A 112,229-nucleotide genomic window follows, 5' to 3' on the forward strand; every position below is an offset into this window, starting at 1 on the left:
CCGCCAGCCGTGGTCTATTGGCAGAGAAATGATATCAACCAACCCGATCAGCAGGTGCAACGAGTAGCTTAATTTACGCCAGATCCTGTCCAACGGATGGGGAGTAGCTCACCCTTATCTGCCTGTTTCCATTTGCTTCTTCATAAAATAGCGCTAGATCCCGTACGTCCTGTAGTCTTTCAAAGGAAAACGGCGCATTGCCAACCCCGCTCAATGCGCATAGCAGCCGTTAGAACATAGCGCAGTATCCGGTAAAACGGGCTCGAACCGGTCATGCGGCGCTGCGGCGTGCCGCGTGACCACCCTGGCGGAGCAACTCGGCGCTCCCGGCCCGGAGCAGCCGTTCCTGTCAATTGAAATTCCGCGCCGCAGCGAGCTTGAAGCGATCTCTTGATCTGCTGGAAGCATCAGCGTTGCATCCTTAGTCTATGCGCGCCGAAAGCAGGTTCTGAGTAGCCCCGAAGAACAGCCGAACTGCCTGAGGGGAGCGAAGCGCTCCCTTAGGCTCGCCGGAAAATGTCAGCCTATGCAGCCGGCCATGCTTTCAGCGCAAGGGTAGCCATCTTTTGCTGCCGATCTTCCAACTCCTGCGGTGACCAGCCTTCGCATTCTCCGAGTGCAGCGGTGGTAGTCAGGCTACTCTTTTCGAAAAACGGCTTCTTGGCTGCGAAGCTACCGTTTGGCATACCGTTGTTCTCGCTCCTCCGAAGGAGGCAAAGGTTGCCAAGCCGGGCTTTGAATTCCGCGTGAGTATCAGCATCAAAACTCTCTCTGCCAGTCGCTGGGAGAGCTTTGCGAAGAATGTGCTCAAGGGTGATCTGGTGAGGGTCTGCATTGACCCACTCCTCCTCACCTTTGTCCGGCGACGCAGTGTGCTCTAACTCCCTCAGGATATATCGGGCCAAGGCCGCCTTCGATACACGAGCACTTGCGAACACCTCCTCGAACTCTTTATCCGAAACAAGAATCTTTTTTAGGGCCTCTACGAGCTGGTTGTGTTTAGAGATCTCGCTTTATCGCCAACCGCAGCGCATCATCGTCTCTCGGGGTCGGCCGGTATTGCAAGGAGCTCCGCGCGAGGCCGATCACCCGACACGTCCGGCGCTCAGACGTCGCGAGCTTCTGGCGCGTATGAATGACGGCCTGACGGAGCTCCTCTGTGGTCACGCCCAGAGCTTTAGATGGCTCAGGCTTTCCTTGAGGATGAGCTTGTCCAGTTCGAGCTCCGCAACGATCTTCTTCAGCCGCGCGTTCTCTTTCTCCAGGCTCTTCATCTCCGACAGCTGCGACCGGCCCATCCCGCCAAACCGCCTCCGCCAGTTGTAATACGTCGCATCGCTGATACCGACGCTCCGACACGCCGATGCCACATCATCACCAGCCGTCAGCTTGAGCCCAATCTCACGCAGCAGCTTCAAGATGTCTTCGTCTGAATGTCGCTTCCTCGCCATGCCCAATCCCCCTCTCGCGGACAATGTAATGGCCCAGTTCTAGGGGGGAAGGACACCTCCAGCAGCCAAGTTTTGGCCGGCGACGGATCAGGAGGTGTTAGCGAAACTCAGAAGGAATTCATCACGGCCAGGATGTGGCGGCTGGCGACGTACCAGAACACGCCCGTCATCGCGTAGAGGATGGAGAAGCGGATCGCGTATTTACGCACAATCGACTTGTCCAACTGAATGTTCAGGATCTGTTCCGCGGCCATGGCAGAACGGGCCAGAATACGCTGCGCGAGGGGTTCGGTATGATAGGCAGCGCGATCACTGTGAGGCATGTCGGTCAACGCAGGACTCCTTCGTTTAAGGAATGATTTTCACATGGAAACTCCGGGACATCGTTACGAAAAGCCTACTTATGCGGTTAACCATGGCGGGAGTTCTTACCCTGTGAATTTCAGGTATGTGCGGATTGCGCGCAAAACTATGTAAACGGCGGTCATGGCTTGACGGCCCATGCAACCGGGAACCCGACCTGGAGAGAAGTTCGGGTGGCAGCCCCCTACGTGAGCCCGGAATCCATTAATTTTCTGATGTTTTTAAGCATACATTTGACTACATTTTAAAACGCAACGATCACAAACAATACTTTAAGAATGTAGTACGACTACATCGCCCCATATTTTATTTCACAACCACCCCGACAGCCGACTGAATACAATCCACGCAAACCAGTCGAGCGCCTTGAAGCCGAGACCTCCCGAACCCAATCGCAAACTTTCTGCACAACTCGGAGATATTACTCACAAATAATAACTCTAACGATGGTCAGCGTCATCTCTACCCTGTCAGTGCGTAAAGAGTTTCCCGAGATTCCCTCCAATCTCATGAAGGCGGCGCAAGCAATGGCAAGCCCCAAGGCAAAATTCATCGCGGATGAAAACGGCAGCGAGACCACAGCTTTCGTATTGTGGGTGCCGGTCTTCTTCCTCGTCCTGTTCTTTTCGCTCGATGTCACGCTCAGCATGGTCGCGCATTCCCGTATGTGGGACGTCGCGCGGGACACGGTTCGCCAGATGTCCCTCGGGATCGTCGATGCGTCCGGGGCCGTCAGCTACGCACAGTCGGCCGACTACCTTCTGGGCGCCACCCCGGCGGTGACGGCGGGCAACTCGGGCACCGAGGTTTGGGTCGACATCAAGCTTCCGATCTCCAGCGTGACCTTTTTCGACTTCATCGGCGTCGCCGGCAGCGGGGTGATGACCGCACGCGCGACCATGATCCAGGAACCGTCATGACACGCCCCGCGCCCCATGCCTGCCGTGCGGCGCGGCGCATTCAGGCTGCTCGTCGGGACGAGGAGGGCGGCGCGCTGGTCCTCGGCATCCTGTGGACGGCGATACTGCTGCTGATCGGCGGATTGGCCATCGATACCACCAACGCGTGGCGCAACAGGGCCATGTTGCAGGTGACGGTAGATGCGGCGACCCATGCCGGGGTCATGAAGCTGCCCCAACCCGGCCGGGCAATCACGAACGCGCAGAAATCCGAGATAATCGCCGAGGCCGTCCGCATGGCGAAGCTGCACATGAGCCCCTCCGTTTACGGAGAGGTGGTGACGCCCGACACGGTCCAGGTCGGTCGGTGGAATCCGGCTGACGGTACGATCGACACCACGTCGCTTTATCCCGACACCATCCAGGTGACCGCGAAGCGCACGTCCGACCTGGGGAACCCCGTTGCCTGGATGATCATGGACATGATCGGCGCCGCACAAAGCTGGGACGTCGGCGCCACGTCGATGGTGCAGCGGTTCCTGCCGGACTGCATGACCGACGGCATCGTCAGCGCCGAGTATTCCGAACTCACCTCCGGGAACGAGATCGTGGCCCCGTTCTGCCTGCACGGGGAAACCGGCGTTTCGATGAGCAACTCCAACAGTTTCGAGGAGGGCACGATCGTTTCGATGCCCGATTTTTCGATGCTGGAACTGCCCCAGGCCGGGTACGAGTCGAACCCCGGACTGCTGGAAGCCCTGGCGCAGGAGCACCTCTATCCCCGGCTGACCGCCGATATCCCTATGCTGTTCGAGGCGTTGCAGGACATCCGCTCGCCCTACCAGCCGGGGTACATCCTGAACGGTTATGGCCACGAGATCGATGTGAACCAGAGCGACTTCAACCCCGCCGCTTTGTCGCCCGGCAACGTGTACCGGGTGCGCTGTGGCAACGGTACGCTGCCGCTGGCGGAAAGCCCGTCGAACAAGACCCTGAAACTGGAAAGCGACGCGGTCCTGTTCAAGAACGTGATCGTCACGAACTGCGCGGTGATGATTTCGGCGGGCGCTTTCATCGGCGATTCGGTCGTGATCACGTCGAACACCGGCTCACAGAGCATCGGCGGCAACAGCGGCGCGGAAGTGGGCGCGCCCGACAGCTGCACCGCTGGCGGGCGGGCCGCGCTGATGACCAAGGGGGACGTCGTCTTCCCATCCACCGCCAAGTTCAACGATGCGCAGATCGTGGCGCTGGGCTCGGTGCATATCGCGGCAGCGCCGGGGGGGATCACCGGGATCCAGGTAGAAGCCCTCGGCCCCGTCAAACTGACGGCCAGCGGCGGATTCGCCCTGTGTCCGAACCGCGACTACCCCGACTTCCAAGGCAACCATTACCGCTTCGTCAAATGACGACGGACACGGGTTAGAAAGGAAACACCATGAAAAGCACGACCGCACCCGCCGCGACACCCGGCTCCAATGGCGCTGCGAAACTGCTGTTCATCGCGGGAACGACGCTCCTCCTGGGGGCCGGTGCGGCGGCGTTCGACGCGGCCGTGAACGGGCAGCAGGCCAGCTTCAGCTTTCTTGAAAGCGGCCAGACGCAGACGCGCGCTGACGTGACACCGCTGATCAGCTACATGCCCCCGGCCTATGACACCTGGCGCCGCACCGACTTTGTCGAGCCGAAGGCGGCGCGCCGGGCGTTGGAGCGGTATTCGGCGGCGTTTGGCCTGCCCAGCCACGGCGACGCCGAGGCGGACGACAAGCACGCCACCCTTGCCCATTACGCCGGTCCCAACGCGGAGTTCGTGATCTTCATCAAGCGAATCCCCGCGGGCGAATGGGCCCCGCCCGAGGGGCCGGTTTCGATCATGGACGGCAAGATCTTCCGCAACCATGCGCCGGGCCATCCGAAGGTGGTCGATATCTCTCTCGAACGCCCTGACGGGCTGAGTGTGACGGTTCGCGGGCGCGGGCAACTGGCCACGGTCTGGCCGGTGCTCAGGAACCTCGGGTTCTGGAGGTCTTGAGGCGCGAAAACGCCGCCATCGCCGGATATGGCGCGCTGAATCGGTGTTTCGCTGCCTTTCGTGCGACTGGCGGGCCGTCGTCGTGACGGCCCCCTTCCCGGATGGCGCGCGATTCCTTGAAAAACATCAACTTAAAGTCACTGCGTGGCCAATATTTCGCCCCCATTCCATCCCCCTATGACAATCGGAAAAGGTCACGACACCTGGATCGCATTTGCGGTCCGGATCCGGTAAGACCGACCCAGCGCCAGTAATTCACCGCGTAAAATGTCTCTGATTGGTTTGTATAGAATTCTTGGGTTCCAGTCGGGCCGGTGCGTGTGTGTGAATATGTGGGGAAACTTCAATGCCGAGAGATACGCATAAACCGCAGTCGGAATTTGGCCAGAAGCCGGTCATTCTGATCGTGGACGACGAACCCGAGGTCGCCGAACTGGTGCGCGTGGGAATGAAGCTTGAAGGGTTCGACGTCGTGACAGCGGGCAGCCTGTCCGAGATGAAGGCCCGGGCCGCCGAACAGCCGATCAGCATGTTCGTGCTGGACGTGATGCTGCCCGACGGCAGCGGGATCGAGATCGCGCGCGAAATCCGCCGCAAGTCGGATGTGGGAATCGTCTTCCTGACCGGGCTGGCGGACGAGATCGACACCGTTGTCGGGCTGGAACTGGGCGCGGACGACTACATCCCGAAACCGTTCCGCCTGCGAGAGATGCGCGCGCGCCTGAACAGCGTCTATCGGCGCACGCAGAAAAACAAGTACCAGATCGGCAGGCAGGCGGACGACCGGGAGGAAGCGACGAGCTCCGACGCATCCTCGGGCCCGGTAAACATCTTCGGTTGGAAGCTGGACAGCCATTCGCGCAGCCTGACCACGCCGGACGGCCGCGACGTGGAGCTGACGACCTCGGAATTCGACCTGCTTCTGGCGCTGGCGCGAAACCGCGGGCGGGTGATGACACGCAACCAGTTGCTCGACGCGCTTCGTGGCGACGACTGGGCGAGCTACGACCGCCTGATCGACGGCCTTGTCAGCCGGATCCGCACCAAGTTCGCCGACGCGGGCGAGGCGCGGACCATCATCCGCACCGTGCGCGGCATCGGCTACATGATGGTCAACGGCAACTGACGGACCCGCATCCCGCGCCTGCCCGATCACCAATCCGAATTCAGGCGCGTGCGTAGCGCTCGTCCTTGAGGGCGGAACTGACTGCCGCCGCCAGCTCGGTGCGCCGGTAGGGTTTGCGCAGGAAGATGTCGGTCGGTGAGATTCCCCCGATCACCGACGGGTCGCTGAAACCCGACGCGAACAGCACCGGCAGGTTCGGGCGCACGGCGCGCGCGGCCTCGCTGAGTTCCACGCCATCCATGGGGCCGGGCATCACGATATCGGTAAACAGCAGGTCGATCGGATCCTTGCGTTCGATGATCTTCATGGCCGATGCCGCGTCACAGGCATCGATCACCGTGTAGTTCAGCTTTTCCAGCTGCTTCGTCGCCATTTCGCGCAGCCTGTCGTTGTCCTCGACAAGCAGGATGGTGTGGCCCAGCCCCTTTGGCGCGGCCCCCGACGTGGCCCCGTTCTCGTTCTCCAGCTCCTTCATGTCGACGCTGGGAAGATACACGTGCACCGCGGTGCCCTGCCCCAGTTCGCTGTCGATCGCGATATGCCCGCCGGATTGCTTGATGAAGCCGAACACCATGCTCAGCCCAAGGCCCGTGCCCTTGCCCACTTCCTTCGTTGTGAAGAAGGGTTCGAACACCCGGTCGAGCACCGCCGGATCGATACCCTGCCCCGTATCCGCCACGGTGATCATCGTGTAGTTGCCCGGGGCCCGGTCCCTGGACGGGCCGCCGGTGGTGTCGTCGATCACCACATGCTCGGCCTCTATCGACAGCGATCCGCCCGAGGGCATTGCATCGCGCGCGTTCAGCGCCAGGTTCATGATGGCCGACTGTAGCTGCGTGGCGTCGATCTTTGAGGGCCCGCAGTCCCCGACGACGTCGATCATGACGGTGATCCGCTCACCGACCAGGCGCTGGATCATGCCGGACATATCGCGCAGCATCGCCCCCACATCCACGGTCGAGGCCGCCAGCGGTTGCCGCCGGGCGAAGGCCAGCATCTGCTTGTTCAACTCGGCCCCGCGCAGGCTGGCGTCCAGCGCGGTGTCCGCGTAGTGCGCCGCCAGCGTGTTGCCGGCAAGTTCCTCCTGCAACAGGTCGAGGTTGCCGATCACAATGCCAAGCAGATTGTTGAAGTCATGCGCGACCCCGCCGGTCAGCTGGCCGATCGCCTCCATCTTCTGGGACTGGCGCAGCTGCATTTCCATGTTGCGCTTTTCCGTGATGTCCCGGAAATGCTCGACAATCTGGATCGGGGCCCGGTTTGAGCCGCGGATAAGCCCGCATCTTGCAAGGCACAGGAATTCGCCGCCGCCCTTCCGCACGAAGCGAAGCTCCCGCTCGATAGTTTCCTGCTTGCCTGAGATGAGCGCCGTCTTCTTGCCTTCCTCGGAGGTGCGGTCTTCGGGGTGGATCACCGCTGCAAGGTTGCTGCGCAGCAACTCCCGTTCCGAGAAGCCGGTCAGCCGACAGAGTTCCGGGTTCACCTGAAGGATGTTCCCCTCAAGGTCGGTCAGGGCGATGGCGTCCGGCGCGCTACTGAAGGCGGTCCGGAAACGTTCCTCGCTGGCCTGCAAATCGCGCATCATCTTCTTCCGCTCGGATATGTCGCGGATCGAGCCGATGAAGGATTGCCGCCCGCGGAAAAGGAAGTGGGAGACAGCGATCTCTAGCGCCAGCGCGTGGCCCAGCCGGTTCTTGCCGGTGCATTCCACCGCGCGCGGGCGCGCCGGCGGCGTCGTCCCCTTGCCGCCCGCAGCATCCCCGGACACGGGCAGCTTGTCCATGAGGTCCTGGTCGAACAGCTCGCCGATCTCTCGGCCCACGATTTCTTCGCGCTTCCAGCCGAAGATCAGCTCTGCCGCGCCGTTGAAATCCTCGATCACGCCGAATTCATTGAAAGTGACGATACCGTCCCCGGCATTCGCCAGCAGCGCGGAGTAGCGCGCCTCGCTTTCCTCCAGCGCGACTTCCATCTCGCGGCGGCGGGTCACGTCGCGAAGGCTTACAAGCTGGCAATCCTCGCCGTCCCAGTACACCTTGGAGCCGCGGATCTCGGCCATCAGCCGGTCGCCCTTCGGGCGCACGATCTCCACGTCCATGGGCGCGGTGGTCGTGCCGGTGACGCCGAAGTTGCGCCCGACCAGTTCCTCGATCGGGCGTCCGAACAACTCGCTCGCGGCGGGGTTCGCAAAGACGAGCGTCCCGTCGGGGCGGACCACCAGAAGCGTGTCCGCGGAAATCTCGATCAGCGATTTGAACTGGCGCTCGTAGGTTTCCGAGCTTTTCTCGACAGCGGTTTTCTTCGTGACGGTGCGCGAGATTTCGAGGTCGTAGATCGTCTTGATCAAGGCGTCAGTGTTGTTGAAGCTGACGACACTGTAGTCGCCGCTGACGTGCTTTTCCCGGGTCCTTTCGATTTCCGCCGCGTCGGACAGAAAGATGAAAGCGGGCTTCTGAACGGATTCGCCGCGCACGCGCAGGACGTCTTCCAGCTTCAACCCCGATCCGCTTTCGTGAAAGAGGATCGCGTCCCAGGAAGCCTCGTGCAGGGCCTTTTCCAACGACTCGGCGGTGTGGACGCGCTTGACCTTTGCCTGAGACCACTTTTTCTGAAGAATCCCTGTCATGACGATGTGGTCCAGCTCAACGCTGGTCACGTAAATGACGCTGATACTTCTAGCCATCTCAATTCCTTACCGTCGCACCCGAACCAAATGGAAAAGGGCGCGGCGGACCTTGATACCCCGAGTTTCACCTATCCGTCCAATTTCGCTCAAATTAGACAAACTTGTGGTGTTCGCGTGCAAAAGTGACCCGCCGGTGCCGGGCGCCCGGTTCTTGGATGGGCGGGGGGCAGGGACAGTCGATTCCCAAGGGCAAGTGGCAGAGGATACGGGGCAGAAATTCAGCCCCGCTCTCGACCAGCACCTTGCGAAACGGCGGCCGACCAGCTTGGCGGAACACGAGTGAGCCTCGACGGTTCCTTCTCCTGCCCACCCGGATCAGCGAAAATTTCGTTCCGATTTCGTGTGGCTTTCCTGCGCAGGATCGCGACAGGTGCGACGTTGGTTCATGAACCCGTCCCCGAAACCCGACATGTCAGGACCCACGAAATGAACCGCACAGCCTTTACCGCCACACTCACCGGCCTAGCCCTTCTTGCCGTCCTTCCGGCGCGGGCGGAGCAGTTTGCCGTTCGGATCGGCTCCGCCTTCGATGGGGCGACGCCCGGGCTTCTGGCGACGCTCAAGATCACCGAGATCGACATCTTCACCCTCGGCGGTGATCACTACCTGATCCTTGACGCGCCCGCTGCGGCCTATGTGGAGGCCTATGTCCAAGCCATTGGGCGCGATGCGGTGGAGCTGAATGCGCTCGACGCGGACTGGACGCACCCCGGCGTGGCCGAGATGCCGCTCGACAAGCGCCTTCGCTTCCTGCGCAAGCTGTCGTGCGACTATTGCGTCACCTGAGCCGGAACCGTGGCCAGCGAGCAGCCTTTGGCCAGAAAGTTGCAGGCGACAGGCCGCATTTGGGATACAGTGCGCAGACCGCGACCGTCGGCACGGCCTCCGGGCCTGCCCCGGGGTGCGGGTATCGGCGCCCGGGGCCCGGGCGTCACCCGAACCGACTGGAACTCATAACATGGAAAACGCGGGCAAGGCGACACTCATCCTCGGGGCCAGCACGTTCGAGCTTTCAAGCCAGACGCTGCGGGATGCCTCGGGCGCTGTGCTGTCGCTTCGCACGCAATCGCTGAAGATCCTTGTTGAGCTTGCGCGAACCCCCGGTCAGCTCGTTTCGCGGGACGCGCTGGCCGAGGTCGTCTGGCCCGATGTCGCGGTGACCGATGACAGCCTTGTGCAATGCATCAAGGACATCCGCGGCGCCCTGATGGACCGGGACAGGACCATCGTGAAGACGGTGATCGGCCAAGGATACATCCTGAATGGCCGCACCGCCGAGGATCCCATGGGCGCCTTGCCGGTGATCTTCGTCGAGCGGTTCCGCGCCGCGCCGGGCATCGCGGAGGAACTGGCCGAGGCGCTGTTCGAAGAGCTGATCGTGCGCCTTTCGCCCCGCAGGGGGGTTGCGCTGGTGACGGAGCCGGATGGCCGCCCCGGGGCGAAGTACGTGATCTCGGGGCGGGTCTCCGAGCGGTCCGGAAGCGCGCGGATCTTCTTTCGCATTGCCCGCCGGGGCTACGGCGCCGATCTTCATGCCGCGACGGAACAGGCCGAGGACGCGGCGATCTGGGATTTGCCGGGCCAGGTGGCCGACGCTATCTCGGCGCAGCTTCGGGTGCGCATGATCATGGGCGACGGGTCCGAATTCGCGCAGATCGACGATGCCAGCCTTTCGACCCAAGAACTGATGGCGAAGGCGGCCTGGCACATGTGCCGCTTCCGGCGGCGGAACTGGCGGGCAGCTCGGGCCGCGCTGGAACAAGCGGTGCGGCTGGCCCCGGACCATCCGATCGCGCTTGCCATGCTGGCCTCGGTTGAGACGCAGATGATCCCGTTGATCCCCTTCAGCGAACTTACCACCGACCCCGAGCGGACCATGGCGCTGTGCGATCGCGCCGTGGAGATCGACCAGTCGAGCGACTGGGTCTTGCGGACTAGGGGCAACGTCCGGTTCTGGCTGCTCGGCGAACATGAGGGCGCCGGTCTCGATTGTCGCCGGGCGCTGGCCATCAACCCCTCGTTTCACCTGGCGCACCTGACGATTGCGACGAGTGAAATCCTGTCGGGATCGCTTGAGGCCGGCGCGCGCCGGTTGGAGGAAATGATGCGGCGGGTGTCATTCGATCCGCAGAACCCGCTCTATTTCTCGCTGATCGCCCTCTCACGACTTCTGGACGGGCAGGTCGAGACCGCGACAGAGCTGGCCCGTGAGGGGCATGAGCGTAATCCCCTGGGGGCATGGAATGCGCTGGTCTATGCCGCGGCGGCGTCTGGCAACGCCGGGATCACGGGGACCGAGGCGTTTCAAAGGATGGTACAACGCGTCGACTTGAGCCCGTCGCATTTCCTGGATTTCCCCTTCACGGATCCGGGGATGGCTGAAGCCCTTCAGGCAAGGGCCTTGGCGGCCGGGATCGCGGAAAAGCACAGCAGGCCAAGCTGAGACGTCGGTTTGCGCATGTTGGCTGCCCTTTCGGACGGTGACGCCCAAATGCAGAATGACCGCAGGAAGTCAGACTGCCGCCTTCGGGGCCACCCGGATCCCTAAAGCACGCGCGGGCTTGCCGTTGCGCCCTGTCTCTGTAGTCCTACGGATATCAAATCACGGCCGGATGCTTATGGTATCCTTTCTTTCACCCGCCCCCCCCGGATCACCCCATTGGACTGGACCCGTGACGAACAGAAATTCCTCACCCCAAGGCGGATGGCCATGGTCCCCCGCCTGGATCACGGGCTGGCTTTTGGCGTGCTGCCTGGCGGTTGCGGTGGTCGCCCTTCTGGAACGCCGCGCGCATCTGTCCGAACTGACGGCGGAAAGCGCGCGTCTGCACGCGGTCGCCTCGCAGCGCGTCAACCAGCATGATGCGCATATGACCGCCCTTTCGGCCATTGCAATCGCGGGGGCGGAGCAGCGGGCCGACCTGTTCCGCGAGGTCTCCGGCGCGGTCATGCGCTTCTATCCGCGGATCATCGGCATCTTTCTCGTGGCGCTCGACCATCAGGCCCCGGCGTTGGAAATCGGCGTGCAGGACGCGGATATCCGGGGCATCATCCGCGACGCCGCCCTTGCGTCGCGCGGGGCCCCCGTTCTGTTGCGCTATCCGTCTGAGCGCCCGGCTTACATGATCGTCAAGCGCAGCCCCAACAGTGACGCGGCGCGTTACGGGTTGGCGCTGGTGATCGACGCGGCTGCCCTGCTGAACGGCGATTCCGCCTATTGGGCGGAGCATGGGACGGCGCGTCGGCTGATCCTGCCGGATGGCGCGATGATCCTTGGCAGCGGCCCGGACATGGCGGCGCCGCAATTCTCGCGCGCGCTGGCGAGCAACACGCAGCCGCTGCGCCTTGAAACGGGGATGACGCTGACGCTTGCAGACATGTTGCCGCCGGGAAGGATCGCCTCGGTCGTCGCCTTGATCACGCTGCTGACCCTTGTTCTGCACGCGGTGATGAAGCAGCGGGCGCAGGTGCGCGCGGCAGAGAAACGCGCCGAGCTGAGCGGGCTGGAATCCCGCCTGAGCCATGCTTCCCGCGTGAACGCCCTTGGCGAAATGGCCAGCGGAATGGCCCATGAGCTGACCCAACCCCTGACGGCCATCCTGGCGCAGGCCCAGGCCGCGCGCCACCTGGCCGCGCGCGGGCAGACCGAACGGGTGGCAGGGGTGCTGGACGGTGTCGTGGAGCAGACCCGGCGCGCGTCCTCGATCCTGGAACGCCTTCGCAACTGGACCCGCCCGCAGGGGCCGAAGCCCGAGCCGATCGACGTCAGGGAATGTATCGGCGTCGCCGAAACCCTGCTCTCGGCACAGGCGGCGGAAATCGGGGCGCGGCTGGCAGTCTCCCTTCCAAGAACCGCGCTCACCGTCACGGCGGACCGCGTGGAGCTGGAACAGGTGCTGTTCAACCTGATCCGCAACGCGCTCGACTCCGTCGCGGAAAGCACAGGCAGGCGCGAGGTCACGGTCGAGGCATCGATTGACGGCAACAGCGCGGTAATCGACGTCGCCGACAGCGGCCCGGGCCTCAGCGAAGATATCCGCTACCGCCTGTTCACGCCCTTCGCGACAACCCGTGCCGACGGAACCGGACTGGGCCTTGCGCTGAGCCAACGCCTGGTGGAGCGCGCCGGCGGCGACCTGGCGGTCGTCGAGGCGCAAGTGGGCGCGCACTTCCGCGTCACGCTGCCGCTGGCGCAGGCCAGCCGGGAGGCGGCGGAATGACCGCGCCGGTCTATCTTGTCGATGACGACGCGGCGGTGCGCGCGGCGCTCTCACTGCTGCTGTCGACGGTGGGGATCGATGTCAGGACATTTCCCGGCCCCGAGGATTTCCTGCAGGCTCTGCCGACGCTGGTTCCGGGGTGCCTGATCCTCGATATCCGGATGCCAGCGATTTCCGGGCTAAAGCTGCAGGAACGTCTGGCGGCGGGCGGTGTGACCTGGCCGACGGTGGTGATCTCGGGCCATGGCGATATCGAGGCGTGCCGAAAGGCGTTCCGCAACGGCGCCATCGATTTCCTGTCCAAACCCGTGGACGAGCAGGACCTGATCGACGCCATCCAGAAGGGACAGGCGACCCTTGGCCGGGCCGCCGCCCAGCAGGCGGAACGCCGCGAGACCTTGGCCCTGATCGACGGGCTGACGCCGCGCGAACGCGAGGTGCTGTCGCTGGTGGCGCGCGGCTTCGCGACCCGTGACATCGCCCTGGCGCTCGACGTCTCGCCCCGGACCGTGGAAAGCCACCGGGCGGCCATCGGGGCGAAGCTCGGAACGACCTCCCCGGCGGAGATGACGCGCCTCTGGATCGAGGCGGAAAACGCTCCGTAGTTCTACGGAGGGCCCTGCACCCCCTACGAATGGGGCGGCCCGGCGTGATCGCGTAAGTCTGTTCCTGTCACCAACAAAGGAGAACCGACATGCTCAGAACGACCGCTATCCTCGCCACAGTTTCCGCCCTGGCAGCCCCCCTGGCCGCCGCCGCCCAGGACCTGCCGACAAGCCCCTACCTGCCGCTCGCCATGGCAAGCGACGCCGCGAACGCCGCGCTTCAGGCCTGTGCCGCAGAGGGTCACAACGTCAGCGTCGCGATCGTCGCCCGCGACGGCAACACCAAGGTGCTTCTGAAGGCAGACAATTCCGGGCCGCACACCGCCTCCAGCGCCACCGGCAAGGCCTTTGCTTCGGCTGGTCTGGGCCGTGACACCGCCGGGCTTGCCGATTTCATCGCCTCCAACCCCCAGAACGACGGTCTGCGCGACATGGACCCGCGCCTGGTAATCCAGGCCGGCGGCCTGCCGATCCGTGTCGGCGGCGCCCTCGTCGGGGGCATCGGTGTCGGCGGCGCGCCCTCGGGCGCGACCGACGCCGACTGCGCGCGTGCCGGTCTCGACGCGATTGGCGCCGAGTAAGGCACATCGGGTCCGCGCGGATGGCGCGCGGACCCACCCACCCCGGGATCACGACAAAGGAGTCCATCATGGCCCGACTTCCCCTTATCGCCCTTCTGGTCGGACTTGCCGGCGCGGCAACGGCCCAGACCGCACCCTCCGCGCGTGAGCTGTCAGCATACGAGGGCTTGTTCATCGCCGCGCACGAAGGCGATGTCGCCGGCATCGAACGCCTGGTCGCAGAGGGCGCGGACGTGAATGCCCGGGACCCGAAGGGCCGCACGCCGGGCCATGTCGCCGCCTTCGCATCGGAAGACGACGCCCTGCGCGCGCTGGCCGCGGCTGGCGAGGACATGAACGCGCTGGAGCACCGCGCCTATGACATCGTGACCATCGCGGCTGTGGCCGACGACCCCGAGCTGATGTCGCTCGCCATCGAACTCGGCAACGATCCGGGCCTCGTGACGAGCCCCTACGACGGAACCGCCCTGATCGCCGCGGCGCATCTTGGCCACGCCGAGGTGGTGCGTCGCCTGATCGCGGCGGGCGCTCCGCTGGATCACGTCAACAACCTGCACTGGACAGCGGTAATGGAGGCGGTCGTGCTCGGCGACGGCGGGCCGGACTACCAGGCCGTGCTCGACGCGCTCCTCTCCGCCGGGGCGGACCGGACCCTGGCCGATCGTGACGGCGTCACGCCGCTCCAACACGCCGAAGCACGGGGCTTCGCGGAGATGGCCGCGCGTCTAAAGCGACCGGATTGAGGGGATCATGGCCTTCGGTTAGGTAGCGAAGCCGCCTGACCGACCATCGCGGACGCGCAATCATCTATCCTAAAAGCCGGGATCCTGGTTTTCCGCCGCTGCGATGAAGGGAAGAGAGGTCCATACTTTCATGTGGCGAACCGAAAGGAAAACGATCTGCGGATCGCCCCAATTCCGCCGTTTCTACCGAGCTGAGAAAGCCGCGCCGTTTGATGGTGGAAAAATGGGACGCCCGCGGTTGGTTGCAGGACACGAACGTTGCGGGAAACGCATACGGTATGTCGCCTCTGAAACAGGGCTCAGCGGGTGCTGAGGAGAGGGAATATATCAACGCTATCTTCGCCACGTACTGGCTGCTGACCTAAAGTCATTCAGCCAAGGCATGTTCTTGGCCACACAGATGACTACAGTGCGAAAGCTCGTCAGCCTCACGCAATCTTCTGCAAGGCGCCGGCCAGAAGCGTCTGGCGCGCAAGGACCGCGATCAGGTCCGACCGGGTCACGATGCCGACGAGGCGTGGGCCTTCGACCACGGGCGCCGCCTGCACCCCTCCGTCGGCCAGCAAACGGACCAGGACGCCGATGCTCTCGGCGGGGCCGACGGTGCGGACGTCGCCGGTCATGATGTCGCGCGCGCGCAGGCGCCGGTCGCGGACCTGGCTGGTCAGGGCTGCGGCGAAACCCGCCCCGACGCCGGCCGGGTCGAGGCGGGCGCGCTGGATCAGGTCGTTCTGGGTGATGATGCCGCGCAAGCCGCCCTGCCCGTCCACGACCGGCAGGCTCTTGAACCTGTGCCGGCGAAAGAGGTCCGCGACAACGCCGAGGCGGGTATCGGGGGCGACGGTGACCAGGTCACGGGACATGACCGCGCCGCAGGTCAGGTCCTCGAAGTGGCGACGCGCGGCCTCGGCCTCGGCTGCGGCCAGGATGCGGCCGAAATCCTCGGCGCCGATGTTGGCGCTCAGGTTGAACCGGTCGAGTACGGCGGTCAGCTCATCCGCGCTTTGCCACAGCCGCCGTTCCGGCGGGGGGTCGGCAGTCGCATGGGCCCCGGGCTGCGCCGGCTGGCGGAAGGGATAGTGCCGCCCCGTTGTGCGGTTGTAGAGCACGGCGAACGCCACCAGCAGCACCGTGTCGAGCATCACCGGGGCAAGCACGAAACCAAAACCCAGACCGCCGGAGAGCGGATCGCTCAACACCGTCGCAAGCGCCACCGCCGCGCCCGGCGGGTGCATGGCGCGCAGGACCGCCATCGCCACCATAGCGGCAAAGACGGACAGGCCCGCGGTCAACTCGACCGGCAAGCCCAGGTGCAGGACGCTGATCGCGACAAAGGCGGAGGCGCTGTTGCCCGCCACCGCCGACCACGGCTGGGCGAGCGGGGAGTTCGGAACGGCAAAGACCAGGAACGCCGTCGCGCCGAGCGGCGCGATCAGCAGCAGGCCGGGGGCTGAGCCGACCCAGGCCCCCAGGGCGATCAGGATCGCACCGCAAAGGGCAAGGCCCAAGCCCGCCCCCAGCGATGCGCGCAAAGCCTCACGCATGGACGGGCGGGACATGGCCGGGCCGAGCGCGCGCAGGGTGCGGCGCAGACGCACCCGCGTGCGCGGCGCGCGCAACATCGCGGGCGGGCGCGGCGGTGGCGCTCCGGGAACCGCGCTAAATCGTTGCTCGGGGACCGCGGGGGAATGTGTGTTCGGTTTGCTGGGCACCGGATCACGCCCCGTTCGTCAGGGGCGCCCATGACGCCAGAGGGGGCCGGGAAATCGCGTATCTCAATGCTCGTCACTCCTGGCCTGCTCGCATCGCGGGTGCGCAGGGCCCTGCCGGTCGTCTTGCGGGAAATTGGGTTCCCATGCGCATGGCTCTGGCCGCGCGGCCCGCGCGTGGGCTCGATGCAGCAGGGTTGGCCTTTGGGCAAGCCCTGACCCGGTTGCGGGCGGCCCTCAGGGTGTGGATTCTGTTCGCGATACGGCACCCTGCACCGAATGCCGGTCCGTTCCACGACACACTCGCGCGATGGCTGACCGCGAGGCGGAGCCAGGCACGGACACTATTCTTTTTTCCTGCAGCCCTTCAGCGGCGGACGTTCACGCCGATACCGGCGTCTCGGCCGGGCGAGGTCGCGCCGCCGAGGCCCCCGCGCCCTGCTCTGGAAAACCCCGTGCGTTCCGCCGCCGTTAGGTCGCCTCTCGCCAGTAGTCGTTGGCCGCCGCCACCGTGGCGAAATGCGTAGCCACGACCTGGCTCGAGGCGATCAGGGCGTCCGCGTCCTCGGCATAGACGGGCCGCAGCTTGTCGCGCACCGCGGCGTCAGGCTGGGTCATCTTGACGGCGACGCGGGCCATCTTCACGGCGAGGTCGTAGCCCTCCTGCGGGGTGGTCGTCTTCAGCGTTGTCAGCCAGGGTGTCATGTCGTCTGCCTTCCGTTGCGGGTGGGTTGTTTTGTTGCGGCCGCTCCCCGGGCGCGATCACGCGCCAGGCGTTGCCGTCGGGATCGTCGAACTGGTTGTGGCGCATCGCCCAAACAAAGGCGTAGAGCCCGATCAGCCCCATGCCGAGCGAGATGGGGATAAGTACGACGAGCGAGGTCACGCCCCCTCCCCGGCGATGGCGCGCCAGGCGTGCCAGGTGCCGAAGCCGAGCACGGGGAACACCAGGACCAATCCCAGAAGCCCGGTCGCGGCGCTGAGCGCCATGCCGAGGGCGACGATCCCGCCCCAGGCGAGGCAGGGGCGCAGATTGTGCGTGGTCATCGCGAAACTGAGGCCCAGCGCCGTCAGCGCGTCGCGCCGCTCGGCCAGCAGCATCGGCACCGAGAACAGGCTCAGCGCGAAGGCGAAGGCGGCGAACAGCGCCCCGATGGCCGAGCCCACGGCCAGAAGCCCCCAGCCGCGCGGCGTGGTCAGGACATTGGACAGCGCGTCGCCCGCGCCAGGCAGCGGCGCGAAGCCGAAGAACAGCGCGTAAAGCAGGTCCGCCGCGCGCAGCCAGAACAGCACCAGCAGCCCCAGGAGCAACCCGGCATAGGCCAGTTGCGCCCCGGCCGCCGGGCGCACCAGCAGCATCTGGCGCAGCGTGGTCGCCTGCCCCTCCGCCCGCCGGCGGCTGTAGGCGTAAAGCCCGATCGCCAGGAACGGCCCCACGATCAGGAACCCCGAAACCGCCGGCAGCGCGAGGTAGAGCAGTCCCGTGGCCGCCAGCCCCCACAGAACCGCATAGGAAAGAAGCAGGAGAAAGCCGCCGTAGGCGAGGCTCTGCTTGGGTGCGGCGCGGAAATCCCGCCAGCCCGCGCCGAGCCAGCCGAGGGCGGCCCCCGCGGGCAGGTTGCGCGCCAGCGACGAGGCGGGGCGCTGCGGCGGGCGGACGGTGGGAAGCGGTTCCAGCATGATCGGGGGCCTTTCAGCAGACGCGTTTGGCAGGCGCGACGGCACCTTCGACCGCGACGCAATCGGGCTGCGAGCGGAACGCCGCCATCACCAGGTGCGCATTGGCGGCGAGCAGCAGCCCCACCGCCGCGACAGCGGCGAGAAGCGCGAGACGTTTCTGGCCGCGCGCCGTCATTCGCCCCCCTCCTCAGCACTCATGCGCGCGACGTAGAGCGCGAGCGCGTTGATCTCGGCCTTGTCGAGCCGGTCGGACCATTGCGGCATGTGCCCCTGCCGCCCCTGCCAGAGCGTTTCCATGATGCGCTGAACGTCCTGGCCATAGATCGTCGCCGCATCGGTCAGGGACGGCGCCCCGTTCAGCAATCCGCCTGCGCCGCCGTCACCGTGGCAGGCCACGCAGTTTTCCGCGAACAGGGGCACGCCCGGGCTGTCCGGGTCGGCAGCGCCCGACGGCAGCGACGCGACGTAGTCCGACAGGGCAAGGCGTTCGCCGCGCTCCATCCAGTCGAAGGCCGGCATCTGCGCCAGGCGGGTCTCGGGATGCTCGGCGTTGATGCCCACCTGAAGGGTCAGGGCAATATCCGGCGGCGCGCCGCCCCAGAGCCAGTGTTCGTCCCGCAGCACGGGATACCCCGGCCCGCCGCCGCCGTCGCCGCCATGACAGGCCGCGCAATTGTCGCGATAAAGCCGGTCGGCCGCGGGCATCGCGACGGCCATCAGCGCGTCATCGTCGGCCAGCGCGCCGAAGTCGGGGTCCTCGAAGCGCGCCAGCCAGTCGGCGCGCAGGGCGGTGAGGGCGCGCAACTGCTCTTCCGCCATTTCCTGCTGGTCGAGCCCCAGGATGCCCCGCGTGTAGTCGCGCCCCAGCGGCCATGTGGGCAACAGGACCCAGGCCACCAGCGAATAGGCGAAGGTCAGCACAAGGGCGATCAGCGCCACCTTCGGGAAGGGCGTGTTCAGCTCCCGGATGCCGCCCCAGTCGTGGCCGGTGGTGTCATAGCCCGTGACCGGGTCGATCTCGCGGTTGCCGGTGTGGGGGTCGGCCCCGGGAAGGGTTTTCGGGTCGGTCGTCATTCGCCCGCCTCCCCGTCGTTTCCGGGCAGGATCGAGCGGGCGATCCGCTCCTGCTCGGCACGTCTGCGCGGGTTGTAGGCGCGGATCAGCACGACCAGCATGAAGCCGCCCATCCACAGCGGGCCGAGGATCCTGGCGATCAGCACGAGCGTTTCGTGGCTCATTCGTCCTCCTCCGCCATCAGGCGACGGGCCTCGCCGGTCAAGGTACCAAGGGATTGAAGGTAAGCGACGACGGCGTCCATCTCGGTCAAGCGGTCGGGGTCTCCGTCGAAGTCCCGCAGCGGGACATCTTCGCCGTAGCGGTCGCGCACGCCCTCCGCGCCGTCGGAATCGGGGCGGCTTTGCGCCAGCGCGTCGGCTGTGGCGTTCTCGATCATGTCCGCGTCATAGGGCACGCCAAGCCGGGCGAGCGTGGCGAGGCTGTCCTCGATCAGGCGGGTGTCCAGCGCGCGGGTCAGCCAGGGATAGGCCGGCATGATCGACACCGGAATCACGCTGCGCGGGTCGATCAGATGCGCCATGTGCCAGGAATCGGAGTATTTCCCGCCGATGCGCGCCAGGTCGGGCCCGGTGCGTTTCGAGCCCCAGAGCATCGGGTGATCGTAGGCGCTTTCGGCGGCCAGCGAATAGGGCCCGTAGCGATCCAGTTCGTCGGCCAGGCTGCGCACCATCTGGGAATGGCAGGCATAGCAACCCTCGCGGATGTAGATCTCGCGGCCCGCCAGTTCCAGCGGGGTGTGGGGGCGCATGTCGGCGGGGATCTCGACCGTTTCCTCGATGGTGAAGAGCGGCGCGATCTCGACGATCCCGCCGACCGAGGCGACGGCGATGATCGCCCCCACCAGCCCCATGGAGATCTTTTCCAGGTTGTAGTGCAGCTTCAGCATCGCCTTACTCCGCCGGTTGGGCCACGAGGGGGCGGTCGCTCACGTCCACCCGGTCCCCCGCGGCGCACATCGTCGCGCGGCAGTTCAGCGCGCAGAGCAGCGCACCGGCCAGGAACAGCCCGCCGCCAAGGGTGCGCGCGGCGTAATAGGGCAGCATCGCCTCGACCGACTCGATGAAGCTGTAACTGAGCGCGCCGCCCTCGTCATAGGCGCGCCACATCAGCCCCTGCGTGATCCCCGCGTTCCAGAGCGAGACGACGTAGATCAGCGTCCCCGTCACCGCGAGCCAGAAGTGCCACTCCACCGCGCGGGGCCAGGCCATGTCCTCGCGCCCCCAGAGCTTGGGCACCAGGCTGTAGATCGCGCCGAACACGATCATCGCCACCCAGCCCAGCGTGCCGGAATGCACGTGCCCCACCGTCCAGTCGGTGTAATGCGACAGCGAGTTCACGGGGCGGATCGCAAGGAACGACCCCTCGAAGGTGGACAGGCCGTAGAAGACGGCGGCCACGAACATGAACCGCAGCGTCGCGTCGTCACGCACCTTGTGCCAGGCGCCGTTCAGCGTGGCGATGGCGTTCCCGGCGGAGGCCCAGCTCGGCACCAGCAGCATGACCGAGAAGGTCATGCCCAGCGTCTGCACCCAGTAGGGCAGCGCGGTGTAATGCAGGTGATGCGAGCCCGCCCACATGTAAAAGAACACGATGCCCCAGAAGCTGAGGATCGACAGCCGGTAGGACCAGATCGGGCGCTCGGCGCGCACCGGCAGGAAATAGTAGAGCATGCCCAGGAAACCGGCCGTCAGGAAGAACGCCACCGCGTTGTGCCCGTACCACCACTGGATCATCGCATCCTGCACGCCCGACCAGATGGTGAAGCTTTCCCCCGCGCCCCAGGTGACCGGGATCGCCAGGTTGTTGACGATGTGCAGCATCGCCACGACAAGGATGAAAGCCATGTAGTACCAGTTGGCGACGTAGATATGCGGCTCGGCCCGTCGCGCCAGCGTGCGGATATAAAGCGCGAAATAGGTCACCCAGACCAACACCAGCCAGAGGTCCGCGTACCATTCCGGCTCGGCATATTCCTTGGACTGGGTCTGCCCCATGACGTAGCCCGTCGCGGCCCAGACGCAGAACAGGTTGAAGCCGATCAGCACGAACCACGGGCTGAGCGCATCCGCCAGCCGCGCCCGCGAGGTGCGTTGCAGAACGTAGAGCGAGGTGGCGATCAGCGCGTTGCCGCCAAAGCCGAAGATCACGCCCGAGGTGTGGACAGGGCGCAGCCGCCCGTAGCTGGTGGCCGGCCAGGGCGGGGTCGCCTCGGGCCAGTACATCAGCGCGGCCAGCCAGACGCCCGCGGCCATGCCCGCCACCGCCCAGATCAGCGTCATGACGATGCCGAAGCGGATCGGCGCGTCGTCATACTGGGTCAAACGCTCCGGCGAAGGTTCCGGCTGGTCATAAAGCGCCCCGCCCAGAACGAAAACGAGCACGAGCCCCAGCGCGACGGCCATTCCCCCATGCACCATCATCGGCCCCTGTTTCGCCACCCCCGCCATCACAAGGCCCAGGCACACGAGCAGGATCGACAGTGCCATGCCGATCTGGCGTTCGGTCGATGTCAGGGTTGAGGTCATGGCCATGCGTCAGGTCCCGTTTTCATGCGAACTGGAGGGGGGAGAGCGCGATGTCGGCCAGCGTCGAGCGGTCAAGATCGGCCAGGAACGCCGCCTCGGCAGAGCGCAGCCGGGTTTTCAGCGCACAGCACCCGTCCAGCGTGCAGGCGTTCTGCGCGCCGAAACATTCGACGAGCGCCTGGTCTTCCTCCAGCAGGCGGATGACCGCGCCGAGCCGGATCTCCTCAGCCGGGCGGGCAAGAACGGCACCGCCGCCACCGCCCCGGCGCGTCTCGACCAGTCCGGCGCGGGACAGGCGCTGCATGATCTTGGCCAGGTGGTTGCGCGACAGTCCGAACTCTTCGGCCAAGTCCGCGCTGGAAAAGGCGTGTCCGGGGTCGCTCGCCATGCGCATCAGCATGCGCAGCCCGTAATCGGTGAAGGAAGTGAAGCGCATTGCCACAAGCATCCTTTATGAATTGGTATTTACAATACCTATTAACAGACCTACCCTTTATTGCAAGACCCACCAACGAGGCCCCCGATGTCCACGCCCGCAACCCCCACGCAGCCCCCCTCCGCCCGGCCGGCGATGACGGCCGCGATCATGGCGGAAACGGGCCTGGACGAGGACATGCTGCGCGACCTCGTGCACGCCTTCTACGCGAAGGTGCGCCGCGACGCGGTGCTCGGCCCGATCTTTACCGAACGCATCGCCGATTGGGGCCCGCACCTGGAACGGATGGTCGCCTTCTGGTCCTCGGTCGCGCTGATGACCGGGCGCTATCATGGCCGCCCCGTGCCCGCGCACACGCCCCTGCCCGTTCAGGCCGCGCATTTCGAGCGTTGGCTGGCCCTGTTCCGGGAAACCGCGCGCGAGGTCTGCACACCGGCCGGCGCGGCGCATGTGATCCTGCGCGCCGAGCGTATCGCAACCTCGCTTCACATCGCGGTGCAGGACGCGCAGGCCGCCCCCGGCGCCGTGCCCGTCCTGCGCTGAGCAAAGGAGTCCCCGGTGACCGACGATGCCCCCATCCACGACCCCGCCGCGCTGACCCGCCATATCGAGACGCGCTACCACGCAAGCCACCGGCGGCAGCTGCCCCAGCTTCTGAGGCTGGCCGAGATGATCGAGGACCTGCACGAACCCGACCGCGGCGTCCCCGCCGGGCTGGCCGCGATCCTGCACCGCATGATCGCAGAGATGGAGGTGCACATGAAGAAAGAGGAGCTCATGGTATTCCCGCTGATCCGCAAGGGCGGCGGGCCGGTGCCGGGCGCGCGCATCGCCGCGATGCGCGAACAGATCATGGAAGCGATTTGGGTCGCGGCAGAGATGCGCGCGGGCGCGGCCTACGCCCATTCGATCAAGGCGCTGGAGCTGATGGACGGCGACGCCCCGACATGACCGACGCCCCGGATATCGCCCTCGCCCGGGTTTATGATGCGCCCGGCGCGGCACCGGGCGCGCGGCTGCTGGTCGATCGCGTCTGGCCGCGCGGTGTTTCGAAAGAGGCCCTGGAGCTGGACGACTGGATAAGGGAGGTGGCCCCGAGCGACGCGCTGCGAAAGTGGTTCCACCACGACCCCGGGAAGTGGGACGCGTTCCAGCGCTGCTATTGCGCCGAGCTGGACCAGAACGACGAAGCGGTCGAACGCTGCCTGTCCTGGCGACGGAAAGGGCCGGTTGTCCTGCTTTACGGCGCGAAGGACCGCGAGCACAACCAGGCCGTGGTGCTGCGGGCGTACCTGCATGAGCAGCTTCGGCAGGGGGGCGCGGCATGACGAATGGGTGCCACCCCGCGCTGCGCACCCCGCTCTGCGCGCTTCTGGGCTGCGAGGTTCCGATCCTGCTGGCCGGCATGGGCGGCGTGTCCCGCTGGGAACTGGCCGCCGCCGTGGCCGAGGCGGGCGGGTTTCCGACGCTCGGCATGGTGCGCGAGTCGCCCGGCCTGATCGCGCGCGAGGTGCGCGCCCTGCGCGCCGCCACGGACCGGCCCTTCGCCGTCAACCTGATCCCGGCGGCCACCGACCCGGACCTGCTCGACGCGCAGATCGCCTGCTGCCTCGACCTTGGCGTCGGGGCGTTCTCGTTCTTCTGGGACGTGGTGCCCGGCGCGGTGGAAAGGGTGAAGGCGGCAGGCTGCCTCGTACTGCACCAGGTCGGCACGCTTCAGGCCGCGCGCGAGGCCGAGGCCGCCGGCGCCGACGTGCTGATCGCCCAGGGGATCGAGGCCGGCGGCCATGTTCACGGGCGCACGGGCGCCTTCGCGCTGGCCGCGGCGATCCTTGGCGAAAGCCGGGTGCCGGTCGTCGTCTCCGGCGGGATCGTCGACGGGCGGGGCCTCGCCGCGGCGCTGGCGATGGGCGCTTCGGGCGTCCACTGCGGGACCGCCTTTATCCCGACCGATGAATCCTTTGCCCATGACGAGCACAAGCGCCGGCTGGTGGCAGCCGGGACGGCGGACACGGTTCTTACGGATGTCTTCGTGCTGAACTGGCCGCGCGGCGCCGCGGTCCGGGTCCTCGCGAACAGCGTGACCGAAGCGCTCGGCGACCGGCTTCTGGGGCATGACCCCGCCACCCTGCCGCGCGAGGCCATCGCCTGGGACGATGACGTGGCCCGCCTGCGCTTCAGCACAGATTCCCCGCTGCGCACGACGACGGGCGAGCTGGAGGCGATGGCGCTCTACGCGGGCCAGGGCGTGGGGCAAGTGACGGATATCGTGCCCGCGGGTGAGCGCCTGCGCCGGATGGCGTCAGGGGCGGACACCCTGCTTGCGCGCCTCCGCTCCTGACGCCCGGGCAGGGCGCGGCAGAGCGGCGGCTGCCCTAACCGCCTTTCGCAGGCCCCCAAGCTGCATCGCCCCGCGACAGGCCCCTCACCCGAAGATGAAATTGTCCTCGGTAAACAGGTCCATGTTATAAGGGCCGCCAGCGGGGTTGTAGAGGCGGATCACCTCGTCCCCGACGATGATCGCGGCGCCGCGTTCGCGCGCGCCGATGGTCAGGTCGTCGATGTGATTGACGAAGTCGAAATCCGTCAGGTCGATCTTGTCGTGCCGCGGGTTGAAGTCGGTGATGAAGTCCGAGCGGCCATCGTCGATGAACTTGAACACGTCCTTTCCGCGCCCGCCGGTCAGCGTATCCCGGCCGCGGCCATCCACCAGGATATCGTCCCCCGCCAGGCCGGAAATCTGGTCGGACCGGCCCATCCCCCAGATGATGTCGTCACCGTTGGTCCCGCGCAGGACCTCCGGCGCCGCCGCGCCGCGCAGGTCGACCCCGCTGCGGGACAGGTCGATGACAAGTTCGGTCACGCCATGCTCGGAGGCCGATCCGACATAGATATAAGCCGTCTCCCCCTCCACCCGCACGTCGAGCGAGGATATGTTGCGCAGCGTCGTATCGAAATCGTCGGCGATGGTGTCGATGTGCATCAGGCGGCCCCGGTAGTTCAGCTCGAACAGCGAAACCCCGTCGTCCGCCCCCGCGGCGACCACGAAGCTGCGATCCCCGATGCTGAACGCCTCCAGGTCCTGCAACCCCTCGAAGCGCAACGCCTTGGTGTCGATGCGATGGTCGACCAGCTTGGCGACGTTGTTCTGGCTGATACGGATGACCGAGATCGAGTCGGACTGCGACGCGCCGACGATCATGAACCCGCGTTCGTTCACCTGGATGCTGTCCATCGCGGTCACCCGCGCGAAGCCCCCGATATGTTCCGGCAGGATACGCTCGGCCTGGCGCGCCGAACCGCTGGCCGAGAAGGTGTAGATGTGGATCCCGCTGTCAAAGGCAGATGCGACGAACAGCGCATCCTGGCCATGCAGCGTTGCGTGGTGCAACGCGCTCACATCCTCCAGCCGCCGCCAGCCGGTATCCTCGACCGAGGCGAAGGGCGTCAACGCGCCGGAATTCCCGAGCGTATAGACCTCGAACCCCGTCTGGTTGAAGTTCGCCGTATAGATCAACGTCTCCCCGTTGACCGAGGCCGCCTCCCCCACGAGGCCGCCGGTATAGGCGAGCGTCGCGTCGAAATAGCTTTCGCTCAGGCTGATCGCGCCCCCGGGGCTTATGTCATAAAGCGCGTAGTTGTCGTCGTACCGGCCCAGCGCCAGGATCTGCCCGTCCGGCGTCAGGACCAGGTCGCTCAGCGTCGCGGTCCCGCTCTGGGCGGAGTATTCGACCCGCCCGGTCAGCGCGATGCTGCCCGGATCGGTGACATCATAGACCGAGATCGCCCCAAGCGCCTCGGACCCGACGACCATGTAGATACGGCCGTTGATCTCTCGGATCAGGACATCCGACACGCCATCGATCGGATTCGCGCCACTGTCCGTGACGACGAACCCGGTCTGAAACAGACCAGCCATCGTGTGTTACCCCACACCTCTGGCGCATTACCCAATGCGCTTTCCCTTGGTGTGGATCATCGCCAACGCGGCTGAATGCCGTCCTAACAGATAGCTAGGACGGTATTAAACGTGCGGATAACTTATCGTTAAAGGTTCGCTAATGTTCGTGAACTTGCTTCAGGTGTTGAACAGGAAGTGCAGCACATCGCCATCCTTCACGATGTAGCTCTTGCCTTCCGCCCTGAGTTTGCCCGCCTCGCGCGCGGCCTGTTCGCCGCCCTGCTGCACGAAGTCGTCGAAGGCGATGGTCTCGGCGCGGATGAAGCCGCGCTCGAAATCGCCATGGATCGCCCCGGCGGCCTTGGGCGCGGTGGAGCCCTTCGGCACCGTCCAGGCGCGCGCCTCTTTCGGGCCGACGGTGAAATAGGTGATCAGCCCGAGCAGGTCGTAGCCCGCGGCGATGACCCGGTCGAGCCCGGCTTCCTCGAGCCCCAGCTCCTTCAGGAACTCGCGCCGCTCCTCGGTGTCGAGCTGGCTGATCTCCTCCTCGATCGCGGCCGAGATCACGACAGAGGCAGCGCCCTCAGCCGCCGCCTTCTCCGCCACGCGGCGCGAAAGGGCGTTTCCGGTGGCCGCGCTCTCCTCCTCCACGTTGCACACGTAAAGGACCGGCTTGGCGCTCAGCAATTGCAGCTGCGCCCAGGCTTTCGCCTGCTCGGGATCCACCTCGACAGTACGGGCGGGTTGACCCGACTCGATCGCGGCGCGGGCGCGCTCCAGCAGGCTGACTGCTTCGACCGCCTCCTTGTCGCCGCCCTTCACCTTGCGGGTCAGGTTCTGCAACCGGCGCTCGATGCTTTCCAGGTCGGCCAGCATCAGCTCCGTCTCGATCACCTCGGCGTCTTCGACCGGGTCCACCCGGCCGGACACATGGGTGACGTCGTCATCCTCGAAACAGCGCAGGACGTGGGCGATCGCGTCACACTCGCGGATGTTGGCGAGGAACTGGTTGCCCAGCCCTTCGCCCTGGCTCGCGCCCTTGACCAGCCCGGCGATGTCGACAAAGGTCATGCGCGTCGGGATGGTCTTGGCCGACTTGCCGATCTCCGCCAATTGGTCCAGCCGCGGATCAGGCACCGACACCTCGCCGACGTTCGGCTCGATGGTGCAAAACGGAAAGTTTGCCGCCTGCGCCGCCGCGGTCCGCGTCAGCGCGTTGAAGAGCGTCGATTTGCCGACGTTCGGCAAGCCCACGATACCAGTCTTGAAACCCATGATGCCCTCCTAGCGGCGCGTCGAGCGGCATGTAGGCGTCGCGACGCGCCATGGTCAAGGGGCGGCAGCGGCCCATGCGCCCCACGGCCCATTGATTTCCGCGCCGCGCTGGCGCAAAAGCCATATCAGAAGAAGGACAGGGGCCCGAGCACATGACGAGAATCGACGACACCTTCCAGCGCCTCCGGGGCGAGGACCGGGCCGCATTCGTTTCCTACATCATGGCAGGCGACCCGTCCTTCGAAACCTCGATGGAGGTGATGCGCGGCCTGCCCGCGGCGGGTGTCGACATCATCGAACTCGGCGTGCCCTTCACCGATCCCATGGCCGACGGCCCCGCGATCCAGCTCGCCGCCTCCCGCGCGCTCGAGGCAGGCATGACGCTTGGGCGCACGCTGGAAATGGCGCGCAACTTCCGTGAGCAGGACACGACGACCCCGATCGTGCTCATGGGCTATTACAACCCGATCTACTCCATGGGCGTGGACCGTTTCGTCGCGGCGGCGAAGGAAGCAGGCATCGACGGCCTGATCGTCGTCGACCTGCCCCCCGAAGAGGATGACGAACTCTGCCTGCCCGCCCAGGCAGCCGGGCTGAACTTCATCCGCCTCGCCACCCCGACGACCGATGACAAACGCCTGCCGAAGGTCGCGCAGAACACCTCAGGCTTCATCTACTACGTCTCGATCACCGGCATCACCGGCGCCGCCGCCGCCAACGCGGCCTCCGTCGCACCCGAGGTCGCCCGGATCAGGACCGCCACCAACCTGCCGGTCTGCGTCGGCTTCGGCATCACCACACCTGAGGCCGCCGGGAACATCGCCCGCGTCGCCGACGGCGCGGTCGTCGGCTCGGCAATCGTCGCGGAACTCGCCGCCGGCAAACCGCCCGCCGAGGTGCTCGCCTTCGTCAAGACCCTCGCCGACGCCACCCACACCCGCTGACCCCGGCACGGCGCAATAAAGCGCCCTTGCCGACCCGCACCCACTTTTCTCCACAAATACTCCCGCCGGAGGCATCCAATGCCGCCCCGGGCACAAACCCCTGCCCCGAAAAGCCCCCCGCAGCGCAGCTGCGGCCCGGCCCAACGCGCCGGTGCCATCGCGCCAGCGATGGCACCGGCGGGGCGGGAGCGCTACTCCGCCGCCTTGCCGGCCGCCGGGGCGATGGTTTCGCCCCATGCCCCCGGGCCCAGCGGCTGCGGGATCTGGTGCGGGAAAATCAGGTTCGACATGTCCATGTCCTTGATATCGGTCCGCCCGCACAACGCCATGGTTGTGTCCAACTCCTTGTGGATCACCTCCAGCGCCGCCGTCACCCCGGACTTGCCCATCGCGCCAAGGCCATAGAGGAAGGCGCGCCCGATATAGGTCCCCTTCGCCCCCATCGCGACCGCCTTCAGCACATCCTGGCCCGAGCGTATCCCGCCGTCGAAATGCACCTCCACCCGGTCGCCGACCGCCGCGACGATCTCCGGCAACACGGTGAGCGAGCTGAGCGCCCCGTCCAGCTGCCGCCCGCCGTGGTTGGACACGATGATCGCATCCGCGCCCTTGTCCGCCGCGATCCGCGCATCCTCGGCGTCGAGGATCCCCTTGATGATGAAGGTCCCGCCCCAGCGCTCGCGGATCCAGTCGATGTCGTCCCAGGTCAGCGACTGGTCGAACTGCGCGTGCGTCCAGTCGGCCAGCGTGCCCATGTCGTCCACGCCCTTCGCGTGGCCGACGATGTTGCGGAAGGTCCGGCGATGGGTCTGAAGCATGTTGAAGCACCACCGCGGTTTCATCGCGATGTTGACGATATTGGCCGGCGTCAGCTTGGGCGGCGCGCCAAGCCCGTTCTTGATGTCCTTGTGCCGCTGCCCGATCACCTGCAGGTCCAGCGTCAGCACCAGCGCCGAGCATCCCGCTGCCTTGGCGCGGTCGATCAGGTTCGCCGCGAAGTCCCGGTCCCGCATCACGTAGAGCTGGAACCAGAACGGCTTCTTTGTCGCCGCCGCCACGTCCTCGATCGAGCAGATCGCCATCGTCGACAGCGTGAAGGGCACGCCGAATGCCTCCGCCGCCTGGGCGGCCAGGATCTCACCGTCGGCGTGCTGCATCCCTGTCAGCCCGGTCGGGGCGAGGGCGACGGGCATCGCCACGTCCTCGCCCACCATCGTGCTTCTGGTCGAGCGTCCTTCCATGTTCACCGCCACGCGCTGGCGCAGGCGGATCTTCTCGAAGATGGAGGTATTCTCGCGGTAGGTCTGCTCGGTCCAGCTGCCGCTGTCCGCATAATCATAGAACACGCGGGGGACGCGGCGTTCGGCAAGCTGGCGTAGATCTTCGATCGTGGTGATCACGGGCATGATTGGACCCCTCGGGCGCTTGATGGTGAAATTGGTATCTTCTTCTTACCAACTGATACCATCGGGGGTCGCGGGCGCAATGCGCCTTTTTCGCCCGGACCCGGGAATCATCGCCCCCGCGGGCAAATCATCGCGGCATGGCCTCAGCCCCCGGCCAGGGCCTCCAGCTCTGCCGACCCACAGGCCCCGTTGGCCATGCAGGCGCGCAGCACGTTGATCTGGCGATCCGTCGGCGCCGCTAAGACCTGGCCCGGGCAGGCATCCACCGCCAGGCGCAAGTCCCCCTCCGGGGTGCGCTCGACAAAGGCCAGCACCCGTGTGTCCAGCGGCGGGAAACTGCCGCACCAGACGGCCAGGCAGTTGACGGACACGCTGACCTCGGCCTCCAGGTCGCCATCCCGATCGATCCCGAGGTGCCGTCCGGAAAACGCCAGCACCGCCTCCGCCCCGGTCCGGTCCGGGGGGACGCCTGCGCCGCCCTTCGGCTCGGGCGGCGTTGCCGCCGGCAGCGGCGCGTCGGTGCTGAACCGCCCCTCGACAAGCAGATACACATCATCCGCGGCGGCGGCCCGGTTGTAGGACTCCCCCATGTTCGGCGGCAGGCAACTCAGCCCCAGCGCCGGCGCGGCGAGACATGCCATGGAAAGCGTGCAGGCGACGGTTTTCAGCATCCTGTCCTCCGGATCGGTCTGGCCCGAGCCTAGGCCCGGAGAGGAACCGAAACAACGCCCTTGCAAATCCCGGCACATCAACTATTACGACGCATCGTCGCGGGAGACCCACCCTTGGAGGACCCCGCGATCCGTACAACCAGGAGATAAGCCAATGGCTAAAGAGACAATCGTTCTCAACGCCACGGCGCGCGCGGGGACAGGCAAGGGGGCCGCCCGCTCTGCACGTCGTGAGGGCCTCGTGCCCGGAGTGATCTATGGCGGGGGCGAAGACCCTGTCGCGATCAACGTCAAGTTCAACGAGCTGCTGAAGAACCTGAAGGCGGGCAAGTTCCTGTCCACCCTTCTGACCATCAAGATCGATGGTGTAGAGCAGCGCGTGATCTGCCGCGGCGTCCAGCGTGACGTGGTCAAGGATCTGCCCACCCATGTCGACTTCCTGCGCCTGAGCCGCAAGAGCCGCATCAACCTCTACATCCCGGTGGATGTCGTGGGTGAGGAAGAAAGCCCCGGCCTGAAGCGCGGCGGCGTTCTGACCCTGCTGCGCCCGGAAGTCGAGCTGAAGGTGACCGCCGGGGACATCCCCGAGTCGCTGACCGCGGACGTGTCCAACATGAACATCGGCGATGCGCTGACGATCTCGGACATCGTTCTGCCCAAGGGCACGCGTCCGATGATCACCGACCGCGACTTCGTGATCGCCAGCGTCTCCGCACCGTCCGGCCTGAAGGCCCAGGACGACGAGGACGAAGGTGATGAAGCCGAAGCTTCCGCCGAAGGCGCCGAGACCGCAGAGGCGTAATTCCCTCTTCCGGCATGACATGCTACCACCGACGCGCTGCCCACCCGGGCGGCGCGTTTTCGTTTGAAGAGCAGGGAAACGGGCGATGAAACTGATCGTGGGGCTTGGCAACCCGGGGGCGAAATACACCCATAACCGGCACAACATCGGCTTCATGGCGCTGGACGCCATCGCCGAGGCGAACGGCATCGGCCCCTGGCGCGGCAAGTTCCAGGGACAACTGGCAGAGGGACGGCTGGGCAGCGAAAAAGTACTGCTGCTGAAGCCGGAAACCTTCATGAACCTGTCCGGCCAGTCCGTGGGCGAAGCGATGCGCTTCTACAAGCTGACGCCCGAGGATGTCATCGTCTTCCACGACGAGCTGGACCTTGCGCCCGGCAAGCTGCGCGTCAAGCGCGGCGGCGGCCACGCGGGGCACAACGGCTTGCGCTCGATGCACCAGCACATCGGGCCCACGTACCTGCGCGTGCGCCTCGGCATTGGCCACCCCGGCGACAAGCGGCTGGTGACGCCCCATGTCCTCGGCGATTTCGCCAAGGCCGACCAGGACTGGCTGGCCCCCCTGTTGCAGGGTATCGGCAAGGCCGCCCCCCTGCTGGCGAAAGGGACCGAGGACAAGTTCATGTCACAGGTCGCCCAGTCCCGTCCGCCGGAACCGCGCGCGCCCCCGAAGCCGAAGCCGCCCGCCCCGCAGGTGCCTGCCAAGCAGGACCAGCCGCCAGAGCCGGACACAAGAAGCGCGTTGCAGCGCCTCATGGACAAGTTCAACTGAGCGGCGACGCCTCGCCCACCGGCGCGGGCGGCTCGGCAACTTCCGTTCCGGGCCGCCGCTCCAGCATATCCTCGATGAACAGGCTCAGAAGCTGGGTGCGCCCGCTGACGCCCGCCTTGCGGTAGATGGCATTGCCCTGCGCCTTGACGGTGCCCTCGCTGGTTTCGCGCAGGCGCGCGATCTCGGCGTTGGAGAAGCCCTTCAGGGTGAACCAGGCGACGTCCCGTTCCGCCGGGGTCAGGCCCCAGGTCTGGAAGCGTTCCTCCAGCAGCTCGGCGAACGCGCCCGAGGCGGCGCGCAACTGCCCCTCCATCCGGTGATTGTGCCGTAGGGTGACCACGAGGGTCAGCAGGCCGATCGCGAAGCCGATGACTAGACCAAGCGCGGCGCCGATCTCGATCAACTCGCGCATCGCCCAGGAAATCGGCTCGCTGCGAAACCCGAGGACATCGGCGCCGATTTCCCAGACGAAGAACCCCATGCACGCCAGTTGGAGCGGCACCAGCGCCCAAAGTGCGACGATCCGGACACCCCCACGCTGCCGCATCAGGGCAGCCGGGCGCGCATGACGGATGGCTCAATCGTCGTCGTCATCGTCATCGTCGTCACCATCGTCATCATCATCATCGTCGTCGTCATCATCGTCGTCGTCATCATCGTCGTCGTCGTCGCCGTGACTGCCCGGGCCCCGGTCATTCCGGTCGGACTCCCGCCGATCGCCGTTGCGCTCGCTCCGGCCAAGTTCTGTCCAGAGGTCCCGCAAGACCTCTCCGGTGGAGGGTACATAGACCAGTTCCCGCCGGTGCGTGTCCGATTGCGACAGGACCCGTGTCCGCCCGAGCCAGGTACGCTCCACCTTCCGGACTTCGAAGCCCTGCGCCTCAAGCTGCGAGATCACCTGGGGCAAGGCACTGTCAGTCTGGGCCCTGACATCCGACGCCGAGAGCAGGCCGACGGCAAGGCAAACCAGAAGCGCGGCAAGGCACCGGCGCAGCCACACCAGGGTAAGGCATCGTTGCAAGGGACTACTCATTCAAACCTCCTGGGCCAGGCCGGGCGGCGTTCGCACACCGCCCGCCCCGACAGGTTCAGACGTACTCAGTCATCGTCGTCGTCATCATCGTCGTCGTCATCGTCATCATCGTCATCATCGTCGTCGTCATCATCGTCATCATCATCGTCATCATCATCGTCGTCATCATCGTCGTCATCATCGTCGTCATCGTCGTCGTCGTCATCATCCCGCTCGACGGTATCCGACAGAAGCGCGCCGTCCGCGCTATAAACCAGCGTGCGCTCAAGGTCACCCTTCTTGGCCTCGATCTTGACGCCACCGTTGCCGCGCTCGATTTCAACCTCGGTGAAGCCCTGCTCCGACAGGCGCTCGATCAACCCGTCAAGGCTGAGCGTTTCCGCCGACAGACTCGTGGTCGACAGAAGCAGGCCGGCTACGGCGAGTGTTTTGAAGGTCATGGTTCAGGTCCTTTCATTTTGCTGGCCGCGGGCAAGGGTTGCCCGGCGGCATCCCCCTACGACCACGGGAACGGCACGCAGGATATTGGCCTGAAGCTTAAAGGAATGTCGCCAAACGAAAGAAATACGGCCCTAAACTCTCGTTTAGGGCCGTATTTCAAGGCTTCGATAGGGGCCGCCACCGGTTTCGGGGGCGCGGGGCGGTCAATCCTTGCGGAAGAACTTCTTCTCGCGCGGCTTGCCGTCCCAGCCGGGCTTGCCGCGCGGCTTGTCGTCACGATCCCCATGCGGAGGTTTGCCGCCGCGGAAGCCGCCGCGATCGCCGCCGCCGCTGCGGGTATCCTCGCGCTGTTCCCACTTGCGCAGCAGGATCGCCGGAAAGCTGTCACGACCGATGACGCCCTCATGGCACCAGACGGTGTTCACGGCATCGCCTTCGATGCTCTCGACCGCCATGCGCATCGAGCCTGCGGAAAGGACGACAATGTCGCCTACTTGAAAATCTGCCATGGTATGTTCCTTTTCTGAGCCGGGGCCACGGGGGCCACGCCGGCCCGCTTCAGCGCGCCTATTGCGCCTTTCAGGGGCGCTCGTCCAGTGAAATCGGCCGCGCGTCGGCCCTGTCGACAGGGCCGGTACGCTCGATCCTACCTGCCGGTGGCGTCAGATTTCGACGCCCAGCGCCTCGGCGACGGTAAAGATGTCCTTGTCGCCCCGGCCGCACATGTTCATCACCATCAGGTGATCCTTCGGCAAGCCCGGCGCGATCTTCGCCACATGCGCCAGCGCGTGGCTCGGCTCGAGCGCGGGGATGATTCCCTCGGTTTCGCAACTCAGCTTGAACGCCTCCAGCGCCTCCTTGTCGGTGACGGAGACATACTCGACCCGGCCCACATCATGCAGCCAGGAATGCTCCGGCCCGATGCCGGGATAGTCGAGCCCGGCACTGATCGAATGCCCCTCAAGGATCTGCCCGTCGTCGTCCTGCAACAGGTAGGTCCGGTTGCCATGCAGAACACCGGGCCGCCCGCCGGTCAGGGACGCGGCATGTTCCATCCGCTCGTCAACGCCATGGCCGCCGGCCTCGACCCCGATGATCCGCACCGAGGTGTCGTCGAGGAACGGGTGGAACAGCCCCATGGCGTTCGAACCGCCGCCGATACAGGCCACCAGGCTGTCGGGCAGACGCCCCTCGGCTTCCTGGATCTGCTCACGCGTTTCCTTGCCGATGATCGACTGGAAATCCCGCACCATCGCCGGATAGGGATGCGGCCCCGCGACCGTGCCGATGCAATAGAAGGTGTCCGCGACATTGGTCACCCAGTCGCGCAACGCCTCGTTCATCGCATCCTTCAGCGTCGCGCGCCCGGCGGTCACCGGCACCACCTCGGCGCCCAGCAGCTTCATGCGGAACACGTTGGGGGCCTGGCGCTCAACATCCGTCGCGCCCATGAAGACGATGCACTTCAAACCGAAACGCGCGCAGACCGTCGCCGTGGCCACACCGTGCTGGCCTGCCCCCGTCTCCGCGATGATCCGGGTCTTGCCCATGCGCCGCGCCAGCAGGATCTGGCCCAGCACGTTGTTGATCTTGTGCGCCCCGGTATGGTTCAGCTCATCCCGCTTGAGATAGATCTTCGCCCCACCCAGGCGCTCGCTCAGCCGCTCCGCGTGATACAGGGGGCTCGGCCGCCCGACGTAATGCTTCCAGAGGTAGTCCATCTCCGCCCAGAAGCCGGGATCCGTCTTGGCATGGTCGTAACAGGCTTCCAGCTCCAGGATCAGGGGCATAAGCGTCTCCGACACGAAACGTCCCCCGAAATCACCGAACCGCCCACGCTCGTCCGGGCCGGTGCGATAGGAATTCAGCATGTCCGAGGTCATCGGTCTCTCCCCTGTTGGCTGGAGCAACGCATATCCCGTCCCGCCAGACAGGTCGAGAGGTGGCGCAAAGGAATCTCGCGCACCCCTCCAAAGTCCGCAAATATCCCGGGGAGCGCGAGGGGCTGGCCCCTCGCTCCCACGCCGGCCACCCGCGGAACGGCCCAAATGGACCGGAACGCCTAGAGCCTGGGCGCTTGCCCCGCCATCGCAGCCCTCAGGAAGCCCGCGATCAACTCAGGGTCCTTGACGCCCTTCGCCCGCTCCACCCCGGAGGAAACATCGACCTGCCGCGCTCCGGTCAGGCGAAGCGCCTCGGCAACGTTTTCGGCGGTCAGACCGCCGGCCAGCATCCAGGGCACCGGAAAGCGCAGGCCCGACAGCAACGTCCAGTCGAACGCCAGCCCGTTGCCACCGGGAATCACCGCGTCCCGGGGCGGCTTGGCGTCGACCAGCAACTGGTCCGCCACGGCGCCATAGGTCTGTACCTGCGCAAGATCGCCGCGATCCGCGATGCCGACTGCCTTCATCACGGGCAGGCCGGTGCGCGCGCGAACCTCGCGCACCCGCGCGGGGCTTTCCTTGCCGTGAAGCTGGATCATGTCGACGGGCACCGATGCGGTGATCGCATCCAGCGACGCATCGTCTGGGTCGACCGTCAGCACGACCTTGCACACGCCCGGCGGCACCTGTGCCGCCAGCGCGGCGGCGGCCTCGACCGAGACGTTGCGCGGTGACGGCGGGAAGCACACGAATCCGACATAGGCCGCTCCGCCCGAGACGGCCGCGGCCAGGTCCGCAGGCGTCATCAGGCCGCAGATCTTGACCCGTGGCTTGATCGGATCAGGCACGTCCGGGCGAATTGTCGAGAATGGCCAGCACCTCGTCCTCGGGGGACATGTGCTTCTTCTTCAGCGTCTCCACCTCGCCCTTCAGCTTGGCGGCTTCGCGGTTCTTCTGGGCGGCAAGGCGGCGGTGCTTGTGCTCACGCAGCCATTCCAGGATGTACCCGATCAACAGGCCGACGAGGATCGAGACGAGGATCACGGCGAACATCGGCACGTCGACGGAAAGCGGCAGGACGTTCTTGATCCCCTCGGGCAGGACATTCAGCGTCACCATCTCGCGATTGGCGAGCGCGAGGACGATGATCGCGATCATCAGGACCGCGAGGAAGAGCAGTTTGATCAGTCGAAGCACTGGGCGCATTTCCTTTGCAGAGCGCGCGCGGCTCAGTCGTTGCCGTTCAGCCGATCGCGCAGCAGTTTGCCGGTCTTGAAGAACGGCACGAATTTTTCGTCCACCGGCACGGATTCGCCGGTGCGCGGATTGCGACCCACTCTAGCGTCCCGCTTCTTGACCGAAAAGGCCCCGAAGCCGCGCAGTTCGACGCGGTTGCCGCGGGCCATGGCCTCGATGATCTCATCGAAGATGGTTCCGACAATCCGCTCCACATCACGTTGATAGAGATGGGGGTTTTCGTCTGCGATTTTTTGAATGAGTTCCGATTTGATCATTGACCGTGAACCTCCTCGCCGCGCGCTGAAGCGTGACGTACCTCTCATCTGGGCCTGCAAGTTAGCGCAGACTTTGCGAAAAATGCAGTCTTTATTTCAGGATAGACATAAGGCGTGGGCCCTGAGGCCCCCCGATTTGCCGAAAATCGGTGCTGAAACCGGTCAACTGCCCGAGAAAACCGAATGCGGAGTCCTCCTCGACGGGCAGCTCCCATGATCTGACGGGCAGCCCGGCGGGGAAACCGTCGAGTGATTCGAGCCATGCGACCGCGGTTCTTTCGTCGCCGATCTGATCGACGAGGCCGTTTTCGAGGGCCATGCGCCCGGTAAAGGTGCGCCCGTCGGTCGCGCTGTCCAGCGCCGGGCCGCTCAGCCCCCGCGCCTCGCCCACGAGGTCCCGGAACCAGGCGTAGGTCTCGTCGACGATCGCCTGCTCCGCCGCCCGCCCTTCCCGGCTGAGGTTACGGAACTGGCTGGCCGCCGCCTTCAAGTCGGAGGAACGGATGGTTTCCACGTCCACGCCAACCCGCTCCATCAGGTCCGCGAAGGTCAGGTATTCGAAGATGACCCCGACCGAGCCGGTGATCGTGTTGCCCCGCGCGATGATCCGGTCCGCCGCCAGCGCGGCCATGTAGGCGCCCGACGCCGCGACGCCGTCCATCACCGCAACGACGGGCTTGTCCGCGGACACCCGCCGCAGGGCATCCAGCAAGGCTTCCGAGCCTACGACGGTGCCGCCCGGACTGTCGAGATGCACGATCAGCGCCGCGGCGCCTTCGCTTTCGGCGATCTGGTCGATCACGTCGTCGCGCCAAGGATCGGTATAAATAATGTCGTTCAGGGTGATCCGCGCGATATGCGGCCCCGTCGGCTGGCGCTCCATGAAGTAGCCGGCGACGCCGACCAGCACCAGAATGCCGATGGCGACAGCGAAGCCGCGCCAGAACGCAGAGCGGCGCCACTTACGGCGCCGCTCCTCGTAGAAGTCTCGGGTGATCGGATCCACCTCAGTCGTCGTCCTGACCCTTGTTCAGGGCAGCTCCGAGGATGTCACCGAGCGATGCACCGCTGGCGGAGGAACCGTACTGCTCGACGGCTTCCTTCTCCTCGGCGATTTCGCGCGCCTTGATCGACAGGCCCAGACGGCGGGTCTTGGAGTCGATGTTGGTCACGCGGGCATCGATCTTGTCGCCGACGCTGAACCGCTCGGGGCGCTGTTCGGCGCGATCACGGCTGAGGTCGGAACGGCGGATGAAGGACTTCATGCCGTCGTATTCGACTTCGATGCCGCCATCTTCGATCTTGGTGACGACCACGGTGACGACAGCGCCACGCTTGACGCCAGCGACGGCATCCGCGAACGGATCGCCCTCAAGCGCCTTGATCGACAGCGAGATACGCTCTTTCTCGACGTCCACATCGGTGACGACGGCCTTGACCACATCGCCCTTCTGGTAGTCCTGGATCGCATCTTCGCCGGAACGGTTCCAGTCCAGGTCGGACAGGTGAACCATGCCGTCGATGTCGCCTTCGAGGCCAACGAACAGACCGAATTCGGTGATGTTCTTGACCTCGCCCTCGACCTCGGTGCCGACCGGGAAGGCGGCGGCGAAGTTGTCCCACGGGTTGCCCTGGGTCTGCTTCAGGCCCAGCGAAACGCGGCGCTTCTGGGTGTCGATCTCCAGCACCATCACTTCCACTTCCTGCGAGGTGGAGACGATCTTGCCCGGATGGACGTTCTTCTTGGTCCAGCTCATTTCCGAAACGTGAACCAGGCCTTCGACGCCCGGCTCCAGCTCGACGAATGCGCCGTAGTCGGTGATGTTGGTCACGCGGCCCGTGTGGACGCTGTCCAGCGGATAGCGGGCTTCCACGTTCTCCCACGGATCTTCCTGCAGCTGCTTCATGCCGAGGCTGATGCGCTGGGTTTCCTTGTTGATCTTGACGACCTGGACCTTCACGGTCTCGCCGATTGCCAGGATCTCCGAGGGATGGTTGACGCGGCGCCAGGCCATGTCGGTGACGTGCAACAGGCCGTCCACACCGCCCAGGTCGACGAAGGCGCCGTACTCGGTGATGTTCTTGACCACACCGTCCACGGTGTCGCCTTCCTGCAGCTTCGCGACGATCTCGGCGCGCTGCTCGGCACGGCTTTCTTCCAGGATGGCGCGACGGGAAACAACGATGTTGCCGCGGCGACGGTCCATTTTCAGGATCTGGAAGGGCTGCTCGATGTGCATCAGCGCAGAGGCGTCACGCACGGGGCGCACATCAACCTGAGAGCCGGGCAGGAACGCAACAGCGCCGCCCAGGTCCACGGTGAAGCCACCCTTGACGCGGCCGAAGATCGCGCCTGCGACACGCTCTTCGTTCTCGGCCGCTTTTTCCAGGCGGTCCCAGGCTTCCTCGCGGCGGGCCTTGTCACGGCTGATGACGGCTTCGCCACGGGCGTTCTCGACCCGCTCAAGATAGACTTCGACGGTGTCGCCGATCTCGATCTCGGGGTCGTGGCCGGGTTTAGCGAATTCCTTGAGGTCGACACGGCCTTCCATCTTGTAGCCGATGTCGATGATGGCTTGTCCGGCTTCAACAGCCAGGACGGTGCCTTTGACGACGGAACCCTCGTCGGGGGTCTTCAACTCGAAGCTTTCGTTCAGGAGGGCTTCGAAGTCCTCCATCGATGCGTTTGCAGACATGTAGTTTCGGTTTCCTTACATACTGTTTTCTGGCCGTGCGGTTGGCTCCGCAGGTCTTTCGTAAAATGGGTCATGGGGCCATTGCATGTGCGACAAACAGAAAAGGGCCGGACAATTCAATCCCGACCCTGCCCTGAATTCTTTTTATCGCGCCGTGGCCTCGGCGACGACCGCTCTGTAGCCTATCCCGGACGCTCGGGCAAGGGCGAAGGCGCGATCGGCCGGCGATCCCGCCCCTGCCCCGCGGCGCGTGTGCGCACCGCTCAGCCGAGTTTCGCGCGCACCAGCGCGCGCGCCTTGTCGACGGCGTCGTCTATCGACATCTCCGTCGTGTCCAGAAGCACCGCGTCCTCCGCCTGGCTGAGCGGCGCGTCCTGCCGCCCGGCATCGCGCGCATCGCGGATTCTGAGGTCGTTCAGAACGGCATCGAGCCGCGTTTCCGGGCGGCTGTGCAACAATTCCTCGTAGCGGCGCCGGGCGCGCACCTCTTCGGAGGCGGTGACGAACAGCTTCACCTCCGCCTCGGGGCAGATCACGGTGCCGATGTCGCGCCCGTCCAGCACTGCACCGCCGGGCCGCCGGGCGAACCGGCGCTGAAAATCCAGCAGAGCCGCGCGCACCGCGGACAGGGCCGCGACACGCGACGCCGCGCGCGAGGCGACGGCGGTGCGCAGATCGTCGCGCTTCAGGTCCTCTTCCGTCAGCCGGGTCGCGATCATCTCGGCCGAGACCGGGTCGATGACGCCGCGTGCGCGGTTCATCGTCAGCACGCCGACCGCGCGATACAGCAATCCGGTGTCCAGATGCGCGAAGCCGAACTCGGCCGCCAGCGCGCGCCCGATCGTTCCCTTGCCCGCCGCTGCCGGACCATCGATCGCAACTGTGAATGTCATCTACAACCCCCGGTGGTTCCGCCCCGCCCCGTTTAGCCCCGTTCCGGGGCGGCAGACAAGGCGCAGCGGTAAGACTCGCTTAAACCCGCGACGCTATGTCAGGCGCCATACGGTATTCCGCTCACGCGGGAACTGGCTGTCAGAAAGGACTCCGTCATGCGCGTTCTGCCCCGCTCTCTCAAGCACCGGGTCACGGTACTCTTCGTCATGCTCTGCGCCGCGACCGCGTTGCTGGTCTCGGCCGTCGGCATGATCGGCGCCTATGTCGGAACCGAACGCAACACCGGACAAAGACTGACCTTCGAGGGACGCGCCTTCGCCGACAGCATCGCCCGGCTGGAGGAGGAGATGCGCACCGACCTCGGATACCTCGTCCAGCAGGTACGGCGCGAAGAGCTGATCTCAGGCCTGTCCTACGCCCTGATGCGTGAGCGGAACGCCGGCGGCACCCCGGTCCGGGACAGTTTCATCACCAACAATCCCAATCCGGCGGACCAGCGCGACCTGCTCGACAACCCCGAGGGCGGCAGTGACTACGCGCGGCGTCACGGCGTGTTCCACCCCGGTTTCCGCACCCTGCGCAACGGTCGGGGCTACGGCGATATCTACCTGATCGATGCCAAGGGCACAGTGGTCTACTCCGTCGCCAAGGCCGATGATTTCGCCACCAACCTGTTATCCGGCCCCTACAGCGACAGCGGCCTGGCGCGGGCCTTCGCCAAGGCGCTCGACGCGGGGCCAGATGTGCCGGTTGCGGTCGATTTTGCCCCCCACGCCGCGGCGGACGGGCTGGCGAAGGGCTATACCGCCAGCAGTTTCGAGGTTTCGCACCCGCTCACCGGCGATACCCAACTCGGCGGCGTCGTGGTGCTGGAAATTCCCGCCGACCAGCTGACATCGGGCAAGCCGGGCGCGAACTACGTGCTGAACAGCGCCAACACGCTGCTCTCCGATTTCTCGGCCACCAGCGAGGTCGAAACATTCTCGACCACGCTGCCGCTTGATTCGCTGGCGGTGGCGCATGATCCGGACGCGATCGCGGACCGTGCCGGCCTGTCCGGGGATCGTGTGCTGCTGAAAGCCATGCCCGTCGATTTTCTCGGCCTGCGATGGATTGCGGTCAGCGAAATCCCCTACGCCGATGCTTTCGGCTTCCTGCACTCCATCCTGGTCCAGATCGCGCTGGCCACGCTGGTCATCCTCGCCGTGGTTGCTCTGATCGCGGTGGGGATCGTCGGGTCGGTGACGCGTCCGGTCCTGTCGCTTGGCAGCCGCCTCGACAGCCTGGCGGAAGGGGATATCGAATCGGACATTCCCTACCTCGAGCGGGGGGACGAACTCGGGGTCATGGCGAGATCTGTCACCGCCTTGCGCGATGCCGCGGGCGCAGCGCAGCGCCTGGAAGCCCAGGCGGCGGCGGAACGCCAGCAGGCGGACACTGCGCGCCAGGCGATGATGGTAGAGCTGAACAGCAGCTTCGGCCGACTTGCCAGCGCCGCGGCGTCCGGCGACTTCTCGGTCCGTATCGACACCGCTTTCGACGACCCGACGCTCGCGGGCATGTCACGGGATCTCAACGCCCTGATGGAAAACACCGGGGCCGCCTTCTCCGATATCGAACATGTCCTCGCGGCCATCGCCGGGGGCGATCTGACCGAAACCATGGACGGGGAGCGCAGCGGCGCCATCGCCCGGTTGCAGGACGGCGTCAATGTCACCATCGACACGCTGCGAAGCGTGATCGGCCAGGTGCGCACCGCCCTCGGGCAGCTGAACCAGACCGCCGCGGAAATGGCCGAAGGCTCCCACGCGCTGGCCGATCGGACCGAGGGCCAGGCCGCATCGCTCGAGGAAACCTCCGCCACGATGGAGGAAATGTCGGCGAACGTGAAAGCCAATGCCGGCAACGCTACAGAGGCTTCCGACCTTGCAGAAAAGGCGCGCGGCCGGGCCGAGGAAGGCCAATCCGTCGTCGCCGGGGCCGTGGCGGCCATGGAAACCATCTCGCAAGGGTCGCAGCAGATTGCCGAGACCATCGCCGTGATCGACACCATCGCGTCCCAGACCAACCTGCTCGCGCTGAACGCGGCCGTCGAAGCCGCTCGCGCGGGCGAGGCCGGGCGCGGATTCTCCGTCGTTGCGGAGGAGGTGCGCGAACTCGCCCGCAAGACATCCGAAGCCGCGAAGGATATCTCGGCCATCGTGGAGAAAAGCGCCATCCAGGTGAAATCCGGGGTGCAGGAAGTGAACCGGGCGGGCGAAGTGCTGAATGACATCGCCGGGTCCATCTCCGCCGCGAGCGAAACCATGTCCGAGATCACCCGCGCCAGCCGTGAGCAGGCCAGCGGCATCGCCGACATCTCGGCGGCGGTGGCACATATGGACACGGTAACGCAGGAAAACGTGTCCCTCGCCGATCGCAGCCGGGACAACGCGCAGGCAGTGATGTCGCACACGAAGACATTGGAGCAGACGATCAGCCGGTTCCGGCTTGGCGGCGCGCAACAATCCGTCATCGCCCCGCCCACGGCGAAACCTGCCGCATCCGCTACCCCGGGCGCAGATATCCGCGCCTATTCCGAGGAAGCGCGCGAACCGGCGACGGAAAAGCCAGCGCCAAAGGGTGCAGATCCGGCCCGCGAGAGCCCGAAGGCCCCGGCCAAACCGGCGGAAAACGCCCCGGTCAAGGCGGTAAGGCCAGAGCCGAAACCAGCCCCCGCGCCCCCGCCGCGGCCGACGGAAACAGCCTCAGCCACGGTCAAAGCCCCACCTAAAGCCGTTGTGAAAGCCCCGGTGGCGCGTGAACCGAACCAGGCCGTGGCCGAGGAAGAAGACTGGTCCAGCTTCTGACGGTTCGCGGCGATACGGAACTCACCGAAGTGCGAGTCCTCAGGTGTGGCCCCCGCTTGGCGTGCCAAGGGCAAAAGGCCGGAGCGGAGGCGCCTGGTCGGTCAGACCGGTGTCGCGGTGCGACGGAAACGCAGGTAATGGGGCACCCGCCCCTCGCGCAGCGCCTTTGCCTCGTAACGGGTGGACTGCCAGTGCGGCCAGGGCGCGCGCCAGTCCTGGGGGCCCTCCGCCAGCCACTCGAACAGCGGCGACACGCGGGCGATCGCGTCAAGCGTGTGACGCACGTAGTCCGGAATATCCGTTGCCACCCTGAATTCGGCCCCCGGCTTCAGCACCCGCGCGAACTCGGCCAGCGTGTCCGGCTGGACAAACCGGCGGCGGTGGTGCCGCTTCTTCGGCCAGGGGTCTGGGTACAACAGGTAGATCCGCGACAGGCAGTCGGGCTCCAGCACGTCCAGCAGATCCCGGGCATCCCCGGCGTGCAGACGCACGTTCCGCGCGCCATCCTCCGCAATACGGGGCAGGAGCATCGCCACGCCGTTCACGAAAGGCTCGCACCCGATCAGGTCCACCTCCGGCCTGCGGGCGGACAGGGCGCGCAGATGCTCCCCGCCGCCGAAGCCGATTTCGAGCATCCTCGGCGCTTCCCGCCCAAAGGCCGCCGTCAGGTCGATGGGCCTGCGCTCGGGATTCTCGTCCCAACCGACGCCACTGAGCTGCAACTCGGGAAGCGTCTCGTTGAGATGCGCAACCTGCCCCTTGCGCAGCGTCTTGCCGTGCCGCCGCCCGTAGAAATTGCGCCACGGCGCGCCGTCCGCGCGCGCCGGAACGCCGGCGCCGGGTGTGGATGTCTTTGAAGGATGTTTGCCCATGGCGGCGCGCTTTATCAGGCGCGGCGACCGGGCGCAACGCGCCTGCTTGCAAGCCAGCATCCACCGAGCAACGCCATGAGCACCGCGAAGACCGGCAGGTCGCCGCCCCGCGCATAGGGCGTCGGGGGCAAGGGCGCCGACACGCGCGCGTCGAGGTGCCCTTCCTCGCCAAGCGGGATGCTGGCGGCGACGCGCCCGCGCGCATCGATGACCGCCGAAACCCCGGTATTGGCCGCGCGCACCAGCGGCAGCCCCTGTTCGATCGCCCGCATCCGCGCCTGGGAAAGGTGCTGATACGGACCGCTCCAGGTGCCGAACCATGCGTCGTTGGTGATCTGGACAAGCCAGTCCGGGCGGTTCGCGCCGCGCAGGATCTCATGCGGGAAAACGGCCTCGTAGCAGATCAGCGCCTGGAACCCCGGCAGCCCGGGCACGGAGATCAGCCGCGGCCCCGGCCCCGGCGTGAAGCCACCGACCAGCCCGTCCGCCAATTCCCCGAGGCCGATTCGGTCCAACATCCCCGACAGGGGCATGTACTCCCCGAAGGGCACCAGGTGATGCTTGTCATAATGTGCCTGAACCGCGCCCCCCGGTCCGATGACCGCCAACGCGTTGAACCAGCCCTGATCCGGGTCGAACCGCCGGATCCCGAGCACCACGGGCACCGCGCCCCCCGCGGCGGTGCTGATACGCTCCATCAGGCCGGGGCGTTCGCCGAGCAGGAACGGCACCGCGGTTTCGGGCCAGATCACGACATCGGGGGCTTCGCCGGCTGCGGGGGCCGCGGTCGAATCCATGAGGCGCGCGAAGAACACGGGCACCATCTCGGGCGCCCATTTCAGGTGCTGTGCTGCATTCGGTTGGACCAGCCGCACGACCGGCCCGGCCACCGTCTCAGTCGGCGTGGCAAGCCGCATCGTTCCGCCCACCCAAAGCGCGGCGACTCCGAGCGCGGCCAGCACCACGGGCACCGGGCGCAGCAGGCCCGGCAGCGCCATCAGCGCCAGCATCACCGCGCCAAGCCCATGCGGCCCGACAAGGGAAGCGGCTTGCACGACCGGCGTTTCGACCCATGCATAGGCGGGCAAGGCCCAGGGAAACCCGGTGAACACGTAGCTGCGCGCCCCTTCGGCCAGCGTCAGTGCCGCGGCCATAACCAGCGGGTCCCACCAGCCGCGCCCCGACGCTAGGCGACGCGCGAGGAAGAACCCCAGCGCCCAGAACAGGGCCAGCCCTCCCGCCATTCCCAGAAGCGCGAAGGGCGCCATCCAGCCGTGGCGGGCGACATCCACGAAGAACGGCTCCACGATCCAGGTCAGGCTCAGCCCGAAGTAACCGGCCCCCGCCAGCCAGCCGAGCGCCGCCGCGCTGCGCGCGGACGGCGCGCTGCGCCAGAGCCACAGCAAAAGCGGCACCGCCAGGACCCAGAGGTAGGGAAAGTCGATAGGCGCCTGGCCCAGCGCCATCGCCAGGCCGGTCAGCACCGCAAGAAATGCCCGTGCGCGGCGTGAGCGTGCGGCGCACCAGCTTTCGGCGCGCTGAACCAGGGTCATCGAGTCATGGGGTCACTCTGCCGCCCGGTCCAGACTGACACCGTCACGCAAGCGGATGCGCACACGTTTGACCATGCGCGGGTCGGCGTCCACCACCTCGAATTCGTGGCCTTGGGGATGGGGTATGACCTCCCCCCGCAACGGCACGCGACCGGCGAGCATGAAGACCAGCCCGCCAAGGGTTTCAACATCCTCGTCCAGCTCGTCCGCCAGAAGATCGACGCCGGCAACCTCCTCGAAATCCTCCAGGGGGGCGCGGGCGGAACACAGGTAGACGCCCGGCGCCTCTTCCTTCCAGGGCACGGCTTCCTTGGTGTCATGCTCGTCCGCGATATCGCCGACGATCTGCTCGACCAAGTCCTCTATCGTCACCAGGCCGTCGACACCGCCGTACTCATCGATCACCAACGCCATGTGGATCCGTTCTGTCTGCATCTTCTGCAACAGCACCCCGATCGGCATGGAGGGCGGCACATAAAGCAGCGGCCGCAACATGACAGACAGGTCGAAATCCTTCGACCGGCCGTTGAAGCCGTACCGGAGCGCGAAATCCTTCAAGTGCAGGAAGCCGACCGGCGAATCCAGCGTATCGGTATAGACCGGCAGGCGGGTGTAGGTGCTCTCGCGGAAGACCGCGACCAACTCGTCCATGCTGGACGTATCGGGGACCGAGACGACATCGGCGCGCGGCACCGCGACGTCCTCCACCCTGACATCGCGCATGTTGCGCAGGTTGATGAGCATTGCCTGATGGCCAGCCTGTTCCGCGCGAATGTCGTCACGCTTCTTGCGTTCCTGCGCCGTTTCCGGCTCGGCAGGTCCGTCTTCCGTGTCCAGGCCGAGGATGCGGTTGAAGAAGCCCATCGCCCCCGTTGCCGGTTCGCGTGTCTGTTCTTCGCTGTTTGTATCGTCCTCAAAAGACTGCGCGCCCCGCGCCGCCGTAGAGGATCCGTCGTTTGTGTCGCCCATGGCTCCAATATCTGCAGGGGGCTTTTGGCCGCCTTGCCTAACCTAACTCAATCGTTGTCTTCGCTTTCGGCATATGGGGATGCCACCCCTACCGAAGCAAGAGCCCGAATTTCGATACCTTCCATAAGGGCGGCATCGGACTCCGTCTCATGATCATATCCCAGAAGATGTAAACAGCCATGTAAAATCAGATGAAGACTGTGCAAATCGACAGGAATACCCCTTTCGCGTGCTTCCTTCGTCACGGTTTCATAGGCAATTGCCACGTCGCCAAGACTTGTCGCGCCGAACGGACTGGCGGGAATCAGCCGATCCGGCGCCGCGCCGGGGTGCTGCGGAAACAGGTCGAGCGCGGGCCAGGACAGCACATTTGTCGCACTGGACTTGCCGCGGAATCGGCTGTTGAGCGTCGCGATGGTGGCGTCGTCACAGGCCAGCAGGCCGATTTCCACGGCGCGCGTTTCGATGCCCGCCGCCTCCAGCGCCAGTTCGGCGGCCTGTTCGGCAATCTTTTGAAGGCCGGTTTCATCCCAGCGCGGGTCTTCGACCACCAGGTCTATGATCTCAGTCATCCGAGGGGGTCACCGCCTCGTAAGCCTCGATGATGCGCGCGACCAGCGGGTGGCGCACCACGTCCACCGCCTTGAACCGCGAGAACGCGATTCCCTTGACCCCTTGCAGGATCCGCTCCGCCTCCAGCAGGCCCGAGGCGGTGCCCCGGGGCAGGTCGATCTGCGTGCGATCCCCGGTGATGGCCATGCGCGACCCTTCGCCCAGGCGGGTGAGGAACATCTTCATCTGCATCGTCGTGGCGTTCTGCGCCTCGTCCAGCACGACAAAGGCGTTGGACAGCGTGCGCCCGCGCATGAAGGCGAGGGGCGCGATCTCGATCTGCTTTTCCTCGATCAGCTTGGCCACCTGCTTTCCGGGCAGGAAGTCATTCAGCGCGTCATAAAGCGGCTGCATGTAGGGATCGACCTTTTCCTTCATGTCGCCGGGCAGGAAGCCGAGCCGCTCGCCCGCTTCGACGGCGGGGCGGGACAGGACGATCTTGTCCACATGCCCGTCAAGGAACATCGACACCGCCGCCGCGACGGCGAGGTAGGTCTTGCCGGTCCCCGCCGGGCCGATGCCGAAGACCAGTTCATTCGTGAACAGGTTGCGCACGTAGGCCTTTTGCGCGGGTGTGCGCGGCTCGACGATCTTCTTGCGGGTGCGGATTTCGACGTGGTCGCCGCTGAACATCTCCAGCTGGTCCGTCGGGCCGGCGGGGTCCGCCTCGGGGGTGGAGCCCATGCGGATCGCGCCGGTCACGTCGCCCGGCTCGACCGTGCGGCCCTGTTCCAGCCGCTGGTAGAGCGCGTGCAGCACGTCGCTGGCGCGCTGGACCGACACCTCGGGCCCGTGCAGGACCAGCTCGTTGCCGCGCCGGGTGATCAGGATGCCAAGAGTCTGTTCGATCTGCGCGAGGTAGCGGTCATGCTCCCCGCAGAGGTCGATCAGCAAGCGATTGTCGGGAAAGCTCACGGGGCGTTCGGTGAGCGTGTCAGAGGCGGGTGTGTCCTGCAGGGCCTGGGTCGCCAAGGTATCTCCGAAAGATGCGGGTGCCTGTATGGCAGGTATGGTGACGCCTGCGCGGTGGAGTGGCAAGGGAAAACCGGGAGGGCGACCACGACGATTTCGCGACAGGACGCCCGGCCGGGCGCGCCGGGGCGGCGCAGTTGCCTCCGGCGGGGATACTTGGGGACTTTGGAAGGGGGGCGCGGTGCGGGGTGTGCTGCGCCAGGCTCAGTCGACGCGCTCGCCCGACAGGGAGTTGGTTTCGCTGGCGGTGATCCGCACCGGGACGATCTGCCCGGCGGCGGCTTCGTCCGCCACCAGGTGCACCGCTTGCAGGTAGGGCGAGCGGCCGACCATCTGGCCGGGCAGCCGGCCGGGCTTTTCCAGCAAGACCGGCAGGATGCGCCCGATCATCGACTCCTGGAAGTCCGCCTGGTGGCGCGACAGTAGCGCCTGGAGTCGGTGCAGGCGTTCGGATTTCACATCCTCGGGCACTTCGGTTCGGCCCGCGGCGGGGGTGCCAGGGCGCGCGGAATACTTGAAGGAATAGGCCTGCGCGTAACGCACCTGTTCGCACAGGGCGAGGGTTGCCTCGAAATCCTCGTCGGTTTCGCCGGGGAAGCCGACGATGAAATCCCCCGAGAGCGCGATGTCCGGGCGCGCGGCGCGCACCTTCGCGATGACGTCGAGATAGGCGTCGGCGGTATGCTTGCGGTTCATCGCCTTGAGGATCCGGTCCGAGCCCGATTGCACCGGCAGGTGCAGGTAGGGCATCAGCTTTTCGACCTCTCCATGGGCGGCGATCAGATCCGCGCTCATGTCATTGGGGTGCGAGGTCGTGAAACGGATCCGCTGCAAGCCGTCGATGGCGGCAAGCTGGCGGATCAGCGCGGCAAGGGTCACCGGCCCCTCCGGCCCGGCGCCGTGGTAGGCGTTGACGTTCTGGCCGAGCAGGGTGATTTCAGCCACGCCCCGCTCCACCAGGTCCCGCGCCTCGGCGATGATGCGTTCAGCCGGGCGCGACACTTCCGCGCCACGGGTATAGGGCACGACGCAGAAGGCGCAAAACTTGTCGCAGCCTTCCTGCACGGTGAGGAAGGCCGTCGGCGCGCGCCGAGCCCGCGGGCCGCGGGCAGCGGGCAGGTGGTCGAACTTGTCTTCCTCGGGGAAGTCCGTGTCGAGGGCGCGCTGGCCGCTGCGCACGGCCGCCTCCATCTGCGGCAGGCGGTGGTAGGCTTGCGGGCCGACGACCAGGTCCACGGCAGGCTGACGGCGAAAGATCTCCTCGCCCTCGGCCTGGGCGACGCAGCCGGTGACGCCGATCTTCAGGTCCGGGTTCCGCGCCTTCAGCGGTTTCAGGCGGCCAAGCTCGGAGTATACTTTCTCCGCCGCCTTTTCGCGGATGTGGCAGGTGTTCAGCAGGATCATGTCCGCGGTTTCGGGGCTGTCCGTCGCCTCGTACCCGGCGGCTTCCAGGGCGCCAGTCATCCGCTCGCTGTCGTAGACGTTCATCTGACAGCCGTAGGTTTTGACGAACAGTTTCTTCGGCGCACTCATGGACGGGTCCTTCAGGCGGGCGTTCTGGAAAAAACGGCGCGCAAGGCCCCTGGCCCGCGCGCCGACGTCTTATCCGTTGCAGCCGCCGGCTGCAACGTCACCATGCTTGCGCATTACTTGCGCGGCTTGCGTCCCAGGCCGATCTTCTTGGCCAATTCCTGCCGTTTCGCGGCATAGCTGGGCGCGACCATCGGGTAATCGGCCTTCAGGCCCCACTTCTGACGGTAGTCGTCAGGGGTCATGCCATAGGCCGCCATCAGGTGACGCTTCAACATCTTCAGTTTCTTGCCATCTTCGAGGCAGATGATGAAGTCGTTGGTAACGGACTTCTTGATCGGAACAGCAGGCACCAGCTCCTCCACCTCTTCTTCGGCGGGCTCCGACAGATTCGCCATCGCGGCATATACCGACTTCAACATGTCGGTCACCTGGTCTGGTTGCAGGGCGTTATTGCTCACGTAAGACGCAACGACATCCGCACTCATAGCCAAGAGGTCCGCTTTTTCGATTGTCTGCTCCTCAGCCATTATTCTGTTCCTTCTTTTCCCGGATTGAAGCGTGTTGGGCCGCCGATATACAGGCTAATGTGCCCAACCTCGCGGCTTGGCCAGCATATATTATTGAGAAAACAAATGGGCAAGTCGGAAATGCGAAATCGGCGCATTTCTGCATATATTGATGGAGCCCAAGAAAATTCTTGAAAAGTAATGACCATGAACGGCCATGAATTTATATTCAGGCATCCAGCCCCCGCTGGCGCAAAAGCGCATCCACGCTTGGCATCTGGCCGCGAAACGCGGTGTAAAGCGCCTCAGGCTCTGCGCGGCCGCCTGCTCCATAGATGTGACGCTCAAGCGCGGCGGCGGTTTCGGCGTCGAAAACATCGCCTTTTTCGGTGAATGCAGCGAAGGCGTCAGCGTCCATCACCTCGGACCACATGTAGGAATAGTAGCCCGCGGAATAGCCGTCCCCCGAAAAGACATGCAGGAAGTGCGGCGTCGCGTGGCGCATGACGATCGCCCCCGGCATGCCGAGGCGGGCCAGCGTATCGGCCTGCGCGGCCATCGGGTCGGCCGGGGCCGGGCCGCTGTGCAGTTCAAGGTCCACCAGGGCGGATGCGACGTATTCCACCGTCGCGAAGCCCTGGTCGAAATTCTCGGCCGCAAGCAGCCGGTCGGCCAGATCGCGGGGCATCGGCTCGTCCGTTTCCGCGTGGCGGGCGAAGGTCGACAGCACCTCGGGGGTGGACAGCCAGTGCTCGTAAAGCTGGCTTGGCAGTTCCACGAAATCCCGCGCGACGTTGGTGCCCGAGATCGAAGGATAGGTCACGTCCGACAGCAGGCCGTGCAGCGCGTGGCCGAATTCATGGAACAGCGTGCGCGCGTCGTCAAAGGTCAGCAGCGCGGGCTCCCCCGCCCCCGGCTTCGCGAAGTTGCAAACGTTGAGCACGATGGCGCTGACGTTCTCGCCCAGCTTGTGCTGATCGCGCAACCGCGAGCACCACGCGCCGGAGCGTTTCGGGCCGCGGTTGAAATAGTCGCCGATGAAAACGCCGACATGGGCCTCGCCGCGCCGCACTTCCCAAGCGCGGGCGTCGGGGTGGTGCAGCGGTGTTTCGACCGGCACGAAGGACAGGCCGAACAGGCGGTGCGCAACGTCGAAGGCGGCGGCGATCATGTTGTCGAGTTCGAGGTAGGGTTTCACCTCCGTCTCGTCGATGTCATGCTCTTCGCGCTGGCGTTGCGCGGCGTAGTGGCGCCAGTCCCAGGGTTTCAGCGTGTCGTTCACGCCGTCGGCGTGCAACCGCGCGGCCAGTTTCCCGGCGTCCGCCTCGGCCTGCGCCTTCGCCGGGGTCCAGACCGCCAGGAGCAGATCGCGCACCGTGTCCGGATCCCCGGCCATTTCGGTTTCCAGCTTGAAATGCGCGAAATCCTTGTAGCCGAGCAGCTTCGCACGCTCCTCCCGCAGGGACAGGATTTCGGCGGCAATGGGGGCCGTCGCGGTTTCCGCTGACATCTCGCCCCGGCTGGCCCAGGCGCGGAACGCCTTTTCGCGCAAATCGCGGCGGGTGGAGAATTGCAGGAACGGCACGATCAGGCTGCGCGACAGGGTGATGACCTGCCCCTCCATGCCGCGTTCCGCCGCCGCGCCGCGCGCGGCGGAGATCACGGCGGGGGGCAGGCCGTCCAGCTCGTCATCGGCCAGCGGCATCACCCAGGTTTCCTCGTCCTTCTGGACGTTCTGCGAGAACATGGTGCCGAGCGTGGCGAGGCGTTGCATCACCTCGGCCAGCCTGGTGCGCGCCGCCCCCGTCAGCTGCGCGCCGGAGCGCAGGAACCGCCTCCGGGTCAGCAACAGCACCCGTTGTTGTTCCTCCGTAAGCCCCGAGGTGTCCCGGCCCTGCCAGACCGCCTCGACCCGGGCGAACAGGTCCGCGTTCATCATGATTTCGGAGGAAAACGCCGCAAGCCGGGGCGAGAAATCCCGCTGCAACGCGCGCCGGGTGTCGTTCCCGTCGGTGGAGGTGAGGTTGAAGAACACGCTCAGCACCTTGTCGAGCGTCGTCTCCGCACGTTCCATCGCAGCGATCGTATTCTCGAAATCCGGCGCTTCGGGGTTGTTTGCGATGGCGCGGTAGGCGGCGCGTGCTTCCTCGAGCCCCTGTTCGAAGGCGGGGGCGAAGTGGCTGTCCTCGATCAGATCGAAGGGCGGCAGGCCAAAGGGCCGGTCCCAGGGCGCGGTCAGCGGGTTGGTCATCGCGGCGGTCCTCTCTCACAGGGTCCGGACAGAGGTAGGGGCGTCAGGAACGAAGGTCCAGATGCGTCAGGCCATCTTTCGCCACGCCAGCGCGTGAAGGTCGTGGGTCAGACGATCGTCAAGCGGCTCCAACCGGGCGTTGTCCAGCCCCAGCAGTTTGAGGTTTACCCCGTTTTTCTGCGCAAGTTCCTGGCGGGCCATGCCGGCAGCCTCATCGAGTTCCGTTCCGTCATCGCAGATATAGGTGATCGTTGTCATCCGCTCCCCCATGGGGTCATGGCGGTGCAGGAAGCCGACATCGGGCATTTCCGGGGTGAGCACAGGGATGTAGCGCGCGGCGACGTCGGTATCCTGGAAGAAGTACTGCGCGTTGTAGAGCATCAGCACGCCACCGGGGCTCAGGTGCCGGTCCAGTGTCGCAACTAGTTCTTGGAACAGGCTGAACGGGAAGGCCGCGCTTATGTTCACCTGGCCCTTGGTCAGCGGGTAGCGACACAGCACGCTGAAGGCGGTGATCAGGTCGAAGGTGCCGTGGGCGGCCAGTTGCGCTTCGTCCGCGTGAAAGATACGGGCCTTGCCGGCGCAAACGGTCCGCGCCGTTTCCAGCACCTGTTCGTTGACGTCGCAACCGCTGATCTCCGCACCGGGGAAGGCCTGCCCAAGGCTGAGGCATTCATACCCCTGCGAACACCCGAACGACAGGATCCGCTCGGGCGGCTGCCCGTGAAGCGCCCCGGCCAACGCGGCGAAATGCAGGTCGGAACGCCCGGCGGACGTATGCGTATTCGTCTGCGCACGGGGCAAAGCGTCGAGGTTAAGCACCACATCCTCCTGCTGTTGGCGCACAAGGGTTTCGCAGCTTTGGGTGAATGAATGCTTAAAGCCTCGTGACGGGACGGCGCCTGGCACCGAGGCATGGCACACAGGCATATGCGCGGCCGCCGCTGCCCGTCAGGTCCTCGAATAGACACCCCCCGGAAATCGGTCTGATTTCCGGGGGGAGGAAAGCCCACGAGGGGATGCAGCGCTCACTCGGCGTCGAACTTCATGAACACCAGTTCCGAAAGGCTGTAGGCGTTCGGATCGACCCCCAGGTCCGCGGCAAGCTGGACTTCGCCCAGCGGCGGAACCGGCCCGGTCATCCCGTCTGAGCGGGCGAATTCATCCGGGTGGTCGTACTCGCTCGAGTCGTCTTCCAGGATCGATTTCAGCAACGCCAACTGGTCCGTCGAGTACTCGCTGGCATTGACGCCCAGGTTCCGGGCGAGTTGCTGCTTTTCGGTGCCGGCCCCTGTCGGGGCGTTTCCGTTGCCGATGATCGCGCTCAGCAGAAGCTCACGCTCGGCCGTGTTGTCGACACCTTCGATGATCGCTTTCATCTGCGCGAGTTGCGCGGTGGTGTAAGCCCCCGAATCGACGTGCAGCAACCTGGCAAGCTGCTCGGACTGGGACTGCGCCTGAGCCGGCGAAAGGGTCACGGAGACCCCGAGACCGGCGACAAGCAACGAAAGCGGAATGATTCTGGTCATATGCAATTTTAGGCACATCGCGATTCCTCCATTTCATGAAGTCATGAGTCGCGGGCACATGTCGCCCGCAGGTCTGGTAATCGGACGAAAGCAAAAGCTGACCTGCGTCGAACTGTAGCAATTCGAAACATTCAGGTATTGACATATCTCAACCGGAGGCCGCGCAAACAGGCCCGAGAAGGGTTGGCGGGACGGCGCTCAGCCGTCCATGCGAATAGCCGCATTGGCCGGATCGTAGGGGCTGTCCTGCATGATTTCGCAGTCCCAGAGCCGGTTCTGCATCCGCACCTTCAGCCTTTGCCCCGGCCCCATCGCGGGGGGCACGTAGCCCATGCCGATCGACTTGCTGAAGGCCACCGAGTAACCGCCCGAGGTCAGCCGCCCGACCCTTTTATCGCCATCATAGAGCGCCTCGCGCCCCCAGGGGTCGGCGTCCGGAGGCCCGTCGATCAGCAGCGTGACGCATTTGGAGCGGATCCCCGTCGCCTGCATCGCCGCCTTGCCGTGGAAGTCCTTCGACAGGTCCACGAAGCGCGGCAGGTCCGCCTCCAGCGGGGTGGCGTCGCGGCCAAGCTCGGTGCCGAAGGCGCGGTAGCTCTTTTCCTGCCTCAGCCAGTTCTGCGCCCGTGCGCCGACCAGCTTCAGCCCCTCGGCCTCGCCCGCCTCCATCAGCCGGTCAAACAGGTAGGTCTGCATTTCCATCGGGTGGTGCAACTCCCAGCCCAGCTCTCCGGTGTAGGCGACGCGGATCGCCATGACCGGGCACATCTTCAGCTCGATATGGCGCATGGACAGCCAGGGGAAGCGCTTGTTGGACAGGGCGCTGGCCGGGTCGGCATCGACGATCAGCTTGTTCAGCACGTCCCGCGATTTCGGCCCGGCGATGGCGAAAACGCCGTGCTGGGTGGTCACGTCCTGGATCTCGATATAGCCAAAGTCCGGGGCCTTATCCTCGGCCGCCTTGCGCAGGTAGTCGGCGTCATAGGCCGCCCAGGCCCCGGCGGAGACGAGGTAGTAGCTGTCCTCACCTTCCCGCACGATGGTGTACTCGGTCCGCGTGGTGCCTGCGTCAGTCAGCGCGTAGGTCAGGTTGATCCGCCCCACGCGCGGCAGCTTGTTGCAGGTGAACCAGTCCAGGAAGGCCGTCGCCCCCGGCCCTTTCACGCGATGCTTGGCAAAGGCGGTGGCGTCGATCAGCCCGACGCCGTGGCGGATCGCCTTCGCTTCCTCCACCGCGTATTGCCACCAGCCGCCGCGCCGGAAGCTGCGCGCGTCGTGGTCGAAACTGTCGGGCGCATCGAGGGGACCGAAGTAGTTCGGACGCTCCCAGCCGTTGACCTGGCCGAACTGCGCGCCCAGCGCCTTCTGGCGGTCATAGGCGGGGGCGGTGCGCAGGGGGCGGCAGGCCTCGCGCTCCTCGTCGGGGTGGTGCAGCACGAAGACGTGGGAATAGCATTCCTCGTTCTTGCGCGCGGCGTATTCCGTGGTCATCCAGTCGCCGTAGCGCTTGGGGTCGAGGCTGGCCATGTCGATTTCCGCCTCGCCCTCGACCATCATCTGGGCAAGGTAGTACCCGGTGCCCCCCGCCGCCGTGATGCCGAAGGAAAAGCCCTCGGCCAGCCACATGTTGCGCAGGCCCGGCGCGGGGCCAACCAGCGGGTTGCCATCGGGCGTGTAGCAGATCGGGCCGTTGTAATCATCTTTCAGACCCGCATTCTCCGACGACGGAATGCGGTGGATCATTGACATGTACTCTTCCTCGATCCGCTCAAGATCCAGCGGGAACAGGTCGGCGCGGAAACTGTCGGGCACCGCGAATTCAAAGCGCGCCGGCGCGCCCTGCTCATAGGGCCCGAGGATCCAGCCGCCGCGTTCCTCGCGCACGTACCACTTCGCGTCGGCATCGCGCAGGACCGGGTGTTCACCGTGGGTCTTGCGATACGCCACCAGCGCGGGATCGGGTTCGGTGACGATATACTGATGTTCGACCGGAATCGCGGGGATCTTGATGCCCAGCAGGCCCGCGGTGCGCTGCGCATGGTTGCCGGTGGCGGTGACCACATGCTCGGCCCGGATTTCGAAGATCTCCTCGCCCGGGACCAGGTTGCCGCCCTTCTCGACCATCTTCGTGCCGCGCACAATCCACTCAACGCCGGTCCATTCGTAGCTGTCCACCTGCAGCTTGCGATAGATCTCCACCCCGCGCTGGCGCGCGCCCTTGGCCATGGCCTGGGTGACATCGGCGGGGTTGATATAGCCGTCCGTGGGATGAAAGATCGCACCCTTCAGATCATCGGTGCGCACCAGCGGCCAGCGCTCCCTGATCTGGGCGGGGCTCAGCCACTCATACGGGATGCCCACCGTTTCCGCGGTGGAGGCATAGAGCATGTACTCGTCCATCCGCGCTGCGCTCTGCGCCATGCGCAGGTTGCCCACCACCGAAAACCCGGCGTTGAGGCCCGTCTCCTCCTCCAGCGTCTTGTAGAACCTGACCGAGTAGTCGTGGATGTGGCTGGTCGCGTAGCCCATGTTGAACAGGGGCAACAGACCCGCCGCATGCCAGGTGGAGCCGGAGGTCAGCTCGTCCCGCTCCAGCAGAACGACATCCTGCCACCCGGCCCGTGCCAGGTGGTATGCGATCCCCGCCCCGACGGCACCGCCGCCGACAACCAAAGCTTTCACGTGGGTTTTCATCGCGCTTCCCTCCGACGTCCTGACATCAGAGATCGCAGGATTCGCGCGGACGGGGGCACGCCCCGCCGACCGCTCTCGGACTGAAAGCGACACGGGCGGCGGGGCGCTGCAATCGGGGGGCCGTCAGCGCGTGTCGGTGCCGGACACTGCCGCCCCATCGGCCGAGGCGCTTTGCTCCGCCGCGTCCTTGGGCGCGGGGGTGACCCATTCAACGAAATCGACGCCGGTCTTTTCGGTCAGGAACTCCGCGATCTCCAACCGGTCGGCGGGCGACAGCACGTTGTAGGCAAGCCACAAAACCCCGAGAAACGCGCCATACCGCAGCGGCACCGCAAGCCTGTACCGCAGCTTGGGACGGCGCGGCTTGACCGGGGGCGGCTGGTATCGCAACTGACGCCGCTTGATGCCTGTGGGGATGTGCGGTTCCGTTGCCACCCGTTTACGCGATCTGAACATTGATAGTCCCTTGTTATTGCTGCCTTGAGCATGGCTTACCCCCCGGTTCTGGAGTTTTCGGGGCAGCAATATGACGGTCCTGCGGCAAGCCTTGCCAGCGGGCGGCGGCTTCACCATAGTCGGCGCCCACAACCATTGCTTCACGAGGTCACGCCATGCGAATCCTAAAATCCCTTGCCGTATCCGCACTTGGCCTTCTGGCCGCCTCCCCGCTGCTCGCGCAGGCGCTGCCGGATCTTGGCGGGCGCGAGGTCGTCGTGGCGACCGAGGACGCCTATCCCCCGCTGCAGTTCAAGGATCCAAAGACGGGCGAAGCCATCGGCTGGGAATACGACGCCATGACGGAACTGGCCAAGCGGCTGAACTTCACCCTGGTGATCGAGAACGCAAGCTGGGACGCGATGATCGCCGCGGTGTCCGCCGGGCAGTTCGACGTGGCCATGAACGGCATCACCATCCGCGAGGACCGCGCCGAGCAGGTGGACTTCACCGAGTCCTACATGCGCTCGGAAATGTTCATGCTGGTCCGCGCGGATGAGGACCGTTTCAACGACGGCGCGACTTTCGCCGCCGAAGAGGATCTGCTCGTCGGCGCGCAACCGGGCACGACGCCCTTCTACGTCGCCGTGTACGAGATGCTGGACGGCAACGAGCAGAACCCGCGCATCAAGCTGTTCGAAAACTTCGGCGCCTCTGTCCAGGCGCTGACGGCGGGGGACGTGGACCTGGTCCTGACCGACGGCACCGCGGGCAACGGCTATGTCTCGGCGAACCCGGACACGTTCAAGCTGGTGGGCGAGCCGATGGGCGCCGAGGATTTCGGCTTCATCCTGCCCAAGGGCTCGGACCTGGTGGAACCGCTGAACGCGGGCATTCAGGCGATGCGTGAGGATGGCACCCTGGACGCACTGGACAAGAAGTGGTTCCTCGACTTCAAGATCGGCGAATGAGCCGGCGCACCGGGCTGCGCTGACGGCCGCGCCGCGTGACCCCCGAGACCAATGGCGAAAAGGACTTTCCCTGGTGGCTGCTCGCCGCCGGTGGGATCGGGCTGTACCTGGGCTGGCGGATCTGGCGCGACGCGCTTTATGCGCAGATCTTCTCAGCCGTGGCCCAAGGGGTGGAGGTGACGCTGTTTGTCACCGCCGTCGCCTTCAGCTCGGCCTGCGTGATCGGGCTGGCGCTTGCGGTGATGAGCCTGTCGCGCAGCCTGGTCCTGCGCCAGGTCGCGCGCTTCTATATCGAGGTGATCCGCGGCATCCCCATCCTGATCCTGCTGATCTACATCGCCTTCGTCTTCACCCCGGCGCTGGTCGTAGCGGCGAATACCGTGCTGGACCCCTTGGGCTTCGAGCCGCTGAGGACCCGCGACATCAATTTCATGTGGCGCGCGATCATCGCGCTGACGATCGGCTATTCCGCCTTCATCGCCGAGGTGTTCCGCGCCGGGATCCAGTCCGTGGACCTCGGCCAGATCGAGGCGGCCGAAGCGCTCGGCCTCAACCGCTGGCAAAGATTCCGCCTGATCGTGCTGCCGCAGGCGATCCGCATCATCCTGCCGCCGCTGGGCAATGATTTCATCGCGATGATCAAGGATTCCTCGCTGGTGTCGGTGCTGGGCGTGTCGGACATCAGCCAGATCGGCAAGGTGACGGCCGCCGGGAATTTCCGTTATTTCGAAACCTACAATATCGTCGCCTACATCTACCTGTTTATGACCATCGGCCTGAGCCTTGCGCTGCGCCGGCTGGAGCGGCGGCTGAGATCCCGCCAGATGGAGGAAAGCTGAGCAATGCACGCCCACCAGGAACTGCCGCGCACCGCCGCCAACCATGTCCCGCTGACGCCGGTCGGCTTCCTGACGCGCACGGCCCGCGTCTTTCCCGATCTTCCGGCGATCGTCTACGGCGATCTGCGCCGCACCTGGGGCGAAACGGCGGCACGCTGTACGCGGCTGGCGTCCGCGCTGGTGAACGCGGGGGTGCACCGGGGAGACGTGGTGGCCGTCGTCGCGCATAACACGCCCGAACTCTACGAGGCGCATTTCGCCGTGCCCATGGCGGGCGCGGTCCTGAATGCCATCAACACGCGGCTTGATGCGCGCACCATCGCCTACATCCTGGATCATGCCGAGGCGAAGATCCTGATCAACGACAGCGAACTGGCCCCCGTGATCGCCGAGGCGCTGGCCCTTTGCAAAGCCGCGCCGCTGGTGATCGACATCATCGACCCCGCCGCGCCGGGCGCGCCCCTGGGCAAGCAGGACTACGAGAGTTTCCTCGCCGGCGGCAGCCCCGATTTCACACCGATCGTGCCGGCGGATGAATGGGACAGCATTTCGATCAACTACACCTCCGGCACCACGGGGAACCCGAAGGGCGTCGTCTATCACCACCGGGGCGCGTATCTGAACGCGATCAACAACACGCTGGAATGGTCGATGCCCATGCACCCGACCTACCTGTGGACGCTGCCGATGTTCCATTGCAACGGCTGGTGCTTTCCCTGGACCATCGCCGCGAAGGCGGGCGTCAACGTCTGCCTGCGCAAGGTCAGCGCCGCCGCCATCTACGACGCGCTGGCCGATCACGGGGTGGACCACCTTTGCGGCGCGCCCATCGTGCTTGGCATGATGATCGGCGCCCCGAAGGAAGAGCAACGCCCCTTCCCCCAGACCTGCCGCGTGATGACCGCCGCCGCCCCGCCGCCGGCCTCGGTGCTGGCGCAAATGGCCGAGCAGGGCTTCGACGTGACCCATGTCTATGGCCTGACCGAGGTCTACGGCCCCGCCGTCGTCTGCGCTTGGCACGAGGAATGGAACGCCCTGCCGGTCGAGGAACAGGCCCGCCTGAAATCCCGCCAGGGCGTGAACTACCTGCTGGAGGACGCGGTGATCGTCGCTGACGAACACGGCAACCCGGTCCCGGCGGACGGGCAGACCATGGGCGAGGTGCTGTTTCGCGGCAACATCGTCATGAAGGGCTACATGAAGAACCCCGCCGCCACCGCCGAGGCGCTTGCCGGGGGCTGGTTCCATTCCGGCGACCTGGCCGTGGTGCACCCCGACGGCTACATCCAGATCCGCGACCGCGCCAAGGACATCATCATCTCGGGCGGCGAGAATATCTCCTCCATCGAGGTGGAGGACGTGCTGTTCAGCCATCCCGCCGTGCAAGCCGTCGCCGTCGTCGCGCGCCCCGACGAGAAATGGGGAGAGACGCCATGCGCCTTCGTCGAGCTGAAACCCGGCGCCGAGGTCAGCGAGGCCGACCTGATCGCCTTTGCGCGCGATCGCCTCGCGCATTTCAAGTGCCCGAGGTCGGTGGTGTTCGGCGAGGTGCCCAAGACCTCCACCGGGAAAATCCAGAAACCGCCGCTGCGGGACCGCGCGAGCCGGTTGTAAGCCTGCCGCAGGGGGTTTCGCGGGCGCTAAATGCCGGGGTGACGTTACGAAAACCCCTGAAATAAAAGATTTAATTCTCGCGTTTGCGTCATCGAAACCGCCTGCGCGGGGCCAAACTGTAACAAATCTGATTGTTTCCGAAATCGAAATCCACTGTCGGAACGGCCAGCATTGCAGGAAACCGCCCCGAAACTGACGCTTTCGTGATCGTTCGCCCCAGATTGACGCAACGTTAATGACGCGTCGTTCATTAATTTTATATGTTTATTTTAAGACACTTAAATGAACTTCCAACGTAAAAAAGTGCTGCTCCGGCGGTTTCAATACCTGCCGGAATTCAACCTTGCGTGAGCCGTTGTGATCGGCTTCGTGAATTGAAGATTCCGGCGCAAAAAGCCAATTGTCAGTCATCGCCAAACACGGCGAACGACATCAACTCAGAAACAATACGTTAAAGGAAACAAACCATGACACGCACTCTTATCGCCGCCCTCGCCGTTGCTTTCGCCGCCGCTCCCGTAGTCGCGTCCACCGTTGATCTGAACGACGCGTCGCTCAGCGTTTCGCAGAAAGCCCAGATCCACAACGTGCTGAACAGCGACGAAAGCTCCGACACGCAGCGCCGCTTGATCGAAGCCATCGTTTCGGACCTCGACGCGGGCGATGCGACCGGCGCTCAGGTGTTCTTCATCACCGAGTCCGATGAAAGCTCCAACACCCAGGAACGTCTGATCGATGCCATCGTGAACTGATGGACGCAAGACAGCCACGGGGTTCGGAACGCTCCTCTCTCCCGGCGTTTCGAACCCTCGCGGTTCCCAGGGCGGCGGCCGGTTTCCGGCGGCCGTCCTTTGCGATTCAAGGCAGGCTCACAGGGTGCTGAGCGCCCGTGCGAAGACCGGCGGATCGACGTTGCCGCCGGTGGCGACGACGATCACGTCGTCGCCCGCGATCTGATCGCCCCGGAACAGCGCGGCGGCCAGCGCGGCGGCGCCGCCGGGTTCCAGCACCAGTTTCAGGCGCAGGAACGCCTGCGCCATCGCAGCGAGGCATTCCTCGTCGCTGACGACCAGCCCCGGCCCGGCATGGGCCGACAGGATGGGAAACGTCAGCTCCCCCGGGCTCTCGGTCAGGATCGCGTCGCAGATCGAGCCGGACGTGGCGGCATTCGACTGGCGTTCGCCCGTCGCCAGCGAGCGGGCGACATCGTCGAAGCCTTGCGGCTCGCAGGGGCGCACCCGAAGCCCGGGTGCGCGATCCGCCAGCGCCAGCGCGATGCCGGAACTCAGCCCCCCGCCCCCGCAGCAGACCAGCACGTCGGCCCGGTCGATCCCCAGCCGATCGGCCTGCCGCGCCAGTTCCAGCCCGACAGTGCCCTGCCCCGCGATGACCAGCGGCTCGTCATAGGGCCGGACCAGGTGCAGGCCGCGCTTCCTGAGCAGGCGATCCCCGACATCCTCGCGCCGCTCACCGCCGGGGCGGTCGTAGAGCACCACCTCCGCCCCCAGCGCGCGGGTGTTCGCGATCTTCAGCTTCGGCGCGTCCAAGGGCATGATGATCACCGCCGGGCAGCCGTGCATCTGCGCCGCCAGCGCCACGCCTTGCGCGTGGTTGCCCGAGGAATAGGCCAGCACGCCCCCCGCCCTGTCTTCCGCCCGCATCGCGCTGACCGCGGCAAAGCCCCCGCGAAACTTGAACGAGCCGGTGTGTTGCAGGCATTCCGCCTTCACGTGGACCCGCCGCCCGGCGATCTCGTCCAGCGCGGGGGAGCTGAGGACCGGGGTGCGGCGCACGACCGGGTCAAGCCGCGCATCGGCGGCGAGGATGGCCTCAAGATCACTCATGTGCGTATCTTCTCCAGTAGCGCGGTCAGCGCCGCAAGGGCCTCGGGCTCGTCCAGGAACGGCACGTGGCCCCGGTCCGGCACGGTGGCCGCGATCATCTCGGGGTTGCGGGCCTGCATCCTGGCAAGGGTCGCGGCTGTCAGCAGGTCCGAATTCTCGCCGCGCACCACCGCAAGGGGCATCGCGGCGAAAGCGTCGAAGAACGGCCACAGGTCGACCGGCGGCACTTTCGACGCCTCGATCACCGCATCGCGCAGGGCGGGATCGTAGCGCAGCCCGATGGAGCCATCGCCGCGCAGGAACCAGCGCCGCGCCAGTTTCAGCCAGGTGGCGTCGTCAAGGGTCGGGAATTCCGCGCCCATGTTGGCCTTCAGCCCGGCGGCGACGCCTTCAAGCGTATCGGCCTTCGGCGGCACGCCGAGGTAGCCGAGGATGCGCTCAAGTCCCGCCGGGTCCAGCACGGGGCCGACATCGTTCAGCAGCACCCCGGCAAGCCTGTCGGTCGCCATCGCCGCCAGCACCATGGCGATCAGCCCCCCGCGCGAGGTGCCGACGATCGTGAGCTTCTCCAGCCCCAGGTGGTCGAGGAATTCCAGCACGTCCCGCGCCTCGACCGGGATCTGGTAGGTGGCGGGATCGTCGGCCCAGCCGGACTCGCCCCGCCCGCGCAGGGTCAGGCGGATCAGGCGCACCCCGTCGGGCAGCACGGCGGCCAGGTCGTCGAAGTCGCGCGCATCGCGGGTCAGGCCTGGCAGGCACAGAAGTGGCAGGCCCTGCCCCTCGTCCTCATAGGCCAGGCTGACCCCGTCCGAGGTGGTGAACCGGCTCACAGGCGTGCCGCCATTTCCGGGATGCTGGTCAGGTCCGGCAGCGTTTCCTCGGGCACCCACGGCAGACGATCCAGCGGATCGCCGGCGCGGTTCACCCAGACCGTGCGAAAGCCATAGCCCGCCGCCGCTGCCGCGTCCCACCCGTTGGAAGACACGAAGAGCACCGTGTCCGCCCCGCGCCCGAAGCGCTGCCCGACAAGATCGTAGACCGAGCGGTGCGGCTTGAAGACGCCCACAGACTCAACGCTCAGCACCGCGTCCATGTGCGCCCCAATCCCGGCAGAGCGCACCGCGCCGTCCAGCATGTCGGGTGAGCCGTTGGAGAGGATCGCGGTCTCCACACCCGCCGTTTTCAGCGCGGCCAGCATCGCGGGCACCTCGGGGAAGGCGGAAAGTTCCCAGTAAAGCGCCAGAAGCCGTTCGCGCAGCTCCGCGTCATCGCCCATGCCCGCCGCCTCCAACGCGTAGTCGAGGCCGTCTGCAGTGACCTGCCAGAAATCGGTGTGGGCATCGGCCACTGCACGCAGCCAACTGTACTGAAGCTGCTTCAGCCGCCAGGTCCCGGCAATCCGGGGCCAGGCTTGCGCAAAGGCTTCGCGTCCCGGCTCGGCAGCGGCGATGCGGGCGGCGGCGGCCACGTCGAACAACGTGCCATAGGCGTCGAAGACAACAGTGTTGATGGGCATCCCAGGGCCTTTCCGGTCAGCGGAGGTTATCCCAACAGAAAGCACAGTTTGCCTGCGACGCCAATCGGCCGCCGCTCAGAGTTGATCCTTGCGTTACAGGTTTTCGACCTGAGGTGCGCCGGTGATGTGATAGCCGCCGTCGACGAAGATTACCTCTCCGGTGGTGCCGGCGCCCATGTCAGACAAAAGATAGACAGCGGTGCCGCCCACGTGCTCGAGGCTGGCGTTCATGCGCAGCGGCGCGTTCTGCTCGGCGTTCTTGAACACCCGACGCGCGCCGCCGATGGCGGCCCCGGCCAGCGTGCGCATCGGCCCGGCGCTGATCGCGTTGACCCGCACGCCGTCCGGACCAAGGTCATTGGCCAGGTAGCGCACCGCGGATTCCAGCGCCGCCTTGGCCACGCCCATCACGTTGTAGTTCGGCGTCACCCGCTGCGCGCCGATATAGCTGAGCGTCAGGATGGAGCCGCCCTGCTTCATCATCGGCGCGGCGCGGCGCGTGATGTCCACCAGCGAATAACAGCTGATGTCCATGGAATTAAGGAAGTTCGCGCGGCTGGTGTTCACGAAGCGCCCCGACAGCTCGGACTTGTCCGAAAAGGCGATTGCGTGAACGACGAAATCCAGCCCGCCCCATTCCTCGGACAGGGTCGCGAACAAGGCATCGAGCGACGCTTCGTCCTGCACGTCCGCGGGCAGGACCAGTTTGGCCCCGATGCTTTCCGCCAACGGCTTGACCCGCTGCCCGAAAGCGTCCCCCTGGTAGGTGAAGGCCATTTCCGCACCCTCGGCGTGCAATGCACGGGCGATGCCCCAGGCAATGGACTTTTCGTTCGCGACACCCATGATCAGTCCGCGTTTGCCTTGCATCAACTCGGCCATGATGATCAGTCCTGTAGCTTGCTGAGCGCCAGCGTTGCGTTGGTGCCGCCAAAGCCGAAGCTGTTGGACAGGATGGTATCGAGCCCGGCTTTGTCGATCCGTGTCGTCACGATCTCGGACGGGTCGAGCGCGGGGTCCAGCGTCTGGATATTCGCGCTGGCGGTGATGAAGTCGTCCTGCAGCATCAGCAGGGCGTAGATCGCCTCCTGCACGCCGGTCGCCCCGAGGGAGTGCCCGGTCAGCGACTTGGTCGAGCTGATCGGCGGCGTGCTGCCCTTGCCGAAGATGCGGCGCGCGGCTTCCACTTCCGAAATATCGCCCACCGGGGTCGAGGTGCCGTGCGCGTTGATGTAGCTGACTTTGCGATCGCCCAGGGTGGACATGGCCAGGCGCATCGCGCGCTCGCCGCCCTCACCCGAGGGGGCGACCATGTCATAGCCGTCCGAGGTGGCGCCGTAGCCCGTCACCTCGGCGTAGATCTTGGCGCCGCGCGCCTTGGCGCGCTCGTATTCCTCGAGCACGACGACACCGCCGCCGCCGGCGATCACGAAGCCGTCGCGGCTCTCGTCATAGGCACGCGAGGCGGTTTCGGGCGTGTCGTTGTACTTCGAGCTCATCGCGCCCATGGCGTCGAACAGGCAGGACAGGGTCCAGTCCAGTTCCTCGCCGCCGCCAGCAAAGACGATGTCCTGCTTGCCGAACTGGATCTGCTCCACCCCGTTGCCGATGCAATGGGCGGACGTGGAACAGGCCGAGGTGATGGAGTAGTTGACGCCCTTGATCTTGAACGGCGTCGCAAGGCAGGCGGAGTTCGTGGAACTCATGCCGCGCGTCACCATGAAGGGGCCCATCCGCTTGGGGCTGCCCTTTTCGATCACGATCTTATGCGCCTGGAACAGGTTCTTCGTCGACGGCCCGCCAGAGCCCATCACAAGGCCCGTGCGCTCGTTCGAGACCTCGCCCTCGCTCAGGCCGCTGTCCTTTACGGCCTGCTCCATCGCGATGAAGTTATAGGCCGCGCCTTCGCCCATGAAGCGCAGGTTGCGCTTGTCGATATGCTCGGTCACGTCGATCTTGGGATCGCCGTGGATCTGGCTGCGAAAGCCGTGCTCAGCGTAGTCAGGGGCAAAGGAAATGCCCGACTTGCCTTCCTTGAGGGACGCGGTGACCGCCTCGGCGTTGTTGCCGATGGACGATACGATTCCGATCCCGGTGATGACGACACGGCGCATACGCAGCCCTCCCTTCGCGACCCTTCCGGGCGCTTATTCCTGAAACAGCCCGACCTTCAGATCCGTGGCGGTGTAGGCAAGTTCGCCGTCCACCTCTACCCGTCCGTTCGCCATCCCAAGCTTCAGCTTGCGGTCGATGACGCGGGTGAAGTCGACGTAATAAGTGACCTTCTTGCTCTTCGGCGTGACCATCGCGGTCAGCTTCACCTCGCCCACGCCGAGCGCACGGCCCTTGCCGAGCATACCCCGCCAGCCGAGGTTGAAGCCCGTCAGTTGCCACAGCCCGTCGAGGCCAAGGCAGCCGGGCATTACCGGATCGCCGGGAAAATGGCACTGGAAGAACCACAGGTCGGGATGAATATCGAATTCCGCAACCACATGGCCCTTGCCATGCTCACCGCCATCCGACGAAATCTCGGTGATGCGGTCCATCATAAGCATCGGCGGCTCGGGCAACTGCGGGTTCCCGGGGCCGAACAATTCCCCACGGGCGCACTTCAGCAGCCCATCCTTGTCGAAGCTGGTTGGCAATCCGGTCATACGCCTATGTCCCCATGCAATCTTGGTCTTTTTCTGCTCTCGCCTTCCCTATCACCCGGCTTTGGGGAGGTGCAAGCTTGACAGTACACCGGGCGCGCCACACATTTTCGCCCAACGCTGGCTTTTAGGGGGCCGATATGGCATGAAATGTCCAGCGAAACCGGAGGATTGATGCAAGCACCCAGCACAGATGCCGCCCGCCGCCGCGCCGCCGACTGGCTGCAGGGTGCGGGATTGCGCCCGACGCGCCAGCGGCTGACACTGGCGACATTGCTTGTGGGTGACGGGCAGAACCGCCACGTCACCGCCGAAAGCCTGCACGAGGCCGCCGCCGCCGGGCCGACGGCAGTGTCCCTCGCCACGGTCTACAACACGCTGCGCGCCTTCTGCGATGCGGGGCTGGTGAACGAGGTGACGGTCGACGGAAGCCGCTCCTATTTCGATACGCGCACCGACGATCACCCGCATTTCTACTGGGAAGACGACAGCCGCCTGACCGACGCGCCGGCGGAAAACCTGCAGATCGTCGGCCTGCCCGAGGCGCCCGAGGGCGCGGAAATCTCCAAGGTGGACGTCGTCATCCGCCTGCGGCGCGCGAAGGGCTGATCCGGGCCCGGGGCGACGCCCCCGCCTGCGCGGCGACCGCGAATTTCAAGATTCCGATTCAGTTCGCCTGCTTTTCGGGGTAGCACGTTTCGCATGACAACGCTTTACCTGACCCATGACGACGGGCTTGCCCACGTCACCCCGCCCGGACACCCCGAACAGGTGGCCCGGCTCGAAGCGGTTCACCGGGCGCTCGACGCGCCGGAATTCGCAGACCTCCTACGGGGCGAAGCGCCGCTGGCCGATGACGCGACGCTGCGTCTGGCACATCCGCAAAGCCATATCGACGCGGTGAAAGCCGCGATCCCCAGCACGGGATTTCGCGGCATCGACGCCGACACCCACCTCTGCCCCACCTCGCTGCCCGCGATCCTGCGGGGCGCCGGAGGGCAGGTTGCGGCGGTGGATGCGGTGATGGAAGGGCGCGCGGGCAACGCCTTGGTCGCGATGCGCCCGCCGGGCCATCACGCGGAAACCAGCCGCGCCATGGGCTTCTGCTTCTTCGGCAACGCCGTGATCGCCGCGCGCCACGCGCTGGAGGCGCATGGCCTGTCCCGGGTCGCCATCGTGGATTTCGACGTGCACCACGGCAACGGGACGCAAGACCTGGTCTGGGACGATCCGCATATCTTCTTCGCCTCGACCCACCAGAGCCCGCTGTATCCCGGCACCGGCTCGGCCCAGGAACGTGGCGCGCACGGGCAGATCCTGAACGTGCCCCTGCCCCCGAACACCGGCAGCGCAGGATTCCGCCACGCCTGGGACGGCATGGTGATCCCCGCGCTCGAGTCCGCCCGGCCCGAACTGATCGTGATCTCGGCCGGGTTCGACGCTCATGCCGACGACCCTCTCGCCAACCTGCTGCTCAGCGAAGACGATTTTTCCTGGGTGACGGGGCGCATCTGCGATGTCGCAGACACCCATGCCGCGGGGCGGGTGATCTCGACATTGGAGGGGGGATATGATCTGCACTCGCTGGCGGCTTCCACTGCCGCACATGTCACTACATTGATGGAGCGCGGCCGATGAATGACCAGCCGATAGCCAAGATGACGTTTGAACAGGCCCTGGCCGAACTGGAGCAGGTTGTCGGACAACTTGAAAGCGGCAACACGCCGCTGGAGGAGTCCATCACCCTGTACGAGCGCGGCGCGGCACTGAAGGCGCATTGCGAAACCAAGCTGACCGCCGCCGAGGAAAAAGTCTCGCGGATCACCAAGTCTGATGACGGCACGGTGACGGGCGAGACGCCGTTCGACGCGGACTGAGCCATGGCGACCGCGCAGGATCTCGTCTTCCACGCCCAGCTGAGCCAGGCCGCGACCCGCGTCGAAGAGGCGCTGGACACCCTGCTTCCGAAGCCCGACGGCGCGGTGGCCGAAGCGATGCGTTACGCGACCCTGCAAGGCGGCAAGCGGCTGCGCGCCTTCCTGGTTCTGGAAACGGCGGGACTGTTCCGCGTGCCGGTGGTCCAGTCGGTGCGCGCGGCGGCGGCGGTGGAATGCGTGCACGCCTATTCGCTGATCCATGACGATCTGCCCGCGATGGACGACGACGACATGCGCCGGGGCCGCCCCACGGTTCACAAGAAATGGGACGACGCCACCGCGATCCTGGCGGGCGACGCGCTGCAGGCCTTCGCGTTCGAGATCCTCGGCGGACCGCAGACCGCACCCGACGCCAACATCCGCATCCGCCTGGCAGTAAAGCTGGCGCAGGCCGCGGGCGTGGCCGGTATGGTCGGCGGGCAGGCGCTGGACATCGCAGCCGAAAACGCGCGCACCCCGCTGACGCTGGAAAAGATCACCGAGTTGCAGGCGATGAAGACCGGCGCGCTGTTCCGTTGGTCGGTGGAGGCGGGGGCGATCCTCGGTAAATCCGACGCGACGAACCTGGTCAGCTATGCTGACGCGCTTGGCCTTGCCTTCCAGATCCAGGACGACATCCTCGATGTGACCGCGTCACCGGAAGCCACTGGAAAGGCGACGGGAAAAGACGCCGCAGCGGGCAAGGCGACCTTCGTTTCGCTGCTCGGCCTGGAGGGTGCACAAAAGAAAGCACGTGACTTAGTGTCAACTGCATGTGACACTTTGTCCCCATACGGCTCGGCCGCGGACTCGCTGCGCAAGGCAGCGGAATTCGTGATCGGGCGAGAGAGTTGAGCGGCGCGCAAGGGTGCGCCGAACGCCGGAAAGAGAGATCATGACTGCCGATACCCCAAGCGTAGCACGGCCGGAAACGCCGCTTCTGAACACCGTCCGCACGCCGGACGACCTGCGCAGGATGAGCGATGCGAACCTGCGCCAAGTGGCGGACGAACTGCGCTCGGAAACCATCTCGGTCGTGTCCGAAACCGGCGGCCACCTGGGCGCGGGCCTGGGCGTGGTGGAACTGACCGTGGCGATCCACGCGGTGTTCAACACCCCCAAGGACAAGCTGATCTGGGACGTCAGCCACCAGTGCTATCCGCACAAGGTGCTGACCGGGCGGCGCGACCGCATGCGCACCCTGCGCAAGGGCGGCGGGCTGTCGGGCTTCACCAAGCGCAGCGAAAGCCCCTATGACCCGTTCGGCGCGGCGCACAGCTCCACCTCCATCTCGGCGGGGCTTGGCTTCGCGGCGGCGCGCGACCTTGGCGGCGCGCCGGAGCATGGGCTGGGCGATGTGATCTGCGTGATCGGCGATGGCGCGATCAGCGCCGGCATGGCCTATGAGGGGATGAACAACGCCGGGCACCTCGGGAAGCGGCTGATCGTGATCCTGAACGACAACGAGATGTCGATCGCCCCGCCCGTCGGCGCGATGTCCTCCTACCTGTCCAAGCTTTATGCCGGGGCTCCGTTCCAGGAATTCAAGGCCGCCGCCAAGGGCGCGGTCAGCCTGCTGCCGCCCCCCTTCCAGCAGGGCGCGCGCCGCGCGAAGGAACTGGTCAAGGCCGTCACCGTCGGCGGCACCCTGTTCGAGGAGCTGGGCTTCGACTACGTCGGCCCCATTGACGGGCACGACATGGAGCAGCTGCTGGCCGTTCTGCGCACGGTGAAATCCCGCGCCGACGGGCCGATCCTGATCCACGCGATCACCAAGAAGGGCAAGGGCTTCGCCCCTGCGGAAAACGCCTCGGACAAGGGCCACGCGACGGCCAAGTTCGACATGGTGACCGGCAAGCAGAAGAAGGCGCCCTCGAACGCGCCCTCCTACACCAAGGTGTTCGCCAACAGCCTGATCAAGGAGGCGGAGTCCGACCCGCTGATCACCGCCGTCACCGCGGCGATGCCCGACGGCACCGGGCTGAACCTGTTTGCCGAGCGCTTCCCGAACCGTTGTTTCGACGTCGGCATCGCCGAGCAGCACGGCGTTACCTTCGCTGCCGGCATGGCCGCGGGCGGGATGAAGCCGTTCTGCGCGATCTACTCCACCTTCCTGCAACGCGGCTATGACCAGGTCGTCCACGATGTCGCCCTGCAACGCCTGCCGGTACGTTTCGCGATCGACCGCGCCGGACTGGTGGGCGCGGACGGGCCGACCCATGCGGGCAGCTTCGATATCGCCTTCCTCGCGAACCTGCCCGATTTCGTGGTCATGGCCGCAGCGGACGAGGCCGAGCTGGTTCACATGGTCGCCACCGCGCGCGCGATCGACGACCGCCCCTCCGCATTCCGCTTCCCGCGGGGCGAGGGCGTCGGCGTGGAGCTTCCCGAGAACGGCGTGCCGCTGGAAATCGGCAAGGGCCGCGTGATCCAGCAAGGCCAGGGCGTTGCGATCCTCAGCTTCGGGGCGCGCCTGTCGGAATGCGTGCGCGCCGCCGAAAGCCTGGCCGCGCGCGGCATCCGGCCGACCATCGCGGATGCGCGTTTCGCCAAGCCGCTGGACCGCGAGCTGATCCTGCGCCTGGCCGCCGAGCATGAAGCCCTGATCACCATCGAGGAAGGCGCGATCGGCGGTTTCGGAAGCCATGTCGCGCAGCTGCTGGCCGAGGAAGGCGTCTTCGACACGGGGCTGAAGTTCCGCTCGATGGTCTTCCCCGACACCTTCATCGACCAGGACAGCCCCGCCGCCATGTACGAGGTTGCCGGCATGAATGCCGCGGACATCGAGGCGAAGGTGCTGGACACGCTGGGCGTCACCACGCTCGCCGCGCAGCGCGGGTAAACCGCGCGCGGCGTCGGCTGGTTAGCTCCACGCGGCAAGCTTTCAGAAGGAAAAGCCGATCCCTATGCTGAGCGCGTTGTTCAGCACCTCGGCCTCCGTCCCTCCGCCCCCCGGGGCATCGCGGGAGGTGGCGGCGTAGGTTCCGTTGTACTCGGCGCGCGCCGACAAGTTCGTTGTCAGATCCAGGCTGGCCCCGATGTACCAGCGCGCCGCGGGCCCCGTCGCCGCGCTGTCCGCCGGCGACAACGCCCCTGACGCCGCCTCGGGCACCGCCACGCCGATGCCGAGCCCGGCATGGGCGGACAACGCGCCCCGGCTGAAGATCTGCCGTTGCCCGTTGGCGGTCAGGATGTTCAGCCCCTCCGGGCTCTCGGACGATAGCGGCGCGGATTCGGCGGCCAGCACGCGGGTTACCGTCTCGTAAGCAAGGCGGGGATCGGACCCTGCCACATCGGGAAGCATCTCGACCCTGTTGAATTCCACGCCCGCGCTCCAGAGCGTGGCGCCGAAAGGGTGCATAACGCGCAGCCCCGCCGCGGGGTCCGGCCCAAGGCCGCGACCTTCCCAGTGGGGCGTGAACTCGAAACCGGACAGGGCGGTTGCGCCGCTGGCCGACACCCCTGAAGGGGGCAGCCCTTCCGATACGTGCGATGTGACCGGGAATACTGCGTCCTGCGCAAGGCCGGTGAGGGGACCGGCACAGGTCAGCAGCAGGGCAACGGGCACAAGTGTTCGACGCATCGGCGGGACCACGATCCTTCAGGGGTGGACTTAGGTACGCTCGAACATGGCAATCGGGTGGGCCAGCGCCATGCTCGGTAAACACTCTCGCGACTATTGGTTAAATCTAGCCTAAGAATGTGGCCCCACTTTGGCGCTCACGGATTGGTTTCAAATTATTACTTATCGGAATCAAGTATTTGGATTCAGACAAGATTGAGGAATCCGCCCTAATCATCGCCGGAACTGCGGCTGGCCGAGGGAAGCGAATCGCCCCTTGCCACGGCCACGGGCTCGCAAGGGATAGATCACGCCGCCCCTCGATCCGCCGAAATCCGCCTGAAAGCCGCTGCGGATGCCGGAAACGACAAGCTACCCCTCACCCAGCCGGGACCACGTGCGCGGTCTGGCGCACCGCCTCCGCCAGGGCGATGGCGGCGGAGACGGCGACATTCAGGCTGCGCCCGCCCCCGGGCATCGGGATCCGCAGGATGACGTCGGCGCGGGCCGCGACCTCGGGCGGGACGCCGGCGCTCTCGCGGCCCATGAGCAGCGTGTCGCCGGGCAGAAACCCGTGATCCCAGAGCCCCCGCTCCCCGGATGTGCTGAGCAGCACCAAACGCCCGGGCGGCCGCGCGGCGAGGAAGGCGTCCCAATCCACGTGATGGGTCACATCCGCCTGCGCCTCGTAGTCCATGACCGTCCGGCGATAGGCCTTCGCCGAGAACGGAAACCCGCAGGGGCCGATCACGTCCACCGGCACCCCGAGGCAGGCGGCGGTGCGAATCATGCTGGCCAGATTCGGCGCAATGTCAGGTTGATAAGTCGCCAGACGCGGCATCTTGCATAATACTCCAGAATTCGCCCCACCAATGACGCCTGCGGCTGAAAGTCCGCTGGACCCGACGCTGGCATTGTCTTAGTTACCCTTGCAAACCCGTAGGCCGATGGCCAGCGTGTGCTATCCTGCGCACTTGTCCAGGCAGAAGAATAGTCAGACACGAAGGGAGTAGATGCGTGTCCCACGTTGAAGAAGATGGCGGTACCCGCCGCGACTTCCTGTATGTCGCCACCGGCGCGGCCGGTGCCGTGACTGCAGGCGCCGCGATTTGGCCGCTGGTCAACCAGATGAACCCGAGCGCGGACGTCCAGGCGCTGAGCTCCATCCAGGTGGATGTCGGCGCAGTCGAACCCGGTCAGCAGATCACCGCGCTGTGGCGCGGCAAGCCGGTCTTCATCCGCCGCCGCACCGAGGAAGAAATCGCCGCCGCCAACGACGTCGACCTTTCCGAACTTCCCGACAACCATGCCCGCAACGCGAACATCGGTGACGCCAATGCCGCGGACTCGAACCGGACGCTGGGCGAGGGCGAGGAATGGCTGGTGATGATCGGGGTGTGCACGCACCTCGGCTGTGTTCCGCTTGGCGATGCCGGTGACTTCGGCGGCTGGTTCTGCCCCTGCCACGGCTCGCACTACGATACGGCAGGTCGGATCCGGAAGGGCCCCGCACCGGAGAACCTGCCGGTGCCGACCGCCGCCTTCATCTCCGACACCGTCATTCAGCTTGGATAAGGGAGCACACTCATGAGCGGCATCCCGCACGATAAGTACGAGCCGTCGACCGGCGCCGAGAAGTGGGTGGAAAGCCGCCTGCCAATCCTCAGCCTGCTGCATTCGACGCTCACCATTCCCACCCCGAAGAACCTGAACTGGATGTGGATCTGGGGCATCGTCCTGGTCTTCTGCCTGGTTCTTCAGATCGTTACCGGCATCGTGCTGGTGATGCACTACACCCCCGACGTCAGCCTCGCCTTCGCCTCGGTCGAGCATATCATGCGCGACGTGAACGCGGGCTGGGCGATCCGCTACATCCACATGAACGGCGCATCGCTGTTCTTCGTGGCGGTGTACCTGCACATCTTCCGCGGCCTCTACTACGGGTCCTACAAGGCCCCGCGTGAGATCACTTGGATCATCGGCATGCTCATCTACCTGCTGATGATGGGCACCGCCTTCATGGGTTACGTTCTGCCCTGGGGCCAGATGTCCTTCTGGGGGGCAACGGTGATCACTGGCCTGTTCGGCGCGATCCCCGGTATCGGCGAGTCGCTGCAAACCTGGCTGCTGGGCGGCCCGGCGGTGGACAACGCCACGCTGACCCGCTTCTTCAGCCTGCACTACCTGATGCCGTTCCTGATCCTGGGCCTTGTCATCGTGCACGTCTGGGCGTTCCACACCACGGGCAACAACAACCCGACCGGCGTTCCGGTGCGCACCAAGAACATCGACGAGGTAAAGAAGGACACGCTGCCGTTCTGGCCGTACTTCGTGATCAAGGACCTGTTCGCGCTGGTGTTCATCCTGGTGATCTTCGCCGCGATCGTCGGCTTCATGCCGAACTACCTCGGCCACCCGGACAACTACATCGAGGCGAACGCCCTGGCGACGCCCGCGCACATCGTGCCCGAATGGTACTTCCTGCCATTCTACGCGATCCTGCGCGCCTTCACCGCAGAGGTGTGGATCGTGCAGTTCGCCGGTTTCATCACCGGTGGCATCATCGACGCCAAGTTCTTCGGCGTGATGGCGATGTTCGGCGCGATCGCGGTCATGGCCCTGGCGCCGTGGCTCGACACCTCCTCGGTACGCTCGGGCCGCTATCGCCCGCAGTTCAAGATCTGGTTCTGGCTGCTCGCAGCTGACTTTATCCTGCTGATGTGGTGTGGCGCGATGCCCGCGGAAGAGCCCTATGCAACCATCTCGCTGATTGCATCGGCCTATTGGTTCGCATACTTCCTGGTCATCCTGCCGGTGCTCGGCGTGATCGAGAAGCCGCAGGATCGTCCCGAGACGATCGAGGAAGACTTCAACGCCCACTACCCGGCCGAGCCGGCAGAATAAGGCGAGAGAGGATGAAAACCATGACGTTCAATCGTATCCTTTCCGCCGCCGCAGCGCTTGTGCTGGCCGGATCAGCCACCGCCTTCGCAGCCGCTGGCGAGAAGGAGGTAGAGGATTTCCGCTTTTCCTTCGAAGGGCCCTTCGGGTCCTTCGACCAGGACCAGCTCCAGCGCGGCCTTCAGGTCTACACCGAGATCTGTTCGGGCTGTCACGGGCTGCAGTACGTGGCGTTCCGCAACCTCGAGGACCTGGGCTACACCGACGCGGAAGTTCGGGCCTATGCCAAGAACTTCTACGTCGCCGACGATGGGCCCGAGGCGCTGCCCGGTGACGAGCGCGAAGCCCTGCCGACCGACCACTTCCCCGGTTCGACGCTGAGTAACGCGCCGGACCTGTCGCTGATGGCCAAGGCCCGCGCCGGGTTCTCCGGCCCCTCCGGGACGGGGATCAACCAGCTTCTGCAAGGCATGGGCGGACCGGAATACATCGCCTCCCTCCTGACCGGTTACACCGGCGAGGAGAAAGAGGAAGCCGGCACTATCCTCTACGAGAACCTCGCCTTCGAAGGCGGCTACATCTCGATGAGCCCGCCGCTCTACGGAGATGACGTGGTCTTTGCGGACGGCACCGAAGCCACCCTCGAGCAAGAGGCGAAGGATGTCGCCGCCTTCCTGATGTGGACGGCCGAGCCCAAGCTCGAGGCGCGCAAGACCGCGGGGATCACCGCAGTCGTGTTCCTGACCCTACTGACGGTTCTGCTCTACCTGACGAACAAGAAGCTCTGGGCGCCGCACAAGCACCGCAAGGCGGACAAGCCGGCCGAGTAAGCCACCGCCGACTGATCTAGCGAAAAGCCCCCGACGCGAAAGCCTCGGGGGCTTTTTTGTGCGCCCTGCTCCAGCGCGGGCTCAGTCGCCGAGGTAGGCCGCCAGCGCACCGCTCGGCGCTTCCAGCAGCGCGGCGGTCGGCGCGGGGGCATGGGCGACGCCGCCATCCACGAATATCGTATGGGGCGCGATGGCCGCGGCATCGCCGGGGTCATGGGTCACCATCAGCACGCTCAGCTCGTGGCGGGCGCGCAGCCCTTCGACCAGCGCCAGCATGTCGCGCCGCAGCGCCGGGCCAAGCGCGGCGAAGGCCTCGTCCAGCAGCAGCAGCGGCTTGTCCCGCAGCAACGCGCGCGCCAGCGCGGCGCGGCTCTGCTGTCCGCCGGACAGCGCGCCCGGCTTGCGCTGCGCCAAGCCGGACAGGCCCACCTCCTCCAGGGCGCGGGCCACGCAGGCGCGGTCTTCCGCGCCAAGCCGCAACCCGGGGTCGAGGCCGAGCCCGACGTTGCGCTCAACGCTCAGGTGCGGGAACAGGTTGTTGTCCTGGAACACCAGGCTGACGGGCCGGTCGGCCGGGGGCACGTCGGTCAGGTCACGCTCCTCGAACAGGATGCGCCCCTGTGCCGGGGTCTCGAACCCCGCGATCAGCGACAGCAGCGTGGACTTGCCGCTGCCAGACGGGCCGATGATCGCCGTGATCTCGCCCTTGGGCACGGTGAAATCCGCGGACAGGCTGAAATCCGGGCGCACAAGGCGAACGCCCTCAAGTCGCAGCGTCATGGCGCCCCCCTCGGTCGATAAGCCAGAAGATGGCCAGGCTGAGCGTCAGCAGGACCAGCGCCGCGCCCGCCGCGTCCTGCATCCGGTACGCGCCCATCAGGCGGTACATGAACAGCGGCAGCGTTTCCAGCTCGGGCGGCGCGAACAGGGTGATCACCCCGAGGTCCCCCATGGACAGCGCCGCCGCCAGCCCGGCCGAGAACGCCAGCGGCGCGCGCAGTTGCGGCAGCACCAGAAGCCGCATCCGCCCAAAGCCGCGCATCCCCAGGCTGTCGGCAAGACGCCCGTAGTCCGCCTCGACACGCGTCAGCGCGGGGACCAGTGCACGCAAGGCGAAGGGCAGGCTCATCGCGGCGTTGATGAGGCCCGTCATCACCAGCGCCCAGTCGAAAGGATCGGCCACGGCGCGGATCATCAGGAACAGCCCCGTCCCCATCACGAAGGGCGAGACGGAGAGGACGAGCAGCCCCACCCCCTCGGCCAGCGCGCCGCGCGCGCGCGGCAGCCCGGTGATCAGCATGGCAAGGCTCATCGCCGCCGCGACCGTCAGCAGCGCCGCGCTCAGCGCCAGCGCCAGGCTGGTCGCCGCCGCCGGCCAAAGCCCCGGCGGCATGCCAGAGAGCAGCGCCGCCCCGCCGCGCAGGATCACCAGCCCCAGCGGCGGCAGCAGGAAGGCCAGCGCCAGCGCGATCACGCCGCCGTCGATGGCGGGCCAAATGCCGCCAGGCGCATCCCAGCGGCGGCGCAGGCGTCCCTGCCCGCGCCCGAATTCGGCGGGCCGCCCGACAAGGACAGCCAGCCCGGCGACCGCCGCGCAAAGCCCGAGCTGCACCAGCGCCAGCCGCGCCGCCGCGCCAAGGTCGAAGTCGAAGCGCAACGCCTGGTAGATCGCCAGTTCCACCGTCGTCGCGCGCGGCCCCCCGCCAAGGGTCAGCGCCACGGCGAAACTGGTCATGCACAGCAGGAACACCAGCAGGAACGCGCCGGGCACCACGGCGCGCAGCATCGGCGCCTCCAGCAGGCGGAACACGGGACGCGGCCCCATGCCCAGCTGCGCGGCCAGTCGGAAACGCTCGGGCGGAATCGCGGCCCAGCCCTGCAACAGAAGGCGCGTGACCAGCGGCAGGTTGAAGAAGACATGCGCCAGCACCACCCCGCCAAGCCCGTAGATCGAGATCACAGGCCCGCCAACAGACTGGCTGAGGTCAGAGACAAGGCCCGACCTTCCCCAGACCGCCAGCAGCCCAAGGATCGCAACGATCACCGGCAAGAGGAAGGGCGCGCCCAGAAAAGCGATGATCAGCCCCCGCCCGGCGAACTGGCGGCGCGCCAGCGCGCGGGCGAAGGGAATGGCCAGCAGGACGCTGATCAGCGCCGAAAGCGTGGATTGCACCAGCGTGAAGCGGATCGCCGCCAGGTCCGCGCGGCTGAAGCCGCCCTCGCCCCCCGCGTGCAGCAGCAGCACGGCGATCGGCCCGAACGCCAGCGCACCCAGCGCGATCAGCGTGATCGCGCCGGGCCAGAAGCGCGCGCGGCTCAGCCTGCCAGCGCGTCGAGCCATTCCTGCAGGGCCTCCTCGCGCAGGGCGGGGACCTCCTCGGCCGGGACCAGCAGGGATTTCCCGGGCGTGATCATCTGCTCGAAACCTTCCGGCAGCGCCTCGGCCGGCAGGGCGGCGGGGTACATCCAGTTGGTCGTCGGGATCACCTCCTGGAAGGCGGGGGTGAGCATGAAGTCGAGGAAGGCGTCTGCCAGCTCGGGCTGGTCGGTGCTGGCCAGCTTGCCGGCCACCTCGATCTGCATGTAGTGGCCATCGCTGAACTTCGCGGCGGCCTTCGTGGCGTCTTCCTCCGCGATCAGGTGATAGGCGGGCGAGGTGGAGTAGCTGAGGACCATGTCCGCCTCCCCCTCGAGGAACAGGCCGTAGGCTTCGGACCAGCCCTTGGTGACCGTCACGATCCGCGGGGCGAGCGCGGCCCAGGTCTCGGGCGCGGCGTCGCCGAACACGGATTTGACCCACATCAGCAGGCCCAGCCCGGGGGTGGAGCTGCGCGGATCCTGGATGACGAGGCTGATATCCTCGGCCGCGATCAGCTCGGCAAAGCTGGCGGGGGGCGTGTCCAGGCGGGTCGTGTCATAGACGAAGGCGAAATAGCCCCAGTCGAACGGCAGGAAGGTCTGGTCCGTCCACGCGATCGGCAGGTCGAGGGCGGGAACCTCGCGCCCATGGGGGGCGAACAGGCCGGTTTCCTCGGCCAGCGCGGTCAGCGTGGTGTCCAGCCCGAGCACGATGTCCGCATCGCTGCGCCCGCCCTCAAGCTGGATGCGGCCCAGCAGTGCTGCGCCGTCGCCCGCGGCGACCAGTTGCAGGTCACAGCCGCAGGTCGCCTCGAACGCCTGCTCCACGCCGGGTCCAGGGCCCCAGTCGGTGACGAAACTGTCATAGGTGTAAACGGTCAGGACGGGTTTGTCCTGCGCCAGCGCCGTGGCGGGCGTCAATGCGGCGGCCAGAAGGGCCACAGCACGAAGGGGGGATCCTGGCATCATTGTGATACGCCTCCTCTTTGCTGCGACGAGAGAGAGGCATCCTGCAACACCCGCACCCCATGGAGCGGCTATCGCCAACCTTCCCTACGCCGGTGCGATCCGGTTCAGGTTCAACGGGTTCACGCGTGCTCGCGCATCTCAGCCCTTTTCAGGGTACCCCGAGGTAGGTCGCACCATATGCCTCGCACGGGCCGCGTCAAGCGGCGTTTCGCCGCCCGTTCCGCCCCAGCAGCACCACGAGCGCGACGCAGAGCGCCAGGATCGACCCGCCCCAGAAGGCCGCGCGCGGACCGCCCAGCGCCACCAGCGCCGCGCCGGTGAAGGCCGACAGGAACTGCGCCAGGAAGATCGACATGCTGAGGAAACCCATCGCCCGGCCCCGCATTTCCAGCGGCACCTCGGTCATCAGCGAGGTGGTGAGGTTCGGCATGATCACCCCCAGCGCCGCACCGACGAACGGCCCCAGCACGAAGATCAGCCACACCGACGGCGCCAGCGCCATCCCGGCGAAGGCGACCGCCAGCATCCCGAACCCCGCCAGCCCGAGCACCGGGCCCGGGACCCGCTCGCGCAGCCGCCCGAACCCGAGCGAGGCCAGCGCCGACACCAGCGTGATCAGGGCGATCGCGATCCCGGTGATGCTGGCCAGCGGGCTGCCGAGCACCTGCATCAGGAACGGCAACTGCGTCGGGATCGTGTAGAAGATCAGGAAGGTGCAGAACGCCCCGAGGTAGACCATCACCGCAAGGCGCAGGGGAAAGCCGGCGCCAACGGCGCCGTCGGCACTGCCAGCCCCCGCCCGCGCGGGGATGGTGCGCAGGACCAGCGGCAGCAGGATCAGCGGCGCAAGGTAGACCGCGAAGGGCCCGCGCCAGGACAGGTCCGCCAGAAGCCCCCCGGTCAGGATGAACACCACGCCGCCAAAGCCCATTGCCGAGGACTGGTAGCCAAGGACACGGCCCCGCTCCGGCCCGGTGAAGATGTTCGCGATCAGCGTGGTGGAGGAGGTCATGATCGCCCCCACCGCCGCCCCGAGCAGGACCCGCCCCGCAAGGATCGGCACGATCCCGTCCAGCCAGAGCCCCGAACTGCCCGCCACGACATAGACCAGGATCGCGCCCAGAAGCACCTTGCGCGCATCCACCCGGTCCACCAGCACCCCGAACAGCGGGGCGGAAACTGCGATGGCAAGGCCCGGTATGGTCAGGATCAGCGGCACCAGCGCCACCGCGCCCGGCACATCGGCGTAATGCGCCTTCAACCCGGGCAGCGAGGGCGAGATCGTCGCCCCCGCCATCACGGTCAGCGTGGCGCAGGCCAGAAGCAGCAGCAACACGCCGGGCCGGGCGGTGGGGCGTTTGTCGGTCTTGGTCAAGGGAGGACTCCGGGGGAAGGAGAGGGGGACAATGGCCCCCTGTCTAAAGCGGCGCAGGCGTATTGCAAGGGACGGGTGCGCAACGCAGGAGGCGGGCGCGAAACACACATCCCGGGTTTTCCTTCCGGCCCGGCTGCGCTATCCCGACGCAAGCGTTTCTAACTGGCGGGCAAGCCCATGTCGTTCAACACCTTCGGCCATATCTTCCGCGTCACCACCTGGGGCGAAAGCCACGGCCCGGCCCTCGGCGCGACGGTGGACGGCGTTCCGCCGGGCGTTCCGGTCTCGGCCGAGGACCTGCAAACCTGGCTGGACCGGCGCAAACCGGGGCAGAACAAATACACCACCCAGCGCCGCGAACCCGACCAGGTGGAAATCCTGTCCGGCGTGTTCGAGGGGCAGACCACCGGCACGCCTGTGCAGCTGATGATCCGCAACCAGGACCAGCGCTCCAAGGACTACAGCGAGATCGCGGACCGCTTCCGCCCCGGCCACGCGGATATCACCTATTTCCAGAAATACGGGCTGCGCGACTACCGTGGCGGCGGGCGCTCAAGCGCGCGCGAAACGGCGGCACGGGTTGCCGCCGGCGGGCTTGCGCGCGCGGCCCTGGCGCAGCTCCTGCCCGACCTCAGAATCACCGGATACATGGTCCAGATGGGTCCGCGAAAGATCGACCGCGGGCGTTTCGACGCGGCCCAGATCGAGCAGAACCCCTTCTGGTGCCCCGACGCGGCGGCAGCCGGGGACTGGGCGGACTACCTCGATACCCTGCGCAAGGACGGCAACTCCGTCGGCGCGGTGATCGAGGTCACCGCCTCCGGCGTGCCTGCGGGACTTGGCGCGCCGATCTATGCCAAGCTCGACACGGACCTTGCGGCGGCGATGATGTCGATCAACGCCGTGAAGGGCGTCGAGATCGGGGCCGGCATGGACGCGGCCACCCTGACCGGGGTGGAGAACGCGGACGAGATCTTCATGGGCAACGACGGCAAGCCGCAGATGACCTCGAACCACGCGGGCGGGATCCTTGGCGGGATTTCCTCCGGGCAGGACGTGGTGGTACGCTTCGCGGTGAAACCCACGTCCTCCATCCTGACGCCGCGCAAGACCATCACCACCTCCGGCCAGCCGGTAGAGATCGTCACCAAGGGCCGCCACGACCCCTGCGTCGGCATTCGCGCCGTCCCCGTGGGCGAGGCGATGATGGCCTGCACGCTGCTCGACCACCTGTTGCTGCACCGCGGCCACGTGGGCGGAAACCGCGGCCACATCGGCTAGGCGGGCGCCCCTGTCGTCAGCCCCTCTGCCGCCCCCTGCGGCGGGAGCGGAGAAGGACCAGGCCGAGGATCAGCGTCACCGCCAGCGCGGTGACGAACCCCGTCGCGTTCGACAGGACCGAGGCGACGGCAGCCAGTTGGCCCGTGAACAGGTAACCGAGTCCGACGTAGAGCAGAACCCAGACCGCCTCACCCGACATGCTGGCAAGGGTGAAACGCCCGCGATCCAGCGCGACCGCCCCGGCGATGGCGTTGACATAGGGCCCGAGCGGGCTGAACAGCCAGCGCGACAGGAACACCCCTAGCCCGCCCCGTTGCGTCACTTCGGCCCGGGCGCGTGCCAGCACGGCGGCGCGCCGGCCCTCGGGGTTACCCAGCCGCCGCAGAAGCACGGCGCTTCCCCGCTGCCCGATGGCATAGCCGGTCTGGTCGCCGAACACCGCCCCCGCCCAGGCCGCCGCGGCGGCGCTGAGCAGCGACATGTCCCCGCTGGAGGCAAAGCCCCCCGCCGCCAGCATCAGAAGCGACGCGGGCAACGGCACCGCCAGGCAGGACAGAAAGGTCGCCACGAACAGAAACCACGCACCGTAGTGCGCCACGAGGGAGAAGGCGGCATCCGTCACTCGGCGGACCGGTAGGCGTCTATCGCCGCCTCGACCCGCGCGGCCACCGCCTCCACGCTTTCGCCCTGCGCGCTGGCGATATCCTCAAGCGTCAGCGGCCTGCGCGGCCGCTCGAGGGGAACGCCCAGCGCCTCGGCGATCACCTCCGGCGGGACGTCCCAGGAACGCGCGACATAGCGCGGTGTCATCCAGCCCGCCACGGCCTGGTCGCTGTGCGCGGGATCCGACCAGTAGAGCGCGCGCACCGTCATGCGCACGCCGAAGAACACCGTCACCGCCGCCGCCAGCAGGAAGGCCAGCACCAGCAAGCGGTGGCGGCGTCCGGGGCGGCGGCGGGCGCTCATCTGGTGAACCCCGCGACCAGCTCGGTATGGCCGGACCAGCGGAACTGGTCGATCACCTGCACCCAGTCCAGCGAATAGCCCGCGTTGCACAGCGTTTCGGCATCCCGCGCGAAGGTGATCGGGTTGCACGACACGGCGGCGATGCGCGGCACCGTGCTTTGCGCCAGCCTGCCTGTCTGCGCCTCCGCCCCGGCGCGGGGCGGGTCGATCACCACCGCGTCGAAGCGGTTCAGCTCCATCGGCTCAAGGGGGCGGCGGAACAGGTCCCGCGCCTCGGCCGCCAGCGGACGCAGGCCGGGGCTCTGCCGCCAGCCGTCGGTAAGCGCCGCGACCATGGCCTTGTCCCCCTCAACCGCGAAGACATCGGCCGTCACCGCAAGCGGCAGGGAGAAGGTGCCGCAACCTGCGAACAGGTCGACGACGCGCGGCGCGTCGCCCACCGCGTGGCGCACCGCGGCCACCAACGCCGCCTGCCCTTCGAGCGTCGCCTGAAGGAAGGCCCCCGGCGGCGGCACCACATGGGCCGGCCCGAAGCGCTGGCGCGGCGGGCGCGCCACGGCGATGGGATCGCCCTCCCACGTCAGGCGGGCGACATTCGCCTGCCCCGCCCAGCTCGCCAACGCCATGCGCAGCGGCCCGTCCAGCGGCTTGCCGCCGGTGACGTCCAGGTCGATCCCCTCAATGCTTTCGGTCATCTGCATCTTCAGCGCGCCCTTGCGCGACCCGCCGAGGCGGACCACCGACTCGAGCGCGGGCAGCATCGCCAGCAGCGCCGGGCGGAGCAGGTGGCATTCCTGCAAGGGCACGACATGGTCCGAAGCGCGCTCGTGAAAGCCGACCTGCACAGTCTTCTTCGTGCGCCGCCCCGTCAGCGTCGCCCGGCGGCGGCTGTTCGGTGGCGACACGGCGATAGGACGGAACGGCGCAGAAAGCCCCCGCGCCGAAAGGGCCCGTACGACCACCTCCTGTTTCCACTCCGCGAGGAACACGTCCGAGGCATGTTGCAGCGCGCAGCCCCCGCAGGCGCCGAAGTGCCGGCACGGCGGCGCGATCCGATACGGCGAGGGGGTGACGACCTTGGGCGGCCGTCCGGGCGTCACGACCTCTCCGGGAAGGGTGAAGGGGTGATATCCCTCACCCGCGATTCCATCGCCCGACAGGCCGAGGCGCTCTATGATTATGTCTGACATACCCATGTTGATAACGGTGGCGGAGGTGGGTGGGAAGGCGAAACCTTTTGTTTCCAAGACGGGGGTTTTTCGGCATCATGGCCGCGGATATATCCTGATCGGAAACAACCTGAGAGGATCAGCCATGAAACCCGAGATTCCGGCAAAGACGCCTGCCCCCTCCGGCATGCACGTGGGCCATGTCCACCTGCGCGTCGCCGACCTGGAACGCTCGATCCGGTTCTACAAGGACGTGCTGGGCCTGGACGTGATGCAGCACTACGGCGACAGGGCGGCGTTCCTGTCGGCGGACGGCTACCACCACCACCTGGGCCTGAACACCTGGGAAAGCGCGGGCGGCACGCCGCCGCCACGGGGGCATACGGGGCTGTATCACGCCGCCTTCGTCTATGCCGACCGAAAGGCGCTGGGTACCGCTGTTGCGCGGGTCGTGGCGGCTGGCGTCAAACTGGAGGGTGCCGCCGATCACGGCGTGAGCGAGGCGGTCTACCTCAGCGATCCGGACGGCAACGGGTTGGAGCTGTACCGCGACCGTCCCCCGCAGGAATGGCCGGTGGGCGAGGACGGGCATCTGAAGATGGTCAACGACCCGCTCGACGTCGCCGCGCTCATTGCAGAGGCCGAGTAGCCGCCAGCAGGTATTCCCGGTTGCCGTCCGCGCCGGTGATCGGGCTGTCGGTCACCCCGTCGACCCGCCAGCCGAGCGTGCTCAACCAGTCCTGCACGCTGTCCACCGCCCGCGCGTGCGCGGCCGCATCGCGCACGATGCCGCCCTTGCCGATATCGGCCGGGGAAAGCTCGAACTGGGGTTTGACCAGCGTCAGAAGCCGCCCGCCGGGCCGGACCGCGCTCAAACCCGGGCCCAGCGCCTTGGTCAGAGAGATGAACGACACGTCGCTGACCAGCAGGTCCAGCACCGGCAGATCACCGGGTGAGAGGTAGCGCGCGTTAACCCCCTCGCGGTTGTCGACGCGCGGATCGGCGGCCAGTGCGGGGGCCATCTGGCCGTGGCCGACGTCGATTGCAATCACATGCCGCGCCCCGTTGGCGAGCAGCACCTCGGTGAACCCGCCGGTCGACGCGCCGATATCCGCCGCGACGGCCCCTTCCGCGCTGATGACGAAATGCGCCAGCCCGTGGGCCAGTTTCAGCGCCGCGCGGGACACCCATGGCAGCGGATCGCCGGTGACCTCGATCGCCTGGCCGCTCACCGCTTGCGAGGGTTTCGTCGCCACGACCCCGTCAAGGCGCACCACGCCAGCGGCGATCAACGCCTGCGCGCGGGCCCTGCTGGGGGCCAGCCCCTGTGCCACAAGGGCCTGATCCAGTCGTTGTCGCGCCATGGCCCGATTTCACCGCCAATGCGCGCCGCGTCAAGGGTTACTCGGCCGCTTCGAGGTTCAGGAAGCCGCCGGACTGGCGGTTCCAGAAGCGCGCGTAAAGCCCGTTGCGCTTCAGCAGGCTGTCGTGGGTGCCCTCCTCGACGATGCGCCCGTCGTCCATCACCAAGATGCGGTCCATCCGGGCGATGGTGGACAGGCGGTGCGCGATGGCGATGACAGTCTTGCCCTCCATCACCTCGTTCAGGGCGGCCTGGATTTCCGCCTCCACCTCGGAATCAAGGGCCGAGGTCGCCTCGTCCAGCAGCAGCACCGGCGCGTCCTTCAGGATCGCGCGCGCCAGCGCGATCCGCTGGCGCTGGCCGCCGGACAGCTTGACGCCCCGCTCGCCGAGGTGGGCGTCGTAGCCCTCGCGCTGGTGCACGTCGCGCAGGTCCTTGATGAACTCATGCGCCTCGGCCCGGCGGGCGGCGGCGATCAACTCTTCCTCGCTGGCGTCGGGGCGGCCGTAGAGGATGTTTTCGCGGGCGGAGCGGTTAAACATCGCGGTTTCCTGCGTGACCGTGGCGATCTGGCCGCGCAGGCTGTCCTGGGTCACTTCGGCCACGTCATGCCCGTCGATGGTGATCCGCCCCCCGGCCCGGTCGTAAAGGCGCAGCAGCAGCGCCAGCGCCGTGGACTTGCCCGCGCCCGAGGCCCCGACCAGCGCCACCTTTTCCCCCGGCTTTACCGTGAAGTCGAGCCCGTTCAGCCCGCCCGTGCCTTCGGGACGGCCATAGCTGAAGCGCACGTCCTCGAAGCGGATTTCCCCCTTCACCGGCGGCAGGGAGTCGCCATTCGCATCCGTCACTTTCGGCGCGGGGCTCAGGGTTCTCATGCCGTCCTCGATCTCGCCGATATGGGCGAAGATGCCGAGCGCGGTGAAGCTGACCCAGCCGGTCATCTGCCCGATCCGGGACGAGATGATGCCCGCCGTCGCGATCTCGCCCGCAGTGGCAAGGCCGACCTGCCACAGCAGCAGCGCGCCGCCGATCATGATGACCGGCAGCGCCCCCGCCAGGCAGTTGAGCGAAATGCGGAACGCCGTGGACAGACGCCCGAAGTTGACGGCGGCGCTGCGGTAGCTCTCGATCGCCTTCGTGGCGGTATCGCGCTCTCGATCCGCATGGGCGAACAGCTTCACCGTCTTCATGTTGGTCAGCGTGTCGACCAGCTGGCCCGTCACCGCCGCCCGCGCCCCGGCGCGCGCCTTGGCGCGCTTGCGGATGCGCGGCAGGAACCAGCGGATCAGCAGGCCATAGGCCATAAGCCACAGGGCCAGCGCAAGCGCCAGCCAGCTGTCCACCGTCGCCATCAGCCCCGCCGCGCCGATCAGCGTGGAAAAGGCGAAGAAGATTGTCATCGTGACGTCCACCGCCACGTCGGTCACCGCGCGCGAGGTCTGCATTTCCTTCTGCGCCAGCCGCCCTGCGAAATCATCGTCGAAGAACTGGATATGCTGGCCGAGCACATGGGTATGCAGCCGCCCCAGCACCAGCGCGGACACGTTCGGCGCCACCGCCAGCGAGTTCAGCGCCGCGCCCAGGCCCATGACCAACGGGCGCAGCAGCACGTAGAACGCCGCCGCGCCCAGCAGGAACAGCCAGTTCGCGGCGATATAACCCTCCGTGCCATAGGCCAGCGCGTCGTCGATCACCCAGCCGATCAGCAGCGCCGAGCCGATTTCAAGCATCCCGACGAAAACCCCGACCACCGCCGCGAGGATCAGCACAGGCCAGGCCCCGGACACCGCCCAGTTGACGAAGGCCCCGAGCCGCCCCGGCGGCGGGCCATCGGCGCTGGCATAGGCATCGATCATCCGGGAAAAGGTAAACATCTCAAACGTCCTGCGGGCTCAAGGCGCGGGCGGGGAATGCCGCCCGTGCCGGGTTCTATGTAGGCGCAGAGCGGCGCAAGCCAACCTCCGGCAGCTTACTCCGCCGCCTCGGTGCCGAGGAATCCGCCGGACTGGCGCGCCCAGAGGCTGGCGTAAAGCCCGTCCTGCGCAAGCAGTTCGGCGTGGGTACCATCCTCCACCACGCGGCCCTGGTCGAGCACCACGATCCGGTCCATCCGCGCGATGGTGGACAGGCGATGCGCGATGGCGATCACGGTCTTGCCCTCCATCACGCCGTAAAGCGTGTCCTGGATCGCCGCCTCCACCTCGGAATCGAGGGCCGAGGTCGCCTCGTCCAGCACCAGGATCGGCGCGTCCTTGAGGATCACCCGCGCGATGCCGATCCGCTGGCGCTGCCCGCCGGACAGCTTGACGCCCCGCTCGCCCACATGGGCGTTGTAGCCGGTGCGCCCCTTGGGATCGCGCAGGTCGGCGATGAAGCGATGCGCCTCGGCCCGTTCGGCGGCGGCGACCATCTGCGCCTCGGTGGCATCGGGGCGGCCATAGAGGATGTTCGCCCGGACCGAGCGGTGCAGCAGGCTGCTGTCCTGCGTAACCATGCCGATCTGCGCGCGCAGGCTGTCCTGCGTGACCGCAGACACGTCCTGGCCGTCGATCTCGATCCGTCCACCTTCCGCGTCGCGAAAGCGCAGCAGCAGGTTGACGAGGCTGGACTTCCCCGCGCCCGAACGCCCGACAAGGCCCACCTTCTGGCCCGCCGGGATCGTCAGGTCCACCCCGTCCAGCCCGCCCGCGCCGCGCCCGTAATGATGGGTCACGTCCTCGAAACGGATCTCGCCTTCGCGCACCTCAAGCGCCTGCGCGCCGGGGCGGTCCACCACCGCGTGTTCCACGGCGATGGAGCGCAGCCCCTCGCGGATCACCCCGGCATGTTCGAACAGCCGGATCGTCACCCACATGATCCAGCCCGACATGCCGTTCAGCCGGATCGTCAGGGCCGAGGCGGCGGCCACTTCGCCCACCGTCACGAGCCCCTGCATCCACAGCCAGACCGAGGTGCCGACGACACCGCAGATCAGCAGCCCGTTTATCGCCGTCAGCCCCAGCGAAAGCTCGGTCATCAGCCGCAGGAAGCGCTGGAAGCGCAGCCGCAGCCGGCGCATGGCTGACAGGACGTAGGCCTCCTCGCGCGCGCTGCCGGCGAACAGCTTGACGGTTTCGACGTTGGCATAGGCGTCCACCACGCGGCCCGTCACCAGGCTGCGCGCGTCGGACCAGCGCTCGGACGCGTTGGCGACGCGCAGCGCGACGTTGCGCGTGTAAAGCACGTAGACGGCCAGCCACAGCGCCAGCGGCAGTGCAATCCGCACGTCGATCTGCCCGAGGATCAGCATCGCGCCCAAAACGTAGGTCAGGGCGTACCAGATCCCCTCGAACGCCATGTAGGTGCTGTCCTCCACCGCCGGGCCCATCTGCATGACCCGGTTCGACAGGCGGCCCGCGAAGTCATTGGCGAAAAAGCCCGAGGACTGGCCCAGCATATGCGTGTGCGCGCGCCAGCGGACCTGCTCCTGCATGTTGCCTGCAAGGGTCTGTTCCAGCAGCAGGTGGTTCAGCGTGATCATCACCGGGCGCAGGAACAGGATGAACAGCACCGCCAGGATCAGCTCGGCGCCATGGGTGTCCCAGAACGCCTCGGGGGCCGAGCCGGTCATCAGGTCGATCAGCCGCCCGGAATAGAAGATCAGCCCCGCTTCCATGATCGCGACGGCCATGCCGGTCAGGGCCATCCAGACCATGTGCTTGCGGAAGGGCGCGAACTGGCTGCGCATATAGGGCCACAATCGCCCCGGCGGCGTGGCCTTGGGCGGTGCTTTGAACGGATCGACAAGGTTTTCGAAAAAGCGGAACATGATGGTGCTCCCAGGAGCTTGCAAAGTAGATGTGTCTGAATGACAGGGGCGGGCCGGCGGCCAGCCCGATCGGACCGGCGGTCAGCCTGGGATTCGGGTCCGATAGGTTGTCATACACATCTCTCCATCATGTAAGTCCGTATTCCTTAGCCCGTCGGAATGAAAAAGTCAGCCCCGTAATTTTCCGCCCCGCAGCTTCGCGGTGCCAGCCGGGTCCGGCACAGGTGGCGTCCCGGTAAGGGCGACGCCGAACAGCTCCGCCGCCTGTTCAACCGTATAGCGGCCAAGGCGCACATCCTCGGCCACAAGCGCGGGGTCGCGGGTCATCGGGTCGCCGTAGCCGCCGCCGCCCGGGGTGCGCACGTGCACCCTGTCACCGGGGGCGAGCGGGATGTCCTGCTCTTTCGACAGGTGCTCGGGGACATAGGGCGTTCCGCCCTGCCAGACCGTCACCTCGTTCACCGCGCCATCCGCGCCGCCCATCGCGCCGAGCGGGCCGGTGCGCCCGTGATCCATAACGAAGCTGGCGCGCGCTGCGCCGCGGCGCAGCTCCAGTTCGTATTCCAGCCCGAAGCCGCCCCGGTGCCGCCCCGCCCCGCCGGAGCCTTCGCGCAGCGCGTAGCGGCGGTAGAGGACGGGGAAGGCCTGCTCCATGATCTCCACCGGCGGGGCCTTGGAAATACCGATGGTCGAACAGCCGTTGGATAGCCCGTCATGGGTGGCCGCGCCGCCGTAGCCGCCGCCCGAAAGCTGGTACATCACGAAATCACGCCCGCGCGCCGGGTCATGCCCGCCCAGCGCGAAATTGCCGCTGGTGCCGGCGGGGGCGGCCGTCACCCGATCCGGCAGGGCCTGCACAAGGGCCGCGAAAACCGCCTCGGCGATGCGCTGGGACACCTCCGCCGCGCAGCCCGAGACGGGGCGGGGGTATTGCGCATCGAGGAAGGTGCCTTCGATCCCGGTCACCTCCAGCGGCTCGAACGCGCCCGCGCTGATCGGGACCTTGGGGAAGATGTGGCGCATGGCCAGGTAGACCGAACTCAGCGTCGTCGCGCGGACCGAGTTCATCGGCCCCGCGCAAGGGGCGGAGGAGCCGGTGAAGTCGAACGTCAGCCCCTGCCCCGTCCGCGTGACGGCGAGGCGGATCGCCAGCGGCTCGTTCACCACGCCGTCACTGTCCACCCAGGCGGTGGCTTCGTAAGTGCCTTCGGGGATCTCTTCTATGAAGGCTTCCATCTGGGCGCGGGCGCGGGCGCGCAGCTCGGCAATCGCCTCGGCCACGGTGTCATCGCCGTAGCGGTCCATCAGTGCGTTCAGCCGCGTCTCACCCACCATCAGGGCGGCGGCCTGTGCCTTCACGTCTCCGATCCGCTGGTCAGCAACGCGGATGTTGGAGCAGATGATGGCGTAGATTTCGGCATCCAGCACGCCTTCCTTGAACAGGCGCACCGGGGGCAGGCGCAGACCCTCCTGCTCCACCGCCGTGGCCGAGGCCGAGAAGCCGCCGGGCACAGCCCCCCCGGTGTCGGGCCAGTGGCCGGTATTGGACAGCCAGCAGAACAGCTTGCCCTTGCGATAGAAGGGGCGCGCGAAGCGCACGTCCATCAGGTGCGTACCGCCGAGGTAGGGGTCGTTCACGATGTAGATGTCGCCCGGTTTCGGTGCGGCGGCGCGGCCTTCGGCGATCATCTGGATCAGGGTGCGGGTGGAATACTGCATCGTGCCGACGAAGACGGGCAGCCCGCCCGCCCCTTGCGCGATCAGCGAGCCGTCCGCGGCGGAGTATATCCCGTCCGAGCGGTCGTTGGCTTCCGCGATCACCGGCGAAAAGGCGGCGCGGGAAAAGGTCAGGTCCATCTCGTCGCAGACCTGCGCAAGGCCCGCCTGGATGACGGAAAGGGTGATCGGATCGATGCTCATGGCGCGGCCACCGTGATCAGGATGTTGCCGATTGGATCGACCTCGGCCCGGTCGCCGGGTTCGATCAGCGTGGTGGTGTCCATCTGCTGCACGATCGCGGGGCCATTAAAACGCGCTCCGATCGGCAGGGCCTCGCGCCGGTAGACGGGTGTCTCGGCCCAGCCGGACTCGAACCAGACGGGCCGTGCGCCGGTCTGAGCGCCTTGCAGGCTGTCCGCCCGACCGGCGGGGTCGATCAGCGTGGACAGGTCGATTTCCGGACGCACCCCGATGACGGAGGTGTTCACGTTCACCAGGTTGGCGCGGATATTGTCCAGATCCACATGGAAACGGGCATGATAGGCGGCCTCGAACAACTCCTGAAGCTGGTCGCGGCGCGGCGTCGCCGTGTCCAGCGGCACGCGCAGCAGGTGCGTCTGGCCGACGAACTGCATGTCGACGCTGAGCGTAGTGCGCAGGTCGGTGATGCCGACGGTTTCCGCCTCGATCAGGGCGCGGCCCTCGGCGATCTGCTCCGCGAAGACCTGCGCCACATCCGCCTCATCCAACGTGTCGAGGGGGCGGTTCAGCGTGCGCACGAAGTCATGGCGCAGGTCGGCCACCACGCAGCCCAGCGCGTTGGTGATGCCGGGGCGCGCGGGCACCAGCACGCGGGGGATCGACAGCTCCTTCGCCATCGCGCTGGCGTGCAGCGGCCCCGCGCCGCCGAAAGCGAAAAGCGCGAAATCCCGCGGATCCGCCCCGAGGGAGACGGACACCATCCTGACCGCCCCCGCCATCGCCGTGTTCGCCATTCGGATCACCGCCGCCGCCGCGCCGGTAGCGTCCAGCCCCAGCGGCGCACCAAGGGTTTCGGCAAAGATCCGTGCAACCTCATTCGCGTCGGCATCGCTGCCGGTGAACCCGCTGGGATCCAGCCGCCCGAGCAGCAGGTTCGCGTCGGAGATCGTCGGCTGCACCCCGCCCCGCCCGTAGCAGATCGGCCCCGGATTGGCCCCCGCGCTGTCCGGGCCCACCTCTAACAATCCCGCCGCGTTCACTCGCGCGATGGAGCCGCCCCCCGCGCCGATGGTGCGCACGTCGACCATCGGCACATGGATCGGCATGGCGTATTCGATTTCGGTTTCATTGCTGACCGACGGCTCCGCCCCCCGGATCAAGGCCACGTCGGTCGAGGTGCCGCCCATGTCATAGGTTACGAGGTTCGGATACCCCGCCTGCCGCCCGGTATAGGCCGCTGCCATCACGCCCGAGGCGGGGCCCGACATCACCGTCTTGGCCGCCTCGTCCGCCACGCGCGCAGCGCTGACCATGCCGCCGTTGCCGTTCATCACCAGCAACTCGCCGTGATAGCCCCCATCTTTCAGCCCACCACTCAGCCGGTCGATATAGCGCGCCAGCAGCGGCTGGACGCTGGCGTTGACTGCCGCTGTCACGCCGCGCTCGAACTCCCGGCTTTCGGACAGCAGCGCATGGGCCAGGGTGATGTGACGGTTGGGCCAGAGCTCGCCCAGGATCTCGGCGGTGCGCAGCTCATGGGCGGGGTTGGCGTAGGCGTGCAGGTAATGCACCACGACGGACTCGCAGCCCGCGTCGATCAGCGCGCGGGCGGCGGCGCGCACCGCGTCTTCGTCCAGCGGGGTGACCACCGCGCCGGAGGCGTCCATCCGCTCAGGCACCTCAAGGCGCAGGTCGCGCGGGATGATGGGGCGGAACGTGCCGGTCATGCCATAGGCCTGCGGGCGGGTGCGCCGGCCCAGCTCCAGCACGTCGCGAAAGCCCTGCGTCGTGATCAGCCCGGTGCGGCTGAGCTTGCGTTCCAGTACGGCGTTGGTGGTGGTCGTTGTGCCATGCACGATCAGGTCGAGCGTGGACAGGTCGGCTTCGGCGGCTTCCAGCGCCGACAACACGCCAAAGGCCTGATTGTCCAGCGTGCTCGGCACCTTGGCCAGGCGGACCGTGCCGCTTGCACCGTCCAGCCCCACAAGATCGGTAAAGGTGCCACCCACATCGACGCCCACGATTCGCCCGGTGCCTTGCGTTGTCATTTGCTGCGTCGTCTCCGGGGCCTTTTGCGTCTGCGTCGATCAAAGGCGGCGGGGGAGGCGATGTCAACGGACCTCGATCGTCGGTGCGAGTCGAATTGGCGTGCCGTCCGCTTCATTTCGCGGCTTTCATTTGCCTTTTCCGCACTTATGATCCGACAGCATGACGCAAAGACACCGCCTAGGGTTGATCAAGACGGCCCTGGGGCTGAGCACGCTGCCGGGGGCGGCGTGGGCCCACGCCACGGACCAGGCCTTCGTGCTGTTGCTGCCGACGGATGTCTACATGGCCGCAGGCGGCGCGGCGGTGGCGCTGACGGTGGTCGCGCTGGCGCTGCTACCCGGCACGCTGGCGTCCCGGCTGTTCACCAGCCTGCGCCTGATCCGCCTGCCCACGACGCGCGCACCGCTTGTTACAAGCTGGTTGTCCTTCGCGGTGCTGGCCTGGCTTGTCTGGCTGGGCTGGGCGGGGCCGCGCGATCCGCTGGTCAACCTGTTGCCACTGACGATCTGGACCGGCTGGTGGCTGATCCTTCTGACCTTGCACGCGCTGGCGTTCGACATCTGGACCTGGGTGAACCCCTGGACCGGCCCCGTGCGCGCGGCACGGCGGCTTCTGGGCCCGGCGCCGCTGCGCCTGCCGCGCTGGACGGGGCTGGCGGTCTTCCTTGGGTTCGCGGCCTTCCTGCTGGCGCACCCGGCCCCGACCGACCCCGCCATCCTGGCGCGCGCGGTGGCGCTGTACTGGCTGTTCAGCTTTGCCGGACACCTCGCCTTCGGGCCCCGCTGGGCGCTGCGGGGCTGCGGTATTTCCATGATGATGCGCGCCTATGGCCGCATGGCGATGCTGGGCAAACGGGGCGGCTGGCTCTGCCTCGGCCTGCCCGGATGGCAACTGCTGCCGGGCGGCGCGCGCCAGTTGGTCCCCGCGCTGCTGGTGCTGCTGATCCTCGGCACCGGCAGTTTCGACGGCCTGAACGAGACGTTCTGGTGGATGACCCGCCTTGGCGTGAACCCGCTGGAGTTTCCGGGCCGCTCGGCGGTGGTGTGGCAGACGGTGCTCGGCCTTGCCCTCAGCTGCGCGGCGCTGATCGCGGTCTTCGTCGGGCTGGTCCGCCTTGGCCTCGGCCTTGCCGGGGCAGGGACGATACCGGGCAGCATCGCGCTGTTCGCCCCGACGCTGCTGCCGATCGCGCTTGGCTATCACGTGGCGCATTACCTGACGGCGGTGATGGTGGAGGCGCAGTACATGCTGTCCGCGCTGTCGGACCCGCTGGCGCGGGGGGATGACCTGCTGGGCCTTGGCACCTTCTATGTCACCACTGGCTTCTTCAACACGCAGGACAACGTGCGCCTGATCTACCTCGGGCAGGCGGGGGCGATCGTGGTTGGCCACATGATCGCGGTTCTGCTGGCCCATGCGCTGGCGGTGCGCCACGTGCCGCGCCGCCCGGGCCTCAGCCAGGCGCCGTTGGCGGCATTCATGGTGCTTTATACCCTGTTCGGACTATGGCTTCTGGCCTCGCCCCGGGTCTGAGGCCCAGAAAAGATTGGACAGGACACCGCCGCCTTTGCAGACTATGACGCAGCGTAAGGCGGCGCGCGGTCGCCGCATCATCCAATGGGGACACATATGACCAAGACACCCACCCGGCGCTCGGCGCTGAAAACCCTTGCCGCGACAACCGCCGCCGCGACGACGCTGCCAATGTGGGCCCGCTACAGCCAGGCGCAGACGTCCGAGCCGATCCGCATCGGCTTCCAGGTGCACCGCACCGGGATCGGCGCCGCCTATGGCCGCTGGTACGACCGCACCAGCCAGGCCGCCGTCAAGCTGATCAACGAGGAAGGCGGCATCAACGGCCGCCCGGTCGAGCTGGTGGCCGAGGATGACGGCACCGACCCCAAGCGTGGCGCGGAAGTCCTTGAGAAATTCGCCAACCAGAGCAACTGTGACATCGCCTTCGGCACGCTGTTTTCCCATGTCGTCATCGGCTCCGCCCCGCGCGCAGGCGAACTGAAGCTGCCGTATTTCGTCGTCTCCGAAGGGCATCACGTGGCCAGCGGCATGCTCAACCGCTACACGCTGCAACCCGGCATCACGGACGTGAAATCCCAGGTGCAGGCGATGGCCCCCTTCGTGAACCAGAACCTCGGCAAGAAGGTCACGATGATCTACCCCGACTTCGCCTTCGGTCACGATCACCGCGACTACTTCTCTGCAGCGACCGAAGCCGCAGGGGGCGAGATCGTGGCAAAGATCGCCATTCCGCCCACGGAAACCAGCTTCACCAAGTACTTCCCGCAGATCCCCCGCGATACGGAGGTGATCTACCACGTCATGGTCGGCCCCGCGGTGCTGACCTTCGTCAAGGAAATGGGCGAGTTCTTCGGCCCCTCGCGCCCGGAAATCTTCGGCTTCATCGACAGCCTGGAGGCGGTGGACCTGGCCTCGCCCGGGCTGGAATTCCTGGAAGGCACCTATTTCTGGGAAGGCAACCCGCGCTACGCTCAGGCCGACCAGTCCGAGCACGACAAGTTCTACCGCGCCGCCGTGGGCGTGGACGAAAACGGCGCCTCGGTCAGCGATTCCAAGGATATCTCGACCTATTCGCACATGTTCGGCTGCTGGGAGACCCTGTTCACCATCAAGGCCGGGATGGAGGCGGCGGGCTACACCGGCCCCGCCGACCGCGCGAAACTGATCGAGGCGGTGGAGGCGATGACCGACATGCCGCTGAGCCGCGAACACCCGCAGGGCGCGAAGGTCTTCAACGGCAAGACGCACCAGGTCTTCGGGCACCAGTACATCACCAAGGTGACGGACGGGAAACTGATCCTCGCCCATACCACCTCGATCGAGGATACGCTCTACCCGGACGAGACCGACTACACTACGCAAAGCTTCTGACGGCCGACCCCGCGCGATGGAATTCGGACCTCACCTGATGCTGGCCGCGCTGGAAGGCGCGGTCACCGCCGCCGTGCTGGCGTTGACGGCCATCGGCCTGAGCCTGGTGTTCGGGGTCATGCGCGTGGTGAACGTGGCGCACGGCGAATTCTACATGCTGGGCGCGGTGATCGCCTGGTCCGTCGCCACCTCGCTGGGCGGGCACCCGGCCATCGGCTTTGCCGCGGCGCTGGTGATCGCGCCGGTCGTCGTGGGGCTGCTGGCGGCGGCGGCGGACATGACGATCCTGAAGCGCATCAACTACGACCCCGAGCGCACCATCGTCGCCACCATCGGGCTGCTCTACATCATCCAGCAGGTCACGCTGATGACCTACGGCCCCGAGGCGCGACCGGTGGAGCCCCCCTTCAACCACCGCCTCGCCTTGCCATGGGTGGAATGGGGCGAGCAGGGGCTGGCGCTCTACTGGCCCTGGGGGCTTTCGACCACCTCCTACAAGCTGGCGGTGATCGGCGCGGCGATCGTGGTGCTGCTGGGCGTCTGGGTAATGATGACCCGCACGAAGATCGGGCTGATCATGCGCGCCACCCAGCTTGACCGAGACATGGCTCAGGCCTTCGGAATCCCGGTGGAGCGGGTCTATGCCATCGTCTTCGGCATCGGCGCGGGGCTGGCCGCGCTTGGCGCGGTGCTGATCGTGCCGATCCAGCAGGCCTATTACCTGATGGGGGCGGACCCGCTGTTGCTGAGCTTCATCGTGGTGATCATCGGCGGGCTCGGCAGCCTGCCGGGCACCGTTCTGGCCGCGCTGCTGATCGGGATGAGCGATGGCATCATCTCGGTCTTCTTCTCGCCCACGCTGGCCAAGATCCTGGCGACGCTGCTGGTGGCGCTGGTCCTCGTCTTCCGCCCGCAGGGGCTGTTCGGAACCCGCGCCGCATGAGCCGTGCGGTCGCGCTGCACCTGGGCCTGATCGCGGCGCTATTCGCCGCGCAGTTCGTGCTGCCCACCTACCACCAGGGCAATGTCGCGCGGATCATGGTGCTGGCCACCTATGCCATCGGCTACAACGTGCTGTTCGGCTACACCGGCTTGCTCAGCCTCGGGCACGCGATGTTCTTCGCCGCGGGCCTCTACGGCCTTGCGCTGCCGATCCAGCACCTTGGCTGGGGCGCGGGGCCGGCGCTGCTGTCCGGCGTTGCCGCCGGCGCGCTGCTGGCGCTGGTCGTGGGGCTGCTGGCGCTGCGCACCATCGGGGTGGCGTTCATGATCGTGACGCTGATGTTCTCGCAAGCGTTCTACCTGAGCGTCCTGCTGGCGGGCACCTGGACGCGCGGCGACGAGGGCTTCGTCATTCCGGCGGCGAAACAGGTGCTGTTCGGCATCGACCTCGCCACGCCAACGACGCGGTATTTCGCGGCGCTGGCGCTGTTCTCGCTGGCGCTTCTGGCCACGCTGGCGCTGGTGCGCCACCCCTTCGGCAAGACCCTGATCGCGATCCGCGAGAACGAGGAACGCGCCCGGATGCTCGGCTATGACACCTTTCGCCACAAGCTTGGGGCGGTGGTGATCTCCGGCGCGATTAGCGCCGGGGCGGGGGCGGGGTTCGCGCTGCTGTTCGGCTACGCGGGGGCGACCTTCGCCTCTGTCCAGTACTCGATCTTTCCGCTGCTCTGGGTGCTGCTGGGCGGGGCGGGCACGGTGATCGGGCCACTGATCGGCACGCTCTTCATCTTCTACCTGATCGACTATGCCTCGGGGCTGACGGATGCCTACATGGCCGTCGTCGGCGTCGTCCTTGTCGCGCTGACGCTGTTCGCGCCACAGGGCATCGCGGGTGAGCTGCGCCGCCGGGTCTGGAAGGGGCTGCCATGAGCATCCTGTCCACCCGGGGCCTGTCCCGGAACTTCGCCGGGCTGCGCGCCGTGCACGACGTGGATTTCGACCTGCCGAAGGGGCAGGTGCGCGCCCTGATCGGGCCGAACGGGGCGGGCAAGACCACCTTCGTTTCCATGCTGTGCGGGCGGATCAGGCAGTCCTCGGGCAGCGTGTCCTTCGACGGGCAGGACATCGGGCGTCTGCCCGCGCACAAGCGCATCCGGCTCGGCATGGCCTATACGTTCCAGATCACCTCGGTCTTTCAGCGCCTGTCGCTGCATGAGAACGTGGCGCTGGCCGCGCGCCGGGCGGGCACGGACGAGGGCGCGGTCGCGGACGCGCTGAGCCGGGTCGGTCTGGCGGACCGCACCGACCAGGTGGCGGGCGATCTGAGCTACGGGCACCAGCGCCTGCTGGAAATCGCCATGGGCCTTGCGCAGGCCCCGAAGCTGCTGATCCTCGACGAGCCGACACAGGGGCTGGCGGAATCCGAGGTGCTGGCCTTCAACGCCCTTGTCCGCGCACTGGCCGGGAACACCACCGTGCTGCTGATCGAACACAACATGGATGTCGTCATGGCCGTGGCCGACCGCATCACCGTGCTGAACTTTGGCGAGGTGCTGGCCGAGGGCACACCCGAGCAGGTCCGCGCCAACCCGGACGTGCAGTCCGCCTACCTGGGAACCGCCTGATGCTGCGGGTCGAGGCGATCAATTCCGGCTATGGCAACGCGCAGGTGCTGCGCGATGTCTCGCTCGACGTGGCGGCTGGAGAGATCCTGTGCCTGATGGGGCGCAACGGCGCGGGCAAGACCACGGCGATGAAGACGATCATGGGCCTGCTGCCGCTGATGTCCGGGCGGATCACGCTCGACGGGCAGGACGTGGGCCGCCTGCCCGCCCACGAGGTGGCGCGCGCCGGGATCGGCTACATCCCCCAGGGCCGCCGCCTGTTCACGGAACTGACCGTGGCGCAGAACCTGGAGATCGGGCTGATGACCCGCAAATCCGGGCCGCACGTCCGCACCCGCGTGCTGGAGCTGTTCCCGCGCCTGTCCGAACGCCTTAACCAGCGCGCCGAGACCCTTTCGGGGGGCGAGCAGCAGATGCTGGCCACCGCCCGCGCACTTTGTATCGAGCCGAAGGTGCTGATCCTAGATGAGCCGACCGAGGGGCTGCAACCCTCCATGATCGAGGCGATCCGCGACGTGGTCGTCCGCCTGCGGAATGAGGGCGTCGCCATCCTGCTGGTGGAGCAGCGCGTGGACGCGGTGCTGGCGCTGGCGGACCGGGTCGCATTCCTCGAAAACGGCATCCTCGCCGAGACGGTCACGCCCGAGCGGATGCGCACCGACGCGGCGCTGCTGAAACGCTACCTCGGCGTGTGAGGCGGCGTTGACAGGGGCAGGAACGCGGCGCACGATCAGACCCATGCGAACCGTCCGACAGAACGCGAAACCCCGCTGATGGGCGCCTACCACCGCCCCCGGGATCTGAGCGCCGCGCTGACCGTGCTGGCGGCGGGGCCGGTGACATTGGCGGCGGGGTGCACCGATCTGTTCCCGGCAACCGGCAACCGGGCGCTGCCCGGCGATGTGCTGGACCTGACGGCCATCAGGGAGTTGCGCGGGATCACACGCACCGATCAGGGCTGGCGCATCGGCGCGACCACCACCTGGAGCGATATCCTGCGCGCCGAGCTGCCGCCCGCCTTCGACGGGCTGAAACTGGCCGCGCGCGAGGTGGGCTCTGTCCAGATCCAGAATGCGGGCACGCTGGCGGGGAACCTTTGCAACGCCTCGCCCGCGGCGGATGGCGTGCCCTGCCTGCTGACCCTGGATGCGGAAGTCGAGCTTGCCCACGCCAATGGCCGCCGCCACCTTGCGCTGGGTGACTTCCTGACCGGCCCGCGCCAAACCGCCCTTCGTGTGGGAGAGGTGATGACAGCCGTACATATTCCCGCGCGGGCGGGCAGCGGCGTGTCCGGCTTTGTGAAACTCGGCGCACGGCGGCACCTGGTGATTTCCATCGCCATGGCCGCCGTCCGGCTGGAGGTCGAGGCGGGGCGCATTTCCCGCGCATATGTCGCCGTCGGGGCCTGCTCGGCTGTGGCGCAGCGGCTGACGGCACTGGAACAGGCGCTTGCGGGCGCGCCCCTGACAGCGGATATCGGCGCGCTGGCCACGCCCGCGCTGGTCGGCGATGCGCTCAGCCCCATCGACGACATCCGTGCCGACGCCCCCTACCGACGCGGCGCGGCAACGACGCTGGTCGCGCGCCTGCTCGAGCGGATGGCCGCGCCATGAACCGCCCGTTCCCGACGCTTGCCCTGACGGTCAACGGCACCCCCCACCCGGTGGAGGCCGCCCCCGGCCGCCGCCTGTCCGAGGTCCTGCGCGAAGGCCTGGGCCTGCGCGGCACCAAGGTGGGCTGCGACGCGGGCGATTGCGGGGCCTGCACCGTGCTGATCGACGGTGCGCCGGTCTGCGCCTGCCTGATGCCCGCCATCCAGGCCGAGGGGCGCAACATCGAAACCGTCGAGGCGCTGGCGGAGGCCCCCGAGACCGCCGCGCTGCAACGTGCCTTCCTGCGCCACGGCGCGGCGCAATGCGGGATCTGCACGCCGGGGATGCTGATGAGCGCCGTGGCCCTGCTGCGCAGCGGCGCGGCGCTGGATCGCGACACGGTCGAAAACTCCCTCGGCGGGGTGCTCTGCCGCTGCACGGGCTACGCGAAGATCATCGACGCCGTGCTGGATGCGGGCGGTACGGCGCGCGCGCCGGACCCGGCGGCGGGCGCTGCCGTCGGTGCGCCGGTCGAGCGGCTGGACGGCGTGCCCAAGGTCAACGGAACCGAGCGTTTCGGCGCGGATGAGGTCCCGCCGGGCTGCCTGCTGGTGCGCGCCGTGCGCAGCCCCCACGCCGCGGCGCGCTTCTCGCTCGGCGATACCGCCGGTTGGGCCAGCGCGCGCAACGTGCAGGTCTTCACCGCCGCCGATATCGCGGGGCGCAATATCCACGGGGTGATCCCCCAGTTCGTGGACCAGCCCAGCCTTGCCGTCGATCACGTGCGCCAACCGGCCGAGCCCGTCGCGATCGTTGTCGGACCAGAGGCGGCCGTTGCCGACCTCGACCTGACCGACTTCCCGGTGACCTGGCGCCCGGAGGTACCGACGCTCGACATGGACAGCGCCAGAAGCGCCGCGCTTCTCCATGAGACGCGGGAGGCCAACACCCTGATCACCGGCCGCGTCGTGACCGGCGACGCCGAGGCGGCGCTGGCGGCAAGCGCGGTCAGCGCCGAGGTCGAGGTGCAGACCTCCTACGTCGAACACGCCTATGTCGAACCCGAAGCCGGGGTCGCCTGGCTCGACGGGGACACGCTGGTGATCCGCGCGTGCACACAGGCCCCGGCGATGGATAGGGACGACACCGCCGCAGCGCTTGGCCTGCCTGTGGAGCGGGTGCGCATTATTCCCGCAGCGGCGGGGGGCGGCTTCGGCTCGAAGCTTGATCTAAGCCTGCAACCGCTGATCGGGCTGGCGACGCTGAAAACCGGCAAACCCTGCCGCATGACCTATACGCGCGCCGAGAGCATGGCCTCGACGACCAAGCGTCACCCGGCACGGATGCGCGCGCGCATCGGCGCGGATGCTCAGGGCAAGGTGACCGGCATGATCTTCGACGGGGATTTCAACACCGGGGCCTATGCCAGCTGGGGTCCGACGGTGGCGGTGCGTGTGCCGGTGCATGCCTCGGGGCCCTACCGCACGCCCAACTACCGGGCCGAGGCGCGGGCAATCCACACCAACGGGCCGACCTCGGGCGCGTTCCGGGGCTTTGGCGTGCCACAGGCGGCCGTGGTGCAGGAGGTGCTCTACGACGACCTCGCACTGGCGCTAGGGCAGGACCGGCTGGCGTTTCGTCTGCACAACGCGCTGCGCGACGGCGAGGCGAGCGTCTGCGGGCAGGTCCTGCAGGGCGTGGGCATCGCCGATTGCCTGGAAGCGCTGGCCCCCGAGTGGCGCGCCCGGCTCACGGCCTGCGGCGCCTTCAACGCGGCTGAGGCCGGGCCGCTGCGGCGCGGCATCGGGGTCGCCTCGTGCTGGTATGGCTGCGGGAATACCGGGCTGCCCAACCCCTCGACCATCCGGATCGGGATAACGCCGGAGGGGCGGCTGCGACTGCATCAGGGCGCGACGGACATCGGCCAGGGCGCGAATACGGTGATCGCGCAGATAGCGGCGGATGCGCTTGGGGTGCCGCTCTCCACGCTGGAACTCGTGGGCCCGGACACCGCGCTGACGCCCGATTGCGGCAAGACCTCCGCCTCGCGCCAGACCTATGTCACCGGCTCCGCCGCGCTGCGCGCGGGCCAGAGCTTGCGCGCGCGCCTGCTTCAGATGACGAACCAGGGGCCGGACGCCCCTATAGCCTTGCCCGGCGGCGGCGCCGTGATCGTCGGCACCGGACCGACAGCCGCCACCATCCCCCTGGGTGAGCTTGGCACCGACGCCAACGGCTATGCGCTGAGCGTCGAGGAAAGCTACGATCCGCCCACCAGGGCCCTCGACCAGGACGGCCAGGGAATCCCCTATGCCGTCTACGGCTATGGCGCGCAGCTGGCCGAGGTCAGCGTGGATATGGAGCTTGGCACCGTGAAGGTTCTGGACATCGTCGCCGCCCATGACCTTGGCCGGGTCATCAACCCGCTGCTGGCCGAGGGCCAGGTGGAGGGCGGCATCGCGCAGGGCCTCGGCATGGCCTTGATGGAGGAATATATTCCCGGGCGCACCGACAACCTGCACGACTACCTGATCCCCACGACGGGCGACATGCCCCGCATCCGCTCCATCTTCATCGAGAAGTCCGACCCCGAGGGGCCGATGGGCGCGAAAGGGCTGGGCGAGCATGTGCTGATCCCCACCGCGCCGGCGATCCTCAACGCGATCCGCCACGCGAGCGGCGCGCGCATCACCCGCCTGCCCGCCCTGCCCCACCGGGTGCTCGCGGCGATCCGCGCCGCCAAGGGAAGACCATGACCACGCAACGCCCCGAGAAGATCCGCTGCGACGCCTGCCCGGTGATGTGCTACATCGCCGAAGGGCAGACCGGCGCCTGTGACCGCTATGGCAACGAGGGCGGGCGCATCGTGCGCACGGACCCGCTGACCATCCTCGACAAACGCATCGCCGCGGGGGACGAGGTGAAGCCCTTCCTCGCCGCGGACTGGGACGGCACGCTGGCCCCCGACGACCAGCTGTTCGTCACCGCCATCGGCTCGGGCACCACCTATCCCGACTACAAGCCCGCACCCTTCATCATCTCGCGCGAGGTGGAGGGGGCGGACATGATCACCGTGGTGACGGAGGCGATCTTTTCCTACTGCGGCGTCAAGGTGAAGATCGACACCGACCGCCACCTTGGCCACGAGACCGCGAAGGTCCTGGCGCAGGGCGAAGTGATCGGCCATGTGACCACCTCGGAATACGGCTCGCAGATGCTGTCGCTCGGCGGGGTGGATCACCTGACCGGCGGCTCGAAAGCCGAGGGGCGTGTGACCTGCGATACGCTGCTGGCGCTGTGCAACCGCGCGGCGGTGGAGCTGCAGATCGAGGGCGGCGCATCCGTCATCGTGCAATCGGGCCACCCGCCCATCGTGGACGGCAAGGCGGAGGCGCGGATGCGCGTCGGCTGCGGCTCGGCCACGATCGGGATGTTCGCGGACCAGTGGAAGGGGCTGGTGGACGAGGTGGTCGTCGTGGACGACCACATCACCGGCGTCGTCAGTGAGCACCAGGCGGGCAAGGTTATCGACTGGCCCGACACGGGCATCCGCATCAAGGGCCGCCGCTCGACGCCGGGGCGCTATTTCCAGGTCGCCGAGCCGGGGCTTGGCTGGGGCGGCACGGATATCGAGGACCCGCTGACCATCCTTGGCCCCTGGAACGCAAAGAAGGGCGCGCGCCCCGGGCTGACGCTGCTGATGGTGTCCACCACCGGCGAGCAGTTCGCCTATTACGTGCTGGACGACGCGTTGGAGCCGCAGCCTGCACCGCTGCCGGATGCGCTGCGCGCTTCGGTCGATCTGATCGCGGAGAACTGCGAACCCGCGCTTTGCACGGTGATGTTCACGGGGGGCGCGGGGGGCTCGCTGCGCTCAGGGGTGACGAAGAACCCGGTGCAGCTGACACGCTCGGTCCAGGCGCTGAAGACCCGAGTGACGCTGGGCGGCGTGCCCGCCTATGTCTGGCCCGGCGGGGGGATCACGCTGATGGTGGATGTCGCGCAACTGCCCGACAACGCCTTTGGCTACGTGCCGACGCCCGCGCTGGTCGCGCCGCTGGAATTCACGCTGTCGCGGCAGGACTACGTCACGCTCGGCGGGCATGACGCGAAGGTCCGCGATCTGCCGGACATCCTGAGCAAGGGCGGCGAATACGGCGCCGCCACGCGCGGCGTGCCGCGCAACGGGCGGGGCTGAGACGATGGAACGCGCGACGCTCAGCCAGCTTTCGGGCGGACGGCTGCACCTGCACCACGGCCCGATCGACGTGATCCTGAAGGTGACAGGGCCGAACGCCGCCGCCGCTATGCTGGCGGCGGTGCGCCGCTTCGAGTCGGTGCTGGAGGAGCTGGCGGGCGAACTGCCCGACCTGCGCCGCCCCGCGCCGGTGGCCCTGAAAGGCGCCATCGCGCGCCGCATGGCGGCGGCGGTCGACCCGCTGTCGGAGGATTTCATCACCCCGATGGCGGCAGTCGCGGGGGCGGTGGCGGACACGCTTGTCGCCACGGCCGTCGCGGCGGGGGGCGTGACCCGCGCCTATGCCAACAACGGCGGAGATATCGCCCTGCACCTTGACCCGGACCAGCACTATAGCGCCGCGATCGCCGGGGTGCCCGGTGGGACCGTGACGCTCGCGGCGCTGTCACCGGTGCGCGGAGTTGCCACCTCGGGATGGAAGGGGCGCAGCCACAGCCTCGGGATCGCGGATGCGGTCACCGTGCTCGCGGCAAGCGCCGCGCGGGCGGATGCCGCCGCCACGATGATCGCCAATGCCACCGATGCGCCGGACCACCCCGCCATCACGCGCGTGCCCGCCTGCACCCTGTCGCCCGACAGCGACCTCGGCGCGCGCCCCGTCACCCGCGACGTGCCGCTGCTGGACCCGGCAACCCGGGCGCAGGCGCTGGAGCGGGGGCTGGCCCGCGCGCGCCGCTACCTTGCGGGGGGGCTGATCGACTCCGCCCTGATCCACCTGCAGGGAGAGACGCGCACCCTTGGACACTCGCTTACCCTGCCCGAACCGGAGACTGCCAATGCCTGACTTCACCCTGCGCAAGACCATGCTTTTCATGGAGGAGATCCACCATGACGGCGGCCCCGCCGCCGCGACGCCGCGCCAGCGCGCCGCCATCGTGGCGCTGGTCGCGAACCCCTTCGCAGGGACCTATGCCGAGGATCTGCAATCGGCGATGGACGACCTGAAACCGCTGGGCCTGATGATGACCGACAAGCTGATCGCAGCGCTCGGCGGCATCGACGATATCGACGGCTACGGCAAGGCCGCCATGGCGGGCGAAAACGGAGAGCTGGAGCACACCGCGCTCTGGCATGTGCCCGGTGGCTACGCCATGCGCGAACGGCTGGGCGACGCGCGGGCCATCGTGCCCTCGTCCATGAAGCAGGGCGGCACCGGCACACGGATCGACGTGCCGCTGGGTCATATCAACGCGGCCTACGTGCGCAGCCACTTCGACGGCATGGAGGTGGGCGTGCCCGACGGTCCCCGCGCGAACGAGCTGTTGTTCGCCCTGGCGATGACCAAGGGGCCGCGCATTCACAACCGCATGGGCGGGCTGGCGACAGAGGACGTGCAGGGCTTCGACGGCTTGCGCTGACGCGGGGGCGCCGTCCCTGCCCCCTTAGCGGCGGCGTGCAAAGCGCGCTGCCGGTGATCCCGCCACGGCCGTACTGTGCCCGCGCGGCCCAAACCCCTCTCAAGGGCTGTGAACTGCCCATGTATTGTGCAGCAATGTTCGTTTCTTGCGCCATTCGCTACAAAGCGAACGCAAACGAATTATGCGCTTGACCGTTCACGCGCGACTCAGCGATACCCCCCCAAAGAGAGGAGCTTCACCATGGCCAAGGACGTCGCCCCCCGACCGGCGGAAGACATTTTGGACCTGTTCATCATCGGCGGCGGCATCAATGGCTGCGGCATCGCCCGTGACGCCAGCGGCCGCGGGCTGAGCGTGGCGCTGGCGGAAATGAACGACCTCGCCTCGGCCACCTCCTCCGCCTCGACCAAGCTGTTTCACGGCGGTCTGCGCTACCTGGAATACTGGGAGGTGCGGCTGGTCCGCGAAGCCCTGATCGAGCGGGAAACCCTGCTGCGCGCCATGCCCCATATCAGCTGGCCGATGCGCTTCGTGCTGCCCTATCACAAGGACATGCGCTTCGAGGGGCAAACCCCCACGTCGAAACTGCTGACCTTCGTGATGCCCTGGATGAAGGGCCGCCGCCCCGCCTGGCTGATCCGGCTTGGCCTGTTCATGTATGACAACCTCGGCGGGCGAAAGATCCTGCCCGGTACGAAGACGCTGGACCTGTGCAGCGATCCGGCGGGCGCGCCGCTGGAGGACCGTTTCGAGAAAGCCTTCGAGTATTCCGATTGCTGGGTCGAGGACAGCCGCCTCGTCATCCTGAATGCCCGCGACGCGGAGGCGCGCGGCGCGAAGATCATGCCGCGCACCAAGGTGCTGTCCGCGGAACGCGAGGGCGCGCTGTGGCGCGTGACGGTCGAGGATCGCGCCAGCGGCGAGACCTCGGTCCATATCGCCCGGGCGCTGGTCAACGCCGGCGGCCCCTGGGCGGGCGAGATCATCCACAACACCGTGCGGATCAACTCGACCGAGGGCGTGCGAATGGTGCGCGGTTCCCACATCGTGACGAAGCAGCTGTTCGACCACGGAAAATGCTACTTCTTCCAGGGCGAGGACGGGCGGATCATCTTCGCCATCCCGTACGAGACGGACTTCACCCTGATCGGCACCACCGACGGCGACTACGAGGGCGATCCGTCGGACGCGGAATGCACCGATACGGAAAAGGACTACCTGCTCGGCTTCGCGTCGAAATACCTCAAGCAGGACCCGACCCGCGACGATATCGTCTGGACCTATTCCGGGGTGCGCCCGCTTTATGACGACGGGGCCTCCTCAGCCACGGCGGCGACGCGGGACTACACGCTGAAGGTGGATGACACCGGCGGCGGCGCGCCGCTGCTGAACATCTTCGGGGGCAAGATCACCACCTACCGCCGCCTTGCCGAAAGCGCGCTGGAAAAGCTTCAGCCCTATTTCCCGGCCGCGAAGGACAAGTGGACCGCCGGCGTGCCCCTGCCCGGCGGGGATTTCCCGGTGGATGGCGTCGATGCGCTGATCGCCGGGGTGCAGGCGGATTATCCCTTCCTAGACGATTTCTGGGCCCGCCGCCTGGTGCGCGCCTACGGGACCGAGGCGCGCGAGGTGCTCGGCGACGCGAAAACCGCCGAGGACCTGGGCCAGGCGTTCGGCGCAAGCCTGACCGCGCGGGAAATCGACTGGCTGATGAGCCGCGAATACGCCGCCTGCGCCGCCGACGTGGTGTGGCGCCGCTCGAAACTCGGGCTGCGCATGAGTGATGCGGAAATCGCCACGCTGGACGGATGGATGGCAGACCGCGCCAAGGCCCGAACTGTGAGCGTTACCAAGTCCTGATTGCCAAAATCCTTGATTTGCCGGCGAACAGTCAGCACCATTTCGCCTTCGGTCACCGATTCCCGGCGACCTTTCATTTACATGGGGAATACTGATGACACGATTTATTGACCGCCGCACCGCTATCAAGACCGCAGCCGGATCTGTACTTGCAGGCGGCACGGTTCTAGCCGGTTCCCCGGCGCTTGCCAACCAGCCGCACATGGAAAAGGCGCTTGGATATCTGCACCACGCCTACGAAGAGCTTGAGGCGGCGGACCATGACAAGGGTGGCCACCGCGTCGAGGCGATGAAGACCATCAAGAGCGCGATGTTGCAGGTACGCCAGGGGATCAAGGCCGGCGCCTGATCCGGCGTGACCGGCATGCGCCCCGACCTTGCCGCCTTCGCGCGGCGCAGTCACGACGGCCCGCCCGACCGGCTTGGCCGTCGTTATGATTCCCGCCGCTTCCTGTCCGAGGCGGGGAACACCGTGGTCTGCCACCTCGACCGGGAAGACCCGGCCCATGAACCGGTGCTGGAGGCGCGGGCGCGGATGCAGGCGCTGCCGGGCGCGGACGCGCTGCTGTTCACGCCGGCGGACAGCCTGCACATGACCGTCTTCGACGGGGTGATCGAAACCCAGCGCGAGGCCGACGCCTGGCCTGCCGGGCTGGACTGCGCCGCGCCGATCAACGCCGTGACGGACGTGCTGCTGCAAAGGCTGCCGGGGTTCGCCGCGCCGCCTGCATTTTCTGTCAGCGCGGTGAACCTGCTGCCAACGGGGCTGCTGCTGGACGGGGCGACCGCCGCCGACACCAGGGTACTCTGGCGCTGGCGCGATACGCTGACCGCGCCCTTCGGTTTCCGCAGACCGGAACACGACAGCTACCGCTTTCACATGACCTTCGCCTACCCGCTGAGATGGCTGGACGACGACGAGGCATCCCGCTGGGAAGACGCCCTTGGCGAGATCCTCGCGGACCTGCGCCGGGCCGCGCCGGTGATCCCGCTGCGCGCCCCGGCGTTCTGCCGTTTCGCGGACATGACCCATTTCGAGGAGCTTCTGGTGCTGGGCCGCTGAGCCCGGCCCTCACCCCGGATCGCGGGTGAAGACAAGGCCCATGCTGTCTTTCAGCACGATCGGCCCGCCTTCGTAATCCGGCCCGATGGTCGGTGTCGCCAGCGCCAGTTTCCAGCCGAAGCCTTCCAGCCCCGGGATCGGCAGGCGCAGGGGATCGAAGCCGTTCGTCTCGCCCCCTTCCATGTGGGTGATGGTGAAAACCTGCCGCCCCTCCGGCCCGTGCCGCAACGAGGTGAAGACGGTGCGCCCGTCAATCGGCTGCATGTAATCGAAGTGATCCCGCGCGCCGAAGTTGCCGCGCAGCCAGGGGTTCGCACGGCGGAACTTGCGCAACTCCAGCATGAAGCTGGTCTGGTGCGGCTCCAGCGCCGAGACCGAGTTCGCGACGTTGCAATATTCGTGCATGTCGTCCATCCAGGCGCGCGCGATCTGCTTCAGCCCCTCGGGCGTGAAGCGCCCCGGCCCGGCAAGCGGCGGTTCCACCGCGTTCAGCAGGCGCGAGATCTCGTCCAGGTCGTATTCCGTCACCTCCACCAGCGCGGGCAGGAATTCGAAGAACCGCGCCAGTTCCTCGCGGTTCTCGAACCCCAACGCTTTAAGGCGCTGGAAATTGACCGGCACGGAATAGGAATACTCGTCCACCTGCCATTTCAGGCTGATCGCCTCTTCCGCCACGACCTTGACGCCGTACTTGTCGTCCTGGTTGCGGATGAACCCCCAGCTTGCGCGGGCGGTGGCATTCAGGAAGTCCATCGGCACGCCGGGAAAGGCGGCATAGGTCAGCATGCTGACGGCGGGGTTGTCATAGGCCTTGTCGAGGATCTCCATCCGTGTGTCGCCCAGGCGGGTGTTGATGTTCAGCTTGGGATTGACCTGCGTGCCCCGGCGCAGCGTGTCGTGGTTCGCGGTGCCCGAGATCCAGTTCGCGCCAAGCTGCAGCATCTCGCGGATGCGCCAGTATTTCGACAACCAGAAGCCGTAGATGAACGGGGTGTTATGCGCGAAGGTCAGCGGCCCCCACTGGAAGGTGTCGGGCATCTGCTCAATCACCGCGCGGTAGGTTGAACTCAGCTCCCAATCCTCCTGCGGCCAGGGGCGGCCATCCTCGAAGATGAACCAGGGGCGATAGTCGGTCCCGGCCACGGTCTGGGGCACATCGGCCATAGCGCGCAGGTAGTCGTCGTCGTGCCGCATGGTCTGGGTGGCGGAATCCCACCACTTGAAGTCCTGCGCCCCGTCGACCCGCACGCCGTCCGCCCCGAAGTTCACCTTGCGCCGCTGCATTTCCAGCAGGATCGCCCGCACGGAGGGGTTCTTGTAGTCGAGATTCTGCCCGTACATGTTCGGCCCGGCGAAGTAATGCGGGTTCAACGCACGCTGGCCCTGGTTGTCGGAATGACCGAAAACCACGTCCAGGATCAGCATCTTGGGCTTGTTCGGGAAATTGTGCAGCACGGCGGCGAAATCCGCCAGCTCGTCCGGCCGCCCGCTTTCCAGCAGGACCGGGTTCACCGTGCCCATGCCGGAAATCACGATGTCATAGCCCCAGTTCGTGGTGTTGGGGCGCAACAGCTCGGCGTTCAGGCTGTCCTCGCCCTCCAGGCTGTCCACCCAGAAATCCGGGCCGGTCTCATAAACCGTGGTCGGCTCCACCGGCAGCAGCTGCACCGCGTCATAACCGAGGTAGAGCGCATCCGCGTCCTCAAGCGGCAGGCCACGGGACACCCGCTCTGCCAGGCGCTCGAACTGGCGGGTCAGGCTGGCCAGGGTGCCGCCCGCAGTGGCGGTGGGCACGTGGATCTGCAGGATGTTGGTGGGCGGGCCGAAACGATGCGGCGCGTCCCTGCGCAGCGCGCTCCAGTAGTCCCGATCGCCACGGCCCGCGTCGATGGAGGCGACGTCGTACAGCTCCGCCGGGGCCATCGCGCCGAAGGGCAGCGACATCGCCAGCGGGTCGAGGACGCGGTGCCAGTGCCCTTCCCCGTCGCGCCAGGTCAGGGTGTAGAAATCCCCGATGCTGTCCCGGCGGCCCGCGCGCAGCCCATCCACGGCAACAAAGCAGAACGCCTCGTAGCGCTCCATCGGGACGAGGGCGCGCTCGAAACCGACCTGCTGGGCAGAGCGGGTGAGGTCCAGCTCCCCCCGCGCCGAAAGCACCTCGAGGAAGATGTCGCCATCGGGCACCCGGTGATCCAGCAACTCGGGCGCCCAGAAACCGAACCGTGCCTGATCACCGCAGACCTGCCCGCCAAGCCGCCGCGCAATCGCCGTTTCCGCCTCGAAACGCTCTCGGGCGTGCAGCAGCTGGTCGCGGCACCATTCGACAAGCCGGGTGCTTTCGGCGTCATTGCGGCGCAATCGGTTCGATAGGGTCAAATTCTCCTCCTGTCGTCGTCCAGGGCGAAAGCCCGACGCGCATCGGGCCGGTCCCGCTGCCCCGAGCCTAGGGAACACATCCCCGAATGGCCAGTGTATCGCGTGGCTTGATGGTGCTGGCCGCATGTGATCCTGTAGGGCGCGGCCGCCTTCCGGCCGGATCCAAGAAGGAATTCAGATGACAGCTGACAAAGCGCCTGTCCCTTACAGGCGTATCACGGTTCTTGGCGCCGGGGCCTGGGGCACGGCCCTGGCCGCCGTCGCCGCCACCGCCGGGCGCGAGGTGACGCTCTGGGGCCGAGACAAGGCGGTCCTGGACAGTATCGCGCGCGCGCGAAGCAACCCCGCCTACCTGCCCGGCATCACCCTGCCCGAGGGGATCGCGACGACGCCCGACCTTGCCCACGCGCTTCAGGGGGCCGAGGCCGTGCTGCTGGTCACCCCCGCCGCCACCGTGCGCGCGCTCTGCCGCCAGATCGCCCCGCATTTGCCCGCGAATATCCCGCTGGCGCTGTGCGCCAAGGGGATCGAGGCGGGCAGCGGCCTGCTGCTGGGCGAAGTGGTGCGCGAGGAATTGCCAAACCATCCCGTCGGCGCGCTGTCCGGTCCGTCCTTCGCAGTGGAAACCGCGCGCGGCCTGCCCACGGCGGCCACCATCGCCTTTCCCTTCCGCCCGGCGGACCGGCAGGACCCGGCCACCGCCCCGGCGGTGCGGCTGGCGCTGAGCCTGAGTTCCGAGATGTTCCGGCCCTATATCTCCGACGACCTGATCGGCGTGGAAGTAGGCGGCGCGGTCAAGAACGTGATCGCCATCGCCTGCGGCATGATGATCGGCGCGGGCTTCGCGGAAAACACCCGCGCCGTGCTGATCACCCGTGGGCTGGAGGAAATGAGCGCCCTGGCCCTCGCCCTGGGCGGGCGGCGCGAAACGCTGTCCGGCCTGTCGGGCGTCGGGGATCTGACGCTGACCTGCGGCTCGACCAACTCGCGCAACCTGTCGCTGGGCATCCAGCTTGGCAAGGGGATCGCGCGCGAAGAGTGTTTCGAGGGCCGCCCCGTGGTGGTCGAAGGGGAAGGCACCGCGCGCTCACTGCACGACCTGACGCAGCGGATCGGGATGACCATGCCGATTTCCGAAGCGGTGTACCGCATCCTGCACGAAGGCGCGCCGGTGGCCGAGACCTTCGCCGGGCTATGGACCCG

At 66.7% G+C, this 112,229-nt stretch carries 109 protein-coding genes and 1 riboswitch (1 of these 110 running past the window's edge); of the genes, 47 read left to right on the top strand and 62 right to left on the bottom strand.

Annotated elements, in window-relative coordinates; genetic code table 11:
- Positions 1–524: 524 nt before the first annotated feature.
- The 3 genes from DJ029_RS22500 to DJ029_RS00015 all read right to left on the bottom strand — a co-directional run bounded on the left by DJ029_RS22500 (position 525) and on the right by DJ029_RS00015 (position 1,783).
- Positions 525–1,007, bottom strand: a complete 483-nt coding sequence (locus tag DJ029_RS22500) for an HNH endonuclease family protein (RefSeq protein ID WP_112320280.1) — start codon at positions 1,005–1,007, stop codon at positions 525–527.
- 156 nt (positions 1,008–1,163) lie between these two features.
- On the bottom strand, positions 1,164–1,451 hold the full coding sequence (locus DJ029_RS00010) for a transposase (RefSeq protein WP_112320281.1): 288 nt from the start codon (positions 1,449–1,451) through the stop codon (positions 1,164–1,166).
- Positions 1,452–1,558: 107 nt separating this feature from the next.
- Entirely contained in the window at positions 1,559–1,783 is a 225-nt protein-coding gene (locus tag DJ029_RS00015; protein WP_112320282.1) for a hypothetical protein, read from the bottom strand.
- Positions 1,784–2,341: 558 nt separating this feature from the next.
- Between DJ029_RS00015 and DJ029_RS00020 the strand changes: the two genes are divergently transcribed.
- The 4 genes from DJ029_RS00020 (at position 2,342) to DJ029_RS00035 (ending at position 5,871) form a co-directional block, all read left to right on the top strand.
- Positions 2,342–2,734, top strand: a complete 393-nt coding sequence (locus DJ029_RS00020) for a TadE/TadG family type IV pilus assembly protein (protein ID WP_157966208.1) — start codon at positions 2,342–2,344, stop codon at positions 2,732–2,734.
- Entirely contained in the window at positions 2,731–4,122 is a 1,392-nt protein-coding gene (locus tag DJ029_RS00025; protein WP_112320284.1) for a TadE/TadG family type IV pilus assembly protein, read from the top strand. Before DJ029_RS00020 ends, DJ029_RS00025 begins: the two co-directional genes overlap by 4 nt.
- 29 nt (positions 4,123–4,151) lie before the next feature.
- Positions 4,152–4,745: a hypothetical protein gene (locus tag DJ029_RS00030; protein WP_112320285.1), complete on the top strand. Its 594-nt coding sequence runs from the start codon at positions 4,152–4,154 to the stop codon at positions 4,743–4,745.
- A 346-nt stretch (positions 4,746–5,091) separates the two neighbouring features.
- Positions 5,092–5,871, top strand: a complete 780-nt coding sequence (locus DJ029_RS00035; RefSeq protein ID WP_112320286.1) for a response regulator transcription factor — start codon at positions 5,092–5,094, stop codon at positions 5,869–5,871.
- A gap of 40 nt (positions 5,872–5,911) precedes the next feature.
- Here the strand turns inward: DJ029_RS00035 and DJ029_RS00040 are convergent, their stop codons facing one another.
- A complete protein-coding gene (locus tag DJ029_RS00040; protein ID WP_112320287.1) occupies positions 5,912–8,554 on the bottom strand; it encodes a PAS domain-containing hybrid sensor histidine kinase/response regulator in 2,643 nt (880 codons plus the stop codon).
- A 429-nt stretch (positions 8,555–8,983) separates the two neighbouring features.
- Between DJ029_RS00040 and DJ029_RS00045 the strand changes: the two genes are divergently transcribed.
- From DJ029_RS00045 to DJ029_RS00070, 6 genes are all read left to right on the top strand, one after another.
- Positions 8,984–9,343 (top strand): hypothetical protein, encoded by a 360-nt coding sequence (locus tag DJ029_RS00045; RefSeq protein WP_112320288.1) that lies wholly within the window; start codon positions 8,984–8,986, stop codon positions 9,341–9,343.
- Positions 9,344–9,515: 172 nt separating this feature from the next.
- Positions 9,516–11,000 (top strand): winged helix-turn-helix domain-containing protein, encoded by a 1,485-nt coding sequence (locus DJ029_RS00050; RefSeq protein WP_157966209.1) that lies wholly within the window; start codon positions 9,516–9,518, stop codon positions 10,998–11,000.
- Positions 11,001–11,229: 229 nt separating this feature from the next.
- Positions 11,230–12,777, top strand: coding sequence for a sensor histidine kinase (locus tag DJ029_RS00055; RefSeq protein ID WP_232822919.1), 1,548 nt, complete (start codon positions 11,230–11,232; stop codon positions 12,775–12,777).
- Positions 12,774–13,382, top strand: a complete 609-nt coding sequence (locus DJ029_RS00060) for a response regulator transcription factor (RefSeq protein ID WP_112320290.1) — start codon at positions 12,774–12,776, stop codon at positions 13,380–13,382. The genes DJ029_RS00055 and DJ029_RS00060 overlap by 4 nt, the downstream gene beginning before the upstream one ends.
- Positions 13,383–13,471: 89 nt before the next feature.
- The gene (locus DJ029_RS00065) at positions 13,472–13,963 is read left to right on the top strand and encodes a GlcG/HbpS family heme-binding protein (RefSeq protein WP_112320291.1); all 492 of its coding nucleotides are present in this window, start codon (positions 13,472–13,474) and stop codon (positions 13,961–13,963) included.
- Between the two features lie 68 nt (positions 13,964–14,031).
- Positions 14,032–14,706 (top strand): ankyrin repeat domain-containing protein, encoded by a 675-nt coding sequence (locus DJ029_RS00070; RefSeq protein ID WP_112320292.1) that lies wholly within the window; start codon positions 14,032–14,034, stop codon positions 14,704–14,706.
- 428 nt (positions 14,707–15,134) lie between these two features.
- On the opposite strand, the gene DJ029_RS00075 is transcribed toward DJ029_RS00070, so the two are convergent.
- The 10 genes from DJ029_RS00075 to DJ029_RS00115 all read right to left on the bottom strand — a co-directional run bounded on the left by DJ029_RS00075 (position 15,135) and on the right by DJ029_RS00115 (position 22,133).
- Positions 15,135–16,328 (bottom strand): HPP family protein, encoded by a 1,194-nt coding sequence (locus DJ029_RS00075; RefSeq protein WP_112320293.1) that lies wholly within the window; start codon positions 16,326–16,328, stop codon positions 15,135–15,137.
- Positions 16,329–16,886: 558 nt separating this feature from the next.
- Positions 16,887–17,120: a hexameric tyrosine-coordinated heme protein gene (locus DJ029_RS00080; RefSeq protein WP_112320294.1), complete on the bottom strand. Its 234-nt coding sequence runs from the start codon at positions 17,118–17,120 to the stop codon at positions 16,887–16,889.
- Positions 17,020–17,301 carry a cbb3-type cytochrome oxidase assembly protein CcoS gene (gene ccoS, locus DJ029_RS22440; protein WP_112320295.1) on the bottom strand — a complete coding sequence of 94 codons (282 nt, stop codon included), beginning with the start codon at positions 17,299–17,301 and terminating at the stop codon, positions 17,020–17,022. Before ccoS ends, DJ029_RS00080 begins: the two co-directional genes overlap by 101 nt.
- Positions 17,298–18,095: a DUF2189 domain-containing protein gene (locus DJ029_RS00090; protein ID WP_112320296.1), complete on the bottom strand. Its 798-nt coding sequence runs from the start codon at positions 18,093–18,095 to the stop codon at positions 17,298–17,300. Before DJ029_RS00090 ends, ccoS begins: the two co-directional genes overlap by 4 nt.
- A gap of 13 nt (positions 18,096–18,108) precedes the next feature.
- Entirely contained in the window at positions 18,109–18,270 is a 162-nt protein-coding gene (locus tag DJ029_RS21640; protein ID WP_157966210.1) for a hypothetical protein, read from the bottom strand.
- Positions 18,267–19,169, bottom strand: a complete 903-nt coding sequence (ccoP, locus tag DJ029_RS00095; RefSeq protein ID WP_112320297.1) for a cytochrome-c oxidase, cbb3-type subunit III — start codon at positions 19,167–19,169, stop codon at positions 18,267–18,269. Before ccoP ends, DJ029_RS21640 begins: the two co-directional genes overlap by 4 nt.
- Positions 19,166–19,333: a cbb3-type cytochrome oxidase subunit 3 gene (locus DJ029_RS00100; RefSeq protein ID WP_112320298.1), complete on the bottom strand. Its 168-nt coding sequence runs from the start codon at positions 19,331–19,333 to the stop codon at positions 19,166–19,168. Before DJ029_RS00100 ends, ccoP begins: the two co-directional genes overlap by 4 nt.
- Positions 19,330–20,058, bottom strand: a complete 729-nt coding sequence (ccoO, locus tag DJ029_RS00105) for a cytochrome-c oxidase, cbb3-type subunit II (protein WP_112320299.1) — start codon at positions 20,056–20,058, stop codon at positions 19,330–19,332. Before ccoO ends, DJ029_RS00100 begins: the two co-directional genes overlap by 4 nt.
- Positions 20,059–20,062: 4 nt before the next feature.
- Positions 20,063–21,697 (bottom strand): cytochrome-c oxidase, cbb3-type subunit I, encoded by a 1,635-nt coding sequence (gene ccoN, locus DJ029_RS00110; RefSeq protein WP_112321277.1) that lies wholly within the window; start codon positions 21,695–21,697, stop codon positions 20,063–20,065.
- A 22-nt stretch (positions 21,698–21,719) separates the two neighbouring features.
- On the bottom strand, positions 21,720–22,133 hold the full coding sequence (locus DJ029_RS00115; protein WP_112320300.1) for an RrF2 family transcriptional regulator: 414 nt from the start codon (positions 22,131–22,133) through the stop codon (positions 21,720–21,722).
- An 87-nt stretch (positions 22,134–22,220) separates the two neighbouring features.
- Between DJ029_RS00115 and DJ029_RS00120 the strand changes: the two genes are divergently transcribed.
- Genes DJ029_RS00120 through DJ029_RS00135 form a run of 4 tightly spaced genes read left to right on the top strand, consistent with a single transcriptional unit; the run spans position 22,221 to position 24,474 of the window.
- Positions 22,221–22,676 (top strand): group III truncated hemoglobin, encoded by a 456-nt coding sequence (locus tag DJ029_RS00120; protein WP_112320301.1) that lies wholly within the window; start codon positions 22,221–22,223, stop codon positions 22,674–22,676.
- 15 nt (positions 22,677–22,691) lie between these two features.
- Positions 22,692–23,084: a hemerythrin domain-containing protein gene (locus DJ029_RS00125; protein WP_112320302.1), complete on the top strand. Its 393-nt coding sequence runs from the start codon at positions 22,692–22,694 to the stop codon at positions 23,082–23,084.
- Positions 23,081–23,461, top strand: a complete 381-nt coding sequence (locus DJ029_RS00130) for a DUF488 domain-containing protein (RefSeq protein ID WP_112320303.1) — start codon at positions 23,081–23,083, stop codon at positions 23,459–23,461. Before DJ029_RS00125 ends, DJ029_RS00130 begins: the two co-directional genes overlap by 4 nt.
- Positions 23,458–24,474, top strand: a complete 1,017-nt coding sequence (locus tag DJ029_RS00135) for an NAD(P)H-dependent flavin oxidoreductase (RefSeq protein ID WP_112320304.1) — start codon at positions 23,458–23,460, stop codon at positions 24,472–24,474. Before DJ029_RS00130 ends, DJ029_RS00135 begins: the two co-directional genes overlap by 4 nt.
- A gap of 84 nt (positions 24,475–24,558) precedes the next feature.
- On the opposite strand, the gene DJ029_RS00140 is transcribed toward DJ029_RS00135, so the two are convergent.
- Both DJ029_RS00140 and ychF read right to left on the bottom strand, forming a co-directional pair.
- Complete coding sequence (locus DJ029_RS00140) at positions 24,559–26,052, bottom strand: calcium-binding protein (protein ID WP_112320305.1); 1,494 nt, start codon at positions 26,050–26,052, stop codon at positions 24,559–24,561.
- 159 nt (positions 26,053–26,211) lie between these two features.
- Positions 26,212–27,309, bottom strand: a complete 1,098-nt coding sequence (gene ychF, locus DJ029_RS00145) for a redox-regulated ATPase YchF (RefSeq protein WP_112320306.1) — start codon at positions 27,307–27,309, stop codon at positions 26,212–26,214.
- A gap of 152 nt (positions 27,310–27,461) precedes the next feature.
- Between ychF and trpA the strand changes: the two genes are divergently transcribed.
- Positions 27,462–28,253 carry a tryptophan synthase subunit alpha gene (gene trpA / locus DJ029_RS00150; RefSeq protein WP_112320307.1) on the top strand — a complete coding sequence of 264 codons (792 nt, stop codon included), beginning with the start codon at positions 27,462–27,464 and terminating at the stop codon, positions 28,251–28,253.
- Positions 28,254–28,444: 191 nt separating this feature from the next.
- On the opposite strand, the gene DJ029_RS00155 is transcribed toward trpA, so the two are convergent.
- On the bottom strand, positions 28,445–29,659 hold the full coding sequence (locus DJ029_RS00155) for an alpha-hydroxy acid oxidase (protein WP_112320308.1): 1,215 nt from the start codon (positions 29,657–29,659) through the stop codon (positions 28,445–28,447).
- Between the two features lie 143 nt (positions 29,660–29,802).
- On the bottom strand, positions 29,803–30,330 hold the full coding sequence (locus DJ029_RS00160; RefSeq protein ID WP_112320309.1) for a hypothetical protein: 528 nt from the start codon (positions 30,328–30,330) through the stop codon (positions 29,803–29,805).
- A gap of 154 nt (positions 30,331–30,484) precedes the next feature.
- Here DJ029_RS00160 and DJ029_RS00165 point away from each other — a divergent pair, with 154 nt between their 5' ends.
- Both DJ029_RS00165 and pth read left to right on the top strand, forming a co-directional pair.
- Positions 30,485–31,132, top strand: coding sequence for a 50S ribosomal protein L25/general stress protein Ctc (locus tag DJ029_RS00165; RefSeq protein ID WP_112320310.1), 648 nt, complete (start codon positions 30,485–30,487; stop codon positions 31,130–31,132).
- A gap of 85 nt (positions 31,133–31,217) precedes the next feature.
- Positions 31,218–31,904 carry an aminoacyl-tRNA hydrolase gene (gene pth, locus DJ029_RS00170; RefSeq protein WP_112320311.1) on the top strand — a complete coding sequence of 229 codons (687 nt, stop codon included), beginning with the start codon at positions 31,218–31,220 and terminating at the stop codon, positions 31,902–31,904.
- Here the strand turns inward: pth and DJ029_RS00175 are convergent.
- The 11 genes from DJ029_RS00175 to cmk all read right to left on the bottom strand — a co-directional run bounded on the left by DJ029_RS00175 (position 31,897) and on the right by cmk (position 40,364).
- A complete protein-coding gene (locus tag DJ029_RS00175) occupies positions 31,897–32,451 on the bottom strand; it encodes a helix-turn-helix transcriptional regulator (protein WP_112320312.1) in 555 nt (184 codons plus the stop codon). The genes pth and DJ029_RS00175 overlap by 8 nt on opposite strands.
- A gap of 30 nt (positions 32,452–32,481) precedes the next feature.
- A complete protein-coding gene (locus tag DJ029_RS21890) occupies positions 32,482–32,937 on the bottom strand; it encodes a hypothetical protein (RefSeq protein ID WP_232822921.1) in 456 nt (151 codons plus the stop codon).
- Positions 32,938–33,002: 65 nt separating this feature from the next.
- A complete protein-coding gene (locus DJ029_RS21895; protein WP_112320313.1) occupies positions 33,003–33,377 on the bottom strand; it encodes a hypothetical protein in 375 nt (124 codons plus the stop codon).
- Positions 33,378–33,581: 204 nt separating this feature from the next.
- The gene (locus tag DJ029_RS00185) at positions 33,582–33,887 is read right to left on the bottom strand and encodes a hypothetical protein (protein WP_112320314.1); all 306 of its coding nucleotides are present in this window, start codon (positions 33,885–33,887) and stop codon (positions 33,582–33,584) included.
- Positions 33,888–34,040: 153 nt separating this feature from the next.
- Positions 34,041–35,261 (bottom strand): tryptophan synthase subunit beta, encoded by a 1,221-nt coding sequence (trpB, locus tag DJ029_RS00190; protein ID WP_112320315.1) that lies wholly within the window; start codon positions 35,259–35,261, stop codon positions 34,041–34,043.
- Between the two features lie 179 nt (positions 35,262–35,440).
- Positions 35,441–36,109, bottom strand: a complete 669-nt coding sequence (locus DJ029_RS00195) for a phosphoribosylanthranilate isomerase (protein ID WP_258165072.1) — start codon at positions 36,107–36,109, stop codon at positions 35,441–35,443.
- A complete protein-coding gene (locus DJ029_RS00200; RefSeq protein WP_112320316.1) occupies positions 36,102–36,458 on the bottom strand; it encodes a lipopolysaccharide assembly protein LapA domain-containing protein in 357 nt (118 codons plus the stop codon). Before DJ029_RS00200 ends, DJ029_RS00195 begins: the two co-directional genes overlap by 8 nt.
- 32 nt (positions 36,459–36,490) lie before the next feature.
- Positions 36,491–36,775 carry an integration host factor subunit beta gene (gene ihfB / locus DJ029_RS00205; RefSeq protein WP_112320317.1) on the bottom strand — a complete coding sequence of 95 codons (285 nt, stop codon included), beginning with the start codon at positions 36,773–36,775 and terminating at the stop codon, positions 36,491–36,493.
- Between the two features lie 91 nt (positions 36,776–36,866).
- Complete coding sequence (gene sppA / locus DJ029_RS00210; protein ID WP_112320318.1) at positions 36,867–37,781, bottom strand: signal peptide peptidase SppA; 915 nt, start codon at positions 37,779–37,781, stop codon at positions 36,867–36,869.
- Between the two features lies 1 nt (position 37,782).
- Positions 37,783–39,471 (bottom strand): 30S ribosomal protein S1, encoded by a 1,689-nt coding sequence (gene rpsA, locus DJ029_RS00215; RefSeq protein ID WP_112320319.1) that lies wholly within the window; start codon positions 39,469–39,471, stop codon positions 37,783–37,785.
- 263 nt (positions 39,472–39,734) lie between these two features.
- The gene (gene cmk / locus DJ029_RS00220) at positions 39,735–40,364 is read right to left on the bottom strand and encodes a (d)CMP kinase (protein WP_112320320.1); all 630 of its coding nucleotides are present in this window, start codon (positions 40,362–40,364) and stop codon (positions 39,735–39,737) included.
- A 156-nt stretch (positions 40,365–40,520) separates the two neighbouring features.
- Between cmk and DJ029_RS00225 the strand changes: the two genes are divergently transcribed.
- Positions 40,521–43,214, top strand: a complete 2,694-nt coding sequence (locus DJ029_RS00225) for a methyl-accepting chemotaxis protein (protein WP_112320321.1) — start codon at positions 40,521–40,523, stop codon at positions 43,212–43,214.
- 101 nt (positions 43,215–43,315) lie between these two features.
- Here the strand turns inward: DJ029_RS00225 and trmB are convergent, their stop codons facing one another.
- From trmB to DJ029_RS00285, 12 genes are all read right to left on the bottom strand, one after another.
- Positions 43,316–44,086, bottom strand: a complete 771-nt coding sequence (gene trmB / locus DJ029_RS00230; RefSeq protein WP_112321279.1) for a tRNA (guanosine(46)-N7)-methyltransferase TrmB — start codon at positions 44,084–44,086, stop codon at positions 43,316–43,318.
- Between the two features lie 14 nt (positions 44,087–44,100).
- Positions 44,101–45,639 (bottom strand): apolipoprotein N-acyltransferase, encoded by a 1,539-nt coding sequence (lnt, locus tag DJ029_RS00235; RefSeq protein WP_112320322.1) that lies wholly within the window; start codon positions 45,637–45,639, stop codon positions 44,101–44,103.
- Between the two features lie 12 nt (positions 45,640–45,651).
- The gene (locus DJ029_RS00240) at positions 45,652–46,608 is read right to left on the bottom strand and encodes a hemolysin family protein (protein WP_112320323.1); all 957 of its coding nucleotides are present in this window, start codon (positions 46,606–46,608) and stop codon (positions 45,652–45,654) included.
- Positions 46,609–46,655: 47 nt separating this feature from the next.
- Positions 46,656–47,180 (bottom strand): rRNA maturation RNase YbeY, encoded by a 525-nt coding sequence (gene ybeY, locus DJ029_RS00245; RefSeq protein WP_112320324.1) that lies wholly within the window; start codon positions 47,178–47,180, stop codon positions 46,656–46,658.
- A complete protein-coding gene (locus tag DJ029_RS00250; RefSeq protein ID WP_112320325.1) occupies positions 47,173–48,192 on the bottom strand; it encodes a PhoH family protein in 1,020 nt (339 codons plus the stop codon). Before DJ029_RS00250 ends, ybeY begins: the two co-directional genes overlap by 8 nt.
- Positions 48,193–48,396: 204 nt before the next feature.
- Positions 48,397–49,725 (bottom strand): tRNA (N6-isopentenyl adenosine(37)-C2)-methylthiotransferase MiaB, encoded by a 1,329-nt coding sequence (miaB, locus tag DJ029_RS00255; protein WP_112320326.1) that lies wholly within the window; start codon positions 49,723–49,725, stop codon positions 48,397–48,399.
- Positions 49,726–49,838: 113 nt separating this feature from the next.
- Complete coding sequence (locus DJ029_RS00260) at positions 49,839–50,252, bottom strand: Ros/MucR family transcriptional regulator (protein ID WP_112320327.1); 414 nt, start codon at positions 50,250–50,252, stop codon at positions 49,839–49,841.
- Between the two features lie 208 nt (positions 50,253–50,460).
- The gene (locus DJ029_RS00265) at positions 50,461–52,482 is read right to left on the bottom strand and encodes a M3 family metallopeptidase (protein ID WP_112320328.1); all 2,022 of its coding nucleotides are present in this window, start codon (positions 52,480–52,482) and stop codon (positions 50,461–50,463) included.
- Positions 52,483–52,548: 66 nt separating this feature from the next.
- Entirely contained in the window at positions 52,549–53,304 is a 756-nt protein-coding gene (locus DJ029_RS00270) for a class I SAM-dependent methyltransferase (protein WP_157966212.1), read from the bottom strand.
- Between the two features lie 206 nt (positions 53,305–53,510).
- A complete protein-coding gene (locus DJ029_RS00275) occupies positions 53,511–53,960 on the bottom strand; it encodes a hypothetical protein (protein ID WP_157966213.1) in 450 nt (149 codons plus the stop codon).
- Between the two features lie 249 nt (positions 53,961–54,209).
- Entirely contained in the window at positions 54,210–56,705 is a 2,496-nt protein-coding gene (locus tag DJ029_RS00280) for a GcvT family protein (protein ID WP_112320331.1), read from the bottom strand.
- 123 nt (positions 56,706–56,828) lie between these two features.
- Positions 56,829–57,161 carry a hypothetical protein gene (locus tag DJ029_RS00285; protein ID WP_112320332.1) on the bottom strand — a complete coding sequence of 111 codons (333 nt, stop codon included), beginning with the start codon at positions 57,159–57,161 and terminating at the stop codon, positions 56,829–56,831.
- 155 nt (positions 57,162–57,316) lie between these two features.
- Between DJ029_RS00285 and DJ029_RS00290 the strand changes: the two genes are divergently transcribed.
- The 4 genes from DJ029_RS00290 (at position 57,317) to DJ029_RS00305 (ending at position 61,316) form a co-directional block, all read left to right on the top strand.
- Positions 57,317–58,111 carry a transporter substrate-binding domain-containing protein gene (locus tag DJ029_RS00290; RefSeq protein WP_112320333.1) on the top strand — a complete coding sequence of 265 codons (795 nt, stop codon included), beginning with the start codon at positions 57,317–57,319 and terminating at the stop codon, positions 58,109–58,111.
- Positions 58,112–58,146: 35 nt separating this feature from the next.
- The gene (locus DJ029_RS00295; RefSeq protein WP_112320334.1) at positions 58,147–58,950 is read left to right on the top strand and encodes an amino acid ABC transporter permease; all 804 of its coding nucleotides are present in this window, start codon (positions 58,147–58,149) and stop codon (positions 58,948–58,950) included.
- A gap of 3 nt (positions 58,951–58,953) precedes the next feature.
- On the top strand, positions 58,954–60,564 hold the full coding sequence (locus DJ029_RS00300; protein ID WP_112320335.1) for an acyl-CoA synthetase: 1,611 nt from the start codon (positions 58,954–58,956) through the stop codon (positions 60,562–60,564).
- A 467-nt stretch (positions 60,565–61,031) separates the two neighbouring features.
- Positions 61,032–61,316, top strand: coding sequence for a hypothetical protein (locus DJ029_RS00305; RefSeq protein ID WP_112320336.1), 285 nt, complete (start codon positions 61,032–61,034; stop codon positions 61,314–61,316).
- Positions 61,317–61,433: 117 nt separating this feature from the next.
- On the opposite strand, the gene DJ029_RS00310 is transcribed toward DJ029_RS00305, so the two are convergent.
- From DJ029_RS00310 to fabA, 6 genes are all read right to left on the bottom strand, one after another.
- Entirely contained in the window at positions 61,434–62,408 is a 975-nt protein-coding gene (locus tag DJ029_RS00310) for a threonine ammonia-lyase (RefSeq protein ID WP_112320337.1), read from the bottom strand.
- Complete coding sequence (locus tag DJ029_RS00315; RefSeq protein WP_112320338.1) at positions 62,405–63,238, bottom strand: alpha/beta fold hydrolase; 834 nt, start codon at positions 63,236–63,238, stop codon at positions 62,405–62,407. Before DJ029_RS00315 ends, DJ029_RS00310 begins: the two co-directional genes overlap by 4 nt.
- The gene (locus tag DJ029_RS00320; protein WP_112320339.1) at positions 63,235–63,924 is read right to left on the bottom strand and encodes a haloacid dehalogenase type II; all 690 of its coding nucleotides are present in this window, start codon (positions 63,922–63,924) and stop codon (positions 63,235–63,237) included. Before DJ029_RS00320 ends, DJ029_RS00315 begins: the two co-directional genes overlap by 4 nt.
- Positions 63,925–64,017: 93 nt before the next feature.
- Positions 64,018–64,806 (bottom strand): enoyl-ACP reductase FabI, encoded by a 789-nt coding sequence (locus DJ029_RS00325; protein ID WP_112320340.1) that lies wholly within the window; start codon positions 64,804–64,806, stop codon positions 64,018–64,020.
- A 5-nt stretch (positions 64,807–64,811) separates the two neighbouring features.
- Entirely contained in the window at positions 64,812–66,038 is a 1,227-nt protein-coding gene (fabB, locus tag DJ029_RS00330; RefSeq protein WP_112320341.1) for a beta-ketoacyl-ACP synthase I, read from the bottom strand.
- A 33-nt stretch (positions 66,039–66,071) separates the two neighbouring features.
- Complete coding sequence (gene fabA / locus DJ029_RS00335; protein ID WP_112320342.1) at positions 66,072–66,578, bottom strand: bifunctional 3-hydroxydecanoyl-ACP dehydratase/trans-2-decenoyl-ACP isomerase; 507 nt, start codon at positions 66,576–66,578, stop codon at positions 66,072–66,074.
- A 171-nt stretch (positions 66,579–66,749) separates the two neighbouring features.
- Between fabA and irrA the strand changes: the two genes are divergently transcribed.
- From irrA to dxs, 5 genes are all read left to right on the top strand, one after another.
- A complete protein-coding gene (gene irrA / locus DJ029_RS00340; protein WP_112320343.1) occupies positions 66,750–67,184 on the top strand; it encodes an iron response transcriptional regulator IrrA in 435 nt (144 codons plus the stop codon).
- Between the two features lie 93 nt (positions 67,185–67,277).
- The gene (locus DJ029_RS00345; RefSeq protein ID WP_112320344.1) at positions 67,278–68,213 is read left to right on the top strand and encodes a histone deacetylase family protein; all 936 of its coding nucleotides are present in this window, start codon (positions 67,278–67,280) and stop codon (positions 68,211–68,213) included.
- Positions 68,210–68,452, top strand: coding sequence for an exodeoxyribonuclease VII small subunit (locus DJ029_RS00350; RefSeq protein ID WP_112320345.1), 243 nt, complete (start codon positions 68,210–68,212; stop codon positions 68,450–68,452). The genes DJ029_RS00345 and DJ029_RS00350 overlap by 4 nt, the downstream gene beginning before the upstream one ends.
- Positions 68,453–68,455: 3 nt before the next feature.
- A complete protein-coding gene (locus tag DJ029_RS00355; RefSeq protein ID WP_112320346.1) occupies positions 68,456–69,346 on the top strand; it encodes a polyprenyl synthetase family protein in 891 nt (296 codons plus the stop codon).
- A 40-nt stretch (positions 69,347–69,386) separates the two neighbouring features.
- Entirely contained in the window at positions 69,387–71,333 is a 1,947-nt protein-coding gene (gene dxs / locus DJ029_RS00360) for a 1-deoxy-D-xylulose-5-phosphate synthase (protein ID WP_112320347.1), read from the top strand.
- Between the two features lie 42 nt (positions 71,334–71,375).
- Here dxs and DJ029_RS00365 read toward each other — a convergent pair whose 3' ends face one another.
- Together DJ029_RS00365 and DJ029_RS00370 are read right to left on the bottom strand one after the other, a co-directional pair.
- On the bottom strand, positions 71,376–72,074 hold the full coding sequence (locus DJ029_RS00365; protein WP_157966214.1) for an outer membrane protein: 699 nt from the start codon (positions 72,072–72,074) through the stop codon (positions 71,376–71,378).
- Between the two features lie 358 nt (positions 72,075–72,432).
- Positions 72,433–72,894, bottom strand: coding sequence for a tRNA (cytidine(34)-2'-O)-methyltransferase (locus tag DJ029_RS00370; RefSeq protein WP_112320349.1), 462 nt, complete (start codon positions 72,892–72,894; stop codon positions 72,433–72,435).
- Positions 72,895–73,070: 176 nt separating this feature from the next.
- Between DJ029_RS00370 and petA the strand changes: the two genes are divergently transcribed.
- From petA to DJ029_RS00385, 3 genes are read left to right on the top strand one after another with little or no spacing between them, the layout of a single operon-like run.
- On the top strand, positions 73,071–73,628 hold the full coding sequence (gene petA, locus DJ029_RS00375; protein ID WP_112320350.1) for a ubiquinol-cytochrome c reductase iron-sulfur subunit: 558 nt from the start codon (positions 73,071–73,073) through the stop codon (positions 73,626–73,628).
- A gap of 12 nt (positions 73,629–73,640) precedes the next feature.
- The gene (locus tag DJ029_RS00380) at positions 73,641–74,957 is read left to right on the top strand and encodes a cytochrome b (RefSeq protein WP_112320351.1); all 1,317 of its coding nucleotides are present in this window, start codon (positions 73,641–73,643) and stop codon (positions 74,955–74,957) included.
- A 20-nt stretch (positions 74,958–74,977) separates the two neighbouring features.
- Positions 74,978–75,784, top strand: coding sequence for a cytochrome c1 (locus DJ029_RS00385; protein WP_112320352.1), 807 nt, complete (start codon positions 74,978–74,980; stop codon positions 75,782–75,784).
- Between the two features lie 81 nt (positions 75,785–75,865).
- Here DJ029_RS00385 and DJ029_RS00390 read toward each other — a convergent pair whose 3' ends face one another.
- The 4 genes from DJ029_RS00390 to DJ029_RS00405 form a co-directional block, all read right to left on the bottom strand.
- The gene (locus tag DJ029_RS00390) at positions 75,866–76,564 is read right to left on the bottom strand and encodes a thiamine ABC transporter ATP-binding protein (RefSeq protein WP_112320353.1); all 699 of its coding nucleotides are present in this window, start codon (positions 76,562–76,564) and stop codon (positions 75,866–75,868) included.
- On the bottom strand, positions 76,548–78,125 hold the full coding sequence (locus tag DJ029_RS00395) for a thiamine/thiamine pyrophosphate ABC transporter permease ThiP (protein WP_112320354.1): 1,578 nt from the start codon (positions 78,123–78,125) through the stop codon (positions 76,548–76,550). The genes DJ029_RS00390 and DJ029_RS00395 overlap by 17 nt, the downstream gene beginning before the upstream one ends.
- Positions 78,101–79,111 (bottom strand): thiamine ABC transporter substrate binding subunit, encoded by a 1,011-nt coding sequence (gene thiB / locus DJ029_RS00400; RefSeq protein WP_370445208.1) that lies wholly within the window; start codon positions 79,109–79,111, stop codon positions 78,101–78,103. The genes DJ029_RS00395 and thiB overlap by 25 nt, the downstream gene beginning before the upstream one ends.
- Positions 79,112–79,175: 64 nt before the next feature.
- Positions 79,176–79,282: riboswitch (TPP riboswitch) on the bottom strand.
- Between the two features lie 25 nt (positions 79,283–79,307).
- The gene (locus DJ029_RS00405; protein WP_112320355.1) at positions 79,308–80,486 is read right to left on the bottom strand and encodes an MFS transporter; all 1,179 of its coding nucleotides are present in this window, start codon (positions 80,484–80,486) and stop codon (positions 79,308–79,310) included.
- Between the two features lie 177 nt (positions 80,487–80,663).
- On the opposite strand from DJ029_RS00405, the gene aroC reads away from it, so the two are divergent.
- A complete protein-coding gene (aroC, locus tag DJ029_RS00410) occupies positions 80,664–81,767 on the top strand; it encodes a chorismate synthase (RefSeq protein ID WP_112320356.1) in 1,104 nt (367 codons plus the stop codon).
- 16 nt (positions 81,768–81,783) lie between these two features.
- Here the strand turns inward: aroC and DJ029_RS00415 are convergent, their stop codons facing one another.
- The 3 genes from DJ029_RS00415 to DJ029_RS00425 are packed head-to-tail and all read right to left on the bottom strand — an operon-like array spanning position 81,784 to position 83,923.
- A complete protein-coding gene (locus DJ029_RS00415) occupies positions 81,784–82,389 on the bottom strand; it encodes a DedA family protein (protein ID WP_112320357.1) in 606 nt (201 codons plus the stop codon).
- The gene (locus tag DJ029_RS00420; protein ID WP_157966215.1) at positions 82,386–82,733 is read right to left on the bottom strand and encodes a hypothetical protein; all 348 of its coding nucleotides are present in this window, start codon (positions 82,731–82,733) and stop codon (positions 82,386–82,388) included. The genes DJ029_RS00415 and DJ029_RS00420 overlap by 4 nt, the downstream gene beginning before the upstream one ends.
- The gene (locus DJ029_RS00425) at positions 82,730–83,923 is read right to left on the bottom strand and encodes a class I SAM-dependent RNA methyltransferase (RefSeq protein WP_112321281.1); all 1,194 of its coding nucleotides are present in this window, start codon (positions 83,921–83,923) and stop codon (positions 82,730–82,732) included. The genes DJ029_RS00420 and DJ029_RS00425 overlap by 4 nt, the downstream gene beginning before the upstream one ends.
- 124 nt (positions 83,924–84,047) lie before the next feature.
- On the opposite strand from DJ029_RS00425, the gene DJ029_RS00430 reads away from it, so the two are divergent.
- Positions 84,048–84,551, top strand: a complete 504-nt coding sequence (locus DJ029_RS00430; protein WP_112320359.1) for a VOC family protein — start codon at positions 84,048–84,050, stop codon at positions 84,549–84,551.
- Here the strand turns inward: DJ029_RS00430 and DJ029_RS00435 are convergent.
- The 5 genes from DJ029_RS00435 to DJ029_RS00455 all read right to left on the bottom strand — a co-directional run bounded on the left by DJ029_RS00435 (position 84,532) and on the right by DJ029_RS00455 (position 93,041).
- Complete coding sequence (locus tag DJ029_RS00435; protein WP_112320360.1) at positions 84,532–85,266, bottom strand: TlyA family RNA methyltransferase; 735 nt, start codon at positions 85,264–85,266, stop codon at positions 84,532–84,534. The two genes, DJ029_RS00430 and DJ029_RS00435, sit on opposite strands and share 20 nt — an antisense overlap.
- Positions 85,267–85,303: 37 nt before the next feature.
- A complete protein-coding gene (locus tag DJ029_RS00440) occupies positions 85,304–87,139 on the bottom strand; it encodes an ABC transporter ATP-binding protein (protein WP_112320361.1) in 1,836 nt (611 codons plus the stop codon).
- A 95-nt stretch (positions 87,140–87,234) separates the two neighbouring features.
- Positions 87,235–89,073: an ABC transporter ATP-binding protein gene (locus tag DJ029_RS00445; RefSeq protein WP_112320362.1), complete on the bottom strand. Its 1,839-nt coding sequence runs from the start codon at positions 89,071–89,073 to the stop codon at positions 87,235–87,237.
- A 168-nt stretch (positions 89,074–89,241) separates the two neighbouring features.
- On the bottom strand, positions 89,242–90,993 hold the full coding sequence (locus DJ029_RS00450) for a hydantoinase B/oxoprolinase family protein (RefSeq protein ID WP_112320363.1): 1,752 nt from the start codon (positions 90,991–90,993) through the stop codon (positions 89,242–89,244).
- Positions 90,990–93,041, bottom strand: a complete 2,052-nt coding sequence (locus DJ029_RS00455) for a hydantoinase/oxoprolinase family protein (protein WP_112320364.1) — start codon at positions 93,039–93,041, stop codon at positions 90,990–90,992. The genes DJ029_RS00450 and DJ029_RS00455 overlap by 4 nt, the downstream gene beginning before the upstream one ends.
- A 160-nt stretch (positions 93,042–93,201) precedes the next feature.
- On the opposite strand from DJ029_RS00455, the gene DJ029_RS00460 reads away from it, so the two are divergent.
- The 14 genes from DJ029_RS00460 (at position 93,202) to DJ029_RS00520 (ending at position 108,650) form a co-directional block, all read left to right on the top strand.
- Positions 93,202–94,575, top strand: a complete 1,374-nt coding sequence (locus DJ029_RS00460; RefSeq protein WP_112320365.1) for a hypothetical protein — start codon at positions 93,202–93,204, stop codon at positions 94,573–94,575.
- A gap of 96 nt (positions 94,576–94,671) precedes the next feature.
- The gene (locus DJ029_RS00465; RefSeq protein WP_112320366.1) at positions 94,672–95,949 is read left to right on the top strand and encodes an ABC transporter substrate-binding protein; all 1,278 of its coding nucleotides are present in this window, start codon (positions 94,672–94,674) and stop codon (positions 95,947–95,949) included.
- Positions 95,950–95,965: 16 nt separating this feature from the next.
- Entirely contained in the window at positions 95,966–96,892 is a 927-nt protein-coding gene (locus DJ029_RS00470; RefSeq protein WP_112320367.1) for a branched-chain amino acid ABC transporter permease, read from the top strand.
- A complete protein-coding gene (locus DJ029_RS00475; RefSeq protein WP_112320368.1) occupies positions 96,889–97,824 on the top strand; it encodes a branched-chain amino acid ABC transporter permease in 936 nt (311 codons plus the stop codon). Before DJ029_RS00470 ends, DJ029_RS00475 begins: the two co-directional genes overlap by 4 nt.
- Positions 97,821–98,519 (top strand): ABC transporter ATP-binding protein, encoded by a 699-nt coding sequence (locus tag DJ029_RS00480; RefSeq protein WP_112320369.1) that lies wholly within the window; start codon positions 97,821–97,823, stop codon positions 98,517–98,519. Before DJ029_RS00475 ends, DJ029_RS00480 begins: the two co-directional genes overlap by 4 nt.
- Positions 98,519–99,214 carry an ABC transporter ATP-binding protein gene (locus DJ029_RS00485; protein WP_112320370.1) on the top strand — a complete coding sequence of 232 codons (696 nt, stop codon included), beginning with the start codon at positions 98,519–98,521 and terminating at the stop codon, positions 99,212–99,214. The genes DJ029_RS00480 and DJ029_RS00485 overlap by 1 nt, the downstream gene beginning before the upstream one ends.
- Before the next feature lie 78 nt (positions 99,215–99,292).
- On the top strand, positions 99,293–100,132 hold the full coding sequence (locus DJ029_RS00490; protein ID WP_112320371.1) for an FAD binding domain-containing protein: 840 nt from the start codon (positions 99,293–99,295) through the stop codon (positions 100,130–100,132).
- Positions 100,129–102,867: a molybdopterin-dependent oxidoreductase gene (locus tag DJ029_RS00495; protein ID WP_112320372.1), complete on the top strand. Its 2,739-nt coding sequence runs from the start codon at positions 100,129–100,131 to the stop codon at positions 102,865–102,867. Before DJ029_RS00490 ends, DJ029_RS00495 begins: the two co-directional genes overlap by 4 nt.
- Entirely contained in the window at positions 102,864–104,309 is a 1,446-nt protein-coding gene (locus DJ029_RS00500; protein WP_112320373.1) for a 6-hydroxynicotinate reductase, read from the top strand. Before DJ029_RS00495 ends, DJ029_RS00500 begins: the two co-directional genes overlap by 4 nt.
- Before the next feature lie 4 nt (positions 104,310–104,313).
- Positions 104,314–105,153 (top strand): UPF0280 family protein, encoded by an 840-nt coding sequence (locus DJ029_RS00505; RefSeq protein ID WP_112320374.1) that lies wholly within the window; start codon positions 104,314–104,316, stop codon positions 105,151–105,153.
- A complete protein-coding gene (locus tag DJ029_RS00510) occupies positions 105,146–105,727 on the top strand; it encodes an amino acid synthesis family protein (protein WP_112320375.1) in 582 nt (193 codons plus the stop codon). The genes DJ029_RS00505 and DJ029_RS00510 overlap by 8 nt, the downstream gene beginning before the upstream one ends.
- A gap of 240 nt (positions 105,728–105,967) precedes the next feature.
- Positions 105,968–107,587 (top strand): glycerol-3-phosphate dehydrogenase, encoded by a 1,620-nt coding sequence (glpD, locus tag DJ029_RS00515; protein ID WP_112320376.1) that lies wholly within the window; start codon positions 105,968–105,970, stop codon positions 107,585–107,587.
- Between the two features lie 94 nt (positions 107,588–107,681).
- Positions 107,682–107,936, top strand: coding sequence for a hypothetical protein (locus DJ029_RS21650; protein ID WP_157966216.1), 255 nt, complete (start codon positions 107,682–107,684; stop codon positions 107,934–107,936).
- 15 nt (positions 107,937–107,951) lie between these two features.
- A complete protein-coding gene (locus DJ029_RS00520) occupies positions 107,952–108,650 on the top strand; it encodes a DUF1868 domain-containing protein (RefSeq protein WP_112320377.1) in 699 nt (232 codons plus the stop codon).
- Positions 108,651–108,659: 9 nt separating this feature from the next.
- Here the strand turns inward: DJ029_RS00520 and gghA are convergent, their stop codons facing one another.
- A complete protein-coding gene (gghA, locus tag DJ029_RS00525) occupies positions 108,660–111,026 on the bottom strand; it encodes a glucosylglycerol hydrolase (protein ID WP_232822923.1) in 2,367 nt (788 codons plus the stop codon).
- Between the two features lie 178 nt (positions 111,027–111,204).
- Here gghA and DJ029_RS00530 point away from each other — a divergent pair, with 178 nt between their 5' ends.
- Positions 111,205–112,229 carry the 5' portion of an NAD(P)H-dependent glycerol-3-phosphate dehydrogenase gene (locus tag DJ029_RS00530; RefSeq protein WP_112320379.1) on the top strand. 94 nt of this gene lie beyond the right edge of the window, so only the first 1,025 of its 1,119 coding nucleotides appear in the window; it begins with the start codon at positions 111,205–111,207; the stop codon falls past the right edge of the window.

The organism is Oceanibium sediminis (assembly GCF_003265325.1).
GTDB classification, from domain to species: Bacteria; Pseudomonadota; Alphaproteobacteria; order Rhodobacterales; family Rhodobacteraceae; genus Halovulum; species Halovulum sediminis.

What these genes read in the sequence shown, in the direction of transcription:
- DJ029_RS00010 (WP_112320281.1), bottom strand. Translation starts at nt 1,451, where the DNA reads ATGGCGAGGAAGCGACATTCAGACGAAGACATCTTGAAGCTGCTGCGT.
- DJ029_RS00020 (WP_157966208.1), top strand. Translation starts at nt 2,342, where the DNA reads ATGGCAAGCCCCAAGGCAAAATTCATCGCGGATGAAAACGGCAGCGAG.
- DJ029_RS00025 (WP_112320284.1), top strand. Translation starts at nt 2,731, where the DNA reads ATGACACGCCCCGCGCCCCATGCCTGCCGTGCGGCGCGGCGCATTCAG.
- DJ029_RS00030 (WP_112320285.1), top strand. Translation starts at nt 4,152, where the DNA reads ATGAAAAGCACGACCGCACCCGCCGCGACACCCGGCTCCAATGGCGCT.
- DJ029_RS00035 (WP_112320286.1), top strand. Translation starts at nt 5,092, where the DNA reads ATGCCGAGAGATACGCATAAACCGCAGTCGGAATTTGGCCAGAAGCCG.
- DJ029_RS00040 (WP_112320287.1), bottom strand. Translation starts at nt 8,554, where the DNA reads ATGGCTAGAAGTATCAGCGTCATTTACGTGACCAGCGTTGAGCTGGAC.
- DJ029_RS00045 (WP_112320288.1), top strand. Translation starts at nt 8,984, where the DNA reads ATGAACCGCACAGCCTTTACCGCCACACTCACCGGCCTAGCCCTTCTT.
- DJ029_RS00050 (WP_157966209.1), top strand. Translation starts at nt 9,516, where the DNA reads ATGGAAAACGCGGGCAAGGCGACACTCATCCTCGGGGCCAGCACGTTC.
- DJ029_RS00060 (WP_112320290.1), top strand. Translation starts at nt 12,774, where the DNA reads ATGACCGCGCCGGTCTATCTTGTCGATGACGACGCGGCGGTGCGCGCG.
- DJ029_RS00065 (WP_112320291.1), top strand. Translation starts at nt 13,472, where the DNA reads ATGCTCAGAACGACCGCTATCCTCGCCACAGTTTCCGCCCTGGCAGCC.
- DJ029_RS00070 (WP_112320292.1), top strand. Translation starts at nt 14,032, where the DNA reads ATGGCCCGACTTCCCCTTATCGCCCTTCTGGTCGGACTTGCCGGCGCG.
- DJ029_RS00075 (WP_112320293.1), bottom strand. Translation starts at nt 16,328, where the DNA reads ATGTTGCGCGCGCCGCGCACGCGGGTGCGTCTGCGCCGCACCCTGCGC.
- DJ029_RS00080 (WP_112320294.1), bottom strand. Translation starts at nt 17,120, where the DNA reads ATGACACCCTGGCTGACAACGCTGAAGACGACCACCCCGCAGGAGGGC.
- DJ029_RS00090 (WP_112320296.1), bottom strand. Translation starts at nt 18,095, where the DNA reads ATGCTGGAACCGCTTCCCACCGTCCGCCCGCCGCAGCGCCCCGCCTCG.
- DJ029_RS21640 (WP_157966210.1), bottom strand. Translation starts at nt 18,270, where the DNA reads ATGACGGCGCGCGGCCAGAAACGTCTCGCGCTTCTCGCCGCTGTCGCG.
- ccoP (WP_112320297.1), bottom strand. Translation starts at nt 19,169, where the DNA reads ATGACGACCGACCCGAAAACCCTTCCCGGGGCCGACCCCCACACCGGC.
- DJ029_RS00100 (WP_112320298.1), bottom strand. Translation starts at nt 19,333, where the DNA reads ATGAGCCACGAAACGCTCGTGCTGATCGCCAGGATCCTCGGCCCGCTG.
- ccoO (WP_112320299.1), bottom strand. Translation starts at nt 20,058, where the DNA reads ATGCTGAAGCTGCACTACAACCTGGAAAAGATCTCCATGGGGCTGGTG.
- ccoN (WP_112321277.1), bottom strand. Translation starts at nt 21,697, where the DNA reads ATGACCTCAACCCTGACATCGACCGAACGCCAGATCGGCATGGCACTG.
- DJ029_RS00115 (WP_112320300.1), bottom strand. Translation starts at nt 22,133, where the DNA reads ATGCGCTTCACTTCCTTCACCGATTACGGGCTGCGCATGCTGATGCGC.
- DJ029_RS00120 (WP_112320301.1), top strand. Translation starts at nt 22,221, where the DNA reads ATGTCCACGCCCGCAACCCCCACGCAGCCCCCCTCCGCCCGGCCGGCG.
- DJ029_RS00130 (WP_112320303.1), top strand. Translation starts at nt 23,081, where the DNA reads ATGACCGACGCCCCGGATATCGCCCTCGCCCGGGTTTATGATGCGCCC.
- DJ029_RS00135 (WP_112320304.1), top strand. Translation starts at nt 23,458, where the DNA reads ATGACGAATGGGTGCCACCCCGCGCTGCGCACCCCGCTCTGCGCGCTT.
- DJ029_RS00140 (WP_112320305.1), bottom strand. Translation starts at nt 26,052, where the DNA reads ATGGCTGGTCTGTTTCAGACCGGGTTCGTCGTCACGGACAGTGGCGCG.
- ychF (WP_112320306.1), bottom strand. Translation starts at nt 27,309, where the DNA reads ATGGGTTTCAAGACTGGTATCGTGGGCTTGCCGAACGTCGGCAAATCG.
- trpA (WP_112320307.1), top strand. Translation starts at nt 27,462, where the DNA reads ATGACGAGAATCGACGACACCTTCCAGCGCCTCCGGGGCGAGGACCGG.
- DJ029_RS00155 (WP_112320308.1), bottom strand. Translation starts at nt 29,659, where the DNA reads ATGCCCGTGATCACCACGATCGAAGATCTACGCCAGCTTGCCGAACGC.
- DJ029_RS00160 (WP_112320309.1), bottom strand. Translation starts at nt 30,330, where the DNA reads ATGCTGAAAACCGTCGCCTGCACGCTTTCCATGGCATGTCTCGCCGCG.
- DJ029_RS00165 (WP_112320310.1), top strand. Translation starts at nt 30,485, where the DNA reads ATGGCTAAAGAGACAATCGTTCTCAACGCCACGGCGCGCGCGGGGACA.
- pth (WP_112320311.1), top strand. Translation starts at nt 31,218, where the DNA reads ATGAAACTGATCGTGGGGCTTGGCAACCCGGGGGCGAAATACACCCAT.
- DJ029_RS00175 (WP_112320312.1), bottom strand. Translation starts at nt 32,451, where the DNA reads ATGCGGCAGCGTGGGGGTGTCCGGATCGTCGCACTTTGGGCGCTGGTG.
- DJ029_RS21890 (WP_232822921.1), bottom strand. Translation starts at nt 32,937, where the DNA reads ATGAGTAGTCCCTTGCAACGATGCCTTACCCTGGTGTGGCTGCGCCGG.
- DJ029_RS21895 (WP_112320313.1), bottom strand. Translation starts at nt 33,377, where the DNA reads ATGACCTTCAAAACACTCGCCGTAGCCGGCCTGCTTCTGTCGACCACG.
- DJ029_RS00185 (WP_112320314.1), bottom strand. Translation starts at nt 33,887, where the DNA reads ATGGCAGATTTTCAAGTAGGCGACATTGTCGTCCTTTCCGCAGGCTCG.
- trpB (WP_112320315.1), bottom strand. Translation starts at nt 35,261, where the DNA reads ATGACCTCGGACATGCTGAATTCCTATCGCACCGGCCCGGACGAGCGT.
- ihfB (WP_112320317.1), bottom strand. Translation starts at nt 36,775, where the DNA reads ATGATCAAATCGGAACTCATTCAAAAAATCGCAGACGAAAACCCCCAT.
- rpsA (WP_112320319.1), bottom strand. Translation starts at nt 39,471, where the DNA reads ATGTCTGCAAACGCATCGATGGAGGACTTCGAAGCCCTCCTGAACGAA.
- cmk (WP_112320320.1), bottom strand. Translation starts at nt 40,364, where the DNA reads ATGACATTCACAGTTGCGATCGATGGTCCGGCAGCGGCGGGCAAGGGA.
- DJ029_RS00225 (WP_112320321.1), top strand. Translation starts at nt 40,521, where the DNA reads ATGCGCGTTCTGCCCCGCTCTCTCAAGCACCGGGTCACGGTACTCTTC.
- trmB (WP_112321279.1), bottom strand. Translation starts at nt 44,086, where the DNA reads ATGGGCAAACATCCTTCAAAGACATCCACACCCGGCGCCGGCGTTCCG.
- lnt (WP_112320322.1), bottom strand. Translation starts at nt 45,639, where the DNA reads ATGACCCTGGTTCAGCGCGCCGAAAGCTGGTGCGCCGCACGCTCACGC.
- DJ029_RS00240 (WP_112320323.1), bottom strand. Translation starts at nt 46,608, where the DNA reads ATGGGCGACACAAACGACGGATCCTCTACGGCGGCGCGGGGCGCGCAG.
- ybeY (WP_112320324.1), bottom strand. Translation starts at nt 47,180, where the DNA reads ATGACTGAGATCATAGACCTGGTGGTCGAAGACCCGCGCTGGGATGAA.
- miaB (WP_112320326.1), bottom strand. Translation starts at nt 49,725, where the DNA reads ATGAGTGCGCCGAAGAAACTGTTCGTCAAAACCTACGGCTGTCAGATG.
- DJ029_RS00260 (WP_112320327.1), bottom strand. Translation starts at nt 50,252, where the DNA reads ATGGCTGAGGAGCAGACAATCGAAAAAGCGGACCTCTTGGCTATGAGT.
- DJ029_RS00265 (WP_112320328.1), bottom strand. Translation starts at nt 52,482, where the DNA reads ATGACCAACCCGCTGACCGCGCCCTGGGACCGGCCCTTTGGCCTGCCG.
- DJ029_RS00280 (WP_112320331.1), bottom strand. Translation starts at nt 56,705, where the DNA reads ATGAAAACCCACGTGAAAGCTTTGGTTGTCGGCGGCGGTGCCGTCGGG.
- DJ029_RS00285 (WP_112320332.1), bottom strand. Translation starts at nt 57,161, where the DNA reads ATGTTCAGATCGCGTAAACGGGTGGCAACGGAACCGCACATCCCCACA.
- DJ029_RS00290 (WP_112320333.1), top strand. Translation starts at nt 57,317, where the DNA reads ATGCGAATCCTAAAATCCCTTGCCGTATCCGCACTTGGCCTTCTGGCC.
- DJ029_RS00300 (WP_112320335.1), top strand. Translation starts at nt 58,954, where the DNA reads ATGCACGCCCACCAGGAACTGCCGCGCACCGCCGCCAACCATGTCCCG.
- DJ029_RS00305 (WP_112320336.1), top strand. Translation starts at nt 61,032, where the DNA reads ATGACACGCACTCTTATCGCCGCCCTCGCCGTTGCTTTCGCCGCCGCT.
- DJ029_RS00310 (WP_112320337.1), bottom strand. Translation starts at nt 62,408, where the DNA reads ATGAGTGATCTTGAGGCCATCCTCGCCGCCGATGCGCGGCTTGACCCG.
- DJ029_RS00320 (WP_112320339.1), bottom strand. Translation starts at nt 63,924, where the DNA reads ATGCCCATCAACACTGTTGTCTTCGACGCCTATGGCACGTTGTTCGAC.
- DJ029_RS00325 (WP_112320340.1), bottom strand. Translation starts at nt 64,806, where the DNA reads ATGGCCGAGTTGATGCAAGGCAAACGCGGACTGATCATGGGTGTCGCG.
- fabB (WP_112320341.1), bottom strand. Translation starts at nt 66,038, where the DNA reads ATGCGCCGTGTCGTCATCACCGGGATCGGAATCGTATCGTCCATCGGC.
- fabA (WP_112320342.1), bottom strand. Translation starts at nt 66,578, where the DNA reads ATGACCGGATTGCCAACCAGCTTCGACAAGGATGGGCTGCTGAAGTGC.
- irrA (WP_112320343.1), top strand. Translation starts at nt 66,750, where the DNA reads ATGCAAGCACCCAGCACAGATGCCGCCCGCCGCCGCGCCGCCGACTGG.
- DJ029_RS00345 (WP_112320344.1), top strand. Translation starts at nt 67,278, where the DNA reads ATGACAACGCTTTACCTGACCCATGACGACGGGCTTGCCCACGTCACC.
- DJ029_RS00350 (WP_112320345.1), top strand. Translation starts at nt 68,210, where the DNA reads ATGAATGACCAGCCGATAGCCAAGATGACGTTTGAACAGGCCCTGGCC.
- DJ029_RS00355 (WP_112320346.1), top strand. Translation starts at nt 68,456, where the DNA reads ATGGCGACCGCGCAGGATCTCGTCTTCCACGCCCAGCTGAGCCAGGCC.
- dxs (WP_112320347.1), top strand. Translation starts at nt 69,387, where the DNA reads ATGACTGCCGATACCCCAAGCGTAGCACGGCCGGAAACGCCGCTTCTG.
- DJ029_RS00365 (WP_157966214.1), bottom strand. Translation starts at nt 72,074, where the DNA reads ATGCGTCGAACACTTGTGCCCGTTGCCCTGCTGCTGACCTGTGCCGGT.
- DJ029_RS00370 (WP_112320349.1), bottom strand. Translation starts at nt 72,894, where the DNA reads ATGCCGCGTCTGGCGACTTATCAACCTGACATTGCGCCGAATCTGGCC.
- DJ029_RS00380 (WP_112320351.1), top strand. Translation starts at nt 73,641, where the DNA reads ATGAGCGGCATCCCGCACGATAAGTACGAGCCGTCGACCGGCGCCGAG.
- DJ029_RS00385 (WP_112320352.1), top strand. Translation starts at nt 74,978, where the DNA reads ATGACGTTCAATCGTATCCTTTCCGCCGCCGCAGCGCTTGTGCTGGCC.
- DJ029_RS00390 (WP_112320353.1), bottom strand. Translation starts at nt 76,564, where the DNA reads ATGACGCTGCGACTTGAGGGCGTTCGCCTTGTGCGCCCGGATTTCAGC.
- DJ029_RS00395 (WP_112320354.1), bottom strand. Translation starts at nt 78,125, where the DNA reads ATGGCTCGACGCGCTGGCAGGCTGAGCCGCGCGCGCTTCTGGCCCGGC.
- thiB (WP_370445208.1), bottom strand. Translation starts at nt 79,111, where the DNA reads ATGATGCCAGGATCCCCCCTTCGTGCTGTGGCCCTTCTGGCCGCCGCA.
- aroC (WP_112320356.1), top strand. Translation starts at nt 80,664, where the DNA reads ATGTCGTTCAACACCTTCGGCCATATCTTCCGCGTCACCACCTGGGGC.
- DJ029_RS00420 (WP_157966215.1), bottom strand. Translation starts at nt 82,733, where the DNA reads ATGAGCGCCCGCCGCCGCCCCGGACGCCGCCACCGCTTGCTGGTGCTG.
- DJ029_RS00425 (WP_112321281.1), bottom strand. Translation starts at nt 83,923, where the DNA reads ATGTCAGACATAATCATAGAGCGCCTCGGCCTGTCGGGCGATGGAATC.
- DJ029_RS00430 (WP_112320359.1), top strand. Translation starts at nt 84,048, where the DNA reads ATGAAACCCGAGATTCCGGCAAAGACGCCTGCCCCCTCCGGCATGCAC.
- DJ029_RS00435 (WP_112320360.1), bottom strand. Translation starts at nt 85,266, where the DNA reads ATGGCGCGACAACGACTGGATCAGGCCCTTGTGGCACAGGGGCTGGCC.
- DJ029_RS00440 (WP_112320361.1), bottom strand. Translation starts at nt 87,139, where the DNA reads ATGTTTACCTTTTCCCGGATGATCGATGCCTATGCCAGCGCCGATGGC.
- DJ029_RS00445 (WP_112320362.1), bottom strand. Translation starts at nt 89,073, where the DNA reads ATGTTCCGCTTTTTCGAAAACCTTGTCGATCCGTTCAAAGCACCGCCC.
- DJ029_RS00450 (WP_112320363.1), bottom strand. Translation starts at nt 90,993, where the DNA reads ATGAGCATCGATCCGATCACCCTTTCCGTCATCCAGGCGGGCCTTGCG.
- DJ029_RS00455 (WP_112320364.1), bottom strand. Translation starts at nt 93,041, where the DNA reads ATGACAACGCAAGGCACCGGGCGAATCGTGGGCGTCGATGTGGGTGGC.
- DJ029_RS00460 (WP_112320365.1), top strand. Translation starts at nt 93,202, where the DNA reads ATGACGCAAAGACACCGCCTAGGGTTGATCAAGACGGCCCTGGGGCTG.
- DJ029_RS00465 (WP_112320366.1), top strand. Translation starts at nt 94,672, where the DNA reads ATGACCAAGACACCCACCCGGCGCTCGGCGCTGAAAACCCTTGCCGCG.
- DJ029_RS00470 (WP_112320367.1), top strand. Translation starts at nt 95,966, where the DNA reads ATGGAATTCGGACCTCACCTGATGCTGGCCGCGCTGGAAGGCGCGGTC.
- DJ029_RS00475 (WP_112320368.1), top strand. Translation starts at nt 96,889, where the DNA reads ATGAGCCGTGCGGTCGCGCTGCACCTGGGCCTGATCGCGGCGCTATTC.
- DJ029_RS00480 (WP_112320369.1), top strand. Translation starts at nt 97,821, where the DNA reads ATGAGCATCCTGTCCACCCGGGGCCTGTCCCGGAACTTCGCCGGGCTG.
- DJ029_RS00485 (WP_112320370.1), top strand. Translation starts at nt 98,519, where the DNA reads ATGCTGCGGGTCGAGGCGATCAATTCCGGCTATGGCAACGCGCAGGTG.
- DJ029_RS00490 (WP_112320371.1), top strand. Translation starts at nt 99,293, where the DNA reads ATGGGCGCCTACCACCGCCCCCGGGATCTGAGCGCCGCGCTGACCGTG.
- DJ029_RS00495 (WP_112320372.1), top strand. Translation starts at nt 100,129, where the DNA reads ATGAACCGCCCGTTCCCGACGCTTGCCCTGACGGTCAACGGCACCCCC.
- DJ029_RS00500 (WP_112320373.1), top strand. Translation starts at nt 102,864, where the DNA reads ATGACCACGCAACGCCCCGAGAAGATCCGCTGCGACGCCTGCCCGGTG.
- DJ029_RS00505 (WP_112320374.1), top strand. Translation starts at nt 104,314, where the DNA reads ATGGAACGCGCGACGCTCAGCCAGCTTTCGGGCGGACGGCTGCACCTG.
- DJ029_RS00510 (WP_112320375.1), top strand. Translation starts at nt 105,146, where the DNA reads ATGCCTGACTTCACCCTGCGCAAGACCATGCTTTTCATGGAGGAGATC.
- glpD (WP_112320376.1), top strand. Translation starts at nt 105,968, where the DNA reads ATGGCCAAGGACGTCGCCCCCCGACCGGCGGAAGACATTTTGGACCTG.
- DJ029_RS21650 (WP_157966216.1), top strand. Translation starts at nt 107,682, where the DNA reads ATGACACGATTTATTGACCGCCGCACCGCTATCAAGACCGCAGCCGGA.
- DJ029_RS00520 (WP_112320377.1), top strand. Translation starts at nt 107,952, where the DNA reads ATGCGCCCCGACCTTGCCGCCTTCGCGCGGCGCAGTCACGACGGCCCG.